Annotated in this window: 102 protein-coding genes, 1 tRNA gene, 8 pseudogenes and 1 riboswitch (1 of these 112 running past the window's edge); of the genes and pseudogenes, 92 read left to right on the top strand and 19 right to left on the bottom strand. The window is 30.6% G+C overall.

Annotation, left to right across the window (positions count from 1 at the left end; all coding sequences use genetic code 11):
- The 6 genes and pseudogenes from hflX to HGI79_RS02100 form a co-directional block, all read left to right on the top strand.
- Positions 1-610 carry the 3' portion of a GTPase HflX gene (gene hflX / locus HGI79_RS02075; protein ID WP_185649061.1) on the top strand. It extends 659 nt beyond the left edge of the window, so 610 of the gene's 1269 nt are visible here — the last part of the coding sequence; its start codon lies off the left edge, out of view; the stop codon is at positions 608-610.
- Between the two features lie 323 nt (positions 611-933).
- Positions 934-2079 (top strand): acyltransferase family protein, encoded by a 1146-nt coding sequence (locus HGI79_RS02080; RefSeq protein WP_185649062.1) that lies wholly within the window; start codon positions 934-936, stop codon positions 2077-2079.
- Between the two features lie 55 nt (positions 2080-2134).
- Positions 2135-2332 carry a hypothetical protein gene (locus HGI79_RS02085; protein ID WP_185649063.1) on the top strand — a complete coding sequence of 66 codons (198 nt, stop codon included), beginning with the start codon at positions 2135-2137 and terminating at the stop codon, positions 2330-2332.
- Between the two features lie 180 nt (positions 2333-2512).
- Positions 2513-2806: pseudogene (locus HGI79_RS02090) on the top strand (DNA polymerase IV); the annotation flags it as partial.
- A gap of 36 nt (positions 2807-2842) precedes the next feature.
- Positions 2843-3106, top strand: coding sequence for a hypothetical protein (locus HGI79_RS02095; RefSeq protein ID WP_185649065.1), 264 nt, complete (start codon positions 2843-2845; stop codon positions 3104-3106).
- A 217-nt stretch (positions 3107-3323) separates the two neighbouring features.
- Positions 3324-3461, top strand: coding sequence for a hypothetical protein (locus HGI79_RS02100; RefSeq protein WP_185649066.1), 138 nt, complete (start codon positions 3324-3326; stop codon positions 3459-3461).
- Between the two features lie 63 nt (positions 3462-3524).
- On the opposite strand, the gene HGI79_RS02105 is transcribed toward HGI79_RS02100, so the two are convergent.
- On the bottom strand, positions 3525-4583 hold the full coding sequence (locus HGI79_RS02105; RefSeq protein ID WP_185649067.1) for an ADP-ribosylglycohydrolase family protein: 1059 nt from the start codon (positions 4581-4583) through the stop codon (positions 3525-3527).
- Between the two features lie 313 nt (positions 4584-4896).
- Here HGI79_RS02105 and HGI79_RS02110 point away from each other — a divergent pair, with 313 nt between their 5' ends.
- Positions 4897-5427 carry a hypothetical protein gene (locus tag HGI79_RS02110; protein ID WP_185649068.1) on the top strand — a complete coding sequence of 177 codons (531 nt, stop codon included), beginning with the start codon at positions 4897-4899 and terminating at the stop codon, positions 5425-5427.
- A gap of 197 nt (positions 5428-5624) precedes the next feature.
- Here HGI79_RS02110 and HGI79_RS02115 read toward each other — a convergent pair whose 3' ends face one another.
- Positions 5625-5816 carry a hypothetical protein gene (locus HGI79_RS02115; RefSeq protein WP_185649069.1) on the bottom strand — a complete coding sequence of 64 codons (192 nt, stop codon included), beginning with the start codon at positions 5814-5816 and terminating at the stop codon, positions 5625-5627.
- A gap of 305 nt (positions 5817-6121) precedes the next feature.
- On the opposite strand from HGI79_RS02115, the gene HGI79_RS02120 reads away from it, so the two are divergent.
- The 4 genes from HGI79_RS02120 to HGI79_RS02135 all read left to right on the top strand — a co-directional run bounded on the left by HGI79_RS02120 (position 6122) and on the right by HGI79_RS02135 (position 11699).
- The gene (locus HGI79_RS02120) at positions 6122-6991 is read left to right on the top strand and encodes an NADAR family protein (RefSeq protein ID WP_185649070.1); all 870 of its coding nucleotides are present in this window, start codon (positions 6122-6124) and stop codon (positions 6989-6991) included.
- Between the two features lie 805 nt (positions 6992-7796).
- Entirely contained in the window at positions 7797-8708 is a 912-nt protein-coding gene (locus HGI79_RS22440) for a DUF1186 domain-containing protein (RefSeq protein ID WP_207725680.1), read from the top strand.
- Between the two features lie 171 nt (positions 8709-8879).
- Positions 8880-10439, top strand: coding sequence for an AAA family ATPase (locus tag HGI79_RS02130; protein ID WP_185649071.1), 1560 nt, complete (start codon positions 8880-8882; stop codon positions 10437-10439).
- A 318-nt stretch (positions 10440-10757) separates the two neighbouring features.
- Positions 10758-11699: a tRNA-dihydrouridine synthase gene (locus HGI79_RS02135; protein WP_185649160.1), complete on the top strand. Its 942-nt coding sequence runs from the start codon at positions 10758-10760 to the stop codon at positions 11697-11699.
- A gap of 120 nt (positions 11700-11819) precedes the next feature.
- On the opposite strand, the gene HGI79_RS02140 is transcribed toward HGI79_RS02135, so the two are convergent.
- The 3 genes from HGI79_RS02140 to HGI79_RS02150 are packed head-to-tail and all read right to left on the bottom strand — an operon-like array spanning position 11820 to position 14506.
- Positions 11820-12623, bottom strand: a complete 804-nt coding sequence (locus HGI79_RS02140) for a nitroreductase family protein (RefSeq protein ID WP_185649072.1) — start codon at positions 12621-12623, stop codon at positions 11820-11822.
- A gap of 47 nt (positions 12624-12670) precedes the next feature.
- On the bottom strand, positions 12671-13855 hold the full coding sequence (locus HGI79_RS02145; protein WP_185649073.1) for an MFS transporter: 1185 nt from the start codon (positions 13853-13855) through the stop codon (positions 12671-12673).
- Positions 13856-13870: 15 nt separating this feature from the next.
- Positions 13871-14506, bottom strand: a complete 636-nt coding sequence (locus tag HGI79_RS02150) for a flavodoxin family protein (RefSeq protein ID WP_185649074.1) — start codon at positions 14504-14506, stop codon at positions 13871-13873.
- A 208-nt stretch (positions 14507-14714) separates the two neighbouring features.
- Between HGI79_RS02150 and HGI79_RS02155 the strand changes: the two genes are divergently transcribed.
- The 9 genes from HGI79_RS02155 (at position 14715) to HGI79_RS02195 (ending at position 24742) form a co-directional block, all read left to right on the top strand.
- Positions 14715-15293 (top strand): TetR/AcrR family transcriptional regulator, encoded by a 579-nt coding sequence (locus HGI79_RS02155; RefSeq protein ID WP_185649075.1) that lies wholly within the window; start codon positions 14715-14717, stop codon positions 15291-15293.
- A 495-nt stretch (positions 15294-15788) separates the two neighbouring features.
- Entirely contained in the window at positions 15789-16181 is a 393-nt protein-coding gene (locus tag HGI79_RS02160; RefSeq protein WP_185649076.1) for a MerR family transcriptional regulator, read from the top strand.
- Positions 16182-16474: 293 nt separating this feature from the next.
- Positions 16475-17647 (top strand): iron-containing alcohol dehydrogenase, encoded by a 1173-nt coding sequence (locus HGI79_RS02165; RefSeq protein WP_185649077.1) that lies wholly within the window; start codon positions 16475-16477, stop codon positions 17645-17647.
- A 143-nt stretch (positions 17648-17790) separates the two neighbouring features.
- Positions 17791-18486: a flavodoxin gene (locus HGI79_RS02170; protein ID WP_185649078.1), complete on the top strand. Its 696-nt coding sequence runs from the start codon at positions 17791-17793 to the stop codon at positions 18484-18486.
- A 40-nt stretch (positions 18487-18526) separates the two neighbouring features.
- Entirely contained in the window at positions 18527-19231 is a 705-nt protein-coding gene (locus HGI79_RS02175; RefSeq protein WP_185649079.1) for a DUF4405 domain-containing protein, read from the top strand.
- Positions 19232-19279: 48 nt separating this feature from the next.
- Positions 19280-20449 carry an MFS transporter gene (locus tag HGI79_RS02180; protein WP_185649080.1) on the top strand — a complete coding sequence of 390 codons (1170 nt, stop codon included), beginning with the start codon at positions 19280-19282 and terminating at the stop codon, positions 20447-20449.
- Between the two features lie 368 nt (positions 20450-20817).
- Positions 20818-21594: a class I SAM-dependent methyltransferase gene (locus HGI79_RS02185; RefSeq protein WP_185649081.1), complete on the top strand. Its 777-nt coding sequence runs from the start codon at positions 20818-20820 to the stop codon at positions 21592-21594.
- 590 nt (positions 21595-22184) lie between these two features.
- Entirely contained in the window at positions 22185-23105 is a 921-nt protein-coding gene (locus HGI79_RS02190) for an exonuclease domain-containing protein (RefSeq protein WP_185649082.1), read from the top strand.
- Positions 23106-23617: 512 nt separating this feature from the next.
- A complete protein-coding gene (locus tag HGI79_RS02195; RefSeq protein WP_185649083.1) occupies positions 23618-24742 on the top strand; it encodes a radical SAM protein in 1125 nt (374 codons plus the stop codon).
- 312 nt (positions 24743-25054) lie between these two features.
- Here HGI79_RS02195 and HGI79_RS02200 read toward each other — a convergent pair whose 3' ends face one another.
- Complete coding sequence (locus HGI79_RS02200) at positions 25055-25672, bottom strand: HutD family protein (RefSeq protein WP_185649084.1); 618 nt, start codon at positions 25670-25672, stop codon at positions 25055-25057.
- Between the two features lie 484 nt (positions 25673-26156).
- Between HGI79_RS02200 and HGI79_RS22640 the strand changes: the two are divergent.
- Positions 26157-26342: pseudogene (locus tag HGI79_RS22640) on the top strand (hypothetical protein); the annotation flags it as partial.
- On the opposite strand, the pseudogene HGI79_RS22645 reads toward HGI79_RS22640, so the two are convergent.
- Positions 26319-26522 (bottom strand): annotated as a pseudogene (locus tag HGI79_RS22645) (ribonuclease E inhibitor RraB); the annotation flags it as partial. The pseudogenes HGI79_RS22640 and HGI79_RS22645 overlap by 24 nt on opposite strands.
- A 189-nt stretch (positions 26523-26711) precedes the next feature.
- On the opposite strand from HGI79_RS22645, the gene HGI79_RS02210 reads away from it, so the two are divergent.
- The 32 genes and pseudogenes from HGI79_RS02210 to HGI79_RS02360 all read left to right on the top strand — a co-directional run bounded on the left by HGI79_RS02210 (position 26712) and on the right by HGI79_RS02360 (position 59790).
- Positions 26712-27086 (top strand): MerR family transcriptional regulator, encoded by a 375-nt coding sequence (locus HGI79_RS02210; protein WP_185649086.1) that lies wholly within the window; start codon positions 26712-26714, stop codon positions 27084-27086.
- Between the two features lie 98 nt (positions 27087-27184).
- A complete protein-coding gene (locus tag HGI79_RS02215; protein WP_185649087.1) occupies positions 27185-28252 on the top strand; it encodes an aldo/keto reductase in 1068 nt (355 codons plus the stop codon).
- A gap of 296 nt (positions 28253-28548) precedes the next feature.
- Positions 28549-29067: a hypothetical protein gene (locus HGI79_RS02220; protein ID WP_185649088.1), complete on the top strand. Its 519-nt coding sequence runs from the start codon at positions 28549-28551 to the stop codon at positions 29065-29067.
- A gap of 189 nt (positions 29068-29256) precedes the next feature.
- Complete coding sequence (locus tag HGI79_RS02225; protein WP_185649089.1) at positions 29257-29478, top strand: hypothetical protein; 222 nt, start codon at positions 29257-29259, stop codon at positions 29476-29478.
- A 136-nt stretch (positions 29479-29614) separates the two neighbouring features.
- Entirely contained in the window at positions 29615-31009 is a 1395-nt protein-coding gene (locus HGI79_RS02230; protein ID WP_185649090.1) for a L,D-transpeptidase family protein, read from the top strand.
- Positions 31010-31223: 214 nt separating this feature from the next.
- Positions 31224-32132, top strand: a complete 909-nt coding sequence (locus tag HGI79_RS02235; protein ID WP_185649091.1) for a PhzF family isomerase — start codon at positions 31224-31226, stop codon at positions 32130-32132.
- A gap of 553 nt (positions 32133-32685) precedes the next feature.
- Positions 32686-34677 (top strand): YgiQ family radical SAM protein, encoded by a 1992-nt coding sequence (locus HGI79_RS02240; protein ID WP_185649092.1) that lies wholly within the window; start codon positions 32686-32688, stop codon positions 34675-34677.
- A gap of 335 nt (positions 34678-35012) precedes the next feature.
- Positions 35013-35570, top strand: coding sequence for a prolyl-tRNA synthetase associated domain-containing protein (locus tag HGI79_RS02245; RefSeq protein WP_185649093.1), 558 nt, complete (start codon positions 35013-35015; stop codon positions 35568-35570).
- 650 nt (positions 35571-36220) lie between these two features.
- Positions 36221-36616: pseudogene (locus HGI79_RS02250) on the top strand (response regulator); the annotation flags it as partial.
- A 237-nt stretch (positions 36617-36853) separates the two neighbouring features.
- Positions 36854-36935, top strand: a riboswitch (ZMP/ZTP riboswitch).
- 52 nt (positions 36936-36987) lie between these two features.
- Positions 36988-38157 carry a phosphoribosylaminoimidazolecarboxamide formyltransferase gene (locus HGI79_RS02255; protein ID WP_185649095.1) on the top strand — a complete coding sequence of 390 codons (1170 nt, stop codon included), beginning with the start codon at positions 36988-36990 and terminating at the stop codon, positions 38155-38157.
- 513 nt (positions 38158-38670) lie between these two features.
- The gene (locus tag HGI79_RS02260; RefSeq protein WP_185649096.1) at positions 38671-39108 is read left to right on the top strand and encodes a GatB/YqeY domain-containing protein; all 438 of its coding nucleotides are present in this window, start codon (positions 38671-38673) and stop codon (positions 39106-39108) included.
- A 394-nt stretch (positions 39109-39502) separates the two neighbouring features.
- Complete coding sequence (locus tag HGI79_RS02265) at positions 39503-40477, top strand: DUF6155 family protein (RefSeq protein ID WP_185649097.1); 975 nt, start codon at positions 39503-39505, stop codon at positions 40475-40477.
- A gap of 367 nt (positions 40478-40844) precedes the next feature.
- Positions 40845-40988, top strand: coding sequence for a diguanylate cyclase domain-containing protein (locus HGI79_RS22650; protein WP_313885174.1), 144 nt, complete (start codon positions 40845-40847; stop codon positions 40986-40988).
- 482 nt (positions 40989-41470) lie between these two features.
- Positions 41471-41602, top strand: coding sequence for a hypothetical protein (locus HGI79_RS23120; protein WP_278046673.1), 132 nt, complete (start codon positions 41471-41473; stop codon positions 41600-41602).
- Entirely contained in the window at positions 41595-42353 is a 759-nt protein-coding gene (locus HGI79_RS02275; RefSeq protein ID WP_185649098.1) for a hypothetical protein, read from the top strand. The genes HGI79_RS23120 and HGI79_RS02275 overlap by 8 nt, the downstream gene beginning before the upstream one ends.
- Positions 42354-42365: 12 nt before the next feature.
- Positions 42366-42680: a hypothetical protein gene (locus HGI79_RS02280; RefSeq protein WP_185649099.1), complete on the top strand. Its 315-nt coding sequence runs from the start codon at positions 42366-42368 to the stop codon at positions 42678-42680.
- A gap of 452 nt (positions 42681-43132) precedes the next feature.
- Complete coding sequence (locus HGI79_RS02285; RefSeq protein WP_185649100.1) at positions 43133-43282, top strand: hypothetical protein; 150 nt, start codon at positions 43133-43135, stop codon at positions 43280-43282.
- Positions 43283-43369: 87 nt separating this feature from the next.
- The gene (locus HGI79_RS23610; RefSeq protein WP_185649101.1) at positions 43370-43540 is read left to right on the top strand and encodes a hypothetical protein; all 171 of its coding nucleotides are present in this window, start codon (positions 43370-43372) and stop codon (positions 43538-43540) included.
- A gap of 55 nt (positions 43541-43595) precedes the next feature.
- Positions 43596-44498: an EamA family transporter RarD gene (gene rarD / locus HGI79_RS02295; RefSeq protein WP_185649102.1), complete on the top strand. Its 903-nt coding sequence runs from the start codon at positions 43596-43598 to the stop codon at positions 44496-44498.
- A gap of 506 nt (positions 44499-45004) precedes the next feature.
- A complete protein-coding gene (locus HGI79_RS02300; protein WP_185649103.1) occupies positions 45005-45505 on the top strand; it encodes a DUF3990 domain-containing protein in 501 nt (166 codons plus the stop codon).
- The gene (locus HGI79_RS02305; RefSeq protein WP_185649104.1) at positions 45498-45734 is read left to right on the top strand and encodes a hypothetical protein; all 237 of its coding nucleotides are present in this window, start codon (positions 45498-45500) and stop codon (positions 45732-45734) included. The genes HGI79_RS02300 and HGI79_RS02305 overlap by 8 nt, the downstream gene beginning before the upstream one ends.
- Positions 45735-45749: 15 nt before the next feature.
- On the top strand, positions 45750-45947 hold the full coding sequence (locus tag HGI79_RS02310; RefSeq protein WP_185649105.1) for a DUF3791 domain-containing protein: 198 nt from the start codon (positions 45750-45752) through the stop codon (positions 45945-45947).
- 7 nt (positions 45948-45954) lie between these two features.
- Positions 45955-46107, top strand: coding sequence for a hypothetical protein (locus tag HGI79_RS02315; RefSeq protein ID WP_185649106.1), 153 nt, complete (start codon positions 45955-45957; stop codon positions 46105-46107).
- 111 nt (positions 46108-46218) lie between these two features.
- The gene (locus HGI79_RS02320; protein ID WP_185649107.1) at positions 46219-46398 is read left to right on the top strand and encodes a hypothetical protein; all 180 of its coding nucleotides are present in this window, start codon (positions 46219-46221) and stop codon (positions 46396-46398) included.
- Between the two features lie 376 nt (positions 46399-46774).
- On the top strand, positions 46775-49288 hold the full coding sequence (locus tag HGI79_RS02325) for a DEAD/DEAH box helicase family protein (RefSeq protein WP_185649108.1): 2514 nt from the start codon (positions 46775-46777) through the stop codon (positions 49286-49288).
- A gap of 192 nt (positions 49289-49480) precedes the next feature.
- The gene (locus HGI79_RS02330) at positions 49481-49792 is read left to right on the top strand and encodes a nucleoside triphosphate pyrophosphohydrolase (protein WP_185649109.1); all 312 of its coding nucleotides are present in this window, start codon (positions 49481-49483) and stop codon (positions 49790-49792) included.
- Positions 49793-50497: 705 nt separating this feature from the next.
- The gene (locus HGI79_RS02335; protein ID WP_185649110.1) at positions 50498-51580 is read left to right on the top strand and encodes a hypothetical protein; all 1083 of its coding nucleotides are present in this window, start codon (positions 50498-50500) and stop codon (positions 51578-51580) included.
- An 11-nt stretch (positions 51581-51591) separates the two neighbouring features.
- Entirely contained in the window at positions 51592-53241 is a 1650-nt protein-coding gene (locus tag HGI79_RS02340) for an ATP-binding protein (protein WP_185649111.1), read from the top strand.
- The gene (locus tag HGI79_RS02345; protein ID WP_185649112.1) at positions 53234-54790 is read left to right on the top strand and encodes an ATP-binding protein; all 1557 of its coding nucleotides are present in this window, start codon (positions 53234-53236) and stop codon (positions 54788-54790) included. Before HGI79_RS02340 ends, HGI79_RS02345 begins: the two co-directional genes overlap by 8 nt.
- 134 nt (positions 54791-54924) lie before the next feature.
- Positions 54925-57072 carry a hypothetical protein gene (locus tag HGI79_RS02350; protein WP_185649113.1) on the top strand — a complete coding sequence of 716 codons (2148 nt, stop codon included), beginning with the start codon at positions 54925-54927 and terminating at the stop codon, positions 57070-57072.
- A gap of 15 nt (positions 57073-57087) precedes the next feature.
- Positions 57088-58479: an ATP-binding protein gene (locus tag HGI79_RS02355; protein ID WP_185649114.1), complete on the top strand. Its 1392-nt coding sequence runs from the start codon at positions 57088-57090 to the stop codon at positions 58477-58479.
- 159 nt (positions 58480-58638) lie between these two features.
- Complete coding sequence (locus tag HGI79_RS02360) at positions 58639-59790, top strand: hypothetical protein (RefSeq protein WP_185649115.1); 1152 nt, start codon at positions 58639-58641, stop codon at positions 59788-59790.
- 373 nt (positions 59791-60163) lie between these two features.
- Here the strand turns inward: HGI79_RS02360 and HGI79_RS02365 are convergent, their stop codons facing one another.
- Together HGI79_RS02365 and HGI79_RS02370 are read right to left on the bottom strand one after the other, a co-directional pair.
- Complete coding sequence (locus HGI79_RS02365) at positions 60164-61294, bottom strand: DGQHR domain-containing protein (RefSeq protein WP_185649116.1); 1131 nt, start codon at positions 61292-61294, stop codon at positions 60164-60166.
- A gap of 4 nt (positions 61295-61298) precedes the next feature.
- A complete protein-coding gene (locus tag HGI79_RS02370) occupies positions 61299-61865 on the bottom strand; it encodes a hypothetical protein (protein WP_185649117.1) in 567 nt (188 codons plus the stop codon).
- 410 nt (positions 61866-62275) lie between these two features.
- Here HGI79_RS02370 and HGI79_RS23615 point away from each other — a divergent pair, with 410 nt between their 5' ends.
- From HGI79_RS23615 to HGI79_RS02450, 17 genes are all read left to right on the top strand, one after another.
- Positions 62276-62506 carry a DUF2357 domain-containing protein gene (locus tag HGI79_RS23615; protein WP_185649118.1) on the top strand — a complete coding sequence of 77 codons (231 nt, stop codon included), beginning with the start codon at positions 62276-62278 and terminating at the stop codon, positions 62504-62506.
- Positions 62507-62812: 306 nt separating this feature from the next.
- Positions 62813-63361, top strand: coding sequence for a hypothetical protein (locus HGI79_RS02380; RefSeq protein WP_185649119.1), 549 nt, complete (start codon positions 62813-62815; stop codon positions 63359-63361).
- A 116-nt stretch (positions 63362-63477) separates the two neighbouring features.
- Entirely contained in the window at positions 63478-63681 is a 204-nt protein-coding gene (locus HGI79_RS22445) for an AAA family ATPase (RefSeq protein ID WP_313885175.1), read from the top strand.
- Positions 63682-63705: 24 nt separating this feature from the next.
- A complete protein-coding gene (locus tag HGI79_RS02390) occupies positions 63706-64488 on the top strand; it encodes a hypothetical protein (RefSeq protein ID WP_185649120.1) in 783 nt (260 codons plus the stop codon).
- Entirely contained in the window at positions 64463-64717 is a 255-nt protein-coding gene (locus tag HGI79_RS02395) for a hypothetical protein (RefSeq protein ID WP_185649121.1), read from the top strand. Before HGI79_RS02390 ends, HGI79_RS02395 begins: the two co-directional genes overlap by 26 nt.
- A 53-nt stretch (positions 64718-64770) precedes the next feature.
- Positions 64771-65340, top strand: a complete 570-nt coding sequence (locus HGI79_RS02400) for a DUF2357 domain-containing protein (RefSeq protein ID WP_185649122.1) — start codon at positions 64771-64773, stop codon at positions 65338-65340.
- Positions 65333-65587 (top strand): nuclease domain-containing protein, encoded by a 255-nt coding sequence (locus HGI79_RS02405; protein ID WP_185649123.1) that lies wholly within the window; start codon positions 65333-65335, stop codon positions 65585-65587. Before HGI79_RS02400 ends, HGI79_RS02405 begins: the two co-directional genes overlap by 8 nt.
- Complete coding sequence (locus tag HGI79_RS02410) at positions 65571-66176, top strand: hypothetical protein (RefSeq protein ID WP_185649124.1); 606 nt, start codon at positions 65571-65573, stop codon at positions 66174-66176. Before HGI79_RS02405 ends, HGI79_RS02410 begins: the two co-directional genes overlap by 17 nt.
- A gap of 129 nt (positions 66177-66305) precedes the next feature.
- Positions 66306-66581, top strand: a complete 276-nt coding sequence (locus HGI79_RS02415) for a DUF4160 domain-containing protein (protein ID WP_185649125.1) — start codon at positions 66306-66308, stop codon at positions 66579-66581.
- Between the two features lie 14 nt (positions 66582-66595).
- Positions 66596-66859: a DUF2442 domain-containing protein gene (locus tag HGI79_RS02420; protein WP_185649126.1), complete on the top strand. Its 264-nt coding sequence runs from the start codon at positions 66596-66598 to the stop codon at positions 66857-66859.
- Positions 66860-67350: 491 nt separating this feature from the next.
- Positions 67351-68214 carry a DUF2357 domain-containing protein gene (locus HGI79_RS02425; protein WP_313885176.1) on the top strand — a complete coding sequence of 288 codons (864 nt, stop codon included), beginning with the start codon at positions 67351-67353 and terminating at the stop codon, positions 68212-68214.
- Positions 68198-68812: a hypothetical protein gene (locus HGI79_RS02430; RefSeq protein WP_185649128.1), complete on the top strand. Its 615-nt coding sequence runs from the start codon at positions 68198-68200 to the stop codon at positions 68810-68812. The genes HGI79_RS02425 and HGI79_RS02430 overlap by 17 nt, the downstream gene beginning before the upstream one ends.
- A gap of 630 nt (positions 68813-69442) precedes the next feature.
- On the top strand, positions 69443-70318 hold the full coding sequence (locus tag HGI79_RS02435; protein WP_185649129.1) for a DUF4351 domain-containing protein: 876 nt from the start codon (positions 69443-69445) through the stop codon (positions 70316-70318).
- A 231-nt stretch (positions 70319-70549) separates the two neighbouring features.
- Positions 70550-70642 (top strand): PD-(D/E)XK nuclease family transposase, encoded by a 93-nt coding sequence (locus tag HGI79_RS23450; RefSeq protein WP_313885171.1) that lies wholly within the window; start codon positions 70550-70552, stop codon positions 70640-70642.
- A gap of 77 nt (positions 70643-70719) precedes the next feature.
- Complete coding sequence (locus tag HGI79_RS23455; protein WP_313885172.1) at positions 70720-70821, top strand: hypothetical protein; 102 nt, start codon at positions 70720-70722, stop codon at positions 70819-70821.
- A gap of 50 nt (positions 70822-70871) precedes the next feature.
- Complete coding sequence (locus tag HGI79_RS02445; protein ID WP_185649130.1) at positions 70872-71690, top strand: hypothetical protein; 819 nt, start codon at positions 70872-70874, stop codon at positions 71688-71690.
- Positions 71674-72066, top strand: a complete 393-nt coding sequence (locus HGI79_RS02450; protein WP_185649131.1) for an IS1096 element passenger TnpR family protein — start codon at positions 71674-71676, stop codon at positions 72064-72066. The genes HGI79_RS02445 and HGI79_RS02450 overlap by 17 nt, the downstream gene beginning before the upstream one ends.
- Positions 72067-72638: 572 nt before the next feature.
- Here HGI79_RS02450 and HGI79_RS02455 read toward each other — a convergent pair.
- Together HGI79_RS02455 and HGI79_RS02460 are read right to left on the bottom strand one after the other, a co-directional pair.
- Positions 72639-73265 carry a type 1 glutamine amidotransferase family protein gene (locus HGI79_RS02455; RefSeq protein ID WP_185649163.1) on the bottom strand — a complete coding sequence of 209 codons (627 nt, stop codon included), beginning with the start codon at positions 73263-73265 and terminating at the stop codon, positions 72639-72641.
- A 99-nt stretch (positions 73266-73364) separates the two neighbouring features.
- A complete protein-coding gene (locus HGI79_RS02460; RefSeq protein WP_185649132.1) occupies positions 73365-74327 on the bottom strand; it encodes a YafY family protein in 963 nt (320 codons plus the stop codon).
- A 359-nt stretch (positions 74328-74686) separates the two neighbouring features.
- Here HGI79_RS02460 and HGI79_RS02465 point away from each other — a divergent pair, with 359 nt between their 5' ends.
- The 3 genes and pseudogenes from HGI79_RS02465 (at position 74687) to HGI79_RS22455 (ending at position 78286) form a co-directional block, all read left to right on the top strand.
- Positions 74687-75250: a recombinase family protein gene (locus tag HGI79_RS02465; protein WP_185649133.1), complete on the top strand. Its 564-nt coding sequence runs from the start codon at positions 74687-74689 to the stop codon at positions 75248-75250.
- A gap of 27 nt (positions 75251-75277) precedes the next feature.
- The gene (locus HGI79_RS22450; RefSeq protein WP_207725681.1) at positions 75278-77005 is read left to right on the top strand and encodes a DUF4158 domain-containing protein; all 1728 of its coding nucleotides are present in this window, start codon (positions 75278-75280) and stop codon (positions 77003-77005) included.
- 60 nt (positions 77006-77065) lie between these two features.
- A pseudogene (locus HGI79_RS22455) lies at positions 77066-78286 on the top strand (transposase).
- A 554-nt stretch (positions 78287-78840) separates the two neighbouring features.
- Here the strand turns inward: HGI79_RS22455 and HGI79_RS02475 are convergent.
- On the bottom strand, positions 78841-79422 hold the full coding sequence (locus HGI79_RS02475; RefSeq protein ID WP_185649134.1) for a TetR/AcrR family transcriptional regulator: 582 nt from the start codon (positions 79420-79422) through the stop codon (positions 78841-78843).
- Between the two features lie 107 nt (positions 79423-79529).
- Here HGI79_RS02475 and HGI79_RS02480 point away from each other — a divergent pair, with 107 nt between their 5' ends.
- The 6 genes and pseudogenes from HGI79_RS02480 to HGI79_RS02505 all read left to right on the top strand — a co-directional run bounded on the left by HGI79_RS02480 (position 79530) and on the right by HGI79_RS02505 (position 83631).
- Positions 79530-80600, top strand: coding sequence for a flavodoxin family protein (locus tag HGI79_RS02480; protein ID WP_185649135.1), 1071 nt, complete (start codon positions 79530-79532; stop codon positions 80598-80600).
- Positions 80596-80826 (top strand): annotated as a pseudogene (tnpA, locus tag HGI79_RS02485) (IS200/IS605 family transposase); the annotation flags it as partial. The gene HGI79_RS02480 and the pseudogene tnpA, both read left to right, overlap by 5 nt.
- Before the next feature lie 201 nt (positions 80827-81027).
- Positions 81028-81435, top strand: a complete 408-nt coding sequence (locus tag HGI79_RS02490; protein ID WP_185649136.1) for a hypothetical protein — start codon at positions 81028-81030, stop codon at positions 81433-81435.
- A gap of 336 nt (positions 81436-81771) precedes the next feature.
- A complete protein-coding gene (locus tag HGI79_RS22655; RefSeq protein WP_241428120.1) occupies positions 81772-82902 on the top strand; it encodes a hypothetical protein in 1131 nt (376 codons plus the stop codon).
- A gap of 58 nt (positions 82903-82960) precedes the next feature.
- Positions 82961-83110 (top strand): hypothetical protein, encoded by a 150-nt coding sequence (locus tag HGI79_RS02500; protein ID WP_185649137.1) that lies wholly within the window; start codon positions 82961-82963, stop codon positions 83108-83110.
- Between the two features lie 119 nt (positions 83111-83229).
- Positions 83230-83631 carry a YjdF family protein gene (locus tag HGI79_RS02505; RefSeq protein WP_185649138.1) on the top strand — a complete coding sequence of 134 codons (402 nt, stop codon included), beginning with the start codon at positions 83230-83232 and terminating at the stop codon, positions 83629-83631.
- A gap of 20 nt (positions 83632-83651) precedes the next feature.
- On the opposite strand, the gene HGI79_RS02510 is transcribed toward HGI79_RS02505, so the two are convergent.
- The 4 genes from HGI79_RS02510 to licT all read right to left on the bottom strand — a co-directional run bounded on the left by HGI79_RS02510 (position 83652) and on the right by licT (position 88642).
- Positions 83652-84455, bottom strand: a complete 804-nt coding sequence (locus HGI79_RS02510; protein WP_185649139.1) for a ribonuclease H — start codon at positions 84453-84455, stop codon at positions 83652-83654.
- Between the two features lie 355 nt (positions 84456-84810).
- Positions 84811-85731 carry an alpha/beta hydrolase gene (locus HGI79_RS02515; protein ID WP_185649140.1) on the bottom strand — a complete coding sequence of 307 codons (921 nt, stop codon included), beginning with the start codon at positions 85729-85731 and terminating at the stop codon, positions 84811-84813.
- A 117-nt stretch (positions 85732-85848) separates the two neighbouring features.
- On the bottom strand, positions 85849-87708 hold the full coding sequence (locus HGI79_RS02520; RefSeq protein WP_185649141.1) for a beta-glucoside-specific PTS transporter subunit IIABC: 1860 nt from the start codon (positions 87706-87708) through the stop codon (positions 85849-85851).
- Between the two features lie 88 nt (positions 87709-87796).
- On the bottom strand, positions 87797-88642 hold the full coding sequence (licT, locus tag HGI79_RS02525; protein ID WP_185649142.1) for a BglG family transcription antiterminator LicT: 846 nt from the start codon (positions 88640-88642) through the stop codon (positions 87797-87799).
- 133 nt (positions 88643-88775) lie between these two features.
- Here licT and HGI79_RS02530 point away from each other — a divergent pair, with 133 nt between their 5' ends.
- From HGI79_RS02530 to HGI79_RS02535, 3 genes are all read left to right on the top strand, one after another.
- Entirely contained in the window at positions 88776-89000 is a 225-nt protein-coding gene (locus HGI79_RS02530) for a hypothetical protein (RefSeq protein WP_241428121.1), read from the top strand.
- A gap of 168 nt (positions 89001-89168) precedes the next feature.
- Positions 89169-89297, top strand: a complete 129-nt coding sequence (locus tag HGI79_RS23130) for a hypothetical protein (RefSeq protein WP_278046674.1) — start codon at positions 89169-89171, stop codon at positions 89295-89297.
- A 469-nt stretch (positions 89298-89766) separates the two neighbouring features.
- The gene (locus HGI79_RS02535) at positions 89767-91140 is read left to right on the top strand and encodes a citrate/2-methylcitrate synthase (RefSeq protein WP_185649165.1); all 1374 of its coding nucleotides are present in this window, start codon (positions 89767-89769) and stop codon (positions 91138-91140) included.
- 267 nt (positions 91141-91407) lie between these two features.
- Here HGI79_RS02535 and HGI79_RS02540 read toward each other — a convergent pair whose 3' ends face one another.
- Both HGI79_RS02540 and HGI79_RS02545 read right to left on the bottom strand, forming a co-directional pair.
- A complete protein-coding gene (locus HGI79_RS02540) occupies positions 91408-92550 on the bottom strand; it encodes a toxic anion resistance protein (protein WP_185649143.1) in 1143 nt (380 codons plus the stop codon).
- A 29-nt stretch (positions 92551-92579) separates the two neighbouring features.
- Entirely contained in the window at positions 92580-93779 is a 1200-nt protein-coding gene (locus HGI79_RS02545) for a 5-bromo-4-chloroindolyl phosphate hydrolysis family protein (protein WP_185649144.1), read from the bottom strand.
- A 428-nt stretch (positions 93780-94207) separates the two neighbouring features.
- Between HGI79_RS02545 and HGI79_RS02550 the strand changes: the two genes are divergently transcribed.
- The 4 genes and pseudogenes from HGI79_RS02550 to ftsH form a co-directional block, all read left to right on the top strand.
- Positions 94208-94402 (top strand): hypothetical protein, encoded by a 195-nt coding sequence (locus HGI79_RS02550; protein ID WP_241428122.1) that lies wholly within the window; start codon positions 94208-94210, stop codon positions 94400-94402.
- A gap of 146 nt (positions 94403-94548) precedes the next feature.
- Positions 94549-94722, top strand: a complete 174-nt coding sequence (locus HGI79_RS02555) for a hypothetical protein (protein ID WP_185649146.1) — start codon at positions 94549-94551, stop codon at positions 94720-94722.
- Positions 94722-95285 (top strand): zeta toxin family protein, encoded by a 564-nt coding sequence (locus HGI79_RS02560; RefSeq protein WP_185649147.1) that lies wholly within the window; start codon positions 94722-94724, stop codon positions 95283-95285. The genes HGI79_RS02555 and HGI79_RS02560 overlap by 1 nt, the downstream gene beginning before the upstream one ends.
- 429 nt (positions 95286-95714) lie before the next feature.
- Positions 95715-97067 (top strand): annotated as a pseudogene (ftsH, locus tag HGI79_RS02565) (ATP-dependent zinc metalloprotease FtsH); the annotation flags it as partial.
- Here the strand turns inward: ftsH and HGI79_RS23620 are convergent.
- On the bottom strand, positions 97024-97269 hold the full coding sequence (locus HGI79_RS23620; RefSeq protein WP_185649148.1) for a GGDEF domain-containing protein: 246 nt from the start codon (positions 97267-97269) through the stop codon (positions 97024-97026). The pseudogene ftsH and the gene HGI79_RS23620 overlap by 44 nt on opposite strands.
- 177 nt (positions 97270-97446) lie before the next feature.
- Here HGI79_RS23620 and HGI79_RS23135 point away from each other — a divergent pair, with 177 nt between their 5' ends.
- From HGI79_RS23135 to HGI79_RS02590, 6 genes and pseudogenes are all read left to right on the top strand, one after another.
- The gene (locus HGI79_RS23135) at positions 97447-97581 is read left to right on the top strand and encodes a hypothetical protein (RefSeq protein ID WP_278046675.1); all 135 of its coding nucleotides are present in this window, start codon (positions 97447-97449) and stop codon (positions 97579-97581) included.
- 138 nt (positions 97582-97719) lie between these two features.
- A pseudogene (locus HGI79_RS23625) lies at positions 97720-97878 on the top strand (tetratricopeptide repeat protein); the annotation flags it as partial.
- 6 nt (positions 97879-97884) lie between these two features.
- Positions 97885-98094: a tetratricopeptide repeat protein gene (locus HGI79_RS22665; protein ID WP_241428124.1), complete on the top strand. Its 210-nt coding sequence runs from the start codon at positions 97885-97887 to the stop codon at positions 98092-98094.
- Between the two features lie 321 nt (positions 98095-98415).
- The gene (locus tag HGI79_RS23630; protein WP_395939495.1) at positions 98416-98670 is read left to right on the top strand and encodes a fatty acid desaturase; all 255 of its coding nucleotides are present in this window, start codon (positions 98416-98418) and stop codon (positions 98668-98670) included.
- 195 nt (positions 98671-98865) lie between these two features.
- Complete coding sequence (locus HGI79_RS02585; RefSeq protein ID WP_185649150.1) at positions 98866-99210, top strand: hypothetical protein; 345 nt, start codon at positions 98866-98868, stop codon at positions 99208-99210.
- 197 nt (positions 99211-99407) lie between these two features.
- Positions 99408-99483 (top strand) — tRNA-Met (locus HGI79_RS02590).
- Positions 99484-99829: the final 346 nt, after the last annotated feature.

The following is a 99829-nucleotide window of genomic DNA, read 5'->3' on the forward strand; positions in this document are numbered from 1 at the left end:
CGGCTCTTCAATTGATAAGAAGGTGTTTGAAAAGGATATGTTATTTGCTACATTAGAAACTTATGTAAGAAACATTAAACTGCCCAATAATAGATCATTCCTGTTAAGTGATACAGTAGGGTTTATCAATAAGCTGCCTAACCAGCTTGTAAATGCATTCCGATCAACTTTAGAGGAGATTACTGAAGCTGATATGTTAGTTCATGTAGTTGACTATTCAAACTCTAATTATAAACAGCATATTGAAGTTACAAAAGAGACATTAAAAGAGTTAGGTGCAGATAATATCCCTATTATTTATGCTTATAATAAGACAGATTTAGCAGCGGGTGAAATCACAAAAGATGAGAAAAACTGCATATATATTTCTGCTAAAAATAAAGCTGGAATAGATGAGCTAGTAAGTGAAATTTGCAAAAGGGCTTTTCCACAGCATGTTTGCTGCCAGCTGCTAATCCCCTATGAAAAAGGAAACATATTGTCATATTTCAAGGACAATGCCAATATCAAATCAACTGAATATAACAGTAATGGAGTGCTGATATTCATGGAATGTAAGGAATCAGATTATAGAAGATATAAACAATTTGAAAGCCTGATTAAAATATAGTTATCTAGGTAAAGTGACACTAGCATTTATTCGTAGTTTTTATCAATTGTTCTATTTTCACACTTTACTAGAACACCATACTATTCAAGTGGGAATCCTGGATTAGGAAGAACGATTACAACTTTCCATTATTCATATACCAATTAGGCTAATAATGAGAAGGTGAATTCCATAAAAATTCTAATACGGTGTTAAATAGAAAGTTATTATCTCAAGGTCTTAAATCTTATAATGTATTGATTTGTAAAATATGGTATAATTATTTGCGTATAGTTCGAAAATGCATTTATTGCTGAGTAGACATGATAAAGGGGGATGTATTGATGAGGAAAAAGAAAGAAAGGCTTCTATATATTGACAACCTGAGGCTGCTCATGATTATTTTCGTAGTCATAATGCTTCTTGCTGTGACCTATAGCGGTTTTGGAAGCTGGTATTTTAAAGAAGGAAGGCCTATTGGGCTAATATCAGTTATTGTATTCGGTTTTTATCAATCTTTTACACAAGGATATTTTATGGGATTTCTGTTTCTGGTATCTGGATTTTTTATTCCAGGGGCCTACGATAGAAAGGGCTTCGGTAAATTCATAAAAGATCGCTTTGTACGACTTGGCATACCGACTTTGATATACATGCTCATAATAAACCCGTTTATTTTATATGTGCAGCTTGATCTAAATTGGATCAGGCCCAAGCCAGCATTTATTTCTTATTACGTGAATTATATAGCAAAAATTCAATTTTTGGAGGGTTCCGGCCCCTTGTGGTTTGCTTTTGCTCTATTAATATTCTCTGTAGCATACGGACTTGTACGCTATGCAACTAAGTCCATGCCGAATGCTTCAAAGAAGGAATTAATCCCCAGCTTTAAAAATGTGATTTTGCTTATTTTACTTATTGCTATATGTGCGTTTCTTATCAGACTGGTACAACCCATTGGTACGAGCATCTTGAATATGCAATTATGCTTTTTTTCTCAATATGTGATTTTATTTATTGTAGGTATTCTTGCCTATAGAAACAATCTCTTTTCAAAGATTGATTATAAGTTTGAAAACAGATGGTTACTTTCCGGGCTTTTGCTTGGATTTGTAGCTTGGGTAGCAATCATGATATTAGGAGGTGCAGTTAAGGGAAATCAAAACTTTAATGGCGGGCTTTCATGGCAGGCTGCAGCCTATGCATTATGGGAGTCTTTTGTGGCAGTGGCTATGGCTATAGGTCTTATTACTCTTTTTAGAGAAAAATACAACTACCAGGGCAAAGTGATAAAGGTATTATCGGACAATTCCTTTGCTGTATATGTGTTTCATGCTCCAATAATTATTGCAGCTTCTCAATTAATAAAGAATGTAACATTATTACCAATTATAAAATTTGCAATACTTTGCATTGTGTGTATACCTGTTTGTTTTATTTTTACACATTTTGTTATCAGAAGAATACCATTATTGAAAAGGGTTATGTAAAAAATGTATTGTGATTATCCTAAGAAATTAATAATTATATGGAGGACATGAAAGTATGAAGGAAGAAATCTCGGCAAAGATTAAGAAAAAAGCCTATGATTCAGGATATGACTTATGTGGAATTATTAAAGCAAAATCATTCGAAGAATTTAATAGCTATCTTAAGAAGCGTGTGGGTAAGTTTCCTAAATCAGTTCATTTATATGAGAAGCTTTATAATCTTGGGGAGCCGCAGGAAAAATATGAATATTAACTAACATAAGGTTTAAAGTAAAACTCTACCCCACAGAGTTATCTAAAGGGGTAGACTTTTTTATTTTAAAAATATTTTAAATAACCTCTTATAAAATGTGAAAAGATGGTATATAATATAGCGTAAGAACATATGTTCTTAATATAAGAGAATTGATATTACTAAAAAGGATGATGTTGAATGGATAGACTGATATTTCATATAGATGTTAACTCTGCTTATCTTAGTTGGGAGGCAGCATACAGACTTCAGCAAGGAAATTCAATAGATTTAAGAGAAATTCCTTCTGTAGTAGGTGGAAATGAAGCTAGTAGACATGGTATTGTCTTAGCAAAATCAATTCCTGCTAAAAAGTACAGTATTCAAACAGGTGAAACCTTATATAATGCTAGAGTAAAATGTCCAGGGGTAACAATAGTACCACCAAGATATTGGCTATATATGCAATGTAGTTCAGCCATGCATCAAATAATGAGTTCTACGATATAGAGGAAGATGGGGATTATTATAATGAAAATTATAGCTAAACCAATTGAAGTGGTTTCTTATACTGATGATAAAGGTGATATAAGGCCATTAAGATTTAGACTTCAAACTGAAGATGAGACAATAAAAGTAATAAGGGTAGATAAAGTTATAGTTAAAGAAATTGAAAAGTTAGCAGGTAATCCTATGCTTGTGTTCAGATGTCAAAGCTTAATTGATAATATTCAAAAGCAGTTTGAAACTAAGTATGAATTACAAACTTGTAAATGGATATTATATAAAATTTAGCAGTTATTGCTAGTTTAGATGATAAAGACCATTATATCCCATCACTCGTTGAACATTGAAATTTTTCGACATGTAAGATAAAGCTAGTACTTTTACAATGGGTGGTTTTTTGTATAAAAGTTTATTTATTTTAAGGAATTTTATCGATTAATGTTTGGCATAAAAGGGGACACTGATTTTGTAAGTTATAAAAAACTAGAATAATGAGGTATTAAAAATGGAAGGAAAACAAAAACTTACAAACCAGCAATTGTCTGCAGCAGGAATGAAGAGAGAAGATAACGGTGAGGTAGATCATATCTCAGAGAAGAGAGCAACAAGTAGGAAAAACGATAATGTAAAGCCAAGATCTTAACTTGAAAAAATTATATAGTGGCAAGTATTTCGGGAGCTTGTCACTATATAATTCACGTAAAATTCACTCTTTTTTATGAGTTTTACTCTCTACATTATTATAGAGTTTTTCTGCCATTTCCTTTGTTAATTCAGATAGTTCTAACTTATCAATCCATTGTTTGGGAATAGATTCTAATCCTAATTTTACTCCCAATATATTTCCACAAATAGAGCCAGTACTATCACTATCTCCACTATGGTTTACTGAAAGCCTCAATGCTTTTTCAAAGTCTTCTGGATAAGAAAGAGTGCAGTATATAGCTATTGATAGTGCTTCTTCACTAATCCATCCCTCTCCCAGCTGTGAAAGCTTTTCTGGACCTGGATTACCATCCTTAGCTAAGAAAACTGCCTTTTTTAATGCATTTATAGTTTCTTCGCTACTTTCCATATCTTCTAATATTTTAATAGCATTTTTTACTGCATCTTCAATTGATAAGGAAGCACATAAATCTGAAATTATGCTTGCAAAAGCGCCTGCAGATAGATACCCTGTAGGGTGGCCATGAGTAATTGCAGCCAACTCACATCCAAGATTGAATGCATCCTTATTTTTATTCATGAAATATAAGCCAGCAGGAGCCGCCCTCATCACTCCGCCACAGCCTTTACTCTTATTGATACGATTTTCAATAGTACCAAATTTATTGTTTTTTGCTCGTACTAAAGCAGTAATACAACTATTACCGGGAGCTTTTTGTGAAAATAATTCTTCATATTGAAAAAGTGGAGAACTTACATCCTTAAGAAGATACTTATATTCTTTTGAAATAGGATATCCTTGAGTATGCAGCCATCTTTCATAAGAATAAAATATACATTCAGAAATGCTGATGTCTTCTCCATTTTTTCTTTTATTTTCAAAATTTAGTATGCCTTCAACAGTAAATAATGTCATTTGAGTATCATCAGAAATAAGAGCATTACCAGAAAACCTATTTACTTTCAAATCTCCTATGCCATTTGTACCGTACTTATCACATATTTCATTTATCTTCAAAAATTCTACTGGATATCCAAGAGCATCTCCAATAGAACCACCTAATAAACAACCAATGAATTTTTCTCTTGTTTTTTTCATAACAATCCCCTTTTTGAATATATTATACCACTTTTTATGAAATTAGTAACATTTAAATATATAATTAATAGAAGTATTTTTATAAAATATATTAAATTAACAAATTGTAAGTTTTGGTTATATTTTGTTGATATTTTCAGAAAATTAGTGAGATTGACAGTTGATAAGGCATATAGTAAAATTGTGTAAACGAATACATAATATAAATGTTGTATAAAAGACTAAAAAAGGTACTGTGATTCTAATTATACAAAACTATTTAAATTTAATAATTTAATTACAACGTATGGTTTGCAAAGGGAGTTGATTATGTATGTGTACTTCAAAGGAAAAAATAATTTATGATACTTATGTAGAAGGTGACTTGATAACTAATGATTTAATTGAATTGGTTCAAAAACAATCAAAGAAATTAAATTGTGAAATATACAGAGGTATTTTTGCTCCTAATATTGTATTAAAGATAGGAAAAGATATTAACAAATACTTCCATAATAAAATTATGTCTTTTTCAAAAAATTTAAATATAGCAAAAGAATTTTCAAACAAATTATTTATAGATGAGGATGTTTTAAATTCTTTAAAGAAGGATGGATATAATGTAGATTATTCATACAAACCAGGGGATAACTCTTTTTTTTCTAAAGTAGTTATTAGAATAAAAAATCAAAAATCCTTTGATTTATATGATGATTATGAAAATAAAACATATGAACGTGAAAAAGAGGTGTTAGTTCTTACAGAACCCCTTTATATAAAGTCAATTACTAAAGAAGATGATACAATTATAGTTGATTGTATTGATGGAGATGAAATTTCTGAAAGGTACATGGCTTATACGTGAAAACTAATTTTATTAAAATTTAGTTTTAAAAATAGTAGCAACCATTGCCAGTGGAAGCTACTATTTTTTTGAGGTTTTTTCCTATAAGTAACACCACTAAAGATAAGAGTTCAACGAGGTTCGCCTCCACCGAGGATAAAATAAACAAGTGATGATATTCATACATATCATCACTTGTTTATTTAACTTAATACAAATTAATCTCCATTCTCTCCGCCAGGGCCATCGCGTCTTGGGCGTGAGGATTCTGGAAGAGGTTCAACATTTTTATATTTGTTAGAGTTAGATAATTTGTTCTCATGGATAGTATTTAAAGAACTATTTTGGTGCTTAGAGTTTAAGTAATCGCCCTGTTGGTTGAAATTGGAATTGTTATTTTCATTAGCCATTTTATAATCACCACCTTCTAAGTTATTTTGTACAGATAATAAGTTTTTATGTTAGAAGTTTTTTGTAATTATTAACATTACGATAAAAGTGTTAAAGAAAATGATAAGAAATGGTTGGCAGTATAGTCAAAAGTGCAGCACTACCTGTCATTATTGTGAAGGAATCAGTAAAAAAGAAAATTAGAAAAATAAACAAGAAATATAACAAAAATAAAGGAAAATTCGTAATTAATATTGAATGACATAATATTAATGTATAAATTACCGAGTAACTTTATTTTTTTATATGGATTGGGGGTAGGGTTATGAAAGAAGTCTTTAGTATTAATAATCCGATGGCACCGCTATGGCTTATGTTTCCGCATTTTAGCAGGCACAGCGTAGGCTGGAAAATGGGGAGTGGAGAAAAGTATATTTATGAGTTTAATGATTGGTATGGCAATTTGACTGCAGAGGAGAAGAAGCAGTTTCAAGAGTTGTTTCCGGAGCCAATGGGATGGCTGGGTTTTTATGATGAAGATAAAGATAAGGATATCTATGATAATAATATTCTCCTTTGGAATAGAGATGGCGAAATGATCCTTAGCATTAATAATTTAAAAGAGGATTATAAAAATGGGAAAAACTTAGAATACCAGTTTTTCTCCGGTTATCAGCCTAGTAAAGATGGAAGTATTACAAAAAGCTGTTTAAGCCAATGGTGGAAGTCAGATATTAGAATTGATTCTAATAGCTACTCCTGCATGGAGCAATACATGATGGCAGAAAAGGCTAGGCTCTTCAATGATGATGAAGCCTTAGCAAAGATAATGAAAAGTACTAACCAAATGATAATGCAGGAATTAGGGGGAGCCGTTAATAATTTTGATGAGAAGCTATGGGTCAAAAGAAGGTATTCCATCATCCTTAATGGCAGTTATGCAAAGTTTGTTCAAAAGGATGAATTAAGACAATTTATAATAGGAACAAAAGATAGAGTTTTAGTTTATGATAGTGCTTATGATAAGATTTGGGGAATATGCATGAATGACTTTGAAAAGAAAGAAAACCCATTTACTTGGGAAGGAGAAAATCTCTTAGGTTTTGCTTTAATGGAAGTCAGGGAGGAGATTTTAAGAGTATATAAAAATTATGACAAGGTTGATTTTGTTATGCTTAATGAACTCCTTGGATGACAAGTTTTAATTACAATTTAAAGTGAAACAAAAACCTCAAAGATTTACATTCATTTACGAAACATTTGGTAAAAGTTGTATGTGTTTATTAGGGCTAAGTTTTATTATTTTTAGTCGAAAAATAAGGTAAAGAAAATTGAATGAAAAGAAAATTTGTGTATTTAGTTTCTAGTGTTGTATTAATACAACAAACTACTATTGATATTTGAACAGGGAGTTATTAGATTTGATAAAAATCCAATAACTCCTTATGGAAGGAATCTTCAGATGGAATTGCAAAATAGCTATATTAAAATCAAAGTCCTTACTTAAAAAGTCGCTAAATTGTATCAATATTTAAGTTATTAGACATACATATTAAGAACCGCTTGTAAGTGGCTTAAACAGCTGCTTGCAGGCGGTTGTGTTTTTTTTGTTGGGTGAGAGTAGCTCCACCAAATGCGTAACATAAATTGGAACAGAAAAGTTTGATACTTTGAGAAGATAGCATAGAAAATTTTCATCAATAAAGTTACTATTATGGATATAATAAAGTATAATTAGTATATAATCAGCTATATTATTGCAAGAGCAGCAGAAATTGCAGAGTTATCTAATATCTGAATTGCTTCAGAATATTATACAATGAGAACGTATAATATGGAATGCTGAGAAATTTAAAGAAAATCGTACATTCTATATGTCTATGTTACTCAGAACACTCCAACAGCAGCTAAGAATATGAGTTTATATAATGTTAAGTCGAGCTTTATAAAGTTTGATTATTAGTCAGGGAGCGTTAATAAAGAAAGGAAATAATTAAAAAATGGAAAAAACAATAAAAGAACTAATGAATTCAATTGAGTATAATAAAGGAACATTTCCTAAAAATGAGATAGAAGAATTAATAGAAAGAAAAGAAGAAGCAGTACCATATCTAATTAATTATTTAGAAGAATTTAAAAATAATTATGGAGAATATATTGATAAAGGGAATTATATGGGGCATATATATGCTACATTTTTACTGGCACAGTTTAAAGAGAAGTGTTTATTTAAAATATTTTTGGAATTGATAAAGTTACCAGGTGAAATACCATTTGATTTATATGGCGATAGTATTACGGAGGATACAGCAAGAATTTTAGCAACAGTATATGATGGTCAAATAGATGAAATTAAGGATTTAATAGAAGATAGTTTAGTTAATGAGTATGTAAGAAACCAAGGAGTTCATACTTTATTAGTGTTGGTGTTAAATGGAGTATTAGAAAGAGAAGAGGTTGTAGAATACTTTAAATATTTGCTAGATGGAGGATTGAAAGATAGGAATACTGAAGTAATAACTTCAATAGTATGTTACGCTTCAGATTTACACCCACAGGAATGTTATGAAAGTATAAAAAGATGTTTTGATAATGAAGAAGTTTCTACTTTTACAGTAGGGTTAAAAAGTGTTGAAAGAGATTTAAAACAAGAAAAGGGAATTGTTATTAGTAGAAGTAAAAGAGATGATCATAACAAATTTATTACAGATGCAATAGAATCCATGAACTGGTGGGCTTGTTTTAAAGAGGATAATGAAAAGAAAAAAAGTAATAAGTTAAGCGATTTTAATTACGAAGAGGCTATGAAATTTTTAGAAAACTTGAATAAGAAAGAAAAAATAAAAATAGGAAGAAATGATCCTTGTCCTTGTGGAAGTGGAAAGAAATATAAAAAATGCTGCGGAAAGTAAGCGTTTGAAGGTTTAAATTTAGCTTTTGATGGAGAAAGCTAAGTATATATGCTATCGAGAATAAGAAAAGTTGTTAAAAGCAAGAATATATTTGAAATTTATATTTGAGCATAACATTAGTATTGGGAGATAATATTAAAGTGAGAGAAGTCTTATTAAAGGAGAAGTATTATGGCTATATACTTAAATACAAATAGACCATTAGAAAATTTCATAGAACTTTACAATGAAAAATATTATGTAGATAAATCAGAAATAATATCTTTAATAAATGAAAAAATATCTAGTAAGAGTAAATATATATGTATAACAAGACCAAGAAGATTTGGAAAAACAAGTGTTATTAACATGTTGGGAGCTTACTATACCAAAGGTATTGATAGTAAGGAGATTTTTGATAATCTCAAAATAAGCAACAGTGAAAGTTATTTAAAAAATTTAAATAAATACAATGTAATAAGTATATCCTTTAATAAGTTGTCAGATAGAGGAAATACTTATATTGACTATATGAAAATGATAAAAACTTCAATTATAAATGATATTGTAGAACAATATCCGGAAGTTAATCCGGAAAAGTATTTTACAATAAGTGATATGCTAGATGCTACAAATGATAAATTCATATTTATTATTGATGAATGGGATTATATATTTAACAATAATTTATTTAAAGATAACCAAAATGATTTTTTAGAGTTTTTAAGAAATCTGTTAAAGGATAGGTCATATGTCGCATTAGCTTATATGACAGGAGTACTGCCAATAAAAAAGCATTCAAGTACATCAGCTTTGAACATGTTTGATGAGTATACTATGTTAAATGATATGCTTTATGGAAGATATTTTGGATTTATAGAGGAAGAAGTAAAAGAATTGTGTAACAAGCAAAGTAAGATTTCTTTTGCGGAAATAAGTGATTGGTATAATGGATACATAAATGAATATGGCGATAAAATACATAATCCACGTTCAGTAGTTAAAGCTCTTCAAAATAGAAAATGTATAAGTTATTGGACTAATACTGGAGCTATGAATGAAGTCAAAGAATATCTAAAATATAATACTATGGATGTACGTGAAGACGTAATTAAAATGGTGTCAGGTTATGATGTAGATATTATAATAAATGAAGAATTTAGAGCTGGACAAGAACCACCAAAAACTAAAATAGAAATATATTCAGCTATGATAATTTTAGGTTTTTTATCATACTATGATGGATATTTAAAAATACCTAATAAAGAGTTAATGAGGGAATTTGAGAAAGCCCTTCAAGATGAATCTTTTGGTTATGTATCTGATATTATAAAAAATTCTAGAAATATGTTGAAGGCAACAGTGTCGCAGGACACTGAAACAGTAGCACAGGTTCTACATGAAATTCATAATTCAGAAATACCAATATTACAATATAATGATGAAAATAGTTTATCATGTGTAGTAACTTTAGCATATTTGAGTGCAAGGGATACTTATAGAGTTGAAAGAGAAGAGAAAACTGGGAAAGGATTTGCTGATTTTATTTTCCATCCAATGAGAAAGACAGACATTCCATTTGTTCTTGAGCTTAAGAAAGATGAAACTGTAGATATAGCAATTAAGCAAATGAAAGAAAAGGAGTATTTTCAAAAATTTATTAAAAATTATAAAGATGTACTATTGGTTGCAATATGTTACGATTCAAAAACGAAAAATCATAGTTGTAAAATAGAAAGAATTTATTTATAGGTAGGTATAGTGGATTTTAAAGGTCATGCTTCACCTCCACCATACATAAACTATAATATTGATACAATAGAAAGTCCTTGAATTCAAGGGCTTTTGTTGTTTTTCAGACTTAAAATCCTAGCTAAAAATTTAACCTGAAGGCATAAAATTAAAAATTCAAATGTTTTATTTGCACACCCCTTATTAATTTTGAAATTATGAGTGTGTATTTTCTAGCTGAAATAGATTTGAAATAATAAGTGACAATAAAGTATAATATTTGTTATTAGTACATGAATGTGCTAATAACACTACTTGAATAAAGGAGCTTTTAAATATATGAATTTTTATTTCGCACCTATGGAAGGTTTGACAAGGTACATTTATAGAAATGCCCATAATGCCTTTTTCGGTAAGATAGATAAATACTTTTCACCTTTTATTGTTCCAAATCAAAATGGCTGTTTTAAGACACGGGAGTTAACTGATATTTTACCTGAAAACAACCAAGGTCTAGTTTTGATTCCACAATTACTAACAAATAATGCAAAAGATTTTATACATGCCTCAAAGAAAATAAATGAATTAGGGTATAATGAGATCAATTTAAATTTGGGATGTCCTTCTGGAACTGTAGTTTCAAAAAATAGGGGGGCCGGATTTCTTTCAAAAACAAAAGAACTTGATGAGTTTTTAGAGGAAATTTTTTCTCAAACCACAACGAAAATCTCAGTAAAAACTAGAATAGGAAAAGACCAACCAGAAGAATTTTATAATTTGATTGAAATATTTAACAAATATCCTATAGAAGAGCTTATCATTCACCCAAGGATTCAAAAAGATTTTTACAAAAATAAGCCTAATCTAAAGGTTTTTAAGGACGCTTTAGCTTTAAGTAAAAATCCTGTTTGCTATAATGGTGACATTTTTACAGTTAAAGATTACAAGGAGTTTTCCACTGAGTTCAATAGTGTACAAACTATAATGATTGGCAGGGGATTATTAGCCAATCCCGGACTGATCAGTGATATTGAAAATAATACTAAGCTCGAAAAAAAATTACTAAAAGACTTTCATGATAAAATTTATGATGGTTATAAAAAAATACTTTTTGGAGATAAGAACGTTTTGTTTAAAATGAAAGAATTATGGTTTTATATGATACCGATGTTTTCTAATAATGAAAAATATGCAAAAAAAATTAGAAAATCAGAAAGATTATGTGATTATGATGCAGCGGTTTTAAGCCTATTCAGAGAACAGGATATTTTAGAAAATTAGGAATCTTATATCGTAAGGCAATTTAGAGAGTATAATTAGAGTAAAAAGAACAAAGTTGCCCGTTAGGACAATTTTGTTCTTTTTACTTTATCTCTATTTTAATGATAACTATATTGCTATTTAGGGTAAAAAATCAAATTTTAATGGACTTCTCTCTACTAATCTAGGATAACTATATTTTGGGTAGCCTACCATAACAGCTCCAGTTATTTTTTTACCTTTAGGTATATTAAATAATTTAAGCATTGGAGAATTGTCTTTAAGAGCAATCCTTTCAAATATACCTGCCCAGCATGAACCTAACCCAAGAGTTGGTGCATATAGCTCCATATATGCTAGTGAAAAGATAGAGTTTTCTCTCCCTCTTGGAAAGTCTGCATCTGCAATTGCCAGAATAAGACTAGGAGCTCCTCTTAAAATAGTATCTATTCCTTTTTCAGTATACACTTTAATAAAATCATCAAATTTTCCACTCAAAACCTCATCATTTTTTAATTCCTCGGCAGTAATTGCAACAGCTTTATCAAGTATTTTTCTATCATCTATTATAATATAGGATACGCTTTGTAGATTATGTCCAGTAGGAGCAAAGTGGGCAATATTAATAAGATCTACTAACTTTTCTCTTGGAACTGAAGTTTCTTTGTAAGATCGTATTGAACGTCTTGAACGAAGAAAATTTTCTGTTTCTTCAGGACTCAATTTTGGAAACTTTTTTGAACTTTTTTGATTCACTAATGGTGTTTTTACATTATCAATAGCTTCTTTGGGACAAACGGCTACACAATGCCCACATGCAATACATTTTTCGGAACAAATATCTTCCGGACCATTTTCCCCAATTCTCAATATCTGTACAGGGCACTCATTTACACAAATTCCGCATTTGATACATTTCTGTTGATCTACAGTTATTAAATTCATTTTCTTATTCCTCCTAATAATCTATGATAAAATTTAAATTAATAAAATTATTTTGCAGTTTTATGGACAATAACGGCTATAACTTGAGTTGCCATTCCAAAAATACAAACTCCATACCATCCAAAGTGTGAATAGCTATAAGATCCAAGGAAAGAACCAAATGCTCCTCCTAGAAAAAAGCTTACCATATATACAGTATTAATTCTGTTACGCGTTTCTTCACTTAAAGAATGTACCCTGGTTTGATTGGAAACATTACAAGATTGAACTCCTAAATCAAGTAGCGTAACTCCTATAACCAATCCCAATACTTTAAATCCAAATAGAAGAAAGAATATATAAGAAATTATTACAGTAAATATACTTATTCCTACAACAAATCTAGGGCCTTTCTTGTCAGCTATTCTTCCTACCAGAGGAGCAGCCAAGGCACCGCTGACTCCAACTAATCCAAATAAGCCCGCTGCCTGAGAACCCATGTTGTAATGAGAGCTTTCAAGTAAAAATATAAGTGATGTCCAAAAGGCACTGAAGGCTGCAAACATCATAGCTCCATTAATAGAAGCTTCTCTTAAAACCGATTCGGTTTTTATTAATTGTATCATTGATTTTAATAACTCAATATAACTAATGTTATTGACAGGTTTACACACTGGTATTAATTTTCTTAAAGCTACCATAAGAATTATCATCATAATTGCTGCAATAATATATACCATTCTCCAACCAAAGTATCCACCCAAAATACCACTAAATGTACGTGATACTAATATACCAATTAATAAACCACTCATTATTGTACCTATTTTTTGACCTCTTTCCTTTGGATCTGATAACTGAGCAGCCAAAGGTATAATAAGCTGAGGAATAATTGAAGTAACTCCAACTGCAAAAGAAGAAATTATCAGCATAAACATATTATGAGAGAAAAACATACTTGTAAGAGAGAGTATTGAAAATATAAGCACTATAGTTATTAAAGTTCTTCTTTCTCTTATATCTCCAAGGGGCAATATAAATATCATTCCAACTGCATATCCCATTTGTGTAAGCATTGCTGCAAAGCCCACACTAGTTTCACTGACATTAAATGTCTTAGATATGTCTGCCAGTAAGGGCTGTATATAATATAAGTTAGCTACAGTGAGCCCGCAAGCTATAGCCATAACCATAATCAATAAATTATTTAGTACAGGTTTATTTTCCACAAAATCATTATTTAAGATTTCCATAACACTCCACTCCTTCTAACGAATAAAATTAGTAAATATTTTTGTTTCTCTTTCAGGCTTTTTTACAATTCCTTCACCGTTTTCTATGAGCTTCATAAGCCATGCCATATTTTTACCAAGTATCCTCATTATTTGAATCCCTTCTTCATCTTGCATTGCCTCACCTGGTGCTGTCCCGTTAAAAACGTTCCAATAATTTGAAGTAGCCATAAGCATTTCAGAATGATTAATGTAGTTATTTAACTGGTCGAAGGTTGGAATTCCACCTGCGCGTCTTACTGCTACAACTGATACACCAACTTTAAGTCTTAACATACTATCATTGGCATCAGCTACACGAAAAGCTCTATCTAAAAATGATTTCATTGATCCAGCAATGGATGAATAGTGAACTGGTGATCCTAAAATTATTCCATCAGCTTCTTTCATCTTTTCAATCCATTCATTAACTGGATCAGTAGTAATAACACACTTACCATTTTTGTTTTTTGTACAATTTTTACAAGCAATACATCCTCTAATAGAGTTATTTCCTACATGAATTATTTCTGTTTCCATACCTTCTCTCTCAAGTTCATCAATAACTATTTTTATTCCATGATAGGTATTTCCTTGTTTATTAGGACTTCCATTAAACGCTACAACTTTCATTAAATTTTCCTCCCTTTATAACCTTAATTTTTTAACACTATAATAATTCTTAATTTTCTATCAGTAAATACTGAACGTTTAGTTTAGTTTATATTTATATAATATACTAACCGTTCAGTTTTGTAAAGTATATTTTTTTATTTTTTTAATGTATAATATACGTATAGTTTTAAAATTCATTTATAATAATTTAAGGAGGTTATTTATAATGGATAAAAAATTAGGACGTCCTCGTTCTGAAAAAACAAAGACAGATATTCTTACTGCTTCCTATGACTTATTAATTGAAAATGGGTTTGGAGCAGTAACCGTTGAAAAGATTGCTGAAAGAGCTGGAGTTAGCAAAGCTACAATTTATAAATGGTGGCCCAATAAAGCTGCTGTTGTTATAGATAGTTTCTTAAATGCTACTAGTGTGAATCTTCCAATACCTGATACAGGATCAACTATTAATGATATGTTCATTCAAGTTGATAACTTTGTAAAATTTCTAATGAGCAGAAGAGGAAATGTAATTACTGAAATAATAGGTGAAGGACAATTTGATCCAAAGTTAGCTGATATATATCGTAAATCATATTTTAATCCTCGCCGAAGTATTTCAAAAGAAATTTTAGAACGTGGAATTTCAAGAGAAGAATTAAGAAAAGATCTAAATATAGAGTTAACTATTGATTTAATTTGGGGACCTGTATTTTATAGATTATTGATAACTGGAGAAGTAATTGATGATGTTTTTGTAAGAAACCTGATAAACTATGTATTTGAAGGAATCAAACTTTCTTAAGCATCAACCCTATGTATGCAAATGCTCAGTACTGATTTTGGTATTTTATTTGTAGGACTAATGGCCGACTTTGAAGTAAAATTATTTATCATGTTAATAATATTGTTCAGGGAAAATCCATAGATTTGTGCAAATCAAAAAATAGGAGACCCACCAGGCTCACCGCTGCAAATGGAAGCCACGAATACATAATGACCGTATTGGAAATCCAGTACGGTTTTTACATTTAGAGCAAGATTGGAATAATGTTGGGTGAACTAATGGTAGTATCCTCAAAATTACATTTGTGATCCAATTAAATTGTGTCATAAATGAGTAAAGTACGATACACTATGGCGAAAGCCTTTACTTTTAGACGAAAGGAAAAAGTGGAACTTAAAAATTTTAATTTTTTAGAATGAGGTATTGACATAAAGTTAACTTTACCCTTTATGATATAATTATTAGTGCAGTTAATTATGATTAATAATCACTCAGTGAAGAAAGGGGTGCCTTATGAATTATACCATTAGACAGGTTGCAGAGAAAATGGGAGTTACGGTTCCAACTCTGCGTTACTACGATAAAGAAGGGCTTTTGCCATTTGTTGAGAAAAAGCCAAATGGCACCAGAATTTTCAAGGATGAAGATTTCCAGGGACTGGCTATTATAACATGCATGAAAAATTCTGGAATGCCAATAAAGGACATAAAGAGGTACATGGATTTGTGCGCAGATGGTGATAGCACATTGCAGGAACGGCTGGAAATTTTTCTTGAAAGAAAAGAATCTGTCCAAAAGCAGATGGATGAATTAAATAAGGTTATGGAAACCATTAACCATAAGATATGGTATTATGAAACAGCAATTGAGGCTGGCACAGAGGCAATCCATAATCAAGACAAATAGAGCTGCCTGTATTTCATATACATAGTTATGAAATGCAGGCTGTTTTCTGTTATGTAGAAATGAAATTTTTAAAAATAAGGTATTGACATAAAGTTAACTTTACCCTTTATGATAAAGTCATTGATAGAGATAATCATGATTTAGAATCACTAAGTGATAAAAGGAGTTTTACTATGACGTATACGAATGGACATATTAAATCTAGTGTAGAAATTTTATAAAGCATGGATGAAGATTCTGAGGACATGATTATCTTAGATGAATAAAAAATGATTTAAGAAGGAGAAATTTATATGAGTTTTCAAATGTATGTACCAACAAGAATTTTATTTGGAGTAGGACAGCTTAATAATCTGAGCACCCAGAAGATGCCGGGTAAAAAGGCATTGCTTGTGATATCAAACGGAAAGTCTGTTAGAGAAAACGGTGCTCTGGCAAGAACAGAAGAACAGTTGAAAATGGCAGGGGTAGAATTTGTTTTATTTGATAAGATTCAGCCAAACCCGGTAAAGCCTACGGTTATGGAAGGAGCTGCTGTAGCAAGAGAAAACAATTGTGATTTTATAGTAGCTTTAGGCGGTGGAAGCGTAATGGATGCCAGCAAGGCAATTGCAATGATGGCAACAAACCATGGAGATTTATGGGACTATATAAATGGCGGCACCGGTAAAAATCAGCCGCTTCAGAATGAGCCGATTCCTCTGATTTGTATCACTACAACTGCTGGAACAGGAAGTGAGGTAGACCAATGGGGTGTAGTAACCAATGAAGAAACAAAAGAAAAGGTTGGTGTCGGAGGCTATGATTCTTTATTCCCTGTGCTTTCCATTGTGGACCCTGAACTTATGAAGTCCGTTCCATCTAAATTTACTGCTTACCAGGGCTTTGATGCATTGTTCCATAGTACGGAGAGTTATATTTCTTCCTATCACAGTGTTATGAGTGATATGTATGCACTTACGGCCATTGAGAATGTAGGAAAATATCTGACAAGGGCAGTAAAAGACGGAAATGATATGGAAGCACGTGAGGGCATGGCTTTTGCTAATACGCTTTCAGGTGCAGTAATGACTGTCAGTGTAACAACTGCTCAGCATTCCATGGAACATGCAATGTCGGCTTACCACCCTGATTTACCACATGGTGCAGGTCTGATCATGATATCAAAGGCATTCAATGAATTCTTCATCGAAAAGCATGCTTGTGATGAGCGTTATATTCGCATGGCTCAGGCACTTGGAATGAAAGATGCGCAGAAACCGGAGGACTTCATCACTATGCTTGTAAAACTTCAGGAAGATTGTGGCGTAGCAGACCTTAAGATGTCTGATTATGGAATTAATCCTTCTGAATTTCATACTTTGGCAAGAAATGCACGTGAAACAATGGGAGGGCTGTTCACAGCGAATCCTTGTGAAATGAGTCATGAGGACTGTGTTTCAGTTTATCAGAAATCTTATAGATAAAGGTAGTGCTTGAAATATATGATTTGAGCAACAGCGTGATTTCAACGAAAGGAAATAGAATGATATGAACAAAAAAGTATTGATTCTATCTTCATCAACATGGCAAAAGCCTTTATTTTTAGACGAAAGGAATGATTATAATAATGAAAAAACGAACTATCTTATTACTTTTACTTGTGGTGCTTTCTCTCACTGCTTGTAATGGCAGGAAAAACACCGAGACAAATACATCTTCTGGTGTGGCACAGACATCTAAGAGTGAAGCTCAAATCTCGGCAGGTTCGCATAAAGTTCTGGTTGTGTATTTCTCCCGTGTGGGCAACGCTGATCTTCCTAAGAACGTGGACACAGTTTCTTCCGCAAGTCTAAATGTTACGAAGGATGGCGTTCAGGGCAATACCGAAATTGTTGCAAAAATGATCCAGAAGGCTGTGGGTGGTGATTTATTCCTTATTCAGAGGGCGGATAAGTTTCCTGCCGATTATAGTGTGATTGAACGACAGGGGCGTGAGGAACGTGATGCCAATATCCGACCAAAGTTGGTAACCCATGTGAAGAATATGGATTCTTACGATGTGGTTATCCTTGTCTATCCTAATTGGTGGTTCGATATGCCTATGGCGGTTTACAGTTTCCTTGATGAATATGATTTATCTGGAAAAACCATTGTGCCATTCTGCACCAGCGGTGGCAGTGGCTTCTCAAACAGTATTCAGACTATTGGTAAACTGGAACCTAAGGCCATCATTTTAGAAGGGCTTGCAATAAGTCAAAACCTTCCTAATGACACGGAAGACGATGTAAAAAAGAGGTTGTCTAAACTAGGATTTATTAAATAATGAATTGCTTCATTTTTAATAAGTAAAAGGAGCAGATAAAATGACACCGAAGAAAATATTTCAAATTATTGTAGATTTAGCAATGACCGCTATGCTGCCTGTACTCATGGCATATGCGCTGGTTGGTGAAGCAACCCATGAGTGGGTGGGGATTTCTATGTTTATCTTGTTTATCATCCACCACATTTTGAATTACAGATGGCATCAAAATCTTCTGAAAGGGCGGTATTCTGGCATTCGAATCCTGGGCACAGTTATCAATATTCTGATTTTTGCAATTATGGTCTGTCTTATGGTAAGTGGAATCATGATGTCCCGTCATGTGTTCATATTCCTTCATATAAGTGGTGGTACGTCCTTTGTAAGAACAATGCATCTGATTGCTTCCTATTGGGGCTTTGTTCTGATGTCAGTACATCTGGGTCTTCACTGGGATATGCTGATGGGCGTTGCAAAAAAGATTATTGGTATAAAGGAGCCTTCCCGCATTCGTACCGTTTTTCTGCGTATAATAGCTGTTTTGATTGCTGCTTATGGAATATATTCCTTCTTGCAACGGAAGAACGGCTCCTATATGCTGCTTAAAACTCAGTTTGTGTTCTTTGATTTTGATGAACCACTGAGTTTGTTTTTCGCTGACCAGCTGGCGATCATGGGGTTATTTGTCTGTGTCGGCCATTATGCTTCAAAATTACTTCATAGAACGGTAATTTTGAAGCAACGCCAAATAAAAATGGAAAAATAAAAAACAAGTCCTTTGGAAGTCAGACAACAGAAAGGGAGGTACATTTTTGTGACTAAACGAAACAATTTGTATATATTTATATTAACTTTGGGAGTTTTTGCCATCATAAATACTGAAATGGGAGTTGTTGGGATACTACCTTTAATTGCTAAAAATTTTCATGTAAGTATTTCACAAGCAGGTTTGCTAGTGAGTCTCTTTGCTTTAGGTGTTGCTATAGCTGGGCCAACTATGCCATTATTCTTTTCAGGTATAAATCGTAAGAAAGTAATGTTACTTGTTCTTAGTGTTTTCGTTTTAGGTAATATTGTCTCAGCATTTACAACAAATTTTATAGTTGTATTAATTGCTCGTGTGATTCCAGCTTTTTTTCAGCCAATTTATTGTTCATTGGCTTTTACAGTAGCTGCTATATCCGTTAGCAAGGAAGAAGCTCCAAAAGCTGTTGCTAAGGTAATTATGGGAGTATCTGCAGGTATGGTACTTGGTGTACCAGTAACTAGTTATATTGCTAGTGCAACTTCTTTAAGAGCAGCCATGTTATTCTTTGCTATTGTAAATGCTATAGCGCTTATTACTACACTACTATTTGTACCATCTATGCCTGTAAATGATAGACTTTCTTATGGAGAGCAAATAAGTGTGTTAAAAAAACCAATCACATGGCTTTCCATTGTAGCTGTTATTTTAATAAATGGAGCAATATTTGGGGTTTATAGTTACCTTTCTGAATATCTTCAAACTGTTACGAATATTCCTTACAAAGTAATTAGCCTAATGTTGTTAGTATACGGTGTGGCAAATATTTTGGGAAACATTATTGCGGGAAAGTTACTTATTAAAAATGCCAGCAAATTTGTAGTGTCTTTTCCTTTTGTATTAGGAGTAGTTTACATCATATTATTCTTAATGGGACAGTTCACTATGCCTATGGCCTTAATTACTTTGGTTTGGGGAATATTAGCTGGTGCAGGAGCTAATATTAATCAATATTGGATTACATCTGCAGCTCCAGAGGCTCCTGATTTCGCTAATGGATTATTTCTAACATCTGCTAATTTAGGAACAACAATTGGTACTACTATATGTGGATTATTTATATCAGGAATAGGTACACAATACGTTGTATTAGGTGGATTGCTGTTTTTGACATTAAGTATAGTATCTATTTTACTAAGAGTCAACATGTATAGTCCCACAAAACAACCTTCTAGATAACGGGACAATACCAAAATAGAAGGTGGTTATATTTAGTGCGATAACTCCATAGAGTACTATGAATTTTTTTAGTGCACACTGTCCTATTCTATTTGTGTATCTATAAAGAAAATTCATTTTTTAACTGCAATATAGTATAATATCTGTTAGAATGTAAAGGAAGCGTGGTGGGGAGAATATTAAGCTGCAAAAAAATAATTAATCTTGCTTTATAGTTTAGAGTAATTAATATTGAAAAGAAAAAGTCAGTACTAGGCGCAGAAAAAGTGTTGATTTGCTCTCTAGAGTGAAGACTATTGGAATTGAAGTGTATAAAGAACAGTTTTTGTATTTAATAATTTATAATATTAGATGAGGAATATAGAGAGATGACAATAGAATTAGAAAAATACTACAATAAATTTTGTGAGGATAAAAGATTAACAAGAAGATATGGACAAGTTGAATATATCACTTCTATGAAGTATATTCATGAGTATCTAGAAAATAATGAGAACGCAAAAATCTTAGATGTTGGTGCAGGGACAGGGAGATACTCTGTACAATTAGCAAATGAAGGATATGATGTTACTGCAATTGAGCTTGTGAAGCACAATCTAGGTGTTTTAAAGTCAAAAGGAAGTACAGTAAAAGCAATGCAGGGAACAGCATTAGATTTATCAAGATTTTCAGAAAATACTTTTGACATGACGTTGGTGTTTGGACCAATGTATCATTTATATAAATTTGAGGATAAAGTAAAAGCGCTACAAGAGGCAAAAAGAGTAACGAAAGTTGGAGGTGTTATCTTAGTTGCATATTGTATGAATGAATATAGTGTATTGACATATGGTTTTAAGGAAAATAATATTCGTGCATGTATTGATAACGGAAAACTTAGCGATGATTTTCATGTTATATCGGAACCAATAGATTTATATGATTATGTAAGGATTGAAGATATTAATAAGTTAAATGAGGAAGCAAAACTGCAAAGGATAAAGTTAATTGCAACAGATGGACATGCTAATTATATGAGATCTGTTTTGAATGCTATGGATGATGATTCATTTCAACTTTTTCTTAATTATCATTTTTCAACGTGTGAAAGACCAGATTTGTTGGGAGCAAGCGCACATACATTAGATATTTTGAGAAAGGAATAAGGAAAAGAGAAGAAGGTAATCAAAAGGTATATGTAGTTGCTTTAGCCACTACATACAAAAGATTTTTATAATTTATATCAAGGTAGTCTGTGTTGATTTTTGACACAGGCTTTCTTTTTATTGATATTTATATTTCAATAAATATATAATAGATGTATTAAGTTAGTACGTAATTGTAAGTTATGACATATTGTATTTATAAGCTTTTATCCGATGACTATCCGCTCTAATACTCTTATTTTTATTAGGAAACTCCTCTTTAGAGGAGTAAGCGATTCGCACAAAATCACAGATTTTGGCTCTCTGCTTAACTGGGAGTAAAGAGCGGCTACGTCCCTGGATTCGTTCAACTAAGAATCAGGTGGGGGTTAAATGCCTAAATGGCATTTAACGGGCAGTTTGCTGATGGTAATCAGCTATAAGAAACTGCCCCGGGGTCGTAAGACAAACCCCATCTGATTCAAGTTTCACTTTATATATGGATTAATAGAATATTAATGTTTTATATTTGAGAATAAAATTAAAATAGAAAAAACTACCAATAAAAGTCACATCAGCGATTTTTTATTATAATATTGAGGAGAAGATAAATGAATTTTATAGCTATAGATTTTGAGACTGCAAATGAAAAAAGAAATAGTGCATGCTCAATTGGTATTGTTGTTGTGAAAAATGGACATGTTGTAGAAAAAATATATCATTTAATAAAGCCTGAGGAAATGAGATTTATGCCAATTAATATTGGAATTCATGGAATAAGACCAGGTATGGTTGAGAATGAACTAAAGTTTGATAAAGTATGGGAGAAAATTAAGCATCATTTTAATGATAATTTAGTGATAGCACACAATGCTTCCTTTGATATATCGGTTTTAAGAAAGAGTGCAGAACTTTATGATATAGAACTGCCCAGTTTTCAGTATATTTGCACAATGAAACTTGCTAGAAACTTTTATAAAGGAATTGAAAATGTAAAATTGAATACAGTAAATGATTTTTTAGAATATGAGTTTAAGCACCACGATGCACTATATGATGCCCTTGCCTGTAGTAACATATTGCTTAATATATCTGAAGAATTAAAGTGTAGGGATATTAATGAAATATCTAAATTAATAGGTGTAACTATTGGAACAGTAGACAGTAGTGGATATAAATTATCATCATCTAAAGGAAGGGGCATTAAAACATCTAATAGAATTTATCATCCTAAAAAAGAAACTATATTTGAAAGGTTAGAAGAGGATCTATTTAAAAATGAAGTTGTAGTATTTACAGGAAGGTTAACTTCTATGTCCAGAGATGAAGCCGTAAGATTAGTTAGAAGGCTTGGAGGGACTATTGGAAGCTCTTTTACAAAAAAGACAACAATTTTAGTAACTAATATGAAAGATATAAAAGATTTACGTAGAGAAGAAATGAGTAATAAGCTTAAAAAAGCAACAGATTTAAATGCAAAAGGACAGAATATAAAGTTTTTAAATGAGGAGGAATTTTTGAAATCTAACTAATAAATAATTAGTTAAGTTGCGGATTTCAAAGGTAGCGCTTCGCCTTAACCAAATAAGAACTATGATATTGATACATATAGAAAGTCCTTGATTTCAAGGGCTTTCGTTGTTTTTTGGCTGTAGTTTATATGGTGTTTAGGCTAAATTATTTCATCAAAAGTAATATTAAATGGTAAAAATGCACCAGGGGTGTGCAAAAGGGTGTAAGGGGTGTGCATTGCAAATCAAAAAATGTAGTCAAAATTTTTATGGTAGGAATGTCTATATGTTTGCATAGACACGGTACGTGGAGACAGTGGTAAAGCTGCAAAGGAAACACAGTTAGAACCTTGAGAAATCAGGGTTCTTTTTTAATGCAAAAAGTTATATGTTTCCAAAGACATAGTAAGGAAACAATGAAAGTGATATAATTAAGTGGAGTGAGTATGTCTTTTGAAGAAGAATATGTGAAAAAGCATAGCAAGAAGATTTGAATTGAATCTTTAGGAAGATTAATTAGAGGAGGATACATTATGAAAATTTCAAAGAAAGATGCGTTGATATGGTTTGAATTTTTTTCAATATTGCCAGAGGATGAGGAAATTATGACAAAACAACAAGAAATCATTTACTCTACCTTTGCACAAATTGAGGCAGCGATGGAACATAGAAATGATACGTTAATGTCGAAAATTAGAAGTTTGAAAACTTTGGAGAATAGAACTTTTTTTGTGGGAAATGAAAGCAAATTCCCCAAAGGATGTCGTTCTTGTCTGTTGGGCACTGGTTTGAGTGCAATTAGGAAAACGAACAAATGTAACATAGAGTGTAAGTTTTGTTATAATTATGGAGAACTAGATGATATTCCGACCGTTGGCGAAGGTATGTGGGAAATTGGAGGCACAAAATTTTATGACAAGGATATTGATTTACTTCTTTCCATCTACCAGAAACCCACGGGCATTTCCTACGTTTATTTAGAGCCATTTATGGAAATTGAAAAATACTATTCGGTTATAAAGAAATTTAGAGATGCTCAAATTCATCAACATCTATACACAAATGGCACTTTAGCTACGGAAGAGACATTGAAAGCATTAGGTGAAGCCGGTCTTAACGAGATACGTTTCAACCTGGGTGCTTCTAACTGTTCAGACAAAGTTATTGAAAATATTGGAATAGCGAAAAAATATATTAAAAATGTAGGTATTGAAACTCCAATGACTCCTGAGTTTTTCGAAGCTTTTTTTAAGAAAAAGCAAGCGATCTTAGAGACAAAACTCGATTTTATCAATTGTGCAGAATTACATTTAAATGAGAATAACATAGACAATTATTATGGGGAAAACATGTATATTTCCAGACATGGCTATATATCTCCAATTTGGAGTAGGGAATTAACTCTGAAATTCATGAAAATAGCCGATGAAGAAAACTGGGATTTAGCAGTTCATGATTGCTCAAACTATACAAAATTTGCTAGAGATTTAAATTTGAGCAGCAAAGAGGGTAAGTGGTTCGGAGCCAGTAATTATGCCTGTGAGTTTTCCAGGATTCCATACGAAGTATTTTTACCAATACTACGTGATGACAATTTCAAATTTTTAAGTGAAGAAGAATTGCCTGACGGCTATAAACCAGGAGAAATGATTTTTTAGAGAGTCTTGTCATTTTGTTTTTCCTTAAAAAAGCCAGAAAAAATAATTTGCCGCCAAGGCCCTACTAGGTTCAAGCGGCATCATTTTTGTCTGATCAAGGCATGTAGAGACGGTAGTTAAGCTACAAAGGAAACACAGCTAAGGCGTTGATATTAGTGGGTTTAGGGAATAGAAAAATTATATATGTTTCGTAAAACAGAGTTAGTGTCAACGGCAATTTAAAAATCATTAACTTCTACAGTAAGTGACGAAACCAACAAAATAGAACAAAAGGATGGGATTTTATGCAAAAGTAATTTAGAGTTAGATAAGCTAATTACGATAAATTATGCTTACTATTATATTAGTAATTTCTGAAGTATTGTTAGAAAGCATAAATTCATGAGTATAGCTTGAATTTACACAGTTAATTAAAATTAAATCATTTTTAACAGTTTCAAAAACTTTATCATTAATAGTAGAGTTAAATCCACCATTTACAGTGTAAAAACAAATTGCTGCTAAATCTTTATTTAATGGAGTTTTATATTCGAATTTAAGCTGTTTGCTAGGACTAATATTAAGATGAAGTAATTCACCATTATAATTTTCCCTTGTCATTAAATTAAAAACAGAAGCTTTACCATAAGTTTTAGTTTTCCAATCGCCCATAAAGTCGTCTTGCTCAAAGGAGTTAAGTAGTTTCTTGTACTTATTTTCATGGTCGAGAGTTATTTTTCCTTCTATAACCATGAATTTACGCGAAACTTTTGGTAGACTACTAAAAGTAGATTCTGGTATATCAATTTTAGCAACTCCCAACCTCCATAAAAAGTTTTTACTGGCATAATCAGAATTTAACGGATATGTTGTCAATTCTGTAGCCATGCCTCCAGACCAAAATGTTGGCTTATAATTTTCTTGCCTTAGTAATTCTACATTATATTTCATATATTAATTGCACCTCTTCTTATATATCTTTTATGTTCATTATATTAAAAGATATATGTATAATCAATTAAGTTAACGTGAGTTCGAAATATTAATTGCTTTATGGTTAAAGTTACTAGATATGCTACTAACAGCAGTAAAGTTATTTTAAAAGCTATAGAAAACTATGACTGAGTTATCAGCTTTACTACTTATATGAAAAGACAAAATGTAAGAATGCCAAAAGAAATAAGCAAAGAATTTTTATTCTATATGTCAAATCTTTGACGATTATCTTTAAATTCTGTATTTGAGATAGAACAATTATTTTAAATTGAAGTAATCATTATATTTTATTTGGAAATAGTTGTTGTGAATATTTTGTAGATAATCTAATTGAGTATTCTTAAATGTGATAGTATGTTTTCTACCACTTCTGCAATACTTAATTGTGCAATGATTAGCATGAAATTGCTTTTATTACATATTATGTTTATCTTATTGTGTTTTTATAGGAAGTAATACCGTTATTGGTTCAGGAAGTATTGTTACAAAAAGCATACCAGCTGGTGTTATTGCTGCAGGAAATCCTTGTAGAGTAATCAGACAGCTTACAGATGAAGATAGGAATAAATACCAAAGTGATTTTCTCATAATCATAATCTTCGTCAAATTCCTCATGTACTTTTGATAGTTCATAACCTTCTTTTTTCAAGTTGTCACATATTTTAGTTATGTTATACTTATTTGTAACAACAAAGTGGTGTTCAATATAATGAGGTTTGGATAAGTCTGAACCAGCATTCTTTAAAGCTACAATTGTATCTAAATCTAACTCTTCACGTTCTTTCTTTTCTTTTTCAGTTTCCATATGGTTTTCGCCTTCCGATAAAGTATTTTAAATATTAGTATTACCCTTAAAAATGTTAATACGCGTAAGTAGTAAATGACTACATTTTTTATTACCATTGGAGTGGATTTAATCAAATGCTTTTATTAAAAGATGCTTGACATAGACTTAACTTTAGGTATTAGACTGAATTTCAAGGAGGTGAAAAACATGACCATTGGAGAAGTTAGCAAAAAATTTGACATTTCAATTGATACACTTCGTTATTATGAACGTGTTGGATTGATCCCATCTGTGAAACGGAATACCAACGGAGTCAGGGATTATACAGAAAAAGATTGCGGATGGATTAATTTTATTAAATGTATGCGGACAGCTGGTCTTTCTATTGAAGTATTGATTGAGTACGTAACTATGTTCCAACAGGGAAGCTCCACAATCTTGACAAGAAAAAATCTTTTAATAGAACAGCGCAACCAGCTTGCTGAAAAAATTGAAGAAATGAAAAAAATATTGGAACGCTTAGATAATAAAATTGAAGGATACGAAGAAAGGGTTGCAAAATATGAAGAAAAATTAAAATAGTAAGAAAATACACTTCCATGGAACCCTAATCTAGAGATAACTCAAGATACTATATTTTTTCTCATGGAGGTAAAATTATAAAAAATGGAGGAATTAATATGAGTTTTAATATGTATATACCTACAAGAGTTTTATTCGGGGTAGATACTTTTTTGGAGAGAGGCTTCACCTATTTTGATACAGCTTATATGTATCATGGGGGGAAGAGTGAGATAGCTATAAGAGAGTCGTTAGTAAAACGGCATAAAAGAGACAGCTTCACTATAGCAACAAAATTGCCAACAATGTTCCTTAAAACAAAGGAAGATCAGGAAAGAATTTTTAACGAACAGTTAGAAAAATGTGGTGTAGATTACTTCGATTACTATCTTATTCATAGCCTGGGTGTAGAGAATTACAAGACAGCTCAAAAATTAGATAGTTTTGCATTTGTTCAGCAAAAGAAAAAAGAAGGAAAAGTTAGACAGATTGGATTCTCCTATCATGATAATGCGGATTTATTAGATGAAATCCTGACAGCCCATCCAGAAGTAGATTTTGTGCAGTTACAGATTAATTATTTAGATTGGGACAATGAAAGCATTCAATCAAGGAAGTGCTATGAAATAGCAAGAAAACATAATAAACCAATCATTGTTATGGAACCTGTAAAAGGTGGTAACCTTGCTAAAGTTCCTGAAAAAGCAGAGAAATTATTTAAAGAATATTATGCTGACATGTCCATACCATCCTGGGCTATCCGTTATGTAGCAAGCCTTGATGGAGTTATGATGGTATTGAGCGGCATGTCAGATATGGAACAACTACTAGATAATACAGGATACATGCAGGAGTTTAGGCCTTTTGTAAAGGAAGAATATGATGTTGTAAAAAAGGCTGTGGACATCATTAACGAATCAATTGCTATTCAATGTACAGCCTGCCAGTACTGTGTAGATGATTGTCCAAAAAACATAGCAATTCCAAAGTATTTTGCATTATACAATACGGAAAAGCAATCCATGAAGACCGCGTTTTCTATACAAAGAGTATATTATAATAATTATACAAAAGTACATGGTAAGGCATCAGACTGTATAGGGTGTAAACAGTGTGAAACACATTGTCCGCAGCATATTGAGATTACAAAATATTTAAAGGATGTAGCTAATACTTTTGAAGTATAACCTTCTTTCCGCAGATAGGAGAAGGAACTGAAAATTATAAATTGAGCCCTCTTTACGCTTGGTTTGGAATAAGAAGTGTAAAGAGGTTATTTTATTATATGCTGATATGTACATAAGAGTTATAGATCAAGAAAAGATTTATGAATACGAAATAGAATTTCAAACCATTCTAATACTAAGGCAATGTTACCGCCGAGAAAAAGAGATGGAATATCTATGAGAACAGCTTGCTTTATACTTCTAAATAAACTCAGTTAGCCACATTCATCAAAATTATCCCAATTATTTTATATTAAGTGGAATATAATGTAGAAAATTTTCAACTAGGTAGATTCACCTCTAATGTTATTGTTTCAGATGACTTAAAAACAGCACTTATAAAAAAAGATTATACTTTATATTGTATTGATATTTCATCAGGCAAAGCTTCTTTTAATAATGAGTCGAACTACAAGATACTAAATACAGTTGAAAAATATCAATTCATAGATAGTAACAAAATTTTATGCTTAATGACAAAAAGTCAGATAGGTACTTTATATATTTATGATGTAATAACTGGGAATAAAAAAGAACTAATTGATTTTATTGATAGTTTTGATTTGTCTCAAGACAAACAACATATAGTCTATAGTGAAAATGTACATGGAACTGTATATATAGGAAAACTGAATAATGATCAAATAATGGATAAGACTGTGATTTATAAAGGACAAACAGTCAATCTAACTTGGAATGGAGATAACAAAAAAATTCTGCTTTATAACCATGAAGGTAATCCGTTCCCTGTTGCTTATGTTGTAGAATTAAAATAATAAATTTCAACTATTTTTTTGCGGCTGCATAATTTATTTTATATGACGAGTTATCAATAAAATTTTTAACAGGTTATACACAATTAAATAAATTATATACTACATAGATTATATGTAGTATATGTGTAAGATAAGTAAAATCAATCGGTATATAGGATTATACATTAGATACCTAAAAGAGTGATTGTCATGAGTTTTTTTAAAAAAATAGTATATTTATGTTTGTTTTTAATTATATTTTCACTTGCCAGTTGTAACTCAACAAGCACTAAAAATCAGTTGCCAGCATCAAAACCAAAGGATTTCAATTTTGTTTTTAATTATGGTGTAAATGCTAAAAATCAATTGGATACTACTAAAGGACAGTATACAAAAGACATGGTTGTAGAGCCATCAATTACAATGGCTTAGAACAAACAAGTCACTTAGTTTATCAGGAAAATTTATGGAAAACGAAATTTAAGTTTTAAAATCAAAAATACAAACATATTTTAAATTAGTTATTATTTTTAAATGAAAGTATTTTTGATGAAAGGTATAAATCGGTATGAAGAATATTAATATAGAAAGGCTTTTTAAAAGTAAGAATACAGGAAATATTATTATTCTAATAGCTTCAATTTTACTATTATATTTACTTATTTCAGTATACTTTACTAATCATTTCTTTTTTAATACAACAATAAACGGAGCAGATGTTTCATTAAAAGCATATAATGATGCAGATGATATAATTAGAAGTTATGTTAAGGATTATAAGCTACAGTTGATAGAGAGAAGTGGAGAAGTAGAAGAAATAATAGGACAAGATATAGGAATGCAATACAATGAAAAAAATAGTATTTCTAAAATTTATCATAGGAAAAGTCCATTTAAATGGATTATTTCACTATTAAAGGATCAAAAATATTATGTAAATGATTTATTTATTTACAATAAAGATAACTTGGAAGATAAAATAAACCAATTAAATTGTTTGAATAAAGCTATTATAGAACCCAAAAATGTAAGTTTTAAGTATTTAAATGGTTCTTATGAGGTGATTGGAGAAGTATATGGAAATAAGATAAATAAAGGTAAATTAAATGAAGCTATAAAAATGAGCATATTAGAAGGAGAAACAAAATTAGATTTAAATGAAAAACTTTGTTACGAAAATCCAAAGTACACTCTAAGTTCTGATAAAACTTCTAAAACTAAGAATTTACTAAATAAGTATGTATCAACAAAAATCACTTATATATTTGGGAGTGAAAATGAAATATTAGATGGGAATACAATAAATGAATGGCTTAGTGTTGACGAAAATTTAGAAGCGGCAATAAATGAAAAAGCAGTTAAGGAATATGTGCAAGGATTGAGTAAAAAATATGATACAGTTGGAATAGCAAGAAATTTTAAAACATCTATAGGTAAAATAGTAGAAGTTAAGGGTGGACTTTATGGATGGAAAATTAATTGTTCTGCTGAAACAAAAGCATTATTAGAAAATATAAAACTTGGTAAAGTACTTGAAAAAGAAACTATATATATTCAAAAGGCTTTACCTAGGGGTGAAGATGAAATAGGCAATACTTATGTAGAAATTAATATAACAAGACAGCATTTATGGTTTTATAAAGATGGAAAGCTTATAACTCAAGGGGATGTAGTAACAGGAAATCCTAGTAAAGGATGTTCTACTGTGGTTGGAACTTATATGCTTAATTATAAACAAAATGGGGCAACTTTAAGTGGACCAAATTATGAAGCTGAAGTAACTTATTGGATGCCTTTTTACGGAAATATAGGAATACATGATGCAAGCTGGAGATATTCCTTTGGAGGAGATATATATAAGAGAAATGGAACCCATGGATGTGTAAATGCGCCATTATATTTAGCTAAAACAATTTTTGATAATATAGAAGATGGAACTCCTATTATTTGTTATGAAGAATAGAAACAAAGTTAAAAAAGAGTAGAATAAAATTTAAAATTGAAATGTCATAACTGAAAATCATGAAGGATTTGCTAGAACACTGTATTATTCAAAATTGAATTTTACGGTGTTTTAAAGAAAATATTGATGTTTAGATTACAAAATGTGGTATAATTTCCATATATGAAAGACTGAATTGCAATCTATAAATTCATAACCGATAGGAGGGAAAAGCATGACAAGAAAATATAATTTATATCAAATAGACTCATTCACTAAGGATAAATTTGTTGGAAATCCAGCTGGAGTTATAACAAATGCTGATGGATTAACTTCAGATGAAATGCAGAAAATAGCTAGGGAACTTAATAATTCTGAAACAGCTTTTATCTTTTCTTCAAATAGTAATGAGTATGATGTTCATATAAGGTTCTTCACACCAACAAATGAAGTGCCAATTTGTGGACATGCTACTATTGCTGCTCACTATGCCCGCGCTATTGAAAATACACTTAACACTTCAAGGGTTTATCATAAGACAGGTGCAGGGATTCTGCCTGTTGATATAGTGAAAGAAAACAAAGATTACAAAATAACTATGACGCAAGGGAAAATTGAATTTGGCGATATAATTGAAGGAATAAATAGAAAAAAACTTTTATCAGCAATAAATGTAAGTGATGACGATTTATTAGAAGATTATCCAATTCAGATTGTTTCAACAGGTCATTCTAAGGTTATGGTTGGCATAAAAAACATTGCAACCTTAAATGAAATGCAACCTAATTATGATGCCCTTTCTAAATTAAGCAATATAATTAAATGCAATGGATATTACGTTTTCACAGTTAACTCTCAGGATAGTGATGTTTTGGTTCACGGTAGAATGTTTGCTCCTGCTATAGGTATTAATGAAGATCCTGTAACTGGTAATGCCAACGGTCCTTTGGGTGCATATTTGGTTCACCATAAATTGATCAATCATAATAATACTCTATTTAAATTTAAAGCTAGACAAGGCGAAGCTATAAAACGTTCAGGTACTATTGAAGTGGAAGTAATTATAGAAAATAATAAACCTGTAGAAGTCAAAATTTCAGGAAATGCTGTAATAGCATTTAAATCTGAGTTGTTATTGAAATAATTATTTAAATTTGTAGTCACGGTATTACTACTTAGGTTAGCTTACAATCTGAATATTTTGCAAAACAACTAAAGCCTGCATCGATTTAGATACAAACTATTCATATAATAACATTTTAATAGAGGCTAAATAATTTTAGTGCCTATTATTCTTATGTAATTTAATGGTATAATATAAAATAAATTACTACGTAGTGGTAAAATATTATGGATAACAAATATTCTTTTCATAAATAATACATTTTATTAATGTCAGTAATCAATTTTTTACCTATAATAAAATACCGCTATAATACAATCCATCATAGTAATTGCGTAAAGAATAATAAAAGACAAAACAGAACACACCCACAGCAAAACGTCCTGTAAGCAGGAACTTTCAACTCCTGCTTACAGGATATTTTATTTGTAAATGAAACCCTCTTGTAGAATTCATATTTAATAGTAATTAAGATATAAATTTTTTAAAGAATTATGTCGCAAAAAGTGTTATAATTGTAGTTTGAATAAGAGTTTAATATTTAATCATTGTAGATATAAAAGAAGGTGAAAATATGAAGGATAATAAGTATTTGCCCATTAGCAGGCAAGATATGATAGATAGAGGCTGGGAACAGTTAGACTTTATTATAGTTACGGGAGATGCATATGTAGATCACCATAGTTTTGGAACTGCAATTATCTCCAGAGTGCTTGAAAATGCAGGATATAAAGTAGGGATAATAGCTCAGCCCAATTGGAAGGATGCAGAAGATTTTAAAAAACTAGGGGTACCTAGATTAGGCTTCTTAGTAAATGCAGGTAATATGGATTCTATGGTAAACCATTATACTGTGAGTAAAAAATTGAGAGATAAGGATTTTTATTCACCGGGAGGACAAATGGGGTTAAGGCCGGATAGAGCCACAATTGTTTATTGTAATAGAATAAGAGAAGCCTTTAAAGATATTGCTATTATGATTGGAGGAGTAGAGTCAAGCTTAAGAAGATTTGCTCACTACGATTATTGGAGTGATAAGGTAAGAAAATCTATACTAATTGACAGTGGAGCCGATTTATTAGTTTATGGCATGAGTGAAAGACAAGTAGTGGAGATTGCAGATAATCTGAACAATGGCTTAGATATAAAATATATCAGACATGTACCGGGGACATGCTATGTGATAGATAGCTTAGAAGAGGTATATGACTATATTGAAATACCCTCCTATAAAGATGTGTGTAGAGATAAAGTTAAATATTCAGAGGCTTTTAAAATACAGTATGAAGAGCAAGATCCTGTTAGAGGAAATACTATAGTACAAAAGCATACAAACAAGTATGTTGTACAGAATAGACCAGAGATGCCGCTTACTAGAGAAGAACTGGATAAGGTTTATTCTTTACCTTATCAAAAAAATTATCATCCTATTTATGAAAAGCTAGGTGGAATACCAGCGATAGAAGAGGTTAAGTTTAGCATAGTAAGTTCGAGAGGCTGCTTTGGAAACTGCTCCTTTTGTGCTATAACCTTCCATCAAGGAAGAATTGTACAAAGTAGAAGTGAAGAGTCAATATTAGAAGAAGCAAAAGAAATTACAAAGTTTGAAGATTTTAAAGGATATATCCATGATGTTGGAGGACCTACAGCCAATTTTAGATACCCAGCATGTAAGAAACAACTTAAGGTCGGTGCTTGTAAGGATAAACAGTGCTTACACCCAAGTCCCTGCAAAAATTTAGATGTAGATCATACGGAATATTTAAGATTGCTTAAAAAGTTAAGAGAATTACCTGAGGTTAAAAAGGTTTTTGTACGTTCAGGATTAAGATATGATTATATTATGGCGGACAAAAATGATACATTCTTAAAAGAACTTATTAACCATCATGTCAGCGGACAGCTAAAAGTAGCACCAGAGCATGTTTCACATAAGGTTTTAAAGTTTATGGGAAAACCAGCGGGAAAAACCTATGATAAGTTCATGGAGAAATTTTATAGAATAACTGAGAGAGCAGGAAAGAAGCAATTTATAATACCTTATTTAATGTCCAGTCATCCTGGAAGCTCATTGAAAGAAGCTATAGAACTGGCAGAATATCTAAGGGATATTCATTATCAACCAGAACAGGTGCAAGATTTTTATCCAACCCCTGGAACACTATCAACAACAATGTTTTATACTGGTTTTGATCCTTTCACTATGAAAGAAGTATATATTCCAAAAACTAAAAATGAAAAGGCTATGCAAAGGGCCTTACTTCAATATAGAAATCCTATGAAATACGATTTGGTACATGATGCTTTAGTACAAGCTGGTAGAGAAGATCTTATTGGCTTTGGACCAAAATGTCTGATAAAGCCAAGGGAAAAGCGAAATAAAGCAGAGCATAGTGGTGGAAAAGTTACATTAAGAGGAACAAGAGGCAAAGATAACTTTGCAGTTAAGCAGGGTAAGGGTAAAGACAAACCTACAGGTAGACAAGGTAAGGTTAAGGAAAAAACTATAAATAGAGGCAAAACTGTAAGTAGAAGAGATAATAAAAGTAGAGGAAAAAGAAGATAGTTTATAAAAAAAGTTATTTTAGAAATACAATAAAAATTAAGAAAAAAAGCCAGTGCTTAATTAATGAAGCATTGGCTTTAAATTTATAAAACCAAATTGCATATTTCGTATTTATATATGTACAAATTATGCAGTATTTTTCTTGTTTCTACACATACTTCATTTCGTGGTATAAATATTATAGCCTTTGAAAACCTGCATGAATATGAAACAAGCGGATTCCGTAAAAATGAAGTGGTGATATAAAGAGAGGTATTTGTAAGTATTTTGGCAGAAAAATTTTACAAGATTCTTGATACTTATGATACAATATTTTAAAAAGAGAGGTGTAACTAATGTCACAGATATATATCGATCCAACTATTTATACTACGAAACCAGTAGGTTCTCGCTTATTGAAGGAGATGGCAGTTTATGATTTGCTGGAGAAGCTTCATATCCCTTATAGTCGTATAGATCACGATGTAACAGCAAGCATTGAGGACTGTCATGATGTAGAAAAGCTCTTGGGCATTACCATTTGTAAAAATTTATTTCTGTGTAACAGCCAGAAAACTGACTTTTACTTGCTTATGATGCCTGGGGATAAAAAGTTTAAGACAAAAGAGTTATCCGCGCAGATTCAATCTTCTCGCTTATCTTTTGCACCAGCAGAGTATATGGAAAAATATCTTGATATCACGCCCGGCTCTGTGAGCATTATGGGACTTATGAATGATACAGACCGGAACGTAAATCTTTTAATTGATGAAGATGTTATAAAGGTAGAATATTTGGGGTGTCATCCCTGTATTAATACTTCCAGTCTTAAGATTAGAACGAAAGACATTATGGATAAGTTCCTTCCGCATACAGGACATGTCCAAAGATATGTGCAATTAACAGGAGAATAGGGATATTTACATAATTATTTTATAGATAACCATAACTTAAATTTAACTTATACGTAGGGGTATATTACCAATGCTGAAGTCACATTTAAATATTTTTTATTAGTCTTAGCGAAAATTTGATAAAAAATCTTAGAACTTTGAATATGGTTGAAAGCCTAAATGGCTTTCAACGAGCGACTTATCAATGGTAATTGATAAGTTGGTCCGGACTGAGCATAGCGAGTTTATCAAAGTTCTTAGATTTTTACCAAATTTAAGCTTTAGACTAATTAGAAATATTTAACGTGACAAAGCATGGTAATATATCCCGGAGTATAAGTTAAATTTCGGGCGTGACAATCTATACTAAAAAGGGGATGAGATTTTGGAGAAGCTGATAGTTCAATGGCAAGGGTTGTTGCCAGACTTTCAAGACCCACTTAGAGTGTAATAGTTGGACATATTGGTATATCTAATATATAATTAACATATCAGTGATTGTTAAGACTTAAAACAATATCTATAATAGTATTTCTTTAGTGGAGGAGATAGGCTTGTTTAGTAAAATCCTATTAATTGATAAAGATGTTTTTGAAATAGAAAAAGCTGCATCAGTTTTAAAAAAGAATTACGATGTAATTACTGCTGCTAATGCATAAGATGCCCTTCAATTATTGCAAAATGAAAACATAGATATGATATTTGCTGATTTTAAAATGATTATGCCAGATGGAAAAAGTCTTTTGCTAAAAATAAAAGAAAAATTCCCTAACATTGTAAGAGTAATATTAGGTGAAAAAGAAGAAGATCCAATAGTATTTAATGCAATTAAAAGAAATATTGCTAAAACATGTATTTTAAAACCATGGGATCAAAATATTTTAGCACTTTGTGATAAGATTTTTCAGACAGAAGAAAGACTTAAGCAATTAAATTTTTTCTCTGCTTCCGATATTGTAAACTTAGATGAGCTTCCCACTATTCGTGCTAGCTATCAAAAAATAATACAGTTAATTGATAATGATAGTGAAATAGAAGATATTGCAAATGACATTTGTAAAATCTAATATATTTATAAATTTAAAGTGGTAGTTATTTAAGTTAACTACCACTTTTTATCATGAATACTTGTTATATCTATTACAGTAAACCATATCATAAACGGTGATTAATTTTAATTTAGTTCAGAATTTGATACGCTCATTTTAGATAAATTATGATATAATATAAATTGAGTAATAAAGAAACAAGAATAGGGTGTTGGAACATCCTATAGTATATAATTCTAGTTGCTTGGGCAACTAAAAAAATTATGCAACTGGCGGAAATGGAATTAACCATAGGAAGCATGATTTAAGAAAAGTATCGACCGTCTGGGTAAAATAATATTTATCCAGGCGTTTTTTGTTTTTAAAACATAATTATGGAGGTATTATTAATGAGAGAGTTTATTCTAAGGTATGGATGTAATCCACATCAAAAAACAGCTAAAATTTATCCAAAGCAAGGAAAAGTGCCATTTAAGATATTAAATGGAACTCCAGGATATATTAATTTTTTAGATGCTTTTAATTCTTGGCAATTAGTTAAAGAGTTAAAATTAGCATTAAATTTACCGGCTGCTGCTTCTTTCAAACATGTTAGTCCAGCAGGGGCAGCAGTAGGGGTTACATTAAGTAATGATTTGAAAAAATCATATTTTGTTCAAGACATTGAGTTATCTCCTGTGGCTTCTGCTTATGCAAGAGCAAGAGGTACAGATAGAATTTCATCTTTTGGTGATTGGGTTGCTATAAGTGATATCGTTGATTTACCTACAGCAACAATTTTGAGCAGATCTGTTTCAGATGGGATAATTGCTCCAGGATACACTGATGAAGCATTACAGTTATTAAAGAATAAGAAGAAAGGTAACTACTGTATAATTGAAATGGATTTTAACTATGAACCAGAAGATCTCGAAAGTAGAGATGTTTATGGAATTACATTTGAGCAAAATAGAAATAATATCTTAGTTAATTATGATATGTTGAATAATATAGTAACAAATAACAGAGAAATTCCGGAAGAAGCAAAAAGAGATTTAATTATAGCTATGATTACTCTTAAATATACTCAATCAAATTCAGTATGTTATGCTTTTGGTGGTCAGGTTATTGGGTGTGGAGCAGGACAACAATCTCGTATTCACTGTACAAGACTTGCAGGATCAAAGGCAGATATATGGTATTTAAGACAGCATCCTACTGTACTTAACTTACGTTTTAAAGAAGGTATATCACAGCCTAATATTGATAATGCTATAGATCAGTTTTTAAGAGACGATGTAACTGAAATTGAAAAAGAAAGCTGGAGTGATATTTTTGAAGAAATACCAACTCAATTAACTATAGAAGAAAAGAGAAAATGGCTTTTAACTTTGAATGGAGTCTCACTAGGTTCAGATGCATTCTTTCCATTCCGTGATAATATTGATAGAGCTGCTCAAAGTGGAGTAAAGTTTATTGTTCAACCAGGTGGTTCATTAAGAGATGATATTGTAATAGAAGCATGTAATGAATATGGTATGGTTATGACCTACTCTGGTTTAAGATTATTTCATCATTAAATTAAAATAACATTTACGGTAAATAATCAAGTTATAAGTTAACATTTTTGAAATATGAAATTGTAATGAAATAACAAAATTGCCCGTTAGGACAATTTTGTTCATTTTACTTTATATCTATTTTAATATTAATTGAAAATGGATTTGGAGCAGTAACCGTTAAAAATCCGGTGGACAACGATATAAAGAGAATTGACCAATAAACTGAGTACCGCGGGAATTGAGTATTGTACAAGCAATTTCACAATCGGCTTTTTTTCTAGTTCTTCAATCTTTTTCATTTGTATCCTTCTAATATATATATTAAAGATATTTAATATCTTTAATTAGAGCGTAAAAACCAATAGAATATGGCTGAATACGTTAAAAGATTATTCTTCACCCATTCCACAGGTTGTTTTATTTTTAATAAATTTTGACCTTATTTAAAATAATAGTATAATATAAAATATGTAAATTATTCTAGAGAAAAGAGGTGAACAGTTAGTAGACAAAGTTTACTAACTAAAGATTATGTTAAAGGAATTAATAAAAAAAGATGAAATAGCAGCAATGAAGGCAAAGGATAAGGCAAAAGTAAGTGTTTTAAGATTAGTAAATGCTGAGATTAAAGCCTTTGAAGTTAATGAAAAGCAAACTATTTCTGATGAAGGTGTTATAAAAATAATAGAAAAGAGTATAAAACAAACAAAAGAAACATTAGAATATGCAAAACAAGCAAATAACGAAGAAAAAATAGCAGAAGGAAATTTTGCTCTTGAAGTTTTAACTCCATATCTTCCAGAACAGTTAAGTGAAGATGAAGTAGAAGCAATGTTAAAAGAAATTATAACTAATGGCAATTATACAGCAGCAGATATGGGAAAAATAATGAAAGAAATTATGCCAAAGGTTAGTGGTAAATTTGATAGATCAAAAATTAATCCAATGGTAAAAAAATTAGTAGAATAATATAATTGCCAGAAAGGTGCTTAGTTAATTTTTAACTAAGCACCTTTCTGGCAATTAGCAAATAGATTTTTTAATTTCTCGAAATAGATAAAAGGAAAAGAAATATTTATTAAAGAAGTTATAACGTAAAAGGTAAATTTTTAGAAGAATATAAAAGTATTAATATTGCAACAGAAGAATTTCAAACAAATTTACTTGCACTCAATGCGGCTATATAAGCGGCAAGAGCAGGAGAACAAAGAAAAGGGTTTTCAGTAGTAGCTTTCTGGGATAACCATTATATTAAAAGTAATAATTGATTAGAGTTAACATTTACATTATAACCAATTATGCTGGAAAGGTGCCAAGGAATCAGAAGACAAAGTTAGTTAATATGAATAACGGAGATGAAAATATGAAAAAGAATGAATACTTATTAAGCGTAACAGAAGTAAAGAAGATACTTAAACAAGAAAGCAGAGAAACATTGATAGATTTGCTTATAGATAGTTATAAAACTATTCCACAGGTAAAGGAATATATAACTGTTAGATATGCAAATCAGGATACAATTGAACAAATATTTGAAGTTTATAAAAATAAGATTCATGATGTGTTCTTTCCCAAAAACATGAGAGCACAACTTAAAATAGGAGAAGCAAGAAAAGCGGTTAACCATTTTAAAAAGTTATGTTCAGATGAAGGACTCTTAATTGACTTAATGCTTTATTATGTTGATATGGGTGTTGAGTTTACCAATACATATGGAGATATTGACGAAAGTTTTTATAATAGTATTGAAAGTATGTACCAATCTGTAGTAAATTCTATTAATAAACATAAAAATTCGGAAATTTTCAGTATCTTAAGAGATAGGTTAAAAGCTGTAGTTGATGATACTAGTGGAATAGGGTGGGGATTTCATGATGCTCTTAGCAGTATGTATTATGAAATAAAGTGGATTGGTTTAGATGATATTGATACTGATGAGAATGAGTTAAGGCAGATAAAAGAATATATATCAGACAGACTTAGAAAAAGAAATAATGTTCCTTATTTTGATGAAAAAATGAGTATTGATAAGGTGGTAAGTGAAATTATAGATGCAAATGAAATCTTTCTTGCAAAGATGGAGGCACAATACATAGGCTATAGTAATGATGATGAGTGTGACTTCATTTCGAATACAACAGGAGATGATACAGAACTTATAGAATTCATTTTATGGCAAAAATGTTGTTATGAAATGGAGAATGATTATTGGCAATATACTGAAGGAAAATGCAGAAAATGTGGCAGCAATGAGCTATATATTAAGGAAGTTCCTAATTTAGATTTTGTAGACAGAGTTATTTGTAAAATATGTGGGACAGAATTTATAAGAGAATAAAACTGTATGGAAAAAATTAGAATATTTGTTAAGGATAATATTCGCTAGTTGCAAGTATAAAAGTAGGACGCAACGAGTCATGTTCTTGTGGCAGTGGTAAAAGTATAACAAGTAGGTATAGTATTTTACACTGTTAATAAAAAGTTGAATGCATAGATTTACGCATTCAACTTAGTTTTTGTGGTATATTTGGTTATCTTATATACTTCTGTCTAATTTCATCTAAATTAGCTGTTTTGATATCATCAACAACTTCAATAACACCAAGTATTTTCCCATCTTTGATAATACCGTAACCATAAAGTTTATTTAATTCAATACTTAAGTCTACAACACCTTAGATAATTCACCATATCCGCAGATAACTATTTCTTTAGGCGTATCTAGTTACCCTGATGATGGGCAAAATGTTCATGAGATTATTGAAGCTTGTGATAAGGCTTTATTATGTGCAAAGAAAGATGGGAAAAATAGAACTTATTATAGCAAGAGTAAACTAGTAAAGTTTTAAAGAGTTAAAATTGAATAGCTATTTGAAAAATATTAAAAGGGCTGTCTTAAAATGATTAAAAAAATTATTAGGAAAGATAGCCTCTTTCTAAGTCTTTTAAGAAAAACCACTAAAAGTCAACTAAATTTATGGTTAACTTTTAGTGCTTTATTTATTTTTAGATATACTAAAAAGGAAATGATACAAATATCATTTACATTAAACCAATATAATAAGCCTAAAGGATTAAGATTTTTTCCTTTAGGTTATTGGTTCTTCATTTTTTCTTCACATCTTTTTTTTATAATATAAAGATGCAATATGGCGTTAACCTTATATCTAATGGTATCAAATTTACTAAAGGGAGGGAACGTATAGATTAGTAATTGAAAAAAGGATACTACTGCTTTATTCAGGAACTATAGGGGTTTATAGTAGGGAAAATGGACAAGGCGATTTAAAGTATGTATTAAAAGAAATTTTTTTAGTTAAGGAGAAATCAGATGAAAAAGATAATTGTTATTTGTCTAGTGGTAATTATGATAATTATAAATGGAATTGTATTTGATGTAATGAATAGTAATGGACATAGCGGGTATGTTGAATCCGTAGAAAGTGGTGCAAAACATGAATAATAAAAATAAAAAAAGTTTTAAATTAAGAACTATAGACTACATACTTTATTTTTTTATCTTTGGAGGAAATACTCTTATGAGCGGCTCCCTTGTGCATGCATTAGAATTTTCTCTTACTAACATTGCGATGTTCTTCATAGGGCTTATCCTTACAACAACAGGAACATATATGCATCAGTACATATTTAGCGATAGAGAAAAAGGGCAAAAAGTTTCTTTCAGTAATCAGTCTGTGACTATCTTGATTGCAGTAAGTTCTGGAAGTATAGCTGGTGGTATACTTCATTGGCAGCAAGGTCCAAAGTTTGCATTATTTATTATTATTTCAGGTTTTATTCTTTCACTAATAACTACCCTTTTATATACAATGAAGCCAATAAAAGATATTCTGATAAGCTTTTTGGTTAAAACAGGTATGTTTGCAGGTATGAGTTTTATATCTGGATCTATCGTTCACTCAATAAATATTTGGTTTACAAATTATTCGTTAATTTTAGTTGGAATAGTTTTAGCTGTTGGTTGCTCACTAATAAATGAATCCCTATATAAGAAACGAACAATTAATTACTTTTTAAAGGAATCACTTATTTTATTATTTTTAACTATGGGCATAGGTGGGATTACCGGTGGAATTCTTCATTTTGAAGTGAACAGTTCCTTTGCTTTAATGTTAACCACAGTAGGAATTATAGTATCCTTTACTTCAGCAATGTTTAAACGTGAAGGATCTCTTGTAGAATTGAGAAGGTAAGGTGAAAATTAAATGAAGAAATTTTTGTTAATCATTGCATTGTTATTGACTCTATTTACAATGCCTGTCTATGCACATACGGAAAATCCTCATGAACAAACACAGCCTCAAGTTAATACTACTAAAACAGTAAACCCTGATACGAATAAGGAAAGTACCACTAACCACGAGGAAAACGTGGTGAACAATCATATACCAGCAAAACCAAAAAAAGATTATTCTATGTTCATTCCTTATGTAATGACAGCAAATGTATTAGTAATTTGTTTAGCTGGTATGGTCATTTACTCAGAAAGGAAAAAGCATTTTAAAGCTAAAGAAAATTAAGAAAGTACTATTATTTCATTTTTTACAAAAAGATTAGTTAATAGTTCTCCTTTGATACCCGATGTAAATAGCTGAAGAAGAATCTTTGGACAAAATCCTTATGTTTTAATAATATATTCTTTGCTATTAAAATATTTACAACCTATAGTTATATATGAATATCACAAAACAATAGGAAAGATTTAAAAGGGACTGTCCTGAAAACTATTCAGAGACACCACAAAAAAGAGCATAACAAATAAGCCTGCCTTTTGGTAGGCTTTTACCATTTCTTATTTACAATATCTAAATTTGATAGATCAAAAATTAATCCTATGGTAAAAAAATTAGTAGGATAATATAATTGCCAAAAGGTGCTTAGTTAATTCTTAACTAAGCACCTTTTGATAATTAGTAAATAGATTTTCTAATTTCTCGAAATAGATAAAACAAAGTTATCTATAATCTAATTTATGATATTAGTAATTTTTATTGATGTGGCAATTGAGCATATTATACTGAGAGCTGTGGAATTTGGACTTGACAAGCCTTGGGTAAAAATAGGATATTTGTATAGGAAGCACTGGAAGATAGAAAACGCTTTTATATGTTGGTATGACTAGATAGTTGTATAATGAAAAGGTAGGGATTATTGAGGAATGATTTCAATTGGGATTTCCCACATTTGCCAATGGATTTAAGTTTCTTAGATGAATAAAATCAAAAATATTCCGCCAAGCATTTGTAATTTACATAAGTTAAAGGAGTTATATATAGAAAACACCTCTATATCAGTTATACTGAAGGAGATAGGTCAGCTTAAAAATTTATCAGTGCTGGATATAAGCAACAACAAAATATTGGAAAACTTGAATATTTAAATGATAAATACTTTAAAAGGGATGCTTTTGACTATATAGAAAAGAGGGAAGGTAAATGAGTAACGAAAAGACAGCTGGTGTAATATATGCAGTTGCTGCATATGTATTATGGGGTATTCTGCCTATATACTGGAAGTTTATAAATAGTGTATTTTCAATAGAGATTTTATCTAACAGAATTGCGTGGGCATTTGTATTTATGATTGTAATTATTGCAGCAACTAAACAATGGGAAAATTTGAAGCGTATAGCGAGGGATAAGAAACAAATGTTTTATATCTTTATTGCATCAATTCTGATTGCGTTTAACTGGGGATCATACATTTGGGCTGTTAACTCAGATAAGATTGTGGATTCAAGCCTAGGGTATTATATTAATCCATTATTCGCAGTGGTCCTAGGGGTAGTAATTTTCAAGGAAAAGCTAAGTTTTTGGCAGGGAGTTGCGCTTTCTATGGCTTCTATTGGTGTTATAATTAAAACCTTGCAATATGGTAAAATTCCGTGGATTTCCCTAGGATTAGCTATTTCCTTTGGATTATATGGTGCAATTAAGAAGTCCATTAAGGCTAATTCTATAGTTGGACTAACCCTTGAAACAACCATGCTTACTCCTATTGCCGCAGCATATATAGCATCAAGGCAGTTTAGTGGACTGGGCGCTTTTGAGAGAGAAGGTGCAGTAGTAATCCTTCTGCTTATAGGATCTGGTATAGTTACAGCTGTTCCGCTGCTGCTTTTCGCAAGTAGAGCAAAAAGACTCCCTATGTCAGTGCTTGGTTTCACTCAATATATTTCACCAACCATAAGCCTGCTTATTGGAATTTTTGTGTATCATGAAGGTTTTACAGCCATGGATATGATAGGCTTTGGTTTTATATGGGCGGCACTAGCTATATATTCTCTTTCGCAAATGAGTTTGACTAGAAGTTTAAGTGATGTAAAGCAGTTTAGCTAAAGGTTGCTAAGGTTAACAATAAACTTAATCGTAAGTTTAGGCTACTTAGTCCCAACGATCCACTGGGGATATAAACAAATTATGAACAAAAGGCAAAAGTATGACAGAAAGAAATCTGTTGAGCTTTTGCTTTTTTAAGTTGAGAATAAGCATTTAGCGAAGTTAAAACCATCTAGATGGGTGTATTCAAAAGAAAAAGTCAATATGATATTATGATATAAAGAATACAGATATAGAAACACAACTTATAGTAGCAAAAGAACTAAAGGATGAAGAAGCAAAGTATTTAAAATTGCTTCAGGCAGAGCATAGTAGTAAAGAATTGATAAAAAAGTGGATAACAGAGTATATAGGAAATATTAAAGATCCATAGAAATATTTAAATTCAAAGGGCTTTACTTTACATCTCTTAATAATTGATTAAAGTTTATTAGTAGAGTAAAATAATATTAATAATAAATATAATATTAATCAGTTATAATGGTAAAGATACAGGAGGAATTTAAGTGAAGATTTATCACGGCAGTGATATTGTTGTTAAAAATCCTGAGATTTTACAAAGTAATAGACTACTTGATTTCGGGATAGGTTTTTATACTACAAGTAATAAAGAACAGGCAGTTCGTTGGGCTGAAAAGGTTAGTTTAAGAAATAATACAGGTAAGAAATTTTTATCAATATACAATTTCGATATAGAAAAGGCAATACAAGAACTTAAAATAATAAAATTTGAATATGCTGATGAAAAATGGTTAGATTTTATATCAGCAAATAGAAGAGGTAAAAAAATTGTACAAGAATATGATATAGTAATTGGCCCTGTAGCTGATGATAATGTATATCTTACAGTAAAGCTCTTTGAAACTGGTGTACTAGATAAAAAAGAAGCTTTAAAAAGATTGAAAATAGAAAAACTCTTTAATCAAATATTATTCCATACTGATAAATTATTAAAGTTCTGTTCTTTTGACTACTATAAAGACTTGGGAGGAAAAAGCAATGGATAAAAATAAATTTAATGCGGTCTTTCCAATCATATCCGCTGATCTTGTAGAAAAAATTGCGGCTGAATTAAATTTATCTGAAAAAGATGCTGTTACAAAATTATATTCATCCCATTTATATGAAGTGTTGGAACAAGAGGAAACTAAGCTTTGGCAGTATAGTACAGAGAAACTCTTTGAAATGTTTTTAGAAGAAATAAAAGACGGAAAGATAACCTTTCCACAAGTATAAGGAAGGTGATAAGTAGTGGATAAGATTATTGATTTTACAGTATTTTGTCTTGAAAGTTATAAACAAGCACATAATATGAGTGGTAAATCAGCACTAAAAGTTTTTAATGACAACAATGTCTTTGATTACATTAAATCTTTTTATGATGTACTTCATTCAACTGGAGAAGGTTATATTGTAGAAGACATTGACATGTATATTAATTCAAAATGAGGAACATTTGCCAAAGGTGAATGTTAAAAAAACTGTAATTCAAGCAGAAATAAGACCAAATAAATTTGAAGTTATTGATGGTAAACATCGGATGGAAAGAGCCTATAGAGAGGGGCTAGAGTTTATCGATTCCTATAAACCAGCAATATCAATAGTTTAGATACAAAATTAAGGATTTTTAACCACTAATTAGTATTATTTTACTAACTGGTGGTTTTTATTTATAAATTTTTAGAAGAAGTTACAAAAGTTTCTGAAAAGGTGGTAAGTTATGCATGAGCCGATAGCAGTAATTTATCATATTCAACAGAAAAGGGTGGACTATGGATCAACTGCTAAGGGTATGGTTACTATGACACCATCTTTTTCTCCAGATGGTAAAAAAGTTATATTTCTCTATGGAGATTACAAGACAATAAAGAAGAATGCATATCCAAAGGTATCAAACTAGAGGATCAAAGTTGGTACTATGGACGTTATAAATTACAAAATAGCTTGGATATTCATATTTCCGAATAATATGGAATATAAATATCTTCTTTGCTAATGCACGTGAAGTATTGTTTGATACTAACAATAAAATAGAGGTACGATAATAAATCAAAGATAGTAAAAACTTCGAAATAAGGTTTTACTATCTTTTTTGTTAGGGTAGTAATAACCCTGTTCTATTTTTGATTAAAAAGTAAAAATAAGTTATAATATGCATATATTATGCTAAATTGGTATTATTAATTAACATTTGGTTTATAGAAGAATAAACTTATAACATAATAAATGATTAAGTAGATTTTGATAAATCATTATACCTTAACCGAGGTGAGAATATGACAAAAGATACAGAACAAAAAAATACATATAACTATATAGCTGTAGATGGCATAACAGCTAAAGAAATAGATAGCTTCAACTGCATTACTGGTGACAACAATCATCTGTTGCCTAAACTTAAAGAATCCTTCAAAAAAGCTACAAACATAGACATCATAGTAGCATTTTTAATGGAGTCAGGAGTAAAGCTTCTGGAAGCCGAGCTTAGGGAAGTAGTTGATAAAAATATACCAATAAGAATACTTACAGGAAATTATTTAAATATAACTCAGCCACAAGCTCTTTATATGCTGAAGGATATCATGGGGTATAAGGTTGACTTGAGATTTTATAATGTACCTAATAGATCCTTTCATCCTAAGGCATATATTTTTGAATATGAAGATGGTGGAGATTTATACATAGGATCATCTAATATATCTAAATCTGCGTTAACTAATGGTATTGAGTGGAATTATAGATTAAATAAAGAGAAAAACAGTGAGGATTATAATAGCTTTAAAGCTGTATTTGAAGATCTATTTTTAAATCATTCAACTATAATAGATGAAGAGGAAATGAGAAGATATTCAGAAAGCTGGATAAGACCAAAAGTATATAAACATATAGATGCGGAAGAAGCTTCTGATAACACTAGTGAAGATAACTTAACAAAAGATGATAATACTATAATTAAGCTTTACGAACCAAGAGGAGCCCAAATAGAAGCATTATATGAATTAAAGAAAAAGAGAGAAGAAGGCTATGATAAAGGATTGGTAGTAGCGGCTACGGGTATCGGAAAAACTTACTTAGCTGCCTTTGATTCAAGAGCTTATAACAGAATCCTTTTTGTAGCACACAGAGAAGAAATAATAAATCAAGCTGCAGTTTCTTTTAAAAATGTAAGACCCGATAAATCCATAGGCTTTTTCTATAGAGACAACAAAGATACTGCCAGCGATTTTATATTTGCTACGGTTCAGACCCTTGGAAAGCTTGAGTATTTAAATGATAAATACTTTAAAAGAGATGCTTTTGACTATATAGTAATAGACGAATTTCATCATGCCGCAGCAGGAAACTATAAAAACATTATAGATTATTTTGAACCTAAATTTATGCTGGGTTTAACAGCTACTCCAGAAAGACTAGATAACAAAGATGTGTTTGCATTATGTGATAACAACACTGCCTATGAGGTAAGATTAAAAGCTGCTATTAATAAAGGGTGGTTAGTGCCTTTTAGGTATTATGGAATATATGATGAGCTTGTAAATTACGAATCCATAGACTATAAGAATGGAAAATATGATGATAAACAGCTGGAAGCAGCTCTCATGATAAATAAAAGAGCGGATTTAATAATAGGTCATTACAGCAAATACAAAAGTGAAAGAGCTTTAGGGTTTTGTTCCACAAGAAGACATGCAGAATTTATGGCTGAATACTTCTGTAATAAAGGAATAAAAGCCTGTGCTGTAGTCAGTGATGGAGGTTCTGATTACTGTATGGATAGAGAAGAAGCAGTAAATCAGCTGAGCAAAGGTGATATAAAAGTATTATTTTCAGTAGATATGTTTAACGAAGGTCTTGATATTCCTTCTGTGGATTTAGTAATGTTTTTAAGACCAACTCAATCACCAACAGTGTTCTTACAGCAGTTAGGTAGAGGACTACGTAAGTCAAATGGCAAGAACTATTTAAATGTGTTAGACTTTATAGGTAATTATAAGAAGGCAAATCTTGTACCCTTCTTTCTTACAGGAGAACAAAAGACCACAGGAGGTAGTACAATTATACCTAGTGAAGAAGAATATCCAGAGGATTGCTTTGTAGATTTTGATTTCAGACTTGTAGATATATTTAAGAAGATGGAACAGCAGGGAAAAAAGCTTCAGGATATAGTAAAGGATGAGTATTACAGAATAAAAGAAGATTTAGGTCACGGACCATCAAGAGTTGAGATGATTACCTACATTGAAAATGATATATACTATAAAATTAAAAATGTAAAAGATAAAAATCCTTTTAAGAATTACTTTAAATTTTTAAAGGATATAAATGAATTAGAAGATGAAGAAACTGCAATTATAGGAACAAAGGCAGAGGAATTTATAAACATGATTGAAAATACCTCCATGTCTAAAACCTATAAAATGCCTGTATTTTTAGCATTTTATAATGATGGAAAGTTAAAAATACGTATAAATGAAGAAGATATATACAACAGCTTTAAAAACTTCTATGCTAAAGGGTCTAATGCAGTAGATTTGTTAAATCAAAAATCTACAGAGGGTTTTAAAGATTGGAATCAAAAGCAGTGGTATAAGCTTGCAAAGGATAATCCACTGAAGTTTTTAGCTAAAACTGAAAAGGAATTTTTCTACTTTGATGAAGATGAATATTGCTTAAATGAGGCATTAAAACAGTTTGGTGAAAACCAAGCTCTTATGAGAAACTTTAAGGATGCAGTAGACTTAAGGACAAGAGAGTATTATAAAAATAGAGTAGAGAATAAGAAGAAATAGAATTACTGGTAAAATAATTTATCCGATGACTACCCGCTCTAATACTCCCATCTTTTCCAAAGTGGGAGTAAAGAGCGGCTACGTCCCTGGATTCGTTCAACTAAGAATCAGGTAGAGATTATTAGACAAACCTCACCTGGTTCAAGTTTCACTTTATTAAACAAATATAAAGATAAAAGAGAGGGTTTACAAATGAAAGTTTACAATAAGTTAGTTAGAGATAAAATACCACAGGTAATAGAGGCTGCAGGTAAGAAGTTTGATGTTAGAAAGGTTGGTAAAGAGGAGCACTATAAGTTATTGGAAGTTAAATTGGAGGAAGAAGTTAAGGAGTTTTTAGAGAATAAGAATTTAGAGGAACTGGCAGATATTATGGAAGTGTTGTTTGGGCTGGCTGAGAATATGGGATATAGTGAAGAAGAGTTGTTGCAAAAGAGGTTGGAGAAGAAAAAGGAACGTGGAGGATTTAGAGAGGGGATTGTGCTGGAGAGGGTCTATGAGTAGTTAGTTGTTTTGAGGTTTGTAAAAAAGCCTCTATTTGTGTTGCTGTTACTTGATGTGGGGTCTACAACCATGTTTTTATAAGGCATTCCTTTTTAGGAATGCTGGAGTAGTAACGAGATACTAATTGCTAAAAGAAAACAAGGAAAGTATTTAGGCGGATTTGGGGAACCTCATGGAGGAAAAATTAAACATGGTGAGTACACAGAAGAAAGCTTGATTAGAGAATTAAAAGTGGAAAATTATTTTGGGTATTACATACATCAGTATGAAACAAACACAATAAGACTGAGTCTTTTTAAAAGAAAACAGTAAAGGGTTATATAGAACTTAGAGATCATGATTAATATCTTGGGGTTAAGATAGAAGGATTAGATAGAGGTATTTTTATGAAGAGGCTTATGGAGAGTGAAAGGCGAATTTTATGGTAAATTAGTTAGAGGTAGAATAGCAGGTTCATTTTTGGAACAGAAAGCATTAGGTTTGAACAGAAGAAAAAGAAACTAGCATGGAAAAAGACTTGATTGGGGCGTAGATAACTGAAATTCGTTAAATTTATTTTGGTAAATATTTTATAAGTATTAAATTAATAGTATAATATATATTAATTAGAATTTAAGTGATCACTTAAATAGATATATATATGGATAAGGGAAACTTTATTAATATCTTTTAAATTACAAGTATCATAGCAATAGGGGTGTTTTTTTGGATCACATATTAGATATTTTAAAAGAAAAAGGTATTAGATGTTATCAGACAGACAGATTTAATTTAGATCATACATTGCTTGAACCGTATCAAGATGATAAGCAAGAGTTTCAATTTATAAAACCGCATGAAACTAAGAGAACTAAAGATATATTTGTAAACATTGAAGATAGAGGTTATTTTAATTTGTTTAAGTATTTTTTAGATGGGTCTAGATATACATATAAAATTGCGGAAATGGAAACAGGTGATAATGAGTATATGCCAATAATAGCAGGACAGTTGGCTGCGGGTGTTTGCTCAAGAACTAATGGTAATATGAAAAAGTATATTCTTAAAAGAAAAAATATATTAACATTATATCATTTGATTAATGAAGAAGATTTTAATGATATCAAAGAAGTTATGGATAGATTAAATATAATAAATGGGGTTTCATTTAATTTAGAGAAATATGGTTTAGGCAAAAGAAATGATGAAAGGCCAGAAAGCTCAGCTATAGCAAAACTTCAAAGTATTATGCATGATATGGAAATAGAAATATTATCTGAAATGGTACAGACATCTGCCCTTAAAAGTGACGAGATGTTAATGATTGATGGGTCTTTACAATTTTTAAACGAAGATGCTAATGAAGATCTTTTTGAGTATGTAATTGGTATTTCAAAATCATTTAATCCTAATTTAAGCAAGATATTTATAAATGAAACTACACAAATTGGCGCAGTGTTAACAAAATTAAAATATAGACAAAGAACGCCAGTTTATAGATACCCAATAAAGAATAGTGATAAAATAATTGGAGCATGGTATTTAAGAATAAGACCAGAGGAACGAATGAAAAATCCTCTAGATGGGATTATTAAAGTTGAAAAAATGGCAACTACTACAAGCGAAAAAGATAATGGGTTTGATACAGATGAAATAAATACAATTTCACAAGCTATCTTGTTAGAAAGAAATGTTACTTGTTATGGAAATGATGCTAGATGGTGCAATCATCTTTATCCAATATACTTAACTGAAAGCATGTTAAAATCAAGCTTTTTAAGTCAACAGCATTTTATTAATTTATTTTAGGGGGACAAAAGATGAAAAGTAAAATTGGAAAGGTTTCTGCTACTGAAAAAAATCCAACAAGTAATGATGAGTTTATATTTTGGTTAGATAGTAATATCGAAATAAAACCATTTGATATTGTAAAAGCCATTAATAAGGTTGGAAAAAAGTGTTCAATCACATATGCTATAGTAAAAGAAATATATCATATGACTGACAGTGCAGGTCATTTAAGTAATTATATATCTTCAGATTTTGGTGATATAGAATCAGTACCTATGACTAAAAGAATAGGTGTAACGTATGCTATAGCTCAAGTTATAAATAATAATAAAGATGTGTACATGCCATTAACAGATAATACGATTATAGAATTTGCAGATGGTAATGAAATTAAAGAGGCTTTAGGCTTAGATAATATAAAAAATCCAATTCCAGCAGGGTTTATTGAAAGTACAAATGGTGTTTCTGTTCCTATTTTTTTAAATAAAGATTTTTTAATTGGACCAGAAGGTGCACATTTAAATATATCTGGAATATCTGGATTAGCGACTAAAACATCATATGCTATGTTTCTAATGCAGTCTATACAACAGAAATCAAAAGATACAGCTATAATAATTCTTAATGTTAAAGGTTCAGACTTATTAAGGTTGAATGAGAATAATCCAACCATTACAGAAGCAGAAAAAGAACTGTGGAATAAGAGTGGTCTAGAGTGTAAAGCATTTGAAAATGTTAAGTATTTTTATCCATACAAGCCTGGGTCAGAGCATTTCTATGCTAATACTCCACTAGATTATAATACTTTAAAAGAACAGAAAAGTTTAGGGGTGTTAAATAATTATATTTATACCTATGAAAAACACAAACAGGATTTAGAATTACTTTTTAGTAATATTGATGACCCTAATTACACTATGGAATCAATTATGAATTATATTACAGAGTATAGTGAGTTTTCTAATCTCAATTGGAATGAATTTAAGGAAAAGTTATCAAGTTTCACGCAAAAGGGAAGTTCTAAAAATAATGAAATACCAGTGCAATCATGGAGGCGATTTAAAAGATTAATTAATAAATCTATAAATAATAATATATTTCAGTCTAGTAAATCAACTGATAGAAATAAATCGCATTGCTATTTATCTGATGAGATAAAAAATATTAATAAAAATGAGGTTTTTGTAGTGGATGTAGCTAAAATTGAAGAACAACTACAATATTTAGTATTTGGGGATGTATTAAAAAGTGTCTATGATTTGAAATTTGGAGAAACCTCAAGAAATGAAGAGGACATACCTAATAAAATAATAATATTTGTTGATGAGTTAAATAAATATGCTGGCTCAAGTACGCCTAAAAATTCACCTATTTTAAAATATTTACTTGAAATAACAGAAAGAGGACGGTCAGAGGGCATCATTTTATTTTCAGCAGAACAGTTTAAAAGTGATATTCACGACAGAATAAAAGGCAATTGCTCAACACACGTTTATGGTAGAACAAATGCAATAGAAATATCAAAATCTGATTATAAATATATACCTAAAGTATATTCTAATATGATGACAAGGCTGAAAAAAGGAGAATTAATATTGCAGCATTCAATCTTTAGTACACCTCTAAAAATATCATTTCCTATGCCTTCATACAAACAAAGGAGTGATATATATGAATAGTAATATTAAAATTGGAAAATTTACTTTAGATTCGCTGACAACAGGTATGTATGAAGATAAAAGAGTAATTTATAGGGAATACATTCAAAACTCAACTGATGCTATAGATGAGGCGATACGGAGTGGTTTACTTAAATGTACTAAAGATGGTTTAATAAATATTGTAATTGATAAAGAGAATAAATGTATAAAAATTACAGATAACGGTATAGGCGTTGCAGTAGAAAAAGTTATAAGTACCTTATGCGATATTGGAAATTCAGAAAAAGACTTCAAAAAAAGTAGAGGGTTTAGAGGAATTGGAAGGTTAGGTGGAGTATCTTATTGTGAGGAATTAATGTTTGTAACATCTTTCAATGGAGAATCTAAAAAATCAATTATAAAATGGAATTGCGTTAAGTTAAGGGAGTTGTTGATACCTGGCAATCACAATGAATATGATTTGCAGATGGTTATTGATGAATGTATTACTATTGGTTATGAAAATGAAAATAGAGATGAACATTATTTTCAAGTTATAATGAATGGAATTCCAGAAGAGTCAGAGTTATTGAGTGAAGAAGTTATAAAACAATATATTGCTACTGTAGCTCCTATAGAATTTGATTCGAGAAAATTTTTCTATTTTAGTGACTTAAAGGATGGTATAAAAGTTGAGCTCGAAAAAAATAAATTACCATTGCAAGAGTATAGAATATTTGTAAATAGTAATAAGCAGTTAACTAAACTATATAAAACGAAAATTCATACTAATACTAGAGAAGATGATATCTTGAAAGTTGAATATGATATTCAAAGGGATGAGGAGGGAAACTTAATTTATTTTGCTTGGTATGGAATTTCTAATTTTCTTGGAATGATAAATGATGATAATGTATGTGGAATAAGATTGAGGAAACATAATATACTAGTTGGAAATGGGAGCACGCTTAATGGTGTATTTACGGACAAAAGATTTAACAGATATTTTATAGGGGAAATATATATATGTGATGATGAAATAATTCCAAATGCACGAAGAGATAACTTTGAAGAAAACTCTAATTATAGAATTTTAATTGAACGTTTTTCTGAATTAGCACAAAAAAAACTATCTAGAATAATAAGAGAATCATCTAATTTAAATGCTGCCTCTTCAAAGATGGAAAAAATACAGAATGAATATGTAAGACTAGAAAAAAAAATAGATAACGGTATAGCAACAAAAGATGAAATTGAAAAATTAAATGAGGATAAAGAAAAGTTAATCAAGGAAATAGAAAAGAATGAAAAAAAACTTATAAATGCTGCTAGTAAATTGAAAAACTTGGGTCTCGATAAAGATATTAAAATTGAACAAGCTTTAGAAAAGAAGAATTCAATCGAGGAACATACAAAAATTGTTGAACATAAGCTAGAGAATCCCAATAAGCCAGTTGACCATTTAACAGGCTATTCAAAGGATGTAAAAAAAATTGTATGGAAAATTATCGATATAATAAAAGACAATGTTGACGAAAAAACTGCATTAAATCTCGAAAATAAAATCTATGAAAAATTACATAAATAGTTTTAAATTATGTTTGGATTTTTTTAATAGCGGATATATAATCCGTTATTTTTTTGCTAAGAATTTTAATCAATTGACATTTTATACGTGGATGCTATAATGAACAGAGATACTATGATAGAAAGGTGAGTAAAATGGCGAATATTCTGTTAATAGAACCGGATTATAAATGCAAATATCCACCATTAGGATTGATGAAAATTGCATATTATCATAAAGAACTAAAAAAGGATTTTGTGTGGTTTACTAAAGGGAGATTACCATATAAAATTTCAAATATAGTTAAAGAAAAAATAGAAAATAGTAAGTATTATCAAACTAAATTTAAAGATGAAAATATCAATACTGAAACATTTATAGATAATGTAAATGATATAATTGAAGGTAATAAATGGGATAGAGTTTATGTTTCGTCACTGTTTACATATGAATATGAAAAAACAAAAGAGGCAATAAACTATGCTAAAGAGATTACAAATAGAGATTTGAATAAAATAATATTTGGGGGCATTTCGGCAACATTGCTCACAGAAAAATATGAAGTAGAAACTGGAATTAAAGCTGTGACAGGACAATTAGTAAGTTCTGAGATGATTGGATATGATGATAGTATAAATATTGATATATTAACTCCGGATTACAGTATTTTAGAAAATATTGATTATGATTATCAAAATAGTGATGCGTATTATGCATATTCAACTAGAGGGTGCGGTATGAAATGTGGATTTTGTGCAGTACAAAAACTTGAACCACAATATAGTCCCTATATTTCAATAAAAAATCAAATTTGGGAGATAAATGAAAGGTATGGTGAAAGAAAAGATTTGTTGCTAATGGATAATAATGTACTAAAATCTCCGAAGTTAAATCAAATAATTGAAGATATTATTGACCTTGGTTTTGCTAAAGGAGCACAATGTTTAAATTCAAAAAGTGGCAAAAAATCAAGAAATAGATATGTAGATTTTAATCAAGGTTTAGATGCCAAATTATTTACTGAAGAAAAAGTAAAACTGCTAAGCAAAATCGCAATAAGACCTGCTAGAATTGCATTTGACCATATAGAAGACTATAAGGAGTATGAAAAAGCAATCAGATTAGCTGCACAATATGATATAACACATTTATCTAATTATTTACTATATAATGCAGAAAGTTTTTCAGGTAAAGGTTCCAGTTATAAGGCAGATATTCCAGCTGATTTATATAATAGATTAGATATTAATGTAAAGCTACAGGAAGAGTTAAATCTTAAGAGAGAGCAAGAAAATAAAGAAAGGATACATATTTTTTCATTTCCAATGAGATATATACCGCTTGAAGATATAGAAAGAGGTTTTTCTGCCAGTGGATGGAATATTAAGTATTTAAGAGCAATACAAGCTATACTAATACCTACCCAAGGAAAAGGGGTTAGTAGCAAATCATTTTTTAAAGCAGCGTTTGGAGAAAATGTTGAAGTTTTTAAAGAAATATTAATAATGCCAGAAAACTATATAGCCTCAAGAGGAAATCCAGATAAAATTAAAGGAATAGAGGAAAATGAACGCGAAGAAAGATGGAAAAGTTTTCAGCATTGGGAGGAATTAAGAAGTGAATGGAAAAAGCTTTATGATGGACTTGATGATAAAGAAAAAGAATACTTTATAAACAAAATTGGAAACAATGAATATACATACAAAACATTTAAGGGATTAACTGAAGAAAAGTTTAGAAATCTTTATATTCATTATTTAACAGAAAATGCTTTATTATTAGAAATTTTTCATAACTTATATATGGACGATGATGACAAAATGATAGAAGATACAAAAATGTATCTTTTAAATGAAGGAAAAGAAATATATGCTAGTCTAGTAAAATATGTAGCTGAAACTAATACCATGAATAAGCAACGAGAAATTTATTTCAAAATTTTTCAGCAAAAAGGGCTTATTGATGTCATATCTTACTGGGCTCTTAATAATAAAGGCATTAATGATACAGCATTTAAAGTAACAATACAATATAAAAAATATTTAGGAAATGACTTATACAATATAAATAAATTGCTGTGGATTATAAAAGAACAGATAAAAATTAAAGAAAAAGAGTTAATTGAAATAAGCAATAAATTATTATCATTCCAGATCTCAAGTTTTGAAGAAATGTTAAATAAAAAAATGGATATAGTATATAAAATGCAAGTGACTAAAGTGAAGAACAATAAACTGACTAAGGAAGAATGCTTAAAAATATTCAGTAAGATACATAAGGATACTATGTATAAGCCTAATTAGTGGAGGAATACAAAAATGGAGATAATTATTGGAAAGTATACTTTAGAAAGTTTAACTACAGGTATGTATAAAGATCCGTTTATTCTATATAGAGAATATATTCAAAATGCAACGGATTCAATTGATGAAGCCGCGCAAAAAGGTATTCTTTCTAATGAAAGTGGCTGCATAAAAATAGTCGTTAATGATGCTGACAAAGAAATTATAATAGAAGACAATGGAATGGGAATAGACTCTATTAATGCATACAAGATACTAACGGATATAGGTAATTCAAAAAAGAAATATACAACTCATAAAGGTTTCAGAGGAATAGGTAGATTAGGCGGCTTAAGCTATTGTGAAAAACTTGTATTTGAAACAAGCTATATGGGTGAAAATAAAAAAACTATAGTTGAATTTGATAGCAATAGACTTAAAGAATTGTTAATACCAGGTAAATTCGAAGATTATACTATGGTCGATGTTATTAGAGAGATAACAACAGAAAGTTTTAAGGAAGAAGAAGAAATAAAACATTACTTTAGAGTAGTATTAAAAGGTGTATCAACAAAACATAAACTATTGGATTTTGATAGAGTTGAGAATTATTTATGTCAGGTTGCGCCTATTCCGTTTAATAAAAACTTCATAGTCAAGGATAAAATTTACAATGAACTTGATAGACTAGGATTAGAAAAGAATGAGTATATATTAAAAATTGGAAAAAGCAAACAAGAATTTAGACAGATTTTTAAGCCATATAAGCGAAAATTTTATGCTGATATAAGCAAAAAAATTGAGGATAAAATTGAGGATGTTGAATTTAAATTAATTAGAGACGATTATTTAGATAAGAATGTTGCTCTGGTATGGTATGGCAAAAGTAATCTTTATGGCACAATAGTTGATGATAATGTAAAGGGGTTAAGAGTACGTAAGTCAGGGATTCTAATAGGTGATAGATTTTTATTAAATGATATATTTAAAGAAGAGAGATTTAATGGTTGGATTCAAGGTGAGGTTCTTGTATTTGATGACAAAATAATTCCAAATGCAAGAAGAGATGATTTTGAAAAGAATGATGAGTATCTTTTTTTGATTGAAGAATTAAAAAAGGTGGTTGATGAAATAAACTCAGAAATACGCGAAGTCTCAAAGATTAGAAATCAGAAGAAAGACGGTTTATATCAAACAAGTTTAAATGACTTAAAAGAAGCATGCAGTGACCTAGAAAAGACTATACCAGCAGTAAAAACAGAAAGTTTAGATGAAGAGTTTAAGGGATTATATGAACAACTTGAAAAAGAAGATGATGATAATGATATTTTAAATAAAATAGAAGTCGTTCTACGTGGGGAGCTTGACGATAGAGAGATTATTAGAATTATTATGGATAAGATAAAAAATGCAATAGATAAAAATTAATAGTAGTATCGGAAATCGCTTGCAGTTGGTTTACAGCAGTAGGCGATTTTTGTTTGTAAATATATATTATTATTGAAGGAAAATCCAAAATTATGTTGAATAAAATATTTTGACATGACTAATTGTGGAAATATTACTGTTTAAGGAGGAATATAGCATATGTATGTTTGGAAAATTGAAAATATAAGTGAAATCATTAATAAAAAACTTGTTATAATTGACCCTACTGAAGAAGAGGAAAATATTAAAGGAATTCAAATTTTAGATGAATCAGAGGATAGTGAAATAATTAGCAAGCTTTTAGCGCAAGAGGATGGAATACAGTTATCAATTTTTAGAAAGGAGTATGAGCTATTTAAGAAAAGTGTAATTATAAACAAAGTAAAAGTTGAAGGTATGATGACAGATCTTTCAATTTATTTCACTGAGAATATGCAAAATTGTTTAGATGACATAAGTATTCAACTATCTGAATTATCAAATCAGGAACTGGAGTGTGAGAGGGGGATTGAGATTTTTTCAAGATTATATTTAAAAATGGTTGAATCTGCTTTTTCTAAGATAATGGCAATTAATTGTTTTTTAATTGAAACTATAAATAAAGGGCAACCTAAAAAAATAACTGAATACCTTGATATGGGTATTGCTAGTATGGAGAATATCATTTCTTCTCAAGTTAATAATGATTGTCATTTATTATTATATGGTTATAACCGGATAATCCGTAATTCTATAGCACATTGTAAAATGAATACTAGACAGTTTGGAAAGAAAATTGTTTTTATTGATGAGTACAAAGGTAGACAAAAAACAATTGTATTAGAGCATGTTGAATTTAGAGAGTTGGTATATTTGTTATATATTAACATAATTACCCAGATTACTGCGAACAAATATTATTGGCAGAGTATGTTAGAAAGAAGTGCTTTAGTTACTTTACCAATACTAGATGTACAAACTTATTTAACTTGTATAAGAGATGAACTATATGGACAGTATAATAATATAAATAAAATAATTAAACAAAATGAGTTTGCTAATGTACCTAAATTTGATGTTTTTAAAATTGAATATGATAGATATAATTCACTAATTATATCTATTAGAATAGATTGTTATTGTGAACGGTTATTACAGATACTGCTTAAGGTAACAACTTATACGATTGCAAGAATATGTAGATACTTTGAGAAAAGTATAAATTTTAAATTAACACACATAAAGACCTATATTTTTGATATAGATGACTCATTAATTATGACTGGTGGTTGTGAGATAGTTGATATTGAAAGTCCAATAGAAACTTCTTAAAGAATACTAATGTTTAAATAAGAAAAAAATTGAATTAATTAATAAACTTTATACGTATTGAAAATATTAAAATGATATAGCAAGTTGGTCATAAGTTGGTCATTTCATGACCAACTAAGGTACTATTTGCCTTTGTTATAAATTTCAGCTAATTCTTTAAGTGACACTTCTTTACAAATGGGAATTAAAGTGAATTAGTTTTACTGCAAGTTGTGAAAATAATAAAATTTAGTGATTGAAAATGTATCATTTATAGAGTTTATGTAAAAATATCACCGATTTCAAACGAGACCAGTGATATTCATATATTATTTACACTTAACTACAATGAAGGTATCGATTTTAAAATAAAAACTTTTCTTGCTACTAAAAATTAATGATTAATATAGTTTAGTAATACTTTATGTAGCTTATTAACACCGGCACTGTTTGAAGGAAAATTGTCGATTGAAAAATCATTAGAAGTCAATGTAATTTTACTTAGTACCTTTTCAAAATCTGATATTGTTGGCACTTGTCCAACCATATTTAGTGATAAATAAATATCTCTAAAAAGTTTCATTAAAGCTTTGAATCCAACGGCTTTATTCAAAATTAAACCAGTTTTACCATTCCACGCATTCGGCCATTTTTGTTCAACCACACTGAAGTAATTCCAGAGTATCTTAGCTATTTTCTCATCAGAGTCACTATCATAGAACTCTTGAAATATATATTTGTTGCTTTCATTTTTAGCATTTTTGTTTGTGGATATTTTTAGTACATTAATGAGGCTATTACTCTTATGTTTTTTTTGATCATTATTTAAATACTGTAATATTCCTTCCACAATGGTTGATTGTGTTAAAGAAGGAATGGTTTCTATTTCATTACAATATTTATAAGTTTTCTTTGGAGCAGTACCTAGAATTTTTATTTTGTGATAAAAAGGGCTTCCTTCTGTGATGTTTAATAGTTTCACAATGTTATGACACGCCTTTTGTGGGCTTCTTTTATTTGAAAGTTCATATAAATCATATACAAGAGATTTATTTACTTTTGTTTGAGTTAAATTAATAGTAGAAAAGACAGTTGCTTGGTCCGATAGCTCCATATCAATAAAAATTGTTACATTAATATCGAATATACTACCATTAAAATTCTTTAAACCAGCTATTCTATGTTGACCATCTATGATTTTTGCAACATTTGGTAAGCTTCTAATCTTTATTTCATTTCCATCGAATTCTTCTACATTTTCTGAAGATATTGCTAAAATAATTGCAGTTGGGAAAGTAGCATCAAAAGTGTTGACATATTGACTTAATTCCTTAACTCTTGAATTAGATAATGGTCTCTGTATTCCTAAATATTTTCCTATGTCATCGTCTTCCTGAATTTCACGCATATCAGAGTATGATATGTTTATCAATTGATTATAAGACATACAACCAATATAAAAGGTACCAATCGGTTGATTAACCTCAATGCATTTAAATTTTATATATTCACTATGGTCTGACATTTTATCACCTCACTTTATTAAATTTTTCTTGTAATTTGGCTGATTCAGTATCTTCATTTTTTTTCGGATCAAATGTACTAATTTTTTTATCTTGGATTGTCATATAAAAGAATAATAAACATGCAATAGTGAAGATAATATAAGACCCTAACCTTAACAAATCTATGTTAATTGATAGAGTTGTTGATATATTATCTACAGTATAAACGCCAGTATACAAAAGTCCTAACATGAGAAATGATATACAACCAATTATGATACCGAATTTTGGAAGTTTCATCAGAAATGCTGATGTCATTAAAGATGCACTACAAATTAATAAATCGCCATGAATATATATTATGGAGATATCTGGTGATTTTTGATTGAAATAGATAAGTATAAGAAATCCGAACCATAAAGGAAATAGGTTTCCAATTAGCGTTGCTAAGAGTATACCTGCACTTTGAACTATTAGCTTTAAATTTAATAGTATAGTATTCATATGCAGATTAGTAATGAATCTAGGCAATTTAATTAAATTAAAGCCATTTTTTACTTTTAGTTTCAAATTAGATAAATTTATTTGCAAATGATCACCTCCCCTAATTTAACATTATTCCGTACTTTAGTAGCTTATATTACATAAGTTTACACAAAATGTAACTAAAAAGCAAGGTTGTCCTGTTTGTTTTATGATAATTAGGCTCTATTTCAAAGAGTTCCGAGAGCTTGTAAAATCTACGCAGGGTTAAATAAACTCCTGGTGTTTATGATAATATAAGAGAAAGCTCAGTTATACCTACCTCGCAAAGAACTTAGGTGTAAAAGTAAGCTCAAGGCAAGCCATTCGCTATTGGGGTACCCCTCTATAGTAACAACTAGAAGTTACTGCCTACTACTATAAATTTGGTTACTAAAAGTGAAAAAGTTAAAAATATACGTAAGTCTTGATTAGCAAGCTTAAGGTGAACCTCTCGCTGTGGAGTCAAAACCTATAGCATGAATTGGAAATTCATACTTACTAAAATTCAGCTTAAAATCACCTTGGAAGTATTACCAAGAAAATTAGATTATAGAGAGGATTGCAAGGTTATTTTAAATGATGTGAAAAAGATTATTTATGAGCAAGCAAGGACAACGTGTTTGTCCTTGCTAAGGTACCTGGTTCCACCCGCAATTTGTAAAATTTTAAGAAGTTGTCCACAAACAGCCTTAAGGCTGTTACCTTAATTGCTTAATAATAAATTCGAGTTACACCTTTCGCTATTGAGGATAAAACATACCAAAGAAGATACAATGGAAAATTATGAATAAGATCTATAACAGTAAAAAACGTCATAGAAATAAATGCTTGAGTAGTAACCGGTAAAGTTTGGAGATAAGAATGAAGATATTTTGGCAGAAAAAGATAGTAAATAAGCACTAATTCAATATAAACTATTTATGCCTCTAGGATTATTTTTTATCTCATTATCAAATTTAATAAGCCAAACTAATCTGCTATAATTATACAATAACTACTAGGCGGTGGAATAAATGGATATCAACACGACGAACACCAAGAAAAAGAGATCTGATTCCTGGATTGATATAAATACTAATAATAAAAACTTTCTTGGTAGAAAGAGAGTTGATTATAGTACTTTTCAAAGAGGAACGACCATACCAGAAAGATATCACAAGGTCTTTCTTGATAACTTATCTTCGGAAGTGATAAAAGGAAAACAAGTAAAGGTTAAATTATATGTAAATAATAAAGAGTATAATGCTGTTGTAAGATGGCCTAATTCGAAAGATAGGAAAGGTGTTACAATACAGCTTTTATATAGTAACAAATCCTTGAATGAGTTACTTCAAAATAAGTTATCAGTGAGTTATGACTATATAATAAATTATATAAAAGAAAATGATAAAAAACCAAATGTTATACCAGATGAATATACAGAATACATAGATTTTTATAAAGGTGATATCCTTGATACATTTATTATGGAACTTATAAGCAAAACCTCTGTTGATAAAACTGAAGATGAAGAATTGATGAAGATATTATTGAAGATTCAGATGAGGAATTTTATACAGTAAATGCAGTAAGAGAAGAACTTAAATATGTCCATGATTTTATATCCAGTAAGGGTTTTACATACGACCAAGAATTAATTAATAATTTCTATTTAAGTCTAAAAACTAAGCCTTTTGTTATTCTTTCAGGCATATCAGGAACTGGTAAGAGTAAAATAGTGCAATTATTTGCAGAGGCTTTAGGTGCTGAGTGTAAGATAATTCCCGTAAAACCAGATTGGTCTGATGCTACAGATTTATTTGGATATAGAAATATAGAAAGTAAATTTACTCCAGGTATAATAACTTCCATAGCTTATGAGGCAATGAAGTATCCTGATTAACCATATTTTATATGCTTAGATGAAATGAATTTAGCTAGAGTTGAGTACTACTTCAGTGATATTCTATCATTAATGGAAACTCGTCATTTAAATGAAAATGGTGAAATAGTTACTAACCCTTTATTAAGCAAAGAACAGTTTGGAAGAGATGAAAGAGCTTTTGATAAATACGGAGATGTATACATTCCGCAAAACCTATATATAGTTGGCACTGTTAATATGGATGAAACTACTTTTTCATTTAGTAAAAAAGTATTAGATAGAGCAAATACTATAGAGTTTAATAAGGTTGATTTTAATTTTGATTTTGATGCAGTGAAAGAAGAAACCGTAGAAATCAGAAACTATCATAATGATTTTCTAAAATCTGAGTATTTAAAACTAGCAGATTGTAGTGAAGATAAAGAATTAGCTGTTAGAACTATAAAAATGCTGGTTAAAATAAACAATATATTAGAAGTATACAATTTTCATTTTGGCTACAGAGTGAGAGATGAAATAGTATTTTATAGCCTATATGCTGTGAAAAATGAAATAATGGACTTTGATACAGCAATGGATTTTTCAATAGTTCAGAAAATACTTCCTAAGATAAATGGCAGCGGCAGTGAAGTATTAGATGCACTTATAGATATTTATAATCTGCTAAATGGTACAACTTATAATAATACTGGATATCTGGAAGATGAGGAACTTAAAAAGATGCAAGTGAAAGCTGCTGAGAGCAAATACAAACTGTCTAGAGAAAAGCTTATATACATGATGCGGAGGTTTGTGAGAGATGGATTTACAACCTTCTGGCAATAAGGATGAATTACTGTTTATAGATACAGAGTATATTTACTTCACTATAAAAGGAAACAGCTCATCAGTAGGTTATGGAAGTGAGAAATCTTTAACTATCATTTTAAATGATGTAGAAGAAATAAAAGATATAAATCAGTATATATATTTCAAGGAATATACTAGTTACGAAGTTGTTATTGAGAGAAAAGATAAGGTTAATGTAGAGTTTTATCATGAAAATATAAAGTGAAACTTGAATCAGATGGGCTTTTTGGCCCACCTGATTCTTAGTTAAACGAATCCATGGACGTAGCCGCTCTTTACTCTCACTTTGGAGAAGATGAGAGTATTAGAGCGGGTAGTCATCGGATAAATATAAGAAATAAAGTAACACCTACAGGCAGAACAGGAAATATACTTAGTGGAATTATTAACTTCAAGGGGGATATTGGCTATTCTGACCTTTATGTTAAGATAAATGGCAAAATGCATCTTAAGATTACTCTAGAGATATTACCAAGTAAATTAGATTATAAAGAGGATTATATAGCCATACTAAGTGACGTTAATAAAGAAATATATAATTTAGCTTATGGATTTTTGGGACGTACATATCTAGGTATGGAAATAAACAATAAAACCTCAAATAGCTACAGTGAATTTTACAGCATATTGAATTATGTATATGAAAAACTAATAAGATCCATTAATTTAGTTGTATCCAATCCTCATCATGAACTAACTAAAGACAGTAAGGTATGTAAATATCATTCACTAAAAAATACTAATAGGGATACTGTAAAGTGGCTTGAGAAAAGACCACATTTTAGCAGGCGTAGATCCCAAGGAAGAGGATATAAATACAATGCATAGATATAGGGATGCTATAGTTTATAGTAATAAAGGTGATGCTTCCTATGAGAATTGTATATTTGGAGCCTTTGTGTTATTTCCCTATAAGCATGAAGAAGAATATAGAAACCATGACTTTTACAAAAGTATAGAAGAAGTAAACATAGGTGGATTGCCCTTTCTTCCCACTTCTACAAGTTTAATAAAAGAGTTTTTAGATAAGCTTATTAATGAATCCTCTTACTCCACCTTTGAAAGAGATCTATAACTTCTATCACACACCTTGCAGTAACATAAATCTAGCAGAACATAACATTAAATACGTAGCTTTAGCACAATCCAAGAACAGCTTCGAAAGCCATGCTGGAATTAAGTACTATGGAGAAATTAAAAATATCAAAATAGTTAAAAGAAGAGACATTATAGAAATTCCAAAGGATTCAGATGAAGAATATTACATGATAGAAGTAAATCAGTGGAAAGAGCTTGAGAGAAAGATAGAGGTTTCAGGATATCAAGTAATTAGAATATTATATACCACAGAATTTTTATTGAAAAATGCAGCTATAGTAACAGAACTTTGTATCAAATCCAAAGAAGAATATAGATTATGGCAAGAGCTTAAGAGAATAAACTCTAATGTTTATACAAAAGGAGATAAACATATTAGTAAGGATAGCAAAATCAATGGTTTTTCCATTCAGGGTATAGATATAACTGTGGCTGATGATACCATTGTGGTAGGTAACAATATTGCTGTCTTTACAAAATCAGATTTTAATAAAAAACCAAGAGTGGTAATGCAAGAGATCATGAAATTAATGAAATTAATGGAAATAATGAAAAATAAGTCATAATGGGAAGGTAAGTTGTTAGAATTTAAGATTGGTATTGCCAACAATAGATATAGATAATTAATAAAACTTATGCTAAAATTTAAATAATAAAAATAGAGTTATGGTACTGGAACTAAGGAGAAAATTATTATGGGAGAACTTGCTAGGTTTGAAGATATAAGAATAAAGATGTATCCTATGGATACTCAAAAACATAAAGAACCGCATTTTCATGTGATATTAACAGATGGCAATAAAGCTTCAGTTTCAATTGCAAATGGAAAATTACTTGAAGGAAAATTGAATAAGAGACAAAAAGATTTTATAAAAGCTTGGATGTTAATTCATAAAGAAGAACTTTGGGATAGATGGAATAAAGCTGTAGCTGGTGAATTTATAGAAAGAATTGAACCTAAACAAATATAGGGAGGGATAGTTTAATGCAGAGTCCAGATATAAAAAAGGCAGAAGTTTCAAAGGATTACACTTTAATATTGACTTTTATAAATGGTGAAACTAAGTTGTTTGATATGAAACCTTACCTAAAGTACCCAGTATTTAAGAGTCTTAATGGATATGAAGAGTTTAAAAATTTTTCAATAGTTGATGGAACAATAGAATGGAAATGTGGAGCAGAATTAAGTACAGATACTTTTTATATTGATAGTAAAAATATTAATAAAGAAACATTAAAAGAGATGTAATTTGTGATGAAGCGTATTTTATGCTTCATCTTTCTTTTGAGAATATTTTCAAAAGATATTTACAAGGATTAAGAATTAATTTCCTAGTATTAATAAGAGCAAGCAAGGACAACACGCTTGTCCTTGCTAAGGTACCTGGTTCCACCCGCAATTTGTAAAATTTTAAGAAGTTGTCCACAAACAGCCTTAAGGCTGTTATTTCAATTGCTTAAAATAATAAAGATGTTTCAATCTTTATTATAAATTCCTATAAAGTTTCAGGTACATTTATCATTATAAAGATGAATTACTGTTTATAGATACCGAGTATATATACTTCACTATAAAAGGAAACAGCTCATCAGTAGGTTATGGAAGTGAGAAATCCTTAACTATCATTTTAAATGATGTAGATGAAATAGAAGATATAAATCAGTATATCTATTTCAAGGAATATACTAATTACTAAGTTGTTATTGATATAAAGGATAAAATCTTTTATAAAGACTTATATCTCTGCACCTTTTAAATATGATAATGATGTAGTAAATAAATTAAAGTCTATGGAAAGGGAAATTACTAAAAGGCTAAATACATCCTTTCTAAATGTTGTGAGTATAGATCATAGAAATACTGATATTTCCTTAGTATTTACCATGGGCAGTGGCTATAAAGAAATATATAAATACTATTTAATGCTGCAGAAGGGATTAAGTATTAATAACAATATTTTATCCCTTTCTATGAAAGAGTTATCCTTGCTTTATGAATATTGGTGTTTTATTAAGATCAACTCCTTACTTATGGAGAAGTATAAGCTTATCACTGCAGATTTTATGAAAATTAATAGAAACGGAATATCTCTTTTATTAAAAAAGGGTGTTTCCTCAACTTTACAATATGAAAACCCTATAACAAAGGAACGATTCCAGGTATCTTATAACTCTAAGAAAACTTCAAAAACTGTTGCTCAAAAGCCTGATAACATTCTTCAAATCTATAAAGAAGGTAACAATAAAGCCTATGAATTCATCTTTGATGCAAAGTATAAGCTTGATACCAGCAGTGAATACTGCACCAAGTACGGAGGTATAGGTCCAAAGGAAGAGGATATTAATACAATGCATAGATATAGGGATGCTATAGTTTATAGTAATAAAGGTGATGCTTCCTATGAGAATTGTATATTTGGAGCCTTTGTGTTATTTCCCTATAAGCATGAAGAGGAATATAGAAACCATGATTTTTACAAAAGTATAGAAGAAGTAAATATAGGCGGATTGCCCTTTCTTCCCACCTCTACAAGTTTAATAAAAGAGTTTTTAGATAAGCTTATTAATGAATCCTCTTACTCCACCTTTGAAAGAGATCTATAACTTCTATCACACAACTTGCAGTAACATAAATCTAGCAGAGCATAACATTAAATACGTAGCTTTAGCACAATCCAAGAACAGCTTCGAAAGCCATGCTGGAATTAAGTACTATGGAGAAATTAAAAATATTAAAGTAGTTAAAAGAAGAGACATTACAGAAATTCCAAAGGATTCCGATGAAGAGTATTACATAATAGAAGTAAATCAGTGGAAGGAGCTTGAGAGAAAGATAGAGGTTTCAGGCTATCAAGTTATTAGAATATTATATACCACAGAATTTTTATTGAAAAATGCAGCTATAGTAACAGAACTTTGCATCAAATCTAAAGAAGAATACAGATTATGGCAAGATCTTAAGAGAATAAACTCCAATGTTTATACAAAAGGAGATAAACATATTAGTAAGGATAGCAAAATCAATGGTTTTTCCATTCAGGGTATAGATATAACTGTGGCTGATGATACCATTGTGGTAGGTAACAATATTGCTGTCTTTACAAAATCAGATTTTAATAAAAAACCAAGAGTTGTAATGCAAGAGATAATGAGATTAATCAAAATAGAAAGTTCTAAGTGTATCTCTCACTATGAAGACTAAACCTATAGAAAGCAGGAACTTCCAGTTTCTGCTTTCTATAGGTTTTTTTAACGTGCACTACACAAAGTACAGAACAGATATTAAGTCAGAAAATCTAATATAGTTAAAGTCTTCCATTATAAATTTGGAGGCTTATTTCACGAATAAAAAATATATAAATACTTATTAGAGTTTAGTTAACAAACAGTAAATTATGTTAACTAAACCTAAAGTAAACTAATATCACAAAAAATATTTTTCATAAATAAGCATATAACAAGTTAAGATTGAAGAACAAATGTTTGTATATGATGTGGAAAAATGAACCATACTATTCCTATAAAAGTTGGAAAGGGGATATAGCATAGTTTATTCATGTATAAAAGAAAATTACTCTTTATTATTAAAATAAGAAAAGAAATTTAGTCTCCAGATGGATAAAATTCTAATAGGAGATACTTTAAAATATATAGATTTTCGTATAATAAAGGCAAAATAACTTTAGTAGATTACGATGAAATGACATCCGCAATGGAAAATTAGTATGGTTTATTCCTGTATACATAATCGTATATAGATAAACATTTTATTGAACTATTTGTTTTTATCAATTAAAATTAAGATACATAATAGGATTAGGAAGGTGAACTAATGAAGCCTGTACATTATGAAGATTTAATAATGAAAAGAGCTATGGACCTTTTTGTGGAGGAAGGACTAAAGTTTTTTGGAATAGATAAAAAAGTTAAAGAACTTGGGCCTACAGAATTAGTAGTTTTAGAAACTAAAAATATGTTTATGGATTATACATTCTTAATGGAAGATGATAACTTTATACATTTTGAATTTCAGACTACTGATAGAGGAAATGTAGATTTAAGAAGATTTAGAGCCTATGAATCATTATTAAGTCATCAAACAGGAAAAGATGTACTAACTTATGTAGTTTATTCAGGTAATATCAAAGCTCCAAGGAACACATTAATAACGGGAATAAATGAATATAAGGTAAATACAATATCTATGGCTGATAAGGATGGAGATAAGATATATAATGATATTGTAGAGAAGATAAGATTTGGAATGGATATTACAAGAGAAGATATAATATCGCTGACATTTACTCCTATAATGGGTGGTAGCACAAGTACAGTAGATAAAATACTTAATGCTATAAAAATAGTAAAAGATTTAAATAAAGATTATAAGTATGATGTACAATCAATACTATATGCTTTTGCAAATAAATTTTTAAGTGGAAAAGATTTAGAAAAAGTAAAGGAGGGATTGAGGATGACTGAACTTGGCAAAAGTCTAATCCAAGAAGGCATAGAAAAGGGTAGAGAAGAAGGTAGAGAAGAAGGAAAAGCAGAACTTTTAATTAAGCAGCTAATAAAAAAGTTTAAAAAAGTACCTAGCGAATATAAGGAAAAAATAAAATCACTTCCAGAGGAGACATTGGATATAATTGCGATAGATATTTTTGATATAAATTCAATTGAAGAATTAAAACAATATTTTGAGTAAGTTGAAAAATATTAAATACTATAGTAAGTTCGAGTGGATCACTCTCTCAAAGGTATCGGGTTCCACTCGTTTTTTTTGTTGAACTTTAGAAAGTTAAACTACTTTCATAAAAATAGCCATAGAAGATACTTTAAAAACTATAGATTTATCGTATAAAGGTAAAATAACTTTAGAAGATTATATAAAAGTATTGGTTCGTATTTAAAGTAGTTAAAATAGGAGTGGTAGAAAATGTGTAGATTAAATCCTAAGGTAGATTTTGTATTTAAAAAACTATTTGCAAGTCCAGAAAATAAAGATATATTGATTTCATTTATAAATTAAGTGTTATCGGAAAATGAGTAGATAAAAGATATAGAATTAAAAAAAACATATATCATAGCAATTATAAAAAAGGTAAAATGACTATATTAGATATAAAAGCAGTGAATGAAAAGGGAAATTGGCATGATGTGGAGATGCAGTTAGGAGAGCAGGGGTTTTATGATAAAAGAGCATTTTAATACTGGGCAAAGAGAAATATATAATTATAATTGTGGAAGAAAGGTAAGTTATGGAAGTACTTAATTTAGATGAAAAATTGAAAAGCTTTTTGAAGGATTTTAGTAACTTTATAGATTATTTGGTATCTAATGAAGTTACTATAGGGAAAATAAATAAATTTATTTCGCCCAAATTTTTATTTGAAATGAATAAAGTTATGAAGAAGAAACAGGAAAATACTACACTGAAGAGTACTCAACTAGCATACCCCTTACTCCATTTGTTTTATAAATTATCAGTAAGTGGTAGGCTGTTTAGGGAAAAAGTGCTAAAAGGTGGAAAAATAGTTTTAAAATCCACAGATAGAGTTGAAACATTTAAAAAATTAAGTAGCGTGGAAAAATATATTGCTTTAATAGAGATATTTTGGGTAGATTGTAATTTTGAAAAATTAAGATTTCAAACTTATGATCATATGAGCGTATATTCAGTTACGAGAATTATACATGATATTTCATCAGGAAAAGCAAATGAAGTTATGTATATAAATGGTGGTTTAAAAAACTTTAGTACTATTTTATTGTATTTTTCTTATTTTGGTATTATGAGTATTAAAGAAAATAAAGAAGAAAAACGGGAAAAGCATGAAAGATATTTTAGCCCAAGTGAGATTATAATTAGTCCAATTGGGTTAGAGATAACTAAAATACTTAGTGAAAGTAGAGCACTAGAACAATGGAATATACCTGATAGAAGGGAGTCTGGTGAATGGAAGATAAATTTTAAGGAAGAGTTTTATATGCCCTTTAAGAAATTATTCAAAATAGGAGAACTAGAGAATACACTGCCTAGAGACAGCAATAAATTTAAAGATGGAATATATATTTAAAGTTTATATAGATAAAGATATATGGGCAAAGATACAGCTAAATGGAATGCATACACTACATGATTTACATAATTATATTCAAGATGCTTTCGAGTTTGATAATGACCATATGTATTCCTTTTTTATGGATGGTAGAGCTTGGTCAAATAATAAATTTACATATCCTTATGATGAGGAAGGTCCCCATGCTGATGAAGTAAAAATTGGAGAATTAGACTTAAATGAAAAGCAAAGTTTCTTATATCTTTTTGATTATGGTGATGAATGGAGATTTAGGGTAGATGTCTATAGTATAGAAGAGATGGAGATTAAGTTGTTAAATCCACAAATTACAGAAAGTAAGGGTGAGCCGCCAGAACAGTACCCTGATTCTTAGTTGAACGAATCCAGGGACGTAGACGCTCTTTACTCCAACTTTGGAAAAGATGGGAGTATTAGAGCGGGTAGTCATCGGATAAATGAAAAGATAAAATCCTTTATAAAGATTTATACCTCTACACATTTTAAATATGATAATGATGTAGTAATAGGCGTACGGCAACGATTCGTGTAAAAATCAGCCATAAGACAGTATTTTCCATTTATAAGAGCTATAAAGCAAAAATGGAACTACTAACTTGTGGCTGTTATGACGTAAAATATTACGTACTAACTCAAAATTATACTCATAAGCAGCTTATTATTATTGAGATTCAACTTCTGTAACTGCATTTATAAACAATCCAAAATCAGATAGTAATGATGAAACAAAACGCCAAACCAATACTGATAACCGTGTACAATCAAAGAATAAAGTAAGTAGCACATAATCCAACCCACTTTATGGTCCGAATTACATTTTATAGCTGACTTTTAATGAAATAAAGCCGTTAAAGGAACATTCCATTCCTCTAACGGCTTTATACTCTTATCAATATATTTAATAATTTTTTAGCATTCTACTTTCTATTATTGAATTGAATTCATCAACTCAAAGAAATACTTTGCCTCGTGGGTTTTATAAAGGTTGTACCAGGAATTTAAGGTTTGAGGTGAAAGTATATCTAAAATTTCCAATATATGCACAGTAAATTCAAGGGGAGCTATTCCAGAAGCAGTAATCAAGCTTCCATCAGTTACTGCATATTCCTGTTTATAGTACTTTTCTCCAACATAGCTTGGACAGACCATTTTAAGATACCCCAGGTCGTTGCTTGTATGATCTCGTTGGTCCAATAGTCCAGCCATTGCAAGTCCTATTGTAGCACCACAAATTGCCCCTACAACAATACCTTTCTCTAAACACTCTTCAGCCATTCTTATAATGGGAGCATGAATTGCTTCTGTCCATGTATTTCCACCAGGTAGAATCAAAGCAGCAGCCTCTTCAATACTACACTCCTTAAGTTCAATCTCCGGCAATATCTTCAGACCTCCCATTGTAGTAATAGGGGTCTTATCAATTCCCACAGTTATCACCCTTAGTGGAGTCAATCCCTTTTTATAGTACCTTCCCGAATTTATTTCAGTACTTAAATAACCTATTTCCCAGTCTGCCATTGTATCAAACACATAAAGATATACTGTATTTCTCATTTTATATTCCTCCACTTTCATTTTTTCTTACTATTTAGCATCGGATGGTTTCAATCTCCACCTTGTTCAATTATATATTATCTTCACTGACAAATTCGGTCAGTGAAGATAATGAGCCAACAAATCCCTAAGAACTGCTGCAATAGTAGCTTTAAAACTATTTGGTTCAAGCACCTTTATTGCTTTACCATAAGAAATTAGAATATGGGGAACATAGGTATGGATTGAGCTTTCATCCATTACAAAAATCGCCTTATTTTCAGTCCGTTCTGTCAGATGATGCCCCAAAAACCAATGTAAGCATAGGTCATTTAATGCTTCTGACTTACCCTCAATTATTAAAGTACAAAGGTCTACTTTAATTTCCCCCTTCGATAATAGGTTTTTTGTAAAAAACTCACGTGCCGAAAAAACTTTAGGGCGCTTAAACGTAATTTGGGTGCTTATAATATTTACTATTCGCTCTACCCTAAAGCTACGGATTTCATTCCTGAGATGGCAGAATGCGATAGTATACCATTTATTGTTCCAATAAACAATGCCATAGGGGTCAACAACTCTATGCTTGGAATGCTCTTCATGACATGTACAGTATTCAATATCTACAGAGTATTCATTAGCCACAGCTCCCTCAAGTTCCATTAATATTGGCTTGACAGAAGGATCACTAATACGGCTCACTACTTCAAATCCGGCTAAATGACGATTGAGTATTTTCTCTTGTTCTTGATTCGAAAACATCTTTAACTTTGATGTTGCACTATTTAGTGCCTCACTAAAGGGATATCCTGCTTCCTTTGCAAAAACGGCAGCATGCAGAAGTGATTTTTGCTCTTCAATATCAAAAACCAGTGGTGCTCTTATAAAATTGTGAAGCAAACTATACCCCCCATTATGACCTGCTTCCGATATTATTGGCACCCCACTAACACATAACGCATCAATATAACGGTAAACTGACCTTATGTGTATTTCTAACCTTTCCGATATTTGCCTTGCAGTTATTTTTTCACCTAAATTCAACATCCACAAAATTGCTAACATATTATCATTTTTGGGCATATTACAAACCTCATTTTTCTCTTTGTTTTAATTAAATATAATTTACTAATAATGAAATGCAAAGTACCAGGCACTTAAATTACGATTTTTAAACTTATTATTTTCCTATTTTTGTGCTAAGAGCTTAAGATATCTTCGTAATGTAATACGATCTTGAATTAACTCTTATATAAATTATACCATTAATTAGTATTAATCAAAGAGTTTAACACAAAAGGTAGGGGTTTTGTGTTAATACAATTTCATGTCACAAAAGCCTGTGTTTTATATTTTGTGATATCACAAAAGTAATGGGGGTATTTTTGTGAAAGGTACGGTATACTGTAGCTATAAAGTTTTTATAAGAGAGGACTTACGCTATGTCAAAAATAGGTTATGTACGAGTATCTACAATAGATCAAAACACAGACAGACAGGAAATAGCATTATCTGAATTAGGAATTCAAAAACTTTTCATTGAGAAAATATCAGGTAAAAATACTGAAAGACTACAATTCAAAAGGATGATGGAATACATTAGAGAAGGCGATATTCTGTATATAGAAAGTATATCTCGCCTTGCTCGTAGTACACGGGACTTGCTTTCCATAGTGCAGCAACTTCAAGACAAAAAAGTGGAGCTCGTTTCTTTAAAGGAGAATATCGATACTGCAACTCCACAAGGACGATTTGTTTTAACCATATTTGGAGCACTATCTGAACTAGAAAGAGAAAGTACTCTCCAGCGTCAGCGTGAAGGTATTGTAGCTGCACATCTAAAGGGTAAGAAATTTGGCAGACCAAGTATTGAAAACCCTAAGGATTGGGATAAGGTAATAAAGCTCTGGAAAGATGGGGAAATTACTGCAGTTGAAGCAATGAGCAAATTGAATATGAACCGTGGCACATTTTATCGAAGAGTCAAAGAAATAGAAATTTTATAATTATTTTTACAAAGGAGGCTGTTACTTATGCCTGGAGTTCATGAAACGGTATATCCAAGATTTAAAAGCAGTATTTCCGAAAAAGAATTAAATGACATCTATACCCCAACACAAGAGGAACTAAAATTTTCTAAGAAAGTTGCCCGAGGTGAGAACGCAAAGCTTTGCTTTCTGATTATGCTTAAAAGTTTTCAACGACTGGGTTATTTCGTAGCTCCAGTAAATATCCCACAGACTATAATACAACATATTTCTAAGGTAACTAATATCACTATTTCTTCAGGAGATATTGAGAATTATAATAAATCCGGAACAAGATTGAGGTATGTTCAAGTAATTAGAGAATATTTAAATATAAAACCATATGGATCAGAGGCTAGACATGTACTAGTTAGAGCAATTGGGGCATCTGCAAGAACAAAGGATGAACCCTCTGATCTTATAAATGTTGCTATTGAAGAATTAATACGGCAGCATTATGAATTGCCGGTTTTTAGCACATTGATAAGAGCATCAAATAGAATAAGAGTATCTGTATATAGATTTTTTTACCGTCAGATTAATAATATGCTTAGCGAAGAGTTCAAGAATAAAATTGATAAACTCTTAGAATCTGAACAAGATAATATTTATACTTCATGGAACTTTTTAAAGCAGGAGCCTGGTACACCCACACTTATGCATCTAAAAGATTTAGTCAATTATCTAACATGGTTATCGTCGCAAAATGTTGGAATTGAAGTTCTTTCAAATATTCCAGATATTAAAGTTAAACAGTTTGCAGCTGAAGCAAAGACTCTTAATGCTGCACAAATGAAAGCGTTAGAACCTAATAAAAGATATACCCTTGCAGTAGCATTATTGGCTGTTCAAACTGCAAAAGCATTGGATGATCTGGCTGAAATGTTTATTAAAAGAATGTCTAGTGTTCACCGAAAAGGAAAAGAAGCACTTGAATTATATAGGACTAAGAATATACAAACCACAGATAAATTAGTAGTAACGCTGAGAGATATGATTTTAGCTTATAAAAAAGATGGAAGTATCGAGGAAAGATTTGCAGCAATCCAATCTGTTATTGAAGAAAAAAGTGATGAGATGCTTAGTGATTGTGAAGCACATACAGCTAATGCTGGTAACAATTATTATTCGTTTCTTTGGAAATATTACAAGAGCCATAGGGTAACTTTATTTAGTCTACTTAGAAGCGTTAAACTCCATTCCACAAATCAAGATATATCACTAGAGCAATCTTTAAAATTTCTTCGGGCAAATGAAAATATACGAAAAGATTTACTGGATTCAGTTAAAATTGAAAACAAGGGAAAATCCACTGAAAATAAACTTCAACTTTTAGATCTTTCATGGGTATCGGATGATTGGTGGAAACTCATAACTGGATACAGCAATAGGAATACTTATCCAGACAAAATAAACCGCAGACATTTTGAAGTATGTGTGTTTACACAAATATTGTGGGATTTAAAATCTGGTGATTTATATGTTAAAGGCAGTGATAAATTCTCTGATTATAGAGATCAACTTATAAGCTGGGAAGAATACGAGGAAAGCAAAGGGTTGTATGGTGAGCAAGCAGGGATTCCCGTTGATAGTCATGGGTTTATTGACCACGTAAAAAATTGGCTTAATGAGTCCATTGAGAAAACAGACAAGTCTTTCCCTTCTAATCAGTATCTAAGAATAGAAAAAGGTATCCCTACTTTAGTGAAGCCAGAAAAAAAGAAGTATCCTTAACAGTTGAAATTAATTGAATCATTGATTTCAGAGCGATTAAAACCTATCAATATTCTTGATGTGATTACCGATACTGAATATTGGCTTAACTGGTCAAAGTATTTCGGCTCCATTTCTGGCCATGATGGAAAGATTGAAAACTCAATTGAGAGGTATCTTATAACGTCCTTTTGTTACGGTTGCAATTTAGGACCTACTCAAACTTCTAGATCACTAGAAGGTATCAATCGTAAGCAGGTAGCATGGATAAATAATCGCCATATAACAGAAGAGAAAATAGAGTTGGCTATTAAAGATATTATAAACGCCTACAATTGTTTTTCACTGCCTAAGTTTTGGGGTTCTGGTAAAAGAGTCTCTGCAGACGGCACAAAATGGGACTTGTATGAACAAAATCTATTGTCTGAGTACCACATAAGATATGGAGGATACGGTGGAATTGGATATTACCATGTTTCAGACACTTACATAGCTCTATTTAGTCATTTTATTCCCTGTGGCGTTTGGGAAGCAGTATATATTCTGGATGGAATGCTAAAAAACGAATCCGATATTCAACCAGATACCATCCATGCGGATACACAAGGTCAAAATTCACCGGTTTTTGCATTGTCTTATTTACTAGGCATTAACTTGATGCCCCGTATTCGAAACTGGAAAGACATCACACTTTATAGACCCTATAAAAATGCAAAATATGAACATATTGATGAATTATTTTCTGATACCATTGATTGGAATCTTATTGAAACCCACTTTCCTGATATGTTAAGAGTTGCATTGTCTATTAAGGCTGGCAAAATTACAGCTTCAACACTTTTAAGAAAGCTTAGTACTTATAGCAGAAAAAACAAGTTATATCAAGCTTTCAGAGAGCTAGGCAGAGCTATTAGAACAGGATACTTAATGAACTATATTGGAGATGAAGAACTAAGAAGTACAATACAGGCAGCTACAAACAAAAGTGAAGGATTTAATTGCTTTACTAAATGGGTGTTGTTTGGAGGAGAAGGAGTTATTGCAGAAAATAATAGAGATGAACAGCGAAAAATAATAAAGTATAATCATCTAGTTTCCAATTGTATTATTTTTTATAATGTTTTTCATATAACCCAAATTCTTTAGGAGCTAGTCATGGAAGGTCATAAAATTGAAGAGGATACTATAGCTGCTTTAAGCCCCTACATTACTCAGCATATTAATCGTTTTGGTCGTTATAATTTAGATTTAAATCGTAAGCCACCGAATATAGACTATAATTTATACTTGACCATGGCATAAATGGCAATTCACTACATTAGATAATAACGGCAACGTGTTAAAATTGGTAATAACTGTCTTATGGCTGTTTTTTACACGAATCGTTGCCGTACCCCTAATAGCAAACAGAAACTTCCAATTTCTGTTATGACCTCTGAGGTCGTAGCAATAACTGGAAGTTATTGCTTATTATTAGAGAATTATCATTACATTTAAGCATACCTAAGAGTACTTTACATGAACAGAAAGATAAGATTTTAAAAAAACTTAGAAAAATTATAAATAAAATTTAAAAATTTTCCGGACACCCCTTCACTTTTTCGGCTTAAGAAGTGAAGGGGTGTTTTTATAATCTCTTCTTGTTCCTTGGAAACTGAATATACGGTATATCAGGAAAACTACCTTTGCTGCTAGGAATGGCAAGCAATGAAAGCAGAGCGCCATGACCATTTTAGATGAGAGCGATAAATCTGGCTTGAAATAGCCTGTGGAAGGGCTAATTGCGATGATAAGCAAAGGGATTAATTGTATTCAAAATTCCAAATCAAACTCATAAATAGGTTGTTTATTATAATCTACTTATGCAAAGATAGTTTTACTAAATGTAATTCGGAAAAAGAGAGCAGAAGGATTTTGCTAATTTCTTCAGGACTCTCTTTTTTTCCTTTTTGAATCCATTCAAATAACCCATCTGATAATATTGCACTCCTTAAAACTACAAAATATGACCAATGAGAATCTTTTATATTAAGAAGGTTTCGAACAAATGAGAACTTTTGAATATATAAAGAGTTAAATTGATTTTTAAATAGAGACCGTTGATTACTCATTATTAATACTTTAAGCAATATATCATGTTGATCCCAATATTTAAAGAACAGATTATATAGATCCATTTCATAAAAATTTGATAGCTGCTTTATTTGACCGTATATGTAATGAAATAATTCATCCATGGCTTTATCAACCTGAAATTTCAAAACATCCTCAACAAAATCAAAATTCCTGTAAAATGTAGCACGACCAACCTGTGCTCTATTTACAAGAGTGGTTATGGTAAGTTTCTCCCATTGATTTTCCAGTATTAATGATGTCAAAGCCTCAGAGATTAATTGAGTAGTAATTTTTGCGCGTTTATCTTCCTTTATATGATACAAAACATTGCCTCCTGTCTCACATGGCTTAAATCTATTGAATTAAAGAATTAAAAGCCTTATTATATAACTATAAGATATGAAACAATTGTATCATAGGAGGAACCGATATGTCAAAGAAAGTATTAGGTATCTGCTTTAGCGAAGTAAGAAATGGAAATAGTGCCATATTACTCAATGAAATAATGAAGCCGATAAAAGCAAAAGGTTATGAAGTTGAGCAAATAAATATCGGCGATTTTGATATTAAACAATGCTTAGGATGCTTTAAATGCAACAATGCCACTTTTTCATGTATCTTGAAAGATGATTTGAAAAAGATTTTGGAGAAAATTGATTCAGTAGATGCAATAGCAATAACTGCACCATGCTATATTTTGACAGCTCCCTCACAGATTAAGGCATTAATGGACAGGACAGCGGCAAGAGCCCTGGACAGAATTGAAAATGATGTAACAAGACGCCCGGGAGTTGCACTTTCCGTAGCAGGTGCAACACATACCTGGTACTCAATGCAAAGAGCATTGCCAAGTTTGTTTCTGCAGTTAAACAATTGTGATGTTATAGAACAAAAAGTATATGGTGGGATAGCTTTAAAAGGAGACATATTGAATCATCCGGAAGTATTGAAGGAAGCAAACCTTATAGGGGAGAAGCTTGTTTCAGCTATGGCAGGTAAAAATCCGTATGATCCTGTTGCTCATTATGAGGAGGATTATCTAATATGTCCAGAATGCAAGGGGGATTTGTTTCAATTACAATCAAACGGACAAGTGAGCTGCGGTATATGCGGAACTGGTTTGAAAAGAAAAGGTTTAATTAATCATCATTATGAAGTTGTCAGCACTGGTAAATTTACTAAAGAAGGAGCACAGGAACACACCCGCTATGTTGGAGGAAGAATAATAACAGGTATGGATCTTGCTGAGGAAACAGTCCGTAGGCTGAAGCTTTATGAAGCTGATGGAACAATAATCGATAAAAAACCTGCAGCTGAGCAAAAACGTGAGGTTGGTAATGTTATATGGGAACAGGAAGCAGAAGATACCTTTAAATCAGTTGTGCCGAAAGCATTCCAGGAGTTTGTTAGAGTGGCAGTCGAGAAAAAAGCAGCAGCACAAGGTTATTCAGTTATTACAAAAGAAATTTTCCTTGCAATTAAAAAAGCATCAGGCAATTAAGGTAGATATAGGACAAATACTCAGGAAATTATGTGAATATAAGGGAGTAGAAATAATAGAAGCAAATGCATGTCCAGATCATATACACATGCTGGTAAGTATTCCACCTAAATTGAGTGTAGCACAGTTTATGGGATATCTAAAAGGAAAAAGTTCACTTATGATATTTGATAGGCATGCAAATCTGAAATATAAGTATGAAAATAGACAATTTTGGTGTAAGGGGTAAGCAAACAGAAACTTCCAGTTTCTGTTATGACCTCTGAGGTCGTAGCAATAACTGGAAGTTGTTGCTTATTAAGCACAATCCAAGAACAGCTTCGAAAGCCATGCTGGAATTAAGTACTATGGAGAAATTAAAAATATTAAAGTAGTTAAAAGAAGAGACATTACAGAAATTCCAAAGGATTCTGATGAAGAATATTACTTGATAGAAGTAAATCAGTGGAAAGAGCTTGAGAGAAAGATAGAGGTTTCAGGATATCAAGTAATTAGAATATTATATACCACAGAATTTTTGTTGAAAAATGCAATTATAGTAACAGAACTTTGCATCAGATCTAAAGAAGAATATAGATTATGGCAAGAGCTTAGGAGAATAAACTCTAATGTTTATACAAAAGGAGACAATCATATTAGTAAGGACAGTAAAATCAATGGCTTTTCCATTCAAGGTATAGATATAACTGTGGCTGATGATACCATTGTGGTAGGTAATAATATTGCTGCCTTTACAAAACCAGATTTTAATAAAAGACCGAGAGTAGTAATGCAAGAGATTATGAGATTAATCAAGATAGCAAGTTCTAGGTGTACCTCTTACTATGAAGGCTGAACCTATAGAAAGCGGGAGCTTCCAGTTTCTGCTTTCTATAGGTTATTTAACGTGTACAATACAAAGAGCAGATTAGCTATTAAGGCAGAAAATCTGATAGAGTTAAAATTCATAGTATCAGTTGAAAGCTTACTTAAAGAATAAGAAATAAACCTATAAATGCTTACCGGAATTTAGTTAACAAATATTTAATTATGTTAACTAAAACTAAAGTAAACTAATATCATAGCAAATATTCCTTATAAATAATAAACTAATCTTGGAGAACAAATGTTTGTATAAATCGTGGCAAAATAAACCATAATATATCTATAAAAGTTTGAAAGGGGATATAGTATGGTTTATTCCTGTATAAAAGAAAACTACTCTTTATTATTAAAAGAAGAAAACGATAATTATGGCAGTAAAAAAGAAAAGAAATTTACCCTTCAGATGGATAAAATTTTGAAACGATTATTTACTCTAAAAAATAAGGTTCCAATCATTGATTTTCTTAACTCAGCTTATAATGACAACATAAGATATAATGCTAAATTGTATTATGAAGATAAGGAAATAAACAATTTTCATAAGAAAAGCAGCAGATATATAAGTTTTTATGCTGATATGTACATAAGAGTTGTAGATCAAGAAAAAGTTTATGAATACGAAATAGAGTTTCAAACTGTTTATGAAAATAACATGGCTATAAGAATGTTCAGATATGGCTTTGAAAGAGCTGTAAAAATTGCAGATTATAAAAATATAAAAGAAGGCAGAGTTAAGATAAAAATTCCAGAACCCTATCTTATAGTTATAGAAGAAGATAGTGATATACCTGACAAGATTTCTTTAGAAATAGAGATACCAAAGCAAAATACAGTTACTTATAATTGTAAGTTACTAAAGTATTTTAATTACAATATTGATAAGCTTTTAAAAGAAAATATGTATTTATTGCTGCCACTGCAGATATTTAGATTAAGGAAAAAAATGTATGGAATAAGTAACAGTGACTTAATCTTTGAAAAAAAGAAAAGCAAGATGATTAGTGTATATGATGAATTGAAAATAATCATAGAAGATACTTTAAAAGCTATAGATTTATCGTATAATAAAGGTAAGATAACTTTAGTAGATTATGATGAAATGACATCTGCAATGGAAAATATAAATTCTTACTTTTTAAGTATGTACGGGAAATATACAGATTTTGATGAGGAGGTTAAAGAAATGGTAAAGAGCTTTTATGATCCTAAGGTTGAGGAAAGAGGAATTAAAAAGGGAATAGAAAGAGGTTTGAAAGAAGGAGTAGAAAAAGGAATACAAAAAGGAATAGAGAAAGGCAGGATAGATGAAAAATTAGAGACAGCAACAGAAATGATAAAAGATGGGGAGCCTATAGAAAAAATTAAAAAGTATACGAAGCTAGATGAAAATAAGATTTTGGAATTGATAAAGCAAATAGGAAGCAAAAAAATACAGTGAGTAAACAGAAACTTCCAGTTTATGTTATGACCTCCGAGATGATGGCAATAACTGGTGGTTGCTGTTTGCTACTAACACATATGGAGATATTGATGAAGGGTTCTATTATAGTGTTGTATCAATGTTTTATTCAGTAGTTAATGCAATTAATGAGCAAGAAGATAGCAAAATTTATAAAAACTTGAATGATATAATAGTGCTGAAATAAATAGCTTTGAGATAAAAACACGATTCGGTTGGTAGTCCGAATGCGGTAATTATCCGTCAGTAACCTGCCCTCCTGGGGTTGTCCGTTCTCTAATTGAGCTGTATAACAGGAGGAGAAAAATGATAAAATTGACAGTATTATTTGAAGATCCTTTTTGGATAGGGGTTTTTGAAAAAAGTGAGAATGGTAAAATTGAAATTTGCAGGATAGTTTTTGGGCAAGAACCTAAGGATTATGAGGTATATGAGTTTGTCTTAAAAAACTATTATAATCTCAAATTCAGTAAGCCATTATTAATTGATGAAAAACCTGAGGCAAAAGTCAATCCTAAAAGGATGCAGAGAAAAATTAAGAAAACAATACAGAAAAATGACATTGGTACAAAGGCACAGCAAGCAATGAAACTTGATTATGAAAATAAAAAGAGTGAAAGAAAGCTGCTGTGGAAAGAAAAACGTGAAATGCAAGAAGAACTAAAATTTCAAAAGAGGTATGAGTATCTTGCACAAAATAAGGGGTGATTATCAAATGCCCTTAGCACTTAATCTTGAACATTTATATTTGAATTCTTAGCTGTATCTCTTGCATACATATCACAGAGAGAGTTTTCAAAGTGGTTGGAGTGACCTTTTACCCATTGGAATTCAATATATTTTCCATTACAAACGTTATTAAAGCGAAGCCAGTTCTCAATATTTTTAACAGGCTCTCCATTGATGGTTTTAAAATTATTTAATTTCCAGCATGGAATCCATTCTGTTAGGCCTTTTCTAACATATTGGCTGTCAGTTATTATTCTAATTTTTTCGATATTCTTTAATAACTCAATGGCTTTTATAACTGCTATAAGTTCAGCTTGGCTACTACCTGTTTCCTGAACTTTTTCAGTGTATAGTTTATAATTTCCTTCTAAATCCTCTATTATAAAAGCAAAAGCACCACGCTTTTTATTTTCAAAATAGCAGGCATCAGTAAATATTTTATAAATTTTTTCTTCGCATTTATCTTCACCTATAACATAACTATGATTATTATTATTTCGCTTATCTAAAACTACTATTTTACTTCTATCTTTAAAAGCTGCCACATCTTTATTAGATCTTAAAACAAGTTTGACATTAAAACCTACATAATAAGTATCTATACGTTTATTATGCAGCATTTTTCTAAGCTGATATTCGTTGGCCTTAAGACAATCAGTTAAATTACTATTATGAATAAAATTCAGCTCTTTTTTAAAAGGGTTAAATTCTATCAAAGTATCTTCTATATCATTACTTATCTTGATTTTATAATTATTATTTTCAACATCTATTATTTCCATTTTAAATAGCAGCATTTTCATAGAGATTACTCCTTAGAATATATTAATAATTAAACTAATATTCAAAATACTTCACTATGAAAAATTATATCATACTTAACGAATCTTGCACTAGATATTAAAATTATTTATTATGCATAAAATAAAAGTCTTTTTTTATGAAATGGTCTTTTTCTTCTACTTTGAATTTTAGCTTTAATACAATTCTCAAAAAATCTGGTTGAGTGATACCTACTGATCTAAGATTAATTAAAATAGCAAGCTCCAGGCGTATCTCTTACTACGAAGGCTGAACCCATAGCAGGAATTTTCAGTTCTTGCTATGGGTTTTTAACGTGTACTACACAAAAGATAGAACAGCTACTAAGATAGAAAATCAATTCCCTTCTTCACTTAAAATGCCTTTCAACCAGGTATAAGCCATAGAAACCCATTTAGCACAAGCAGAATTAAGGTGCTCCTTTTCGCTTGCACATACCTCGTCACAAAGTGATGCTCCATGTACTCCGTCTCTAAAAATATGCATTTCACATGATACACCTGCCTTAACCAAAGCATTAGCAAAATTTAATGAATTTTGTACATGTGTCGTCTTATCATTATATGATTGCCAAATAAATGCTTGTACAGTGTTCGAAGAGACATATTCAACAGGACTAACATTTTTCAGCTGTTCAATGTTAGGATTCTCACTCCCACAAAGACATTTCATACAGTATTTCACTTGAATATCCATACTATCTTGAGAAAAGATTACAGGATTCTTTGCCATTACTGACATATCTAAAAGAGGATATCCAAGAATCATACCCTTTGGCTTCAAATATGAAGATGGCACTTGGAAATGGTCACTTAAAAATTTTTCATGCCAACGTGCTCCAAAACAAGCACATAAATGAGAACCTGCTGAAAAACCGAGCAAAACAATTTGTTCTGGATCTACTTGCCATTCTTCTTCATGCTGACGTATAATTAACATGGCTTTTGCTAAATCAAACATTTGCTGCGGAAAGTATCCATATTGATTTACTTTTGGCAGGTTTTCTTCAAAATTACTAGGTTTTTCTTTAAAAAAGGTTGTATATCGTAAGACAAATGTATGATATCCCATGGAAGCGAATCTTACTGCTACTGATTCTCCCTCTTTTCTAGCAGTAAGAAGATACCCACCGCCAGGACATATAATAATTGCAGGACGTTTAGACTTCTGATATGTTCTTGGTTGTTTATCTAAAACGTAAGTATATAAAATTGCATTAGGATCATTAGGATTTACATTATATTTTTCAGTTATCATTTTATTATTCCTCCATATAATTTAGAATTTAGATGCAACATTGCAGCTTTATACTAAAGTAAGAAATTTAGAAAGTGTTTATGAGCACTTTCTAAATTGTATACACTATAAGTTGTTTTAAATAATCATTAATAAATCTTCGCCAGTAATAACAGAATCTTCACACATTATTTTTATTCGATTATAAATTGTAGTATTAGTAATTAATATTGGGGTAACAGTTTCATATCCTGCTTTTTCAATGGCTTCTTTATCAAATTCAATTAATAAATCACCTTTGTGAACTAAATCACCAGCATGCACATGCTGATTAAAATATTTACCTTGCAGTTTTACAGTATCTATTCCAATATGAATTAGATATTCTACTCCATGTTCATCTATTAGACCAAGGGCATGTTTAGTTTCAAAAACAGCTACTACCGTTCCATCAATTGGGGAATATATCCTACCTTCATCTGGTATAACTGCAACTCCTTTGCCAATGTACTGAAAAGAAGCATCAGAGAGGTCTTCTAGTTTAACTACTTTTCCATTTATAGGGCTTGGAAGGTAAATTGCTTTTTTCAATGTATAATCTGTTGATTGTTCTGCATTCTTAACTTCGATATTCTTTTTTTTACTGCTATTTTCTTTAAATGAAATAGTAGTAAGTATAAAAGTAACAATGATAGATATAATACAACAAATTACAGCATTTACAAGATTCATAGGTTCTTTAGGATTTAGGAAAAGAGGAAGACCTATTAAACCAATTGCACCAAAGCCATATATTTTTAACCCCATTATTCCAGCATACAGACCTGCACATCCTCCGCCAATTAAAGCAGAAATAAAAGGTTTTTTATATTTCATATTAATACCATACATAGCAGGTTCCGTGATTCCACAGAATGAAGTAAGACCGGCAGAAATACTAATCTGTTTTACACTAATATCTTTGGTTTTTATTGCTACAGCAAGTGCTGCAGCACCCTGAGCCACGTTTGCACAAAGTATAGCGGGAACTATAATGTTATCATATCCATTAGTAGCTAAATTAGCCAATACTAAAGGTAATAAACCATAGTGCATTCCTGTCATTGTTATTATAGGTGCCGTAAATCCCATGAGGGCAATTAGAAGCCATCCCAAATGTGCACTCAAGAAATCTACACCAATTTTCAAATAATCACCGAAAAATCCGCCTAAAGGTCCTATTATAATTAATGTAGCAGGAGCAGCAATCAAAAGTGTAATTAGTGGTTTTAAGAAAGAAGACATTACTTTAGGTGATATTTTTTCAGCAAACTTTTCTAAATAGCTTAAAAACCATACAGCAATCAATATAGGAATAACTGAGAAAGAATAAGTTGTTAACCTTACAGGAAGGCCAAAGAAATAGAGTGCCTGGTTTGCATTAACCAATGCAGTGAAATTTGGGTGTAGTAATACAGCAGCAATAGACATCGCAATACTTACATTGCATTTGAGTTTACTAGCCATGGTATATGCAAGCATTATAGGAAGAAAGTAAAATACACTATCAGAGATCATATTCAGTAAATAATAATTTTGACCCTTGGTGGATACAACCCCAAATGTCGTTAAAATGGCTAATACTGCCTTAATCATACCTGCTCCAGTTATAGCAGGCAGTATTGGTGTAAATGCACCTGCAATTGTATCCATTAGCTTAGAGACAGTAGTAACTTTCTCTTTTGATGCCTCGTTTGAATCATTATTTTCAGATGGATTACAAATTTCTGTAATTGACTTATAGAGATTTGCAACTTCACTGCCAATAATAACTTGAACCTGATTTCCATTTACATTGAGTCCCATAACACCTTCAGCATCTGCAATTTTATTGCGATCTACTTTTGAAAGATCATAGACATTAATGCGTAGTCGTGTAGAACAATGCACAATTGTTTTTACATTATTTTCCCCACCTACAGATTCTAGAATAGTTTTAGAAATGTTTTTCCAGTTCATAAATATACCTCCATTTTCCTTATTTATTTGAATATGAAGGTTTAGCCAGCCTATCCTGTTACTATCCTTAAAATATTAACGTAGTAAATTATGATAGTTTATTTACAATGTTTACTATATGTATCATAAGATACATTTTTTCATATTTACTTATTTTAAAATTAAATCGTTCAAATATATATTGTTCGATTTTTTCAATGCACGGAATATACTCAGTATATTGTTCACAAAGTAGTTTTGAAAAATGGTCATTAAATACTCCTTCAATTTGATTTTCGCTTCCATTAAGAAGTCTTTGAGAAAAGAACTTTAAATGTGTTACAAAACGATTATATAAAAGTGAATCTTTGTCAATTTGAATATGAAAATAATATTGAACTATATTCGTTATATCTCGTATTATTTTAGTCAAATCATATACACTTGGAATATCATTTTCAAGTTGAGAAGTTACAAAATGAAAGGTAATAAATCCAGCTTCATCTTCTGGCAGTTTAACATTGAATTCTTTATATATAATATCAAGCGCCGTCATTCCTATCGCATATTCTTTAGTATATAGTCGTTTAATATCCCATAGTAGTCTATTTTTTAAAGTAATACCACTCATAAAACGCTCAATAGCTGAATAAATATGATCTGTTAAGGAGACATAAATGCTATCACTCAATTTTCTTCCTAATTGTTTTTTTGCATAATCAATTATTTCTGAAGTAACACGCATATATTTTACAGGAATACTTGCTATAAGTTCCTGAAATTGTTTTGAAATATCTGCATTAATTATTGTAAATACTTTATTAATTCTAGTTTCATCAATTTCATCACCTGATTTTTTTTGAAAAGCTAATCCTTTTCCCATAACGATTATTTCGTTATCGTTTTCATCCATTACAACAACAACATTATTATTCAAAATCTTCTTTATAATCATAACAGTATTCCCCCTTAAACAAAAAACCTGTCACAAACATAATAAAACATTATGTTGTAAACAGGTTTAGCATGTCCTCTTAACATTTGCTATCCAAGATATTACAATGTAATTTTAATAAAAATTCATTCATTTGTCAATATTAGTGGCAGAAATTTATTTTAGTTTTTATGAATCAGATGCTAGATATAGAAACAAGCAAAATCTTGCAGATTCTAAAGAAGTAGCAAAAGCCATCAGTGATATAATTTTGAAAAGGCGGCTTAATTCCCGTTATAAAGTTGCCGTTCCATTTACATATAGTATGATTACACATTTTCCTGATTCTCTAAAGGAATACTTTTTGAAAAAGCGCTAGGTGGATGGGTATAAATTATCACTTTTCAACAATAAACGTGGAGCATCGTGTTGATTGCTGAAAAGTGCATAAATAAGTTCGGGTTTCTCTGGAAATTTATAGAAATATAAGTAAACATAAACTTTCAGTTTCTGTTATGACCTCCGAGGTGATGGCAATAACTGGAAGTTGTTGTTTGTTACTAACACATATGGAGATATTGATGAAGGGTTCTATTATAGTGTTGTATCAATGTTTTATTCAGTAGTTAATGCAATTAATGAGCAAGAAGACAGCAAAATTTATAAAGACTTGTAAGATAGACTAAGTGCTGTAGTTGGTGATTCTGATGGTATAGGTTGGGGTGGGGGTTGACCGCAGGGATATAGATAGGTTATTAGAAAGTAAGTTAAAAAAATTAATTAAAAGGATTAAATTATATACGGATATTTACAAATGAAAGATTTTTATTTAATATTGCAAAAAATATATATAATACTAATATTTAAATTTAACTATAAACATTAAAGTAGTATGGATTTCATCTGAAAATGTGAAAAAAGAAGGCCGTAGAGAATTTGAAATGGGGTCTTCAATATTAGTAGTTAATTTATTATTTATAAAATTATGAAATGTTTAATGAATAAAAATTCATAATAAAGAAAGTTAATATTCCATATTATCTTTAATTATGATAAAATAGTTACAAATTATAGTTACGAATTAATGATGTTTTATTCATAAAACAATTAATATAGGGGGTTAGAAGTTAGTGTTGGATAATACTATGACCAATGAGACAAGTGCTAAATTAGATGAATTGCTTAATATAGCAGAAAAAAATAATTATATTCAACAAGATTACTATACTAAATATAACGTTAAAAGAGGATTGAGGAATGAAAATGGTGCTGGAGTACTTGTAGGTCTAACTCAAGTTGGGGAAGTGCACGGATATATTGTAGATGAAGGAGAAAAAATTCCTAGCGAAGGAAGATTGAATTATAGAGGCATTAATATTAAAGATATCACCAATGGATTTTTATCTGAGAACCGTTTTGGCTTCGAAGAAGTAATTTTTCTTTTATTATTTGGAAAGTTACCAAATAAAGAGCAAATTCAAGACTTTAATAAATTGCTTGGATCTATGCGATCCCTACCCTTTGGTTTTACAGAGGATATGATATTAAAAGCTCCGAGTAAGGACATAATGAATAAGCTTCAGAGAAGTATTCTAGTGTCATACTCCTATGATAATAATCCAGATGATTTAAGTGTTGAAAATGTATTAAGACAAAGTATAGAATTAATTGCTAGATTTCCTGCTTTCATAGCATATGGGTACCAAGCTAAGATACGTTACTATGATGGAAAGAGTTTGTTTTTACATTCCCCAGATCCACTATTAAGTACAGCTGAAAATATACTGCATATGATAAGATCAGATAATCAATATACTCATACAGAGGCTCAAGTTCTTGATCTTTGCATGGTACTTCATGCTGAACATGGTGGTGGAAATAATTCAGCTTTTGCAACCCATGTTGTATCATCTACAGGAACGGATACTTATTCTGCTATTGCTACCGCTGTTGGATCTTTAAAAGGACCTAAACATGGTGGAGCAAATATAAAAGTTATGCAAATGATGGATTACATTAAAGATAACATTAGTGATTGGAACGATGAGGCTGAAATAGAAGCTATTTTAAGAAAAATACTTCAAAAAGAAGCTTTTGATAATACCGGATTGATATATGGAATTGGACATGCAGTTTATACAATTTCTGATCCAAGAGCAGAAATTCTTAGAGAAAAAGCTAAAGAACTGGCTATAGAGAAAAATAGATTAGATGAATATAAATTATATAGAAATATTGAACAGATATCAATTAAGTTATTTGCAAATCATGAAAAAAATCCAAGACCTATATCAGCAAATGTAGATTTCTATTCAGGATTTGTTTATGATATGTTAAATATACCAAGAGAAATGTACACTCCTCTTTTTGCTGCTGCTAGAGTTACCGGATGGTGTGCTCATAGAATAGAACAACTTGTAAGTGAACCAAGAATAATTAGACCAGCATACAAGAGCGTTAGTAAAAAAGAGGAATATGAGCCTCTTGATACAAGAACAGATAACAATAGGCAAGTATAAAGTGAAACTTGAATCAGATTGGGTCAAAGCCCCAATCTGATTCTTAGTTGAACGAATCCAGGGACGTAGCCGCTCTTTACTCCTACTTTGAAGAAGATGGGAGTATTAGAGCGGGTAGTCATCGGATAAATTTTTAGAAAATTGTCTAGAAACAGCCTTAAGGCTGTTTCTTTAATTATGTTTTAACATGTACTACACAAATAAACAAAACCACGGTAATTTTATACCGTGGCATATATCCGTTGGAATAATAGGATGGTTTTGTTATTACCTAAGTTTTAAAAGTCTATTTTTTAATTGTTCTTCAATATTTTGTAATTCCGCTTCTGCCTCTTTGCGCTTTTGACGTCCTTCTGTTTGTATACGAAGTACTTCATCAAGAGTTGAAATTAATGATTCATTTGTCATGCGAAGAGTATCTATATCAACAATTCCACGTTCAGACTCTTTAGCTGTTTCTATAGTTGACATTTTAAGTGTTTCTGCATTCTTACGTAGAAGTTCATTTGTCATATTTGTTACTTCATTTTGAACTTTAGCTGCATTACTAGAATGAGCAATTCCAAGAGCCAGTACAATTTGACTTTTCCAAAGTGGAATAGTATTCACAATGGTAGACTGTATTTTTTCAGACATTAAAGAATCATTATTTTGAACTAAACGAATTTGAGGAGCCATTTGAAGAGAAATCATTCTAGTTAACTCCAAATCATGAATTTTTTTCTCAAAGCGGTTACAAAGGGATACAAAATCATTTGTTGCCTGTGCGTCTTCAGGAAGTCCACTAGCTTTTGCTCTTTCTACTAAGATAGGAAGCTCTTCTTTTTCTAATTTTAAAAGCTTCTTTTTCCCAGCTAAAATATACATGGAAAGCTCTTTAAAGTATACCTTATTTATTTCATACATTTTATCAAGCATAGCAATATCTTTTAAAAGTTGTATCTGATGCTTTTCAAGGGTACTACAAATTTTGTTTATATTTCCTTCAACTTTATCATACTTTGCTTTCATATGAGTAAGTTTTTGTGTAGTTTTCTTAAAAAGGCCTAAAAAACCTTTTTTCTCATCTGCAGTATCAAAACTCTTTAGCTCACCTATTACATTAGAGAGCATTTCACCTATTTCCCCCAATTCCTTAGTCTTTACATTATTTAAAGCAGTTTCAGAAAAATCTGCAATTTTCTTTTGAGCACCTACTCCATATTGTAGAATTGAATTTGAATTAGTTATGTTAATCTTATCTACAAATTCATCCACCATTTTCTTTTCTTCTTCTGTTAAATAACTATCATCAAGAATTTCTGGTTGTTTATTTTCTTCTTTTACTTTAGCAGCAGGAACCTCATCTTGAAAAGGCTCAAATGTTAAGCTTGGTATGACATCAGTATTTTCATTAAATTCATTATTCACTTTCAATTCCCCCTTTGTTTGTTTTAATATTACTTTTTAAAATCATTCTTAGTCAATCCTTCTTGCGTAAACAGTGTTTCAAGCACAGAAATATCTGTAGAAATATCTAAAGCTATTTCTGCAAATAAATTATCTAATAGCTTCTCAAAAGCAGTATTTATCATATCTATGGTCTTTTCAATTTCATTTTTTGCATTCTTTATATTATCACCTTGAACTGTTTGGTCATTTAGCTCTTTATATGCATTAACTAACTTTAAAGTCATTGGAAGATAGTTGTTGGTAAATTTGTTAACCTCTGGAAGTTTTTTAGGATTATTCTCTACATAATTAAATATTTGACTTACAATACTTTCAAGTCTAGATAACTTTGTTGAGATTTCTTCTCTATGGATAGCATCATTTACACTTTTTATCTGGACAATATAGTTCTTTCCCAGTTCAAGTGCATATCTTAATTCTTTTTTTTCTGGATCATTTGTTTCTTCATTTAATTCCTTTTCTCTTTTTGATTCAGCTTCATTACGATACTTAAGAGCCTCTTGTGTATTCAAATAATTCTCATAAACTTCATCATTTAACATGAAGTAGGTCTTTTTATCATCAATATGTGCTTGTGGAAACATGCCTAAATCAATCATTTTCATTAAATCTTTCACAACAAATTTGTTCTTCTTTCTAATAGCAACAGCTAATTCTTCTATGGAACAATAGTTATGATTATCAAGGGCAATTACATACTGTTTAAAACGCTTTACTCTTTTTCTTAAATTTACACCTCTTAAAGCCAAAGCTATGCTTGATAGAAAAAAAGAAAACAAAAGTCCCAAAGTAATGAAACTAGTTGTTGAAAATACACTAAAAAAAGAAGTAAATATTGAGTATATAATTAACAGAGTGCCTAATGTTCCACTACCCACAAATCCCAATATCATATAAAGTATTCCTGATATGCTTCCAACTGGTTTTTTAGAAATATACATTTGTACTTGATTTTTATCTTTTTGGGTTATATTCGTAACATTTCTATATTTATAGTGTCTTTTATTTTTCATTTTTTCATTAAAATGTTGTGATTTATTCTTTAAATTTGTTTTTACTTCATTTAAAGTGCTCTTAGTTTTATCATCAATATCCTCTTTTAATCTATCAAAATCTATAGTATCGAATGCGTTTTTTAATATATCTCTAATGTGGTCTTCTAAATCAGAAAAATCCTTTTTACTCATGCTATGCCTCCAAATTATTTTCTTATGACTCACTATAATCTTATATAATTGTAATAATATTTTGGCTATATTATATATTATTATTGTATAAATTACAATTTGCAACAACTTTATTAGTAAGTGCTCTTTTATCTCACATAAAGGTATCTGGTTTCCTAAGATTTTCTAATAATACTTTAACTTATTTTGTAAAAATTTGAGAAGAAAACAATAATTATGGAGGTAAGAAAGAAAAGTAAGATGATTGATGGGTGTAATGAATTGAAATAATCATAGAAGATACTTCAAAAGCCATAGATTTATCGTATAATAAAGATAATATAACTTTAGAAGATTATGATGAAATGTCATCTGCTATGGAAAATATAAATTCTTACTTTCTGAATATGTACGGGAAATATACAGATTTTGATGAGGAGGTTAAAGAAATGGTAAAGAGCTTTTACGATCCTAAGGTTGAGGAAAGAGGAATACAAAAAGGAAAAATAAAGGAAAAAATAGAGACAGCAACAGAAATGATTAAAGACGGAGAGCCTATAGAAAAAATCAAAAAGTATACAAAGTTAGATGAAAATATGATTTTAGAATTGATAAAACAAATAGGAAGCGAAAAAATACAGTAATGATAAATTAAATCTGACACAGATAATTAAGGGTGTCAGATTTTTTGTATAACCAATTTCAAAATATAATTAATAAAAAATTGTTTATGTTAGTTGTTTGTTGGACTATAATATAATAAAAGCATTATTTATTTGGAGGAAATTCTATGGAAAAACTAAAAGAACAAAATAGTTTGTATGAGCAGTTTTTAAAATATTCATATAAAGATTTAAAAGAATTATTTAAAAAAGCTAAAACAAAAGAGGAACAAGATTTTTATATCACTCTATCTGATATAGTGCTGCAAAAGGAGCAAGAAAAGGTAATAGGTAAAGATTGATGGCCACTTATACTATATTTGCAGGTGTAAATGGTGCGGGTAAAACATCAATATATAAGTCTATTTATTATGAAGAAAACAAAAGTGAAGAAAGAATAAATACAGATGAAATGGTAGCAAGAATAGGTTCGTGGAGAGATAACAATCTTCAAATTAAATGTGCAAGAGAAGCTGTAAAACTTATAAGTTACTATATCAAAAACAATGTATCCTTTAATCAGGAAACTACTCTTTCGGGTAAAAGTATTACTAGAAATATAGAAAAAGCAAAACAGAAAGGTTTTTACGTTGTAATGAATTATATTGGCGTCGATACCCCTGATATTGCTAAAGAAAGAGTTAGAATTAGAGTTTTAAAAGGTGGACATGGAATTCCAGAAGAAGCTATAGAAAGAAGATATTATGAATCATTAGATAACTTAAAGAATGTATTAGATATATGTAATGAAATAAATATATATGATAATACTAATAAATTTAAACATGTAGCTTATATGCGTGATGGAATAGTTATATGGAAAAGAGATAAAATTCCTAAATGGAGTAGTTATATTCTAAAATAGATTGTTAATAAACCCCATGCTTAAAAAGTGTGGGGTTTAATGTTTTTCAATATTTATGCAGTAGTATACAAGAGATAACTATTATTTATAAAGCAAGTCTAGGAGTCAAGACATCTTTTTGGCTGTTTTTTTCAAAGGACAAGAACAGCTGTCAAGGCTAAAAATCTAGTAGAGTGAAAGTCTTCTATCACAATAGGGGGCTTATTTAAAGAATAAATCTGTAAATGCTTATTAGAATTTAGTTAACAAATAACTAATTATATCAACTAAACCTAAAATAAACTAAGATAATAATAAATATCTTTCACAGATTATGATGAAATGACATCTGCAATGGAAAATATAAATTCTTACTTTCTAAGTATGTACGGGAAATATACAGATTTTGATGAGGAGGTTAAGGAAATGGTTAAGAGCTTTTATGATCCTAAGGTTATGGGTGGCGGTTCTATGTCTTTTGGGAAAAGTAATGCAAAGGTATATATTGAGAAAAAGACGGGTGTTACTTTTAATGATGTAGCTGGACAGGAAGAGGCAAAGGAATCACTCAGTGAAATAGTAGATTTTCTTCATAAACCATCAAAATACACTGAGATTGGGGCAAAACTGCCTAAGGGAGCACTGTTAGTGGGACCACCTGGTACAGGTAAGACATTGCTTGCTAAGGCAGTAGCAGGAGAAGCAAATGTACCCTTCTTTTCTTTATCGGGTTCAGATTTTGTAGAGATGTTTGTAGGGGTTGGTGCTTCCAGAGTTAGAGATTTATTTCAACAAGCTGAGAAAAATGCTCCTTGTATCGTGTTCATCGACGAAATCGACGCAATAGGAAAAAGTCGTGATAGTCAGTTTGGTGGAAATGACGAGCGTGAACAAACATTAAATCAGCTTTTAGCCGAAATGGATGGATTTGATTCTTCAAAAGGTGTTGTAATACTTGCGGCAACTAATAGACCAGAGATACTAGACAAAGCTCTTTTAAGACCCGGAAGGTTTGATAGAAGAGTTATTGTGGATAAACCTGATCTTAAAGGCAGAGAAGAGATACTTAAGGTTCACGGAAAGAATGTTAAGCTCGATAGTAGGGTGAAATTAGAAGAAATAGCATTAGCTACTGCAGGTGCTGTGGGAGCGGATCTTGCTAATATGGTAAACGAAGCAGCTTTAAGAGCTGTAAGAATGGGCAGAGATGTGGTTAGACAAGATGACTTATTTGAAGCTGTGGAGACTGTTATAGCAGGTAAGGAAAAGAAAGACAGGATTATGACAGAGGAAGAAAAGAGTTTAGTTGCTTTTCATGAGGTAGGCCACGCACTTGCGGCTGCACTACAAAAGCAAACACAGCCAGTGCATAAGATTACCATCATTCCTAGAACAATGGGAGCACTAGGTTATACAATGCAGATGCCGGAGAAAGAAAAGTTTCTTATTTCTAAGGATGAACTAATAGAGCAAATAATAGTTCTTTTAGCTGGCAGAGCAGCCGAAGAGATTATCTTTAATAAAGTAACTACAGGGGCTTCAAATGATATTGAAAGAGCTACAGAGCTTGCAAGAAGGATGGTAACTATATATGGCATGTCAGATAAATTTGGCATGATGGGGTTGGAATCCGTACAGAATAGATATCTAGATGGAAGACCAGTTCAGACTTGTTCTACTGAAACCTCCACGGAAGTTGATAGAGAAGTTCTTCAAATTATAAACAGTTGCTATGAAAAGGCAGTAAATCTTTTAAAAGCTAATATGGAAGCACTTTGCAAGATTTCATCTCATCTTCTTTAAAGGAATTAATATCTATTAATACCAATTTTAAATTTTGTGATGAAGATATGTCTTTTATTAATTTCAATCTATTTTGAAGCTTCGTAAGTGAGTCAGTAAAATACTGATTTTTTATTTCATCTATTTTTTCTTCTTGTAAGAATTTATTCTCATCAATAGAAATAAATGCATTTTCTTCTTCTGAAAGAGTAAGAACAGTCATTGTTTGAGATAAAAATCTGTTTCTTTCATGAACTCTTCCAAATTCACCACAGGTAAAAAATCCACTTACTGTAGTACTATTGATAAGCTTTTAAGAGAAAATATGTATTTATTGCTGTCACTACAGATATTTAGACTAAGGAAAAACAGGAGAGATTTCCATTGGACGGATATTGTGATGGAAAGATTATCGGAGGTGTTTGGTATTTATTTAGAAACTACTAAAAATCAAATGCATGGAATAAAAAGGGTAAAAAAGGATTTGGTATATTTTTTAAATGATCATGAACATAATAGAAAGATATTCATATAATGAATTGATGTGATATTTAATGAGAGGATATTATATTTATATAAATTATGAAATAACAGATTTTGTACCTTTCCAGTATCCTGTAATATGCTCAGTGATAAATTAAATTCAATATTTATAAAAGGTGGGTGAGTTCTTATAGAGTATTTTAAAAAAGCTAATAACTACTATAATGAACAAAACTATAAAAGGGCTATTGTAATTTATAATAAGGCAATAAAGAATAGAGATAATGAAATAGCTTCTATTCATAATATTGCATTATGTTATATTAAACAAAAACAATTTGAGAAGGCTATTCCATTGCTAAAAATTACTGTATTAAAAAATCCCACAGGAAATTATTTTTTTAATTTGGCTTATGGATATTTAATGGTAAAAAACTTTAAAAAAGCCCTTATATATTTTAATACAGCTTGGTCTCTTTCTCCAGAAAATAAAAACTGTGAAGTAATGATTAATTATATATTGGGAATATACAGAAAAGGTAAGAGTATAGATAAGTTTGTGTGAGTTCACAAACTTATCTACACTCTTTATCTTTTAGTAGGAAATTAAAAAAATTCGCTTATAAAGATAGCCTACTAGGACTTGAAAATAAACGGTCTGTGAGTTTCTACAAGATACTTCAAGGGATAAAGTGGAATGTGATTTTTGGTATAATATATTTAAAAAAGCATTAATTTAAGATGGGGAATAAATGTGGAGTATATATTTAAAAGTAAAATTTGCGGAGAAAAGTGAAAGTTTTATTTCGCATTGTTAGCATGGCCTCTGTATCTGTTCTTAATGCCTGTGACATATAAATATATTGGATACTTTTCGATTATAATAATGATATTTCCTGGGGTTTATTTGTCTACTTGGTTAGGTTTTCTAATGCATGAATGTTGGCATAAATATGTACCAGAAATAAATAATAAAGTTTTTTACAGAATTTTTTCATGGTGCTTGTTAAATGATCCTCAAGTATATAATCTTGTTCATGGTATTCATCACTCTAAAGTTAACAGTTGGGAGGATATTGAGTTCCATCCTCTAGGAAAAATCAAGAATAGTCTTCTTAGGCGTATATATAATCTAATGTAAATTATTTTCGAAATTGCATTTGTTTCATTTGTAGTTAATAGAGTACTATCACATCATAAGGATTTTAAAGACAAATACAGTCGTAGAAGTCACATATTATCCATAATTATTTCTATAATAATTTATGTAGGATTAACAGTAGCATGTCATTATGCTTTTAATATTAGTTATCCAACCATTGTGATACTTTATATTGTGAATTTGTGGCTAGCTTCCTTCGTGCTGCATCATTCTCAACTAATTGAACATGGTAATTTGATTGTGGAAGGAAACTATAAAGAAAGAAATATAAAAACTAGGAACCTGAGCAACAAAGGTATTCTTGAGAAAATATTTATTTTTTTAACTCACGGAGATTCTAGAGAACACGTATTACATCATACACTTCCAGGTGTTTATACAAGACCTTTCCCTGGAAAAGTTCCAATGCCCACTGAAAGTGTATATATTAATTTAAAAGATTATATGGTGTCTTTTAGAAACCACAGTGCCACAGTGGCAAGCTCCTTTGGAAAATTCCTCGATCTATTGGATCTATAGCAACAAATAGAAGTTGCTACTTACTATGGGCAAACTATGTCAGGCGTGTCACTATATGAATCGTTGAGTATATAGAAGCATAATAATGTATTGTTAGTATGGTGTATGATAAACACGTATATTATTATTTTTTTATATCTGTGTACATGATAAGATATCACTTGTCGCTTCGAGAGGCGGCAAACACAATATAATATCGCGGGGTGGAGCAGTTGGTAGCTCGTCGGGCTCATAACCCGAAGGTCGTAGGTTCGAGTCCTGCCCCCGCAACCAAAAAGTATTACAGCACTTAGGTTGCATAATACTATATGAAAGCTGTCAAATACACTATTTACGAATATATAATGTAGTAGATAGCTTGGTAATAAGTTACTAATTGACATAATGAAGTAGGCATGATAAGATATGATTCCTGTCGCAAAGCAGTGGCAACTTAGAACAGTTAAGCTGGTAGTAAATTACTAGTTGACGAACTAAGACAAGCATGTTAAGATGTAAATTCCATCGCACAACAGCGATGAAGTAGTTAGTTAACTGGCAATAAATTACTAGTTGACGAGCTAAAGTAAACATGATAACATGTAAATCCGGTCGCAATCAGCGACAAAGTAAGCAGTGA

It is taken from the genome of Clostridium sp. DJ247 (assembly GCF_014231265.1).

Bases quoted from the DNA above. Each gene is read 5' to 3' on its own strand.
- HGI79_RS02080 (WP_185649062.1), top strand. From the start codon at position 934: ATGAGGAAAAAGAAAGAAAGGCTTCTATATATTGACAACCTGAGGCTG.
- HGI79_RS02085 (WP_185649063.1), top strand. From the start codon at position 2,135: ATGAAGGAAGAAATCTCGGCAAAGATTAAGAAAAAAGCCTATGATTCA.
- HGI79_RS02095 (WP_185649065.1), top strand. From the start codon at position 2,843: ATGAAAATTATAGCTAAACCAATTGAAGTGGTTTCTTATACTGATGAT.
- HGI79_RS02100 (WP_185649066.1), top strand. From the start codon at position 3,324: ATGGAAGGAAAACAAAAACTTACAAACCAGCAATTGTCTGCAGCAGGA.
- HGI79_RS02105 (WP_185649067.1), bottom strand. From the start codon at position 4,583: ATGAAAAAAACAAGAGAAAAATTCATTGGTTGTTTATTAGGTGGTTCT.
- HGI79_RS02110 (WP_185649068.1), top strand. From the start codon at position 4,897: ATGTGTACTTCAAAGGAAAAAATAATTTATGATACTTATGTAGAAGGT.
- HGI79_RS02115 (WP_185649069.1), bottom strand. From the start codon at position 5,816: ATGGCTAATGAAAATAACAATTCCAATTTCAACCAACAGGGCGATTAC.
- HGI79_RS02120 (WP_185649070.1), top strand. From the start codon at position 6,122: ATGAAAGAAGTCTTTAGTATTAATAATCCGATGGCACCGCTATGGCTT.
- HGI79_RS22440 (WP_207725680.1), top strand. From the start codon at position 7,797: ATGGAAAAAACAATAAAAGAACTAATGAATTCAATTGAGTATAATAAA.
- HGI79_RS02130 (WP_185649071.1), top strand. From the start codon at position 8,880: ATGGCTATATACTTAAATACAAATAGACCATTAGAAAATTTCATAGAA.
- HGI79_RS02135 (WP_185649160.1), top strand. From the start codon at position 10,758: ATGAATTTTTATTTCGCACCTATGGAAGGTTTGACAAGGTACATTTAT.
- HGI79_RS02140 (WP_185649072.1), bottom strand. From the start codon at position 12,623: ATGAATTTAATAACTGTAGATCAACAGAAATGTATCAAATGCGGAATT.
- HGI79_RS02145 (WP_185649073.1), bottom strand. From the start codon at position 13,855: ATGGAAATCTTAAATAATGATTTTGTGGAAAATAAACCTGTACTAAAT.
- HGI79_RS02150 (WP_185649074.1), bottom strand. From the start codon at position 14,506: ATGAAAGTTGTAGCGTTTAATGGAAGTCCTAATAAACAAGGAAATACC.
- HGI79_RS02155 (WP_185649075.1), top strand. From the start codon at position 14,715: ATGGATAAAAAATTAGGACGTCCTCGTTCTGAAAAAACAAAGACAGAT.
- HGI79_RS02160 (WP_185649076.1), top strand. From the start codon at position 15,789: ATGAATTATACCATTAGACAGGTTGCAGAGAAAATGGGAGTTACGGTT.
- HGI79_RS02165 (WP_185649077.1), top strand. From the start codon at position 16,475: ATGAGTTTTCAAATGTATGTACCAACAAGAATTTTATTTGGAGTAGGA.
- HGI79_RS02170 (WP_185649078.1), top strand. From the start codon at position 17,791: ATGAAAAAACGAACTATCTTATTACTTTTACTTGTGGTGCTTTCTCTC.
- HGI79_RS02175 (WP_185649079.1), top strand. From the start codon at position 18,527: ATGACACCGAAGAAAATATTTCAAATTATTGTAGATTTAGCAATGACC.
- HGI79_RS02185 (WP_185649081.1), top strand. From the start codon at position 20,818: ATGACAATAGAATTAGAAAAATACTACAATAAATTTTGTGAGGATAAA.
- HGI79_RS02190 (WP_185649082.1), top strand. From the start codon at position 22,185: ATGAATTTTATAGCTATAGATTTTGAGACTGCAAATGAAAAAAGAAAT.
- HGI79_RS02195 (WP_185649083.1), top strand. From the start codon at position 23,618: ATGAAAATTTCAAAGAAAGATGCGTTGATATGGTTTGAATTTTTTTCA.
- HGI79_RS02200 (WP_185649084.1), bottom strand. From the start codon at position 25,672: ATGAAATATAATGTAGAATTACTAAGGCAAGAAAATTATAAGCCAACA.
- HGI79_RS02210 (WP_185649086.1), top strand. From the start codon at position 26,712: ATGACCATTGGAGAAGTTAGCAAAAAATTTGACATTTCAATTGATACA.
- HGI79_RS02215 (WP_185649087.1), top strand. From the start codon at position 27,185: ATGAGTTTTAATATGTATATACCTACAAGAGTTTTATTCGGGGTAGAT.
- HGI79_RS02225 (WP_185649089.1), top strand. From the start codon at position 29,257: ATGAGTTTTTTTAAAAAAATAGTATATTTATGTTTGTTTTTAATTATA.
- HGI79_RS02230 (WP_185649090.1), top strand. From the start codon at position 29,615: ATGAAGAATATTAATATAGAAAGGCTTTTTAAAAGTAAGAATACAGGA.
- HGI79_RS02235 (WP_185649091.1), top strand. From the start codon at position 31,224: ATGACAAGAAAATATAATTTATATCAAATAGACTCATTCACTAAGGAT.
- HGI79_RS02240 (WP_185649092.1), top strand. From the start codon at position 32,686: ATGAAGGATAATAAGTATTTGCCCATTAGCAGGCAAGATATGATAGAT.
- HGI79_RS02245 (WP_185649093.1), top strand. From the start codon at position 35,013: ATGTCACAGATATATATCGATCCAACTATTTATACTACGAAACCAGTA.
- HGI79_RS02255 (WP_185649095.1), top strand. From the start codon at position 36,988: ATGAGAGAGTTTATTCTAAGGTATGGATGTAATCCACATCAAAAAACA.
- HGI79_RS02260 (WP_185649096.1), top strand. From the start codon at position 38,671: ATGTTAAAGGAATTAATAAAAAAAGATGAAATAGCAGCAATGAAGGCA.
- HGI79_RS02265 (WP_185649097.1), top strand. From the start codon at position 39,503: ATGAAAAAGAATGAATACTTATTAAGCGTAACAGAAGTAAAGAAGATA.
- HGI79_RS23120 (WP_278046673.1), top strand. From the start codon at position 41,471: ATGAAAAAGATAATTGTTATTTGTCTAGTGGTAATTATGATAATTATA.
- HGI79_RS02275 (WP_185649098.1), top strand. From the start codon at position 41,595: ATGAATAATAAAAATAAAAAAAGTTTTAAATTAAGAACTATAGACTAC.
- HGI79_RS02280 (WP_185649099.1), top strand. From the start codon at position 42,366: ATGAAGAAATTTTTGTTAATCATTGCATTGTTATTGACTCTATTTACA.
- HGI79_RS02285 (WP_185649100.1), top strand. From the start codon at position 43,133: ATGATATTAGTAATTTTTATTGATGTGGCAATTGAGCATATTATACTG.
- HGI79_RS23610 (WP_185649101.1), top strand. From the start codon at position 43,370: ATGAATAAAATCAAAAATATTCCGCCAAGCATTTGTAATTTACATAAG.
- rarD (WP_185649102.1), top strand. From the start codon at position 43,596: ATGAGTAACGAAAAGACAGCTGGTGTAATATATGCAGTTGCTGCATAT.
- HGI79_RS02305 (WP_185649104.1), top strand. From the start codon at position 45,498: ATGGATAAAAATAAATTTAATGCGGTCTTTCCAATCATATCCGCTGAT.
- HGI79_RS02320 (WP_185649107.1), top strand. From the start codon at position 46,219: ATGCATGAGCCGATAGCAGTAATTTATCATATTCAACAGAAAAGGGTG.
- HGI79_RS02325 (WP_185649108.1), top strand. From the start codon at position 46,775: ATGACAAAAGATACAGAACAAAAAAATACATATAACTATATAGCTGTA.
- HGI79_RS02330 (WP_185649109.1), top strand. From the start codon at position 49,481: ATGAAAGTTTACAATAAGTTAGTTAGAGATAAAATACCACAGGTAATA.
- HGI79_RS02340 (WP_185649111.1), top strand. From the start codon at position 51,592: ATGAAAAGTAAAATTGGAAAGGTTTCTGCTACTGAAAAAAATCCAACA.
- HGI79_RS02345 (WP_185649112.1), top strand. From the start codon at position 53,234: ATGAATAGTAATATTAAAATTGGAAAATTTACTTTAGATTCGCTGACA.
- HGI79_RS02350 (WP_185649113.1), top strand. From the start codon at position 54,925: ATGGCGAATATTCTGTTAATAGAACCGGATTATAAATGCAAATATCCA.
- HGI79_RS02355 (WP_185649114.1), top strand. From the start codon at position 57,088: ATGGAGATAATTATTGGAAAGTATACTTTAGAAAGTTTAACTACAGGT.
- HGI79_RS02360 (WP_185649115.1), top strand. From the start codon at position 58,639: ATGTATGTTTGGAAAATTGAAAATATAAGTGAAATCATTAATAAAAAA.
- HGI79_RS02365 (WP_185649116.1), bottom strand. From the start codon at position 61,294: ATGTCAGACCATAGTGAATATATAAAATTTAAATGCATTGAGGTTAAT.
- HGI79_RS23615 (WP_185649118.1), top strand. From the start codon at position 62,276: ATGAATTGGAAATTCATACTTACTAAAATTCAGCTTAAAATCACCTTG.
- HGI79_RS02380 (WP_185649119.1), top strand. From the start codon at position 62,813: ATGGATATCAACACGACGAACACCAAGAAAAAGAGATCTGATTCCTGG.
- HGI79_RS02390 (WP_185649120.1), top strand. From the start codon at position 63,706: ATGAATTTAGCTAGAGTTGAGTACTACTTCAGTGATATTCTATCATTA.
- HGI79_RS02395 (WP_185649121.1), top strand. From the start codon at position 64,463: ATGGATTTACAACCTTCTGGCAATAAGGATGAATTACTGTTTATAGAT.
- HGI79_RS02400 (WP_185649122.1), top strand. From the start codon at position 64,771: ATGGACGTAGCCGCTCTTTACTCTCACTTTGGAGAAGATGAGAGTATT.
- HGI79_RS02405 (WP_185649123.1), top strand. From the start codon at position 65,333: ATGCATAGATATAGGGATGCTATAGTTTATAGTAATAAAGGTGATGCT.
- HGI79_RS02415 (WP_185649125.1), top strand. From the start codon at position 66,306: ATGGGAGAACTTGCTAGGTTTGAAGATATAAGAATAAAGATGTATCCT.
- HGI79_RS02420 (WP_185649126.1), top strand. From the start codon at position 66,596: ATGCAGAGTCCAGATATAAAAAAGGCAGAAGTTTCAAAGGATTACACT.
- HGI79_RS02435 (WP_185649129.1), top strand. From the start codon at position 69,443: ATGAAGCCTGTACATTATGAAGATTTAATAATGAAAAGAGCTATGGAC.
- HGI79_RS23450 (WP_313885171.1), top strand. From the start codon at position 70,550: ATGTGTAGATTAAATCCTAAGGTAGATTTTGTATTTAAAAAACTATTT.
- HGI79_RS23455 (WP_313885172.1), top strand. From the start codon at position 70,720: ATGACTATATTAGATATAAAAGCAGTGAATGAAAAGGGAAATTGGCAT.
- HGI79_RS02445 (WP_185649130.1), top strand. From the start codon at position 70,872: ATGGAAGTACTTAATTTAGATGAAAAATTGAAAAGCTTTTTGAAGGAT.
- HGI79_RS02450 (WP_185649131.1), top strand. From the start codon at position 71,674: ATGGAATATATATTTAAAGTTTATATAGATAAAGATATATGGGCAAAG.
- HGI79_RS02455 (WP_185649163.1), bottom strand. From the start codon at position 73,265: ATGAGAAATACAGTATATCTTTATGTGTTTGATACAATGGCAGACTGG.
- HGI79_RS02460 (WP_185649132.1), bottom strand. From the start codon at position 74,327: ATGCCCAAAAATGATAATATGTTAGCAATTTTGTGGATGTTGAATTTA.
- HGI79_RS02465 (WP_185649133.1), top strand. From the start codon at position 74,687: ATGTCAAAAATAGGTTATGTACGAGTATCTACAATAGATCAAAACACA.
- HGI79_RS22450 (WP_207725681.1), top strand. From the start codon at position 75,278: ATGCCTGGAGTTCATGAAACGGTATATCCAAGATTTAAAAGCAGTATT.
- HGI79_RS02480 (WP_185649135.1), top strand. From the start codon at position 79,530: ATGTCAAAGAAAGTATTAGGTATCTGCTTTAGCGAAGTAAGAAATGGA.
- HGI79_RS22655 (WP_241428120.1), top strand. From the start codon at position 81,772: ATGGTTTATTCCTGTATAAAAGAAAACTACTCTTTATTATTAAAAGAA.
- HGI79_RS02505 (WP_185649138.1), top strand. From the start codon at position 83,230: ATGATAAAATTGACAGTATTATTTGAAGATCCTTTTTGGATAGGGGTT.
- HGI79_RS02510 (WP_185649139.1), bottom strand. From the start codon at position 84,455: ATGAAAATGCTGCTATTTAAAATGGAAATAATAGATGTTGAAAATAAT.
- HGI79_RS02515 (WP_185649140.1), bottom strand. From the start codon at position 85,731: ATGATAACTGAAAAATATAATGTAAATCCTAATGATCCTAATGCAATT.
- HGI79_RS02520 (WP_185649141.1), bottom strand. From the start codon at position 87,708: ATGAACTGGAAAAACATTTCTAAAACTATTCTAGAATCTGTAGGTGGG.
- licT (WP_185649142.1), bottom strand. From the start codon at position 88,642: ATGATTATAAAGAAGATTTTGAATAATAATGTTGTTGTTGTAATGGAT.
- HGI79_RS02535 (WP_185649165.1), top strand. From the start codon at position 89,767: ATGACCAATGAGACAAGTGCTAAATTAGATGAATTGCTTAATATAGCA.
- HGI79_RS02545 (WP_185649144.1), bottom strand. From the start codon at position 93,779: ATGAGTAAAAAGGATTTTTCTGATTTAGAAGACCACATTAGAGATATA.
- HGI79_RS02550 (WP_241428122.1), top strand. From the start codon at position 94,208: ATGGTAAAGAGCTTTTACGATCCTAAGGTTGAGGAAAGAGGAATACAA.
- HGI79_RS02555 (WP_185649146.1), top strand. From the start codon at position 94,549: ATGGAAAAACTAAAAGAACAAAATAGTTTGTATGAGCAGTTTTTAAAA.
- HGI79_RS02560 (WP_185649147.1), top strand. From the start codon at position 94,722: ATGGCCACTTATACTATATTTGCAGGTGTAAATGGTGCGGGTAAAACA.
- HGI79_RS23620 (WP_185649148.1), bottom strand. From the start codon at position 97,269: ATGACTGTTCTTACTCTTTCAGAAGAAGAAAATGCATTTATTTCTATT.
- HGI79_RS23135 (WP_278046675.1), top strand. From the start codon at position 97,447: ATGGAAAGATTATCGGAGGTGTTTGGTATTTATTTAGAAACTACTAAA.
- HGI79_RS23630 (WP_395939495.1), top strand. From the start codon at position 98,416: ATGATATTTCCTGGGGTTTATTTGTCTACTTGGTTAGGTTTTCTAATG.